This window comes from Pseudomonas atagonensis (assembly GCF_011369485.1).
In the GTDB taxonomy this organism is placed as follows: Bacteria; Pseudomonadota; Gammaproteobacteria; order Pseudomonadales; family Pseudomonadaceae; genus Aquipseudomonas; species Aquipseudomonas atagonensis.
Genome location: NZ_VXCA01000003.1, coordinates 1 through 114,490 on the forward strand (window position 1 = coordinate 1; position 114,490 = coordinate 114,490).

106 protein-coding genes and 4 tRNA genes (1 of these 110 cut by a window edge) are annotated in these 114,490 nt (G+C 59.3%); 53 read left to right on the forward strand and 57 right to left on the reverse strand.

What is annotated here, in order from left to right; all coding sequences use genetic code 11:
- Positions 1-110: 110 nt before the first annotated feature.
- From msrQ to F2P67_RS01185, 6 genes are all read right to left on the reverse strand, one after another.
- Positions 111-734, reverse strand: a complete 624-nt coding sequence (gene msrQ, locus F2P67_RS01160) for a protein-methionine-sulfoxide reductase heme-binding subunit MsrQ (RefSeq protein WP_166216341.1) — start codon at positions 732-734, stop codon at positions 111-113.
- Positions 734-1,747 carry a protein-methionine-sulfoxide reductase catalytic subunit MsrP gene (gene msrP / locus F2P67_RS01165; protein WP_166216343.1) on the reverse strand — a complete coding sequence of 338 codons (1,014 nt, stop codon included), beginning with the start codon at positions 1,745-1,747 and terminating at the stop codon, positions 734-736. Before msrP ends, msrQ begins: the two co-directional genes overlap by 1 nt.
- 63 nt (positions 1,748-1,810) lie before the next feature.
- Positions 1,811-2,668 carry a CDP-diacylglycerol--serine O-phosphatidyltransferase gene (gene pssA, locus F2P67_RS01170; protein WP_103306567.1) on the reverse strand — a complete coding sequence of 286 codons (858 nt, stop codon included), beginning with the start codon at positions 2,666-2,668 and terminating at the stop codon, positions 1,811-1,813.
- A gap of 146 nt (positions 2,669-2,814) precedes the next feature.
- A complete protein-coding gene (ilvC, locus tag F2P67_RS01175) occupies positions 2,815-3,831 on the reverse strand; it encodes a ketol-acid reductoisomerase (RefSeq protein ID WP_003228216.1) in 1,017 nt (338 codons plus the stop codon).
- Between the two features lie 48 nt (positions 3,832-3,879).
- On the reverse strand, positions 3,880-4,371 hold the full coding sequence (gene ilvN / locus F2P67_RS01180; RefSeq protein WP_003205610.1) for an acetolactate synthase small subunit: 492 nt from the start codon (positions 4,369-4,371) through the stop codon (positions 3,880-3,882).
- 2 nt (positions 4,372-4,373) lie between these two features.
- On the reverse strand, positions 4,374-6,098 hold the full coding sequence (locus tag F2P67_RS01185) for an acetolactate synthase 3 large subunit (protein ID WP_166216346.1): 1,725 nt from the start codon (positions 6,096-6,098) through the stop codon (positions 4,374-4,376).
- 399 nt (positions 6,099-6,497) lie between these two features.
- On the opposite strand from F2P67_RS01185, the gene F2P67_RS01190 reads away from it, so the two are divergent.
- The gene (locus F2P67_RS01190) at positions 6,498-6,914 is read left to right on the forward strand and encodes a DUF4124 domain-containing protein (RefSeq protein WP_166216348.1); all 417 of its coding nucleotides are present in this window, start codon (positions 6,498-6,500) and stop codon (positions 6,912-6,914) included.
- 21 nt (positions 6,915-6,935) lie between these two features.
- On the opposite strand, the gene F2P67_RS01195 is transcribed toward F2P67_RS01190, so the two are convergent.
- From F2P67_RS01195 to mrcB, 3 genes are read right to left on the reverse strand one after another with little or no spacing between them, the layout of a single operon-like run.
- Positions 6,936-7,271 carry a YqcC family protein gene (locus F2P67_RS01195; protein WP_166216351.1) on the reverse strand — a complete coding sequence of 112 codons (336 nt, stop codon included), beginning with the start codon at positions 7,269-7,271 and terminating at the stop codon, positions 6,936-6,938.
- Positions 7,271-8,023, reverse strand: a complete 753-nt coding sequence (locus F2P67_RS01200; protein ID WP_166216353.1) for a tetratricopeptide repeat protein — start codon at positions 8,021-8,023, stop codon at positions 7,271-7,273. The genes F2P67_RS01195 and F2P67_RS01200 overlap by 1 nt, the downstream gene beginning before the upstream one ends.
- A 16-nt stretch (positions 8,024-8,039) precedes the next feature.
- The gene (gene mrcB / locus F2P67_RS01205) at positions 8,040-10,364 is read right to left on the reverse strand and encodes a penicillin-binding protein 1B (protein WP_166216356.1); all 2,325 of its coding nucleotides are present in this window, start codon (positions 10,362-10,364) and stop codon (positions 8,040-8,042) included.
- A gap of 118 nt (positions 10,365-10,482) precedes the next feature.
- On the opposite strand from mrcB, the gene F2P67_RS01210 reads away from it, so the two are divergent.
- The 4 genes from F2P67_RS01210 to F2P67_RS01225 all read left to right on the forward strand — a co-directional run bounded on the left by F2P67_RS01210 (position 10,483) and on the right by F2P67_RS01225 (position 13,789).
- Positions 10,483-12,039, forward strand: a complete 1,557-nt coding sequence (locus F2P67_RS01210) for an AAA family ATPase (protein WP_166216359.1) — start codon at positions 10,483-10,485, stop codon at positions 12,037-12,039.
- Positions 12,040-12,130: 91 nt separating this feature from the next.
- Positions 12,131-12,475 (forward strand): pentapeptide repeat-containing protein, encoded by a 345-nt coding sequence (locus tag F2P67_RS01215; RefSeq protein ID WP_007909940.1) that lies wholly within the window; start codon positions 12,131-12,133, stop codon positions 12,473-12,475.
- A gap of 230 nt (positions 12,476-12,705) precedes the next feature.
- A complete protein-coding gene (locus F2P67_RS01220; protein WP_003228231.1) occupies positions 12,706-12,978 on the forward strand; it encodes a TfoX/Sxy family protein in 273 nt (90 codons plus the stop codon).
- Between the two features lie 16 nt (positions 12,979-12,994).
- Positions 12,995-13,789, forward strand: coding sequence for a Crp/Fnr family transcriptional regulator (locus tag F2P67_RS01225; RefSeq protein WP_166216362.1), 795 nt, complete (start codon positions 12,995-12,997; stop codon positions 13,787-13,789).
- Positions 13,790-14,021: 232 nt separating this feature from the next.
- Here the strand turns inward: F2P67_RS01225 and F2P67_RS01230 are convergent, their stop codons facing one another.
- From F2P67_RS01230 to F2P67_RS01245, 4 genes are read right to left on the reverse strand one after another with little or no spacing between them, the layout of a single operon-like run.
- Positions 14,022-14,870, reverse strand: a complete 849-nt coding sequence (locus F2P67_RS01230) for a ChaN family lipoprotein (RefSeq protein ID WP_166216365.1) — start codon at positions 14,868-14,870, stop codon at positions 14,022-14,024.
- A gap of 18 nt (positions 14,871-14,888) precedes the next feature.
- On the reverse strand, positions 14,889-15,656 hold the full coding sequence (locus F2P67_RS01235; RefSeq protein WP_166216368.1) for a heme ABC transporter ATP-binding protein: 768 nt from the start codon (positions 15,654-15,656) through the stop codon (positions 14,889-14,891).
- Positions 15,656-16,693, reverse strand: coding sequence for a FecCD family ABC transporter permease (locus F2P67_RS01240; protein WP_166216371.1), 1,038 nt, complete (start codon positions 16,691-16,693; stop codon positions 15,656-15,658). The genes F2P67_RS01235 and F2P67_RS01240 overlap by 1 nt, the downstream gene beginning before the upstream one ends.
- Positions 16,690-17,562 carry a heme/hemin ABC transporter substrate-binding protein gene (locus F2P67_RS01245; RefSeq protein ID WP_166216374.1) on the reverse strand — a complete coding sequence of 291 codons (873 nt, stop codon included), beginning with the start codon at positions 17,560-17,562 and terminating at the stop codon, positions 16,690-16,692. The genes F2P67_RS01240 and F2P67_RS01245 overlap by 4 nt, the downstream gene beginning before the upstream one ends.
- 162 nt (positions 17,563-17,724) lie before the next feature.
- On the opposite strand from F2P67_RS01245, the gene F2P67_RS01250 reads away from it, so the two are divergent.
- Positions 17,725-18,042: a Rieske (2Fe-2S) protein gene (locus tag F2P67_RS01250; protein ID WP_166216377.1), complete on the forward strand. Its 318-nt coding sequence runs from the start codon at positions 17,725-17,727 to the stop codon at positions 18,040-18,042.
- Here the strand turns inward: F2P67_RS01250 and sfsA are convergent.
- Positions 18,039-18,752, reverse strand: a complete 714-nt coding sequence (sfsA, locus tag F2P67_RS01255) for a DNA/RNA nuclease SfsA (protein ID WP_166216380.1) — start codon at positions 18,750-18,752, stop codon at positions 18,039-18,041. The two genes, F2P67_RS01250 and sfsA, sit on opposite strands and share 4 nt — an antisense overlap.
- Positions 18,752-19,924 (reverse strand): pyridoxal phosphate-dependent aminotransferase, encoded by a 1,173-nt coding sequence (locus tag F2P67_RS01260; RefSeq protein ID WP_166216383.1) that lies wholly within the window; start codon positions 19,922-19,924, stop codon positions 18,752-18,754. Before F2P67_RS01260 ends, sfsA begins: the two co-directional genes overlap by 1 nt.
- A gap of 334 nt (positions 19,925-20,258) precedes the next feature.
- Between F2P67_RS01260 and dksA the strand changes: the two genes are divergently transcribed.
- From dksA to F2P67_RS01340, 16 genes are all read left to right on the forward strand, one after another.
- Positions 20,259-20,702: an RNA polymerase-binding protein DksA gene (gene dksA / locus F2P67_RS01265; RefSeq protein ID WP_003228250.1), complete on the forward strand. Its 444-nt coding sequence runs from the start codon at positions 20,259-20,261 to the stop codon at positions 20,700-20,702.
- A 194-nt stretch (positions 20,703-20,896) separates the two neighbouring features.
- Positions 20,897-21,793 carry a tRNA glutamyl-Q(34) synthetase GluQRS gene (gluQRS, locus tag F2P67_RS01270; RefSeq protein ID WP_166216386.1) on the forward strand — a complete coding sequence of 299 codons (897 nt, stop codon included), beginning with the start codon at positions 20,897-20,899 and terminating at the stop codon, positions 21,791-21,793.
- Positions 21,794-21,870: 77 nt separating this feature from the next.
- Positions 21,871-22,047 (forward strand): hypothetical protein, encoded by a 177-nt coding sequence (locus F2P67_RS01275; RefSeq protein ID WP_003176118.1) that lies wholly within the window; start codon positions 21,871-21,873, stop codon positions 22,045-22,047.
- The gene (locus F2P67_RS01280) at positions 22,031-24,985 is read left to right on the forward strand and encodes a sensor histidine kinase (RefSeq protein ID WP_166216389.1); all 2,955 of its coding nucleotides are present in this window, start codon (positions 22,031-22,033) and stop codon (positions 24,983-24,985) included. The genes F2P67_RS01275 and F2P67_RS01280 overlap by 17 nt, the downstream gene beginning before the upstream one ends.
- Positions 24,986-25,007: 22 nt before the next feature.
- A complete protein-coding gene (locus F2P67_RS01285) occupies positions 25,008-26,444 on the forward strand; it encodes a sigma-54-dependent transcriptional regulator (RefSeq protein WP_166216392.1) in 1,437 nt (478 codons plus the stop codon).
- A gap of 734 nt (positions 26,445-27,178) precedes the next feature.
- Complete coding sequence (locus F2P67_RS01290; protein WP_166216395.1) at positions 27,179-28,579, forward strand: polynucleotide adenylyltransferase PcnB; 1,401 nt, start codon at positions 27,179-27,181, stop codon at positions 28,577-28,579.
- Between the two features lie 3 nt (positions 28,580-28,582).
- Positions 28,583-29,068, forward strand: a complete 486-nt coding sequence (folK, locus tag F2P67_RS01295) for a 2-amino-4-hydroxy-6-hydroxymethyldihydropteridine diphosphokinase (RefSeq protein ID WP_166216398.1) — start codon at positions 28,583-28,585, stop codon at positions 29,066-29,068.
- Positions 29,069-29,523: 455 nt separating this feature from the next.
- A complete protein-coding gene (panB, locus tag F2P67_RS01300; RefSeq protein ID WP_166216400.1) occupies positions 29,524-30,324 on the forward strand; it encodes a 3-methyl-2-oxobutanoate hydroxymethyltransferase in 801 nt (266 codons plus the stop codon).
- Complete coding sequence (gene panC / locus F2P67_RS01305; RefSeq protein WP_166216403.1) at positions 30,321-31,181, forward strand: pantoate--beta-alanine ligase; 861 nt, start codon at positions 30,321-30,323, stop codon at positions 31,179-31,181. Before panB ends, panC begins: the two co-directional genes overlap by 4 nt.
- 195 nt (positions 31,182-31,376) lie before the next feature.
- Positions 31,377-31,757: an aspartate 1-decarboxylase gene (panD, locus tag F2P67_RS01310; protein WP_166216406.1), complete on the forward strand. Its 381-nt coding sequence runs from the start codon at positions 31,377-31,379 to the stop codon at positions 31,755-31,757.
- A gap of 220 nt (positions 31,758-31,977) precedes the next feature.
- Positions 31,978-33,642 carry a glucose-6-phosphate isomerase gene (gene pgi / locus F2P67_RS01315; protein WP_166216409.1) on the forward strand — a complete coding sequence of 555 codons (1,665 nt, stop codon included), beginning with the start codon at positions 31,978-31,980 and terminating at the stop codon, positions 33,640-33,642.
- A gap of 190 nt (positions 33,643-33,832) precedes the next feature.
- Positions 33,833-35,770 (forward strand): acetate--CoA ligase, encoded by a 1,938-nt coding sequence (acs, locus tag F2P67_RS01320; RefSeq protein ID WP_166216412.1) that lies wholly within the window; start codon positions 33,833-33,835, stop codon positions 35,768-35,770.
- Between the two features lie 51 nt (positions 35,771-35,821).
- Positions 35,822-36,694: an oxygenase MpaB family protein gene (locus F2P67_RS01325; RefSeq protein ID WP_166216415.1), complete on the forward strand. Its 873-nt coding sequence runs from the start codon at positions 35,822-35,824 to the stop codon at positions 36,692-36,694.
- 139 nt (positions 36,695-36,833) lie between these two features.
- Positions 36,834-37,850 (forward strand): class I SAM-dependent rRNA methyltransferase, encoded by a 1,017-nt coding sequence (locus F2P67_RS01330; RefSeq protein WP_166216418.1) that lies wholly within the window; start codon positions 36,834-36,836, stop codon positions 37,848-37,850.
- Between the two features lie 94 nt (positions 37,851-37,944).
- Positions 37,945-40,896 (forward strand): DUF748 domain-containing protein, encoded by a 2,952-nt coding sequence (locus tag F2P67_RS01335; protein ID WP_166216421.1) that lies wholly within the window; start codon positions 37,945-37,947, stop codon positions 40,894-40,896.
- Positions 40,896-41,192, forward strand: a complete 297-nt coding sequence (locus F2P67_RS01340) for a DUF2845 domain-containing protein (RefSeq protein ID WP_166216998.1) — start codon at positions 40,896-40,898, stop codon at positions 41,190-41,192. Before F2P67_RS01335 ends, F2P67_RS01340 begins: the two co-directional genes overlap by 1 nt.
- A gap of 178 nt (positions 41,193-41,370) precedes the next feature.
- Here the strand turns inward: F2P67_RS01340 and F2P67_RS01345 are convergent, their stop codons facing one another.
- A complete protein-coding gene (locus F2P67_RS01345; RefSeq protein WP_025108814.1) occupies positions 41,371-41,727 on the reverse strand; it encodes a BON domain-containing protein in 357 nt (118 codons plus the stop codon).
- 296 nt (positions 41,728-42,023) lie between these two features.
- Positions 42,024-42,440 carry a pilin gene (locus F2P67_RS01350; protein ID WP_166216424.1) on the reverse strand — a complete coding sequence of 139 codons (417 nt, stop codon included), beginning with the start codon at positions 42,438-42,440 and terminating at the stop codon, positions 42,024-42,026.
- A gap of 226 nt (positions 42,441-42,666) precedes the next feature.
- Between F2P67_RS01350 and pilB the strand changes: the two genes are divergently transcribed.
- Genes pilB through yacG form a run of 5 tightly spaced genes read left to right on the forward strand, consistent with a single transcriptional unit; the run spans position 42,667 to position 47,278 of the window.
- On the forward strand, positions 42,667-44,367 hold the full coding sequence (gene pilB, locus F2P67_RS01355; protein ID WP_166216427.1) for a type IV-A pilus assembly ATPase PilB: 1,701 nt from the start codon (positions 42,667-42,669) through the stop codon (positions 44,365-44,367).
- 2 nt (positions 44,368-44,369) lie between these two features.
- A complete protein-coding gene (locus F2P67_RS01360) occupies positions 44,370-45,587 on the forward strand; it encodes a type II secretion system F family protein (protein WP_166216430.1) in 1,218 nt (405 codons plus the stop codon).
- A gap of 1 nt (position 45,588) precedes the next feature.
- Entirely contained in the window at positions 45,589-46,461 is an 873-nt protein-coding gene (locus F2P67_RS01365; protein WP_166216433.1) for a prepilin peptidase, read from the forward strand.
- Positions 46,458-47,081, forward strand: coding sequence for a dephospho-CoA kinase (gene coaE / locus F2P67_RS01370; RefSeq protein ID WP_166216436.1), 624 nt, complete (start codon positions 46,458-46,460; stop codon positions 47,079-47,081). The genes F2P67_RS01365 and coaE overlap by 4 nt, the downstream gene beginning before the upstream one ends.
- Positions 47,078-47,278: a DNA gyrase inhibitor YacG gene (yacG, locus tag F2P67_RS01375; RefSeq protein ID WP_096820889.1), complete on the forward strand. Its 201-nt coding sequence runs from the start codon at positions 47,078-47,080 to the stop codon at positions 47,276-47,278. Before coaE ends, yacG begins: the two co-directional genes overlap by 4 nt.
- A 21-nt stretch (positions 47,279-47,299) precedes the next feature.
- Here the strand turns inward: yacG and F2P67_RS01380 are convergent, their stop codons facing one another.
- From F2P67_RS01380 to F2P67_RS01390, 3 genes are all read right to left on the reverse strand, one after another.
- Positions 47,300-47,515: a hypothetical protein gene (locus F2P67_RS01380; protein ID WP_166216439.1), complete on the reverse strand. Its 216-nt coding sequence runs from the start codon at positions 47,513-47,515 to the stop codon at positions 47,300-47,302.
- A 65-nt stretch (positions 47,516-47,580) separates the two neighbouring features.
- Positions 47,581-48,270: an energy-coupling factor ABC transporter permease gene (locus F2P67_RS01385; RefSeq protein WP_166216441.1), complete on the reverse strand. Its 690-nt coding sequence runs from the start codon at positions 48,268-48,270 to the stop codon at positions 47,581-47,583.
- 139 nt (positions 48,271-48,409) lie between these two features.
- Entirely contained in the window at positions 48,410-49,231 is an 822-nt protein-coding gene (locus F2P67_RS01390; protein ID WP_166216444.1) for a carbon-nitrogen hydrolase family protein, read from the reverse strand.
- 161 nt (positions 49,232-49,392) lie between these two features.
- Here F2P67_RS01390 and F2P67_RS01395 point away from each other — a divergent pair, with 161 nt between their 5' ends.
- The 5 genes from F2P67_RS01395 (at position 49,393) to F2P67_RS01415 (ending at position 52,836) form a co-directional block, all read left to right on the forward strand.
- Positions 49,393-50,019, forward strand: coding sequence for a DUF1780 domain-containing protein (locus tag F2P67_RS01395; RefSeq protein WP_103306529.1), 627 nt, complete (start codon positions 49,393-49,395; stop codon positions 50,017-50,019).
- On the forward strand, positions 50,016-50,543 hold the full coding sequence (locus tag F2P67_RS01400) for an MOSC domain-containing protein (RefSeq protein WP_166216447.1): 528 nt from the start codon (positions 50,016-50,018) through the stop codon (positions 50,541-50,543). Before F2P67_RS01395 ends, F2P67_RS01400 begins: the two co-directional genes overlap by 4 nt.
- Positions 50,544-50,594: 51 nt before the next feature.
- Positions 50,595-50,768 (forward strand): DUF3094 domain-containing protein, encoded by a 174-nt coding sequence (locus F2P67_RS01405; protein WP_007909875.1) that lies wholly within the window; start codon positions 50,595-50,597, stop codon positions 50,766-50,768.
- Between the two features lie 63 nt (positions 50,769-50,831).
- Positions 50,832-52,130 (forward strand): NAD(P)/FAD-dependent oxidoreductase, encoded by a 1,299-nt coding sequence (locus F2P67_RS01410; RefSeq protein ID WP_166216450.1) that lies wholly within the window; start codon positions 50,832-50,834, stop codon positions 52,128-52,130.
- Between the two features lie 298 nt (positions 52,131-52,428).
- A complete protein-coding gene (locus tag F2P67_RS01415; RefSeq protein WP_166216453.1) occupies positions 52,429-52,836 on the forward strand; it encodes an HvfA family oxazolone/thioamide-modified RiPP metallophore in 408 nt (135 codons plus the stop codon).
- 69 nt (positions 52,837-52,905) lie between these two features.
- Here the strand turns inward: F2P67_RS01415 and F2P67_RS01420 are convergent, their stop codons facing one another.
- The 8 genes from F2P67_RS01420 to rluD all read right to left on the reverse strand — a co-directional run bounded on the left by F2P67_RS01420 (position 52,906) and on the right by rluD (position 59,784).
- Positions 52,906-54,531 (reverse strand): methyl-accepting chemotaxis protein, encoded by a 1,626-nt coding sequence (locus F2P67_RS01420; RefSeq protein ID WP_166216456.1) that lies wholly within the window; start codon positions 54,529-54,531, stop codon positions 52,906-52,908.
- A 164-nt stretch (positions 54,532-54,695) separates the two neighbouring features.
- Positions 54,696-54,772, reverse strand: a tRNA-Pro gene (locus F2P67_RS01425).
- 97 nt (positions 54,773-54,869) lie between these two features.
- Positions 54,870-54,945 (reverse strand) — tRNA-Lys (locus F2P67_RS01430).
- A 5-nt stretch (positions 54,946-54,950) separates the two neighbouring features.
- Positions 54,951-55,027 (reverse strand) — tRNA-Pro (locus F2P67_RS01435).
- A gap of 9 nt (positions 55,028-55,036) precedes the next feature.
- Positions 55,037-55,112: transfer RNA gene (locus tag F2P67_RS01440), tRNA-Asn, on the reverse strand.
- Between the two features lie 295 nt (positions 55,113-55,407).
- A complete protein-coding gene (gene clpB / locus F2P67_RS01445) occupies positions 55,408-57,972 on the reverse strand; it encodes an ATP-dependent chaperone ClpB (RefSeq protein WP_166216458.1) in 2,565 nt (854 codons plus the stop codon).
- Between the two features lie 130 nt (positions 57,973-58,102).
- The gene (pgeF, locus tag F2P67_RS01450; protein WP_166216461.1) at positions 58,103-58,825 is read right to left on the reverse strand and encodes a peptidoglycan editing factor PgeF; all 723 of its coding nucleotides are present in this window, start codon (positions 58,823-58,825) and stop codon (positions 58,103-58,105) included.
- Entirely contained in the window at positions 58,822-59,784 is a 963-nt protein-coding gene (rluD, locus tag F2P67_RS01455) for a 23S rRNA pseudouridine(1911/1915/1917) synthase RluD (protein ID WP_166216463.1), read from the reverse strand. Before rluD ends, pgeF begins: the two co-directional genes overlap by 4 nt.
- Before the next feature lie 150 nt (positions 59,785-59,934).
- On the opposite strand from rluD, the gene F2P67_RS01460 reads away from it, so the two are divergent.
- From F2P67_RS01460 to F2P67_RS01475, 4 genes are all read left to right on the forward strand, one after another.
- Positions 59,935-60,948 carry an outer membrane protein assembly factor BamD gene (locus F2P67_RS01460; protein ID WP_166216466.1) on the forward strand — a complete coding sequence of 338 codons (1,014 nt, stop codon included), beginning with the start codon at positions 59,935-59,937 and terminating at the stop codon, positions 60,946-60,948.
- A gap of 126 nt (positions 60,949-61,074) precedes the next feature.
- On the forward strand, positions 61,075-61,317 hold the full coding sequence (locus tag F2P67_RS27690; RefSeq protein ID WP_166216468.1) for a PP0621 family protein: 243 nt from the start codon (positions 61,075-61,077) through the stop codon (positions 61,315-61,317).
- A complete protein-coding gene (locus tag F2P67_RS01470; RefSeq protein ID WP_166216471.1) occupies positions 61,307-62,896 on the forward strand; it encodes an ATP-binding protein in 1,590 nt (529 codons plus the stop codon). Before F2P67_RS27690 ends, F2P67_RS01470 begins: the two co-directional genes overlap by 11 nt.
- The gene (locus F2P67_RS01475) at positions 62,893-64,239 is read left to right on the forward strand and encodes a sigma-54-dependent transcriptional regulator (protein WP_166216473.1); all 1,347 of its coding nucleotides are present in this window, start codon (positions 62,893-62,895) and stop codon (positions 64,237-64,239) included. The genes F2P67_RS01470 and F2P67_RS01475 overlap by 4 nt, the downstream gene beginning before the upstream one ends.
- A gap of 130 nt (positions 64,240-64,369) precedes the next feature.
- Here F2P67_RS01475 and thiO read toward each other — a convergent pair whose 3' ends face one another.
- The 7 genes from thiO to F2P67_RS01510 are packed head-to-tail and all read right to left on the reverse strand — an operon-like array spanning position 64,370 to position 71,134.
- Positions 64,370-65,470: a glycine oxidase ThiO gene (gene thiO, locus F2P67_RS01480; protein ID WP_166216476.1), complete on the reverse strand. Its 1,101-nt coding sequence runs from the start codon at positions 65,468-65,470 to the stop codon at positions 64,370-64,372.
- Between the two features lie 57 nt (positions 65,471-65,527).
- Positions 65,528-65,929, reverse strand: coding sequence for a type IV pilin protein (locus F2P67_RS01485; RefSeq protein WP_166216478.1), 402 nt, complete (start codon positions 65,927-65,929; stop codon positions 65,528-65,530).
- 15 nt (positions 65,930-65,944) lie between these two features.
- Positions 65,945-69,028 carry a pilus assembly protein gene (locus F2P67_RS01490; protein ID WP_166216481.1) on the reverse strand — a complete coding sequence of 1,028 codons (3,084 nt, stop codon included), beginning with the start codon at positions 69,026-69,028 and terminating at the stop codon, positions 65,945-65,947.
- Complete coding sequence (locus F2P67_RS01495; RefSeq protein ID WP_166216483.1) at positions 69,015-69,494, reverse strand: pilus assembly PilX family protein; 480 nt, start codon at positions 69,492-69,494, stop codon at positions 69,015-69,017. The genes F2P67_RS01490 and F2P67_RS01495 overlap by 14 nt, the downstream gene beginning before the upstream one ends.
- A gap of 10 nt (positions 69,495-69,504) precedes the next feature.
- Positions 69,505-70,218 carry a PilW family protein gene (locus F2P67_RS01500; protein WP_166216486.1) on the reverse strand — a complete coding sequence of 238 codons (714 nt, stop codon included), beginning with the start codon at positions 70,216-70,218 and terminating at the stop codon, positions 69,505-69,507.
- A complete protein-coding gene (pilV, locus tag F2P67_RS01505) occupies positions 70,215-70,664 on the reverse strand; it encodes a type IV pilus modification protein PilV (protein WP_166216488.1) in 450 nt (149 codons plus the stop codon). Before pilV ends, F2P67_RS01500 begins: the two co-directional genes overlap by 4 nt.
- Entirely contained in the window at positions 70,661-71,134 is a 474-nt protein-coding gene (locus F2P67_RS01510) for a GspH/FimT family pseudopilin (protein WP_166216491.1), read from the reverse strand. The genes pilV and F2P67_RS01510 overlap by 4 nt, the downstream gene beginning before the upstream one ends.
- Positions 71,135-71,264: 130 nt before the next feature.
- Here F2P67_RS01510 and F2P67_RS01515 point away from each other — a divergent pair, with 130 nt between their 5' ends.
- On the forward strand, positions 71,265-71,819 hold the full coding sequence (locus tag F2P67_RS01515; protein WP_166216493.1) for a GspH/FimT family pseudopilin: 555 nt from the start codon (positions 71,265-71,267) through the stop codon (positions 71,817-71,819).
- On the opposite strand, the gene ispH is transcribed toward F2P67_RS01515, so the two are convergent.
- From ispH to murJ, 6 genes are all read right to left on the reverse strand, one after another.
- Positions 71,791-72,735 carry a 4-hydroxy-3-methylbut-2-enyl diphosphate reductase gene (gene ispH / locus F2P67_RS01520; protein ID WP_166216495.1) on the reverse strand — a complete coding sequence of 315 codons (945 nt, stop codon included), beginning with the start codon at positions 72,733-72,735 and terminating at the stop codon, positions 71,791-71,793. The two genes, F2P67_RS01515 and ispH, sit on opposite strands and share 29 nt — an antisense overlap.
- 205 nt (positions 72,736-72,940) lie before the next feature.
- On the reverse strand, positions 72,941-73,378 hold the full coding sequence (fkpB, locus tag F2P67_RS01525; protein ID WP_178120899.1) for an FKBP-type peptidyl-prolyl cis-trans isomerase: 438 nt from the start codon (positions 73,376-73,378) through the stop codon (positions 72,941-72,943).
- Between the two features lie 7 nt (positions 73,379-73,385).
- The gene (lspA, locus tag F2P67_RS01530) at positions 73,386-73,898 is read right to left on the reverse strand and encodes a signal peptidase II (protein WP_053123968.1); all 513 of its coding nucleotides are present in this window, start codon (positions 73,896-73,898) and stop codon (positions 73,386-73,388) included.
- Positions 73,891-76,722 carry an isoleucine--tRNA ligase gene (gene ileS, locus F2P67_RS01535; protein WP_166216501.1) on the reverse strand — a complete coding sequence of 944 codons (2,832 nt, stop codon included), beginning with the start codon at positions 76,720-76,722 and terminating at the stop codon, positions 73,891-73,893. Before ileS ends, lspA begins: the two co-directional genes overlap by 8 nt.
- 13 nt (positions 76,723-76,735) lie before the next feature.
- A complete protein-coding gene (ribF, locus tag F2P67_RS01540) occupies positions 76,736-77,674 on the reverse strand; it encodes a bifunctional riboflavin kinase/FAD synthetase (protein WP_042561145.1) in 939 nt (312 codons plus the stop codon).
- 129 nt (positions 77,675-77,803) lie between these two features.
- Entirely contained in the window at positions 77,804-79,342 is a 1,539-nt protein-coding gene (murJ, locus tag F2P67_RS01545; protein ID WP_166216503.1) for a murein biosynthesis integral membrane protein MurJ, read from the reverse strand.
- A 252-nt stretch (positions 79,343-79,594) separates the two neighbouring features.
- Here murJ and rpsT point away from each other — a divergent pair, with 252 nt between their 5' ends.
- Entirely contained in the window at positions 79,595-79,867 is a 273-nt protein-coding gene (rpsT, locus tag F2P67_RS01550) for a 30S ribosomal protein S20 (protein ID WP_166216506.1), read from the forward strand.
- A 112-nt stretch (positions 79,868-79,979) separates the two neighbouring features.
- Here rpsT and F2P67_RS01555 read toward each other — a convergent pair whose 3' ends face one another.
- From F2P67_RS01555 to rplU, 5 genes are all read right to left on the reverse strand, one after another.
- On the reverse strand, positions 79,980-80,447 hold the full coding sequence (locus F2P67_RS01555) for a CreA family protein (RefSeq protein ID WP_166216509.1): 468 nt from the start codon (positions 80,445-80,447) through the stop codon (positions 79,980-79,982).
- A 10-nt stretch (positions 80,448-80,457) separates the two neighbouring features.
- Entirely contained in the window at positions 80,458-81,576 is a 1,119-nt protein-coding gene (proB, locus tag F2P67_RS01560) for a glutamate 5-kinase (protein WP_166216511.1), read from the reverse strand.
- A 137-nt stretch (positions 81,577-81,713) separates the two neighbouring features.
- Complete coding sequence (cgtA, locus tag F2P67_RS01565; protein WP_166216515.1) at positions 81,714-82,937, reverse strand: Obg family GTPase CgtA; 1,224 nt, start codon at positions 82,935-82,937, stop codon at positions 81,714-81,716.
- Between the two features lie 193 nt (positions 82,938-83,130).
- Positions 83,131-83,388 (reverse strand): 50S ribosomal protein L27, encoded by a 258-nt coding sequence (rpmA, locus tag F2P67_RS01570; protein ID WP_016773121.1) that lies wholly within the window; start codon positions 83,386-83,388, stop codon positions 83,131-83,133.
- A 35-nt stretch (positions 83,389-83,423) separates the two neighbouring features.
- Positions 83,424-83,738 carry a 50S ribosomal protein L21 gene (gene rplU, locus F2P67_RS01575; RefSeq protein ID WP_007950961.1) on the reverse strand — a complete coding sequence of 105 codons (315 nt, stop codon included), beginning with the start codon at positions 83,736-83,738 and terminating at the stop codon, positions 83,424-83,426.
- A 240-nt stretch (positions 83,739-83,978) separates the two neighbouring features.
- On the opposite strand from rplU, the gene F2P67_RS01580 reads away from it, so the two are divergent.
- The 3 genes from F2P67_RS01580 (at position 83,979) to F2P67_RS01590 (ending at position 85,879) form a co-directional block, all read left to right on the forward strand.
- Positions 83,979-84,947 (forward strand): polyprenyl synthetase family protein, encoded by a 969-nt coding sequence (locus F2P67_RS01580; RefSeq protein ID WP_007909817.1) that lies wholly within the window; start codon positions 83,979-83,981, stop codon positions 84,945-84,947.
- A 126-nt stretch (positions 84,948-85,073) separates the two neighbouring features.
- Complete coding sequence (locus tag F2P67_RS01585; protein ID WP_166216518.1) at positions 85,074-85,415, forward strand: zinc ribbon domain-containing protein YjdM; 342 nt, start codon at positions 85,074-85,076, stop codon at positions 85,413-85,415.
- Between the two features lie 206 nt (positions 85,416-85,621).
- Entirely contained in the window at positions 85,622-85,879 is a 258-nt protein-coding gene (locus tag F2P67_RS01590; RefSeq protein WP_166216521.1) for a PA4570 family protein, read from the forward strand.
- 49 nt (positions 85,880-85,928) lie between these two features.
- Here F2P67_RS01590 and bamJ read toward each other — a convergent pair whose 3' ends face one another.
- The 3 genes from bamJ to F2P67_RS01605 all read right to left on the reverse strand — a co-directional run bounded on the left by bamJ (position 85,929) and on the right by F2P67_RS01605 (position 87,598).
- Positions 85,929-86,546 carry a BamJ family beta-barrel-assembly machinery protein gene (bamJ, locus tag F2P67_RS01595; RefSeq protein WP_166216524.1) on the reverse strand — a complete coding sequence of 206 codons (618 nt, stop codon included), beginning with the start codon at positions 86,544-86,546 and terminating at the stop codon, positions 85,929-85,931.
- Positions 86,547-86,668: 122 nt separating this feature from the next.
- Positions 86,669-86,974 (reverse strand): DUF6482 family protein, encoded by a 306-nt coding sequence (locus tag F2P67_RS01600; RefSeq protein WP_166216527.1) that lies wholly within the window; start codon positions 86,972-86,974, stop codon positions 86,669-86,671.
- Between the two features lie 135 nt (positions 86,975-87,109).
- Positions 87,110-87,598, reverse strand: coding sequence for a TIGR00645 family protein (locus tag F2P67_RS01605; protein ID WP_007950967.1), 489 nt, complete (start codon positions 87,596-87,598; stop codon positions 87,110-87,112).
- Positions 87,599-87,760: 162 nt separating this feature from the next.
- On the opposite strand from F2P67_RS01605, the gene F2P67_RS01610 reads away from it, so the two are divergent.
- Positions 87,761-89,590 (forward strand): hypothetical protein, encoded by a 1,830-nt coding sequence (locus tag F2P67_RS01610; RefSeq protein ID WP_166216530.1) that lies wholly within the window; start codon positions 87,761-87,763, stop codon positions 89,588-89,590.
- Here the strand turns inward: F2P67_RS01610 and F2P67_RS01615 are convergent.
- Positions 89,587-89,907, reverse strand: coding sequence for a PA4575 family protein (locus F2P67_RS01615; protein WP_166216533.1), 321 nt, complete (start codon positions 89,905-89,907; stop codon positions 89,587-89,589). The two genes, F2P67_RS01610 and F2P67_RS01615, sit on opposite strands and share 4 nt — an antisense overlap.
- 311 nt (positions 89,908-90,218) lie before the next feature.
- Positions 90,219-92,657: a Lon protease family protein gene (locus F2P67_RS01620; RefSeq protein WP_166216536.1), complete on the reverse strand. Its 2,439-nt coding sequence runs from the start codon at positions 92,655-92,657 to the stop codon at positions 90,219-90,221.
- A 301-nt stretch (positions 92,658-92,958) separates the two neighbouring features.
- On the opposite strand from F2P67_RS01620, the gene F2P67_RS01625 reads away from it, so the two are divergent.
- The 4 genes from F2P67_RS01625 (at position 92,959) to F2P67_RS01640 (ending at position 96,646) form a co-directional block, all read left to right on the forward strand.
- Positions 92,959-93,447: a DUF3015 domain-containing protein gene (locus F2P67_RS01625; RefSeq protein ID WP_007909797.1), complete on the forward strand. Its 489-nt coding sequence runs from the start codon at positions 92,959-92,961 to the stop codon at positions 93,445-93,447.
- Between the two features lie 281 nt (positions 93,448-93,728).
- Positions 93,729-95,582 (forward strand): Lnb N-terminal periplasmic domain-containing protein, encoded by a 1,854-nt coding sequence (locus F2P67_RS01630; RefSeq protein WP_166216539.1) that lies wholly within the window; start codon positions 93,729-93,731, stop codon positions 95,580-95,582.
- A gap of 140 nt (positions 95,583-95,722) precedes the next feature.
- Positions 95,723-96,079 carry a hypothetical protein gene (locus F2P67_RS01635; protein ID WP_166216542.1) on the forward strand — a complete coding sequence of 119 codons (357 nt, stop codon included), beginning with the start codon at positions 95,723-95,725 and terminating at the stop codon, positions 96,077-96,079.
- Between the two features lie 72 nt (positions 96,080-96,151).
- The gene (locus F2P67_RS01640) at positions 96,152-96,646 is read left to right on the forward strand and encodes a GreA/GreB family elongation factor (protein ID WP_166216545.1); all 495 of its coding nucleotides are present in this window, start codon (positions 96,152-96,154) and stop codon (positions 96,644-96,646) included.
- On the opposite strand, the gene gdhA is transcribed toward F2P67_RS01640, so the two are convergent.
- Together gdhA and ettA are read right to left on the reverse strand one after the other, a co-directional pair.
- Positions 96,643-97,980 carry an NADP-specific glutamate dehydrogenase gene (gdhA, locus tag F2P67_RS01645; protein WP_166216548.1) on the reverse strand — a complete coding sequence of 446 codons (1,338 nt, stop codon included), beginning with the start codon at positions 97,978-97,980 and terminating at the stop codon, positions 96,643-96,645. The genes F2P67_RS01640 and gdhA overlap by 4 nt on opposite strands.
- Positions 97,981-98,173: 193 nt before the next feature.
- On the reverse strand, positions 98,174-99,838 hold the full coding sequence (gene ettA, locus F2P67_RS01650; protein ID WP_095190358.1) for an energy-dependent translational throttle protein EttA: 1,665 nt from the start codon (positions 99,836-99,838) through the stop codon (positions 98,174-98,176).
- Between the two features lie 276 nt (positions 99,839-100,114).
- On the opposite strand from ettA, the gene morA reads away from it, so the two are divergent.
- The 6 genes from morA to F2P67_RS01680 all read left to right on the forward strand — a co-directional run bounded on the left by morA (position 100,115) and on the right by F2P67_RS01680 (position 109,222).
- Entirely contained in the window at positions 100,115-103,963 is a 3,849-nt protein-coding gene (morA, locus tag F2P67_RS01655; RefSeq protein ID WP_166216551.1) for a cyclic di-GMP receptor MorA, read from the forward strand.
- A gap of 162 nt (positions 103,964-104,125) precedes the next feature.
- The gene (locus F2P67_RS01660) at positions 104,126-104,635 is read left to right on the forward strand and encodes a hypothetical protein (RefSeq protein ID WP_166216554.1); all 510 of its coding nucleotides are present in this window, start codon (positions 104,126-104,128) and stop codon (positions 104,633-104,635) included.
- A 254-nt stretch (positions 104,636-104,889) separates the two neighbouring features.
- Entirely contained in the window at positions 104,890-106,143 is a 1,254-nt protein-coding gene (gene glyA, locus F2P67_RS01665; RefSeq protein WP_166216557.1) for a serine hydroxymethyltransferase, read from the forward strand.
- A 276-nt stretch (positions 106,144-106,419) separates the two neighbouring features.
- Entirely contained in the window at positions 106,420-107,733 is a 1,314-nt protein-coding gene (locus F2P67_RS01670) for a C4-dicarboxylate transporter DctA (protein ID WP_166216560.1), read from the forward strand.
- 49 nt (positions 107,734-107,782) lie between these two features.
- A complete protein-coding gene (locus F2P67_RS01675; RefSeq protein ID WP_166216563.1) occupies positions 107,783-108,487 on the forward strand; it encodes an FCD domain-containing protein in 705 nt (234 codons plus the stop codon).
- 24 nt (positions 108,488-108,511) lie between these two features.
- On the forward strand, positions 108,512-109,222 hold the full coding sequence (locus F2P67_RS01680; protein WP_166216566.1) for a GntR family transcriptional regulator: 711 nt from the start codon (positions 108,512-108,514) through the stop codon (positions 109,220-109,222).
- 113 nt (positions 109,223-109,335) lie between these two features.
- On the opposite strand, the gene yjiA is transcribed toward F2P67_RS01680, so the two are convergent.
- From yjiA to F2P67_RS01695, 3 genes are all read right to left on the reverse strand, one after another.
- Positions 109,336-110,313, reverse strand: a complete 978-nt coding sequence (gene yjiA / locus F2P67_RS01685; protein WP_166217000.1) for a GTPase — start codon at positions 110,311-110,313, stop codon at positions 109,336-109,338.
- A 160-nt stretch (positions 110,314-110,473) separates the two neighbouring features.
- Positions 110,474-110,671 (reverse strand): YbdD/YjiX family protein, encoded by a 198-nt coding sequence (locus F2P67_RS01690; RefSeq protein ID WP_003228401.1) that lies wholly within the window; start codon positions 110,669-110,671, stop codon positions 110,474-110,476.
- A 15-nt stretch (positions 110,672-110,686) separates the two neighbouring features.
- Complete coding sequence (locus F2P67_RS01695; RefSeq protein ID WP_166216569.1) at positions 110,687-112,753, reverse strand: carbon starvation CstA family protein; 2,067 nt, start codon at positions 112,751-112,753, stop codon at positions 110,687-110,689.
- 159 nt (positions 112,754-112,912) lie between these two features.
- Here F2P67_RS01695 and F2P67_RS01700 point away from each other — a divergent pair, with 159 nt between their 5' ends.
- Positions 112,913-113,269, forward strand: coding sequence for a PilZ domain-containing protein (locus tag F2P67_RS01700; protein WP_115079275.1), 357 nt, complete (start codon positions 112,913-112,915; stop codon positions 113,267-113,269).
- Here the strand turns inward: F2P67_RS01700 and radA are convergent, their stop codons facing one another.
- Positions 113,270-114,490, reverse strand: partial view of a DNA repair protein RadA gene (gene radA, locus F2P67_RS01705; protein WP_166216571.1) — the 3' portion only. 147 nt of this gene lie beyond the right edge of the window; the window shows 1,221 of its 1,368 coding nt (coding positions 148-1,368); its start codon lies off the right edge, out of view; it ends in the stop codon at positions 113,270-113,272.

Consider the following 114,490-nt stretch of genomic DNA (forward strand, 5'->3'; position numbering starts at 1 on the left):
AAGCACTTACCGCCGAAACCCACATAACTCATTGAATCTCAAGGAGTTTTCCGTTTCGACTGCGCCGGAAGTGGGGCGAATTATAGACATCTGAAATTCGCCGTCAACCGTTAATTTCGTTTTTCTTGCAAAACCTGTCTTTTCCCCAATAAACGGGGGATTCGGCGCGCCACAGGAGGGAGACGCAACGATAGTAGAAGAGCCCCCATAAAGGCATAAATCGCCCATTCCTTAAGATCTGCCCGCACAATCCACAGCATGTGCAGCAAACCCAGCCCCAGAATCACGTAAACCAGCCGATGCAGTTTCTTCCAGCGCGCGCCCAATCGCCGTTGACTGTAACGATTGGACGTCACCGCCAATGCCAACAATCCAAGAAAACCCAGTGTGCCGACAATAATGTACGGCCGCTTACGCAACTCAACGCCCAGCTGAGACCAATCGAAGCCCAGGATAAAAGCCATATAGCTGCATAGATGCAGAACCACATAAGCAAAACACCAAAGCCCCAACTGACGGCGGACAGCAATCCACCCCGCCCACCCCGTCAGTTTCTGCAAAGGCGTCATGCTCAAGGTGATCAACAACAGCACCAGTGTGCCCAGCCCTAGCCGATCAACCAAAACCTTACCGGGATCCGGCCCAAGCAGGTCAGCGAAGGCCTGATAAAACCACAGCAACGGCCAGATCGACGCAACAATGAACACGCTCACTCGCCAGAACGGATATCGCATCAGTAGTTCTTCCGCAGATCGAGCCCTGTATATAAAGAAGCGACTTCGTCCGAGTAGCCGTTAAACATCTGCGTATCGCGCACATTCGGCTTGAACAGACTGTTCGGCAACCGCCTCTCCCGTGCCTGCGTCCAGCGCGGGTGATCAACCGTCGGGTTCACATTCGCGTAGAAACCGTATTCATCCGCCGCAATACTTTGCCATGTCGTCTTTGGCTGCTCGCTGACCAGACTGATACGCACGATGGATTTAACGCTCTTGAAGCCATACTTCCACGGCACCACCAGACGCAACGGCGCACCATTTTGATTAGGCAACTCCCGGCCATACATACCCACCGCTAGAATCGCCAAAGGATTCATCGCCTCATCCAGTCGCAGGCCTTCTACATAAGGCCAGTCGATCAGAGCGAAGCCGGAGCGTTGCCCGGGCATGCTTTTAGGATCCTGCAAGGTTTCAAAGCGAATGTATTTGGCATTGGAGGTTGGTTCTACTTGCTTGAGCAGCGCCGAAATCGGAAAGCCGATCCACGGGATAACCATCGACCATGCCTCAACGCAACGCAGACGATAAATGCGCTCCTCCAGTTGATACGGTTTCATGAAGTCTTCCAGCGCATAACGCCCCGGCTTACCCACCTCCCCGTCGACCACCACACTCCACGGCTCGGTTTTCAGCGAACCGGCATTCGCCGCCGGATCGCCCTTGTCGGTGCCGAACTCATAGAAGTTGTTGTAATGGGTTGCGTCTTTATAAGGCGTGATCGCCTCATCCTTGACGCTGACTGCGCCCCATTTAATAGAAGGCAGCTTTTCGGCAAACCATGCAGGTGCCTTACCCGGCTCGACATCGGCATACCGCGCGGCATCTTCAGCGCTGGCCCAACGCGGAAGGCTGCTCACGGCAAGGCCCGCGGCAGTTACTCCAAGCAGTTGGCGACGAGAGAGATAGATGGATTCTGGCGTGACATCCGACTCATGGCAGTCGGACGCTTTGGGGATTTTTATCAGCATGACAACTCCGCAGCTTTGGAGGACAGATGCACCCGTAGACTGCGGAGTATGAGGGAAATTACATCACTCGACGTTTTTGTGCCGACGAAGATGCAAAAGGTACTGAATCGGGCCCGACGCCGCGTAGGCCAGGAACACCAGCAGCAGAATGCGCGGCGGATCACTGAAGACCACGGCGAACACCAGTACCACGGCGAGAATTGCCACAAATGGCACACGCCCTTTCAAGTCCAGCTCCTTGAAGCTGTTGTACTTGATGTTGCTGACCATCAGCATGCCCGCCGCCGCCACCATCAACGCGACCAGGAACGACATCTTCGAACCCTGAATCCCGTAATCGCTGAACGCCCAGACAATCCCCGCCACCACGCCGGCCGCTGCCGGACTGGCCAGGCCGATGAAATAGCGTTTGTCTGCAGTGCCGACTTGAGTATTGAAACGCGCCAGACGCAGTGCCGCCCCCGCGACATAGATGAAGGCAACCATCCAGCCAACCTTGCCCATGTCGCCCAGTGCCCATCCGAAGGCGAGCAATGCAGGCGCAACACCGAAGGCGACCATGTCCGACAACGAATCGTACTCGGCACCGAACGCACTTTGCGTGTTGGTCATGCGCGCGACACGACCATCGAGGCCGTCGAGCACCATGGCGACGAAAATCGCGATCGCAGCAAACGCGAAGTACTTGCTCGCGTTGGCAGAGTCCCCGGCGCTCAAGGCGGCCTGGGCACTCATCGAGTTGATGATGGAATAGAAACCCGCGAACAGGTTTGCAGTGGTGAACAGATTCGGCAGCAGATAGATACCACGATGCCGGACTTTACGACCTTCTGCGTCATGCCCTTCTTCGATGTGCTCATCGATGGGCAGCAGGCTTTCGGCGTCAGAAGCCTTGTTCGGCTCTTCGGGACGTTCGCTCATGGACATTACCTTGCAACGGTTTGGAAAAATTCGACAGGAGTCTGGGACGACAGTTCGGCCACAAACGATGCAGCTTTATACCAGAACCACCGACTCAAACGAAAAAACGCGGCCGAGGCCGCGTTTTTCGTACAAGGAACGACGACTTAGTTTTTGGCTTTGTCGACGATCTTGTTGGCACCGATCCACGGCATCATGGAGCGCAGTTGCTCGCCGATGATTTCGATACCGTGAGCGGCGTTGTTACGACGCTTGGCGGTCATCGAAGGGTAGCCGGTTGCGCCTTCGCTGATGAACATTTTGGCGTATTCGCCGTCCTGAATACGTTTCAGGGCGTTGCGCATGGCCTGACGGGATTCGGCGTTGATCACTTCAGGGCCGGTCACGTACTCGCCGTATTCAGCGTTGTTGGAGATCGAGTAGTTCATGTTGGCGATACCGCCTTCGTACATGAGGTCAACGATCAGTTTCAGTTCGTGCAGGCACTCGAAGTAGGCCATTTCCGGCGCGTAGCCAGCTTCAACCAGAGTTTCGAAACCGGCTTTTACCAGCTCAACGGTACCGCCACACAGAACGGCTTGCTCGCCGAACAGGTCGGTTTCGGTCTCGTCCTTGAAGGTGGTTTCGATGATGCCGGTACGACCGCCACCAACGCCAGCAGCGTAGGAAAGTGCAACGTTTTTGGCGTTGCCCGAGGCGTCCTGGTAGATCGCGATCAGGTCAGGGATACCGCCGCCCTTCACGAACTCGGAACGTACGGTGTGACCGGGGGCTTTCGGCGCGATCATGATCACGTCGAGGTCGGCACGCGGAACAACCTGGTTGTAGTGAATCGCGAAGCCGTGGGAGAAGGCCAGGGTGGCGCCTTTCTTGATATTCGGCTCGATTTCGTTCTTGTACAGGGAAGACTGGAACTCGTCCGGGGTCAGGATCATGACCAGGTCGGCAGCAGCAACAGCGGAAGCAACGTCAGTCACTTTCAGGCCGTGAGCTTCAGCTTTGGCAACGGTGGCCGAACCTTTACGCAGACCAACAGTAACGTCGACACCGGAATCTTTCAGGTTGCACGCTTGGGCGTGGCCCTGGGAACCGTAACCGATGATGGCAACTTTCTTGCCCTGGATGATCGACAGGTCGCAGTCTTTATCGTAGAAAACTTTCATGAATTTCCCCTTTATATCCAGGCCGTTCAGGCCATTCGCTAATTTGGTTTAGATGCTGAGTACTTTGTCGCCGCGCGCAATGCCGGTCACGCCGCTGCGGACGGTTTCCAGAATCGATGCGGTGCCGATGGACTGAATGAAGCTGTCGAGCTTGTCGCTGGTACCGGTCAATTGAACGGTATACACGCTGGCGCTGACGTCGACGATCTGTCCACGGTAAATATCGGTAGTGCGTTTGATCTCGGCGCGCTGGGCGCCAGTGGCCTTGACCTTGACCAGCATCAGTTCGCGCTCGATGTGAGCACTTTCCGACAGGTCCACCAGCTTGACCACTTCGATCAGCTTGTTCAGGTTTTTGGTGATCTGCTCGATGATTTCATCGTGGCCAACGGTGGTCAGCGTCAGACGCGACAGGGTCGGGTCTTCGGTCGGAGCCACGGTCAGGCTTTCGATGTTGTAGTTGCGCTGCGAGAACAGGCCGACTACGCGAGACAAAGCGCCGGGTTCGTTTTCCAGAAGCAAGGAAATAATGTGCCGCATGATTAAGTACGCTCCGTCTTGCTCAGCCACATATCGCGCATCGAGCCGTCTTTGATCTGCATCGGATAGACGTGCTCGCTGGTGTCGACCGAAATATCGATCACGACCAGGCGATCCTTCATGGCGAACGCTTCTGCCATCTTCGACTTCAAATCTTTCGATTCGGTGATGCGTACGCCAACGTGGCCGTAGGCTTCAGCCAGCTTGACGAAGTCAGGCAACGATTCCATGTAGGAGTGCGAGTGACGGCTGCCGTAGCTCATGTCCTGCCACTGACGAACCATCCCCAGAACACCGTTGTTCAGGATGACGATTTTTACTGGCAAGCCATATTGCAGGCAGGTCGACAGTTCCTGGATGTTCATCTGGATACTGCCTTCACCGGTGACGCAGGCAACGTCGTCTTCCGGGAAGCTCAACTTGATGCCCATGGCCGCCGGGAATCCGAAGCCCATGGTGCCCAGACCACCGGAGTTGATCCAGCGATTCGGTTTGTTGAACGTGTAGTACTGCGCAGCGAACATCTGGTGCTGGCCCACGTCGGAAGTGATAAAGGCATCGCCCTTGGTCACTTCGCACAGGGTTTCGATCACGGTCTGCGGCTTGATCTTGCTGCCGTCGCCCTTGTCGTAAGGGAACAGGCCGCGATCACCGCGCCATTCATCCACCTGCTTCCACCAACTGGCCACGGACTCCTTGTTCGGGGTCTCGCCGATTTCCTTGAGGATCGCGACCATTTCGGTCAGGACACTCTCCACCGGTCCAACGATTGGCACGTCGGCCTTGATGGTCTTGGAAATCGAAGCCGGGTCGATGTCGATGTGAATGATCTTGGCGTTCGGGCAGAACTTCGCCGCGCCGTTGATCACGCGATCGTCGAAGCGTGCACCCACAGCCAGGATCACGTCGGCATGGTGCATCGCCAGGTTGGCGGTGTAGCTGCCGTGCATGCCGAGCATGCCGATGAACTGGCGGTCAGTACCGGGGAAACCGCCCAGGCCCATCAAGGTGTTGGTCACTGGCAGGTTGAGCATTTTCGCCAGTTCGGTCAGCGGTGCGGAACCGTTGCCGAGAATAACGCCACCACCGGAATAGAGCACAGGGCGCTTGGCCGCCAGGAGCATTTCTGCCGCCTTGCGGATTTGCCCGGAGTGACCGCGCACGGCCGGGCTGTAGGAGCGCAGCTTGGCTTTTTTCGGGAAGACGTATTCGAACTTCTCGGCCGGGTTGGTCATGTCTTTCGGGATATCGACCACGACCGGGCCCGGACGACCGGATTGCGCCAGGTAGAACGCTTTCTTCATGACTTCCGGGATTTCCGACGCGTGCTTGATCATGAAGCTGTGCTTCACGATCGGCCGGGAGATACCGATCATGTCGGTTTCCTGGAACGCGTCGGTGCCGACCATGGTGCTTGGCACCTGACCGGAAATGATCACCATCGGAATCGAATCCATATAGGCGGTGGCAATACCGGTGATGGCGTTTGTGGCGCCTGGACCGGAAGTCACCAATACCACGCCGGCTTTACCGGTGGCACGGGCGTAGCCGTCAGCCATATGGGTAGCCGCTTGCTCATGACGAACCAGGATGTGGGTCACTTCCGGTTCTTTGAACAGGGCATCGTAAACATGCAGGAGAGCACCACCCGGGTACCCGTAGATATATTTGACGCCTTCGTCACGCAAGAAGCGGACGAGCATCTCACCGCCAGATAAAAGCTCCACGTTGTTCACCTCTAAAACGCCAGAATACCGTCCACAAAAAAGGGGCGGGTCTTAATAGGTTTACTTCTCGGCAGAGCATGAGCGACGGTGGTCGCCGACTACGTCAGCACTGACTGAGCAAGTATTGGGATCGTCCCAAGTGTTGCGGGCCTTTCCCACCCAGCGCGAGGTAACGCGTTGCGGGTGTAACAGGTCGACGCGGATATGCGCCTCATGATCTACCGAGTGGGTCTGCTTCTGGCAGTCCCTCTACAGCGGACTTTGGATTCTTCTGTTTCGCCCTCTCCAAGTCAAGCCGTCTATGTGCTTAATTGTGGGTAAGCACATGAGAACGCAAGAAAAAACCTGAAAAGCGCTACTCTGTTAGTGTCAATTGCGCAGTTTTGCCAAGGAATCAGCATGCGAACGCTTCTGTTAACTCTGCTGATCGGCCTCAGTCCAGTGTGCCTGGCCGCTCAGATCTACAAATGGGTCGACGCTCAAGGTGTCACGCACTTTGATGCCCAACCGCCCCAGGGTCAGTCGGCCACAACGCTGCAGACGCCCTCCTCGCCCCCACCAAAACCTGCGGCGATACCGGGCAGCGGAACATTGGGCGATCAGAAAGCCATCGACGACAAGGTCAAGAAGCAGGTGGCTGACCAGCAGAAGCAGCTCAAAGCATTTTGCGAACAGGCACGCACGAATCTGGCGCAATTGCAGAACAATCCGCGCTTGCGAGAGGAAGTGGAGGGAGAGTTGCGGCGGTTGGACGATGCACAACGCCAGGAACGCATGGTCGAAGCGCAGAAGCAGATTGCGGAAAACTGCCAGTAACCACTGGCAGCCCCCATCGACTCAGCGTGAAGCAGTGATCAGCAGGTCGAACTCTTTGAGCAACACCTGAAGCTGGCGATCCTTGCCCTGCAGATTGCGCTGGGCGAAGACCATTTCGGCCATCTCCTGAATACCCGAAGCGTTCGGTAGCGGCAGATCCTGCTCAAGGATCATCTTCATCCGCGGCAGGAAGATCCATTGCAGCCACTGCTCGAAGTCTAGCGTGTCAACCGAAAACGGCTCGACACTGCTCAAGGCTTCGACCGATGGCTGAACGTCATCCCACCAACCCTGCGTACGCAGTTCACGTTCGATCAGCAGCAACTGATCGGCGATTTTCGAGAAACGGGCATCCATCACAGCGAAACCTTGGCCTTCTGACGGGCCAGCGTAGCACCGGCGGAATCACCTTGCTTCTCACGCGCCTGGGCGATCACTTCCCACAGGTTGGCCTGCAGATCCGGACGACCGTTGGCCATGGTCAACGCACGACGGGCGAACTGCTCGGCTTGCGGCGCATCACCTTGAGCCATGCGTACTTGCGCCAGGCGATAAAGCACTTGCGGCTCACGTGGTGCAACGCGTTGAGCGCGCTCCAGGCTGGAGGACGCACCGTTGAGGTCGCCGCCGGCCTGTTGCTGCTGCGCGGTGGTCAGCAGTGCGAGCACCGGGCCATCAAGTTGCTCATCAGCCGACAGACCACCGCCACTGCTGGCCGACGGAATGCCGCTCGGCGTCGACGGCATGCTGTAGCTGCCGGAGTTGATCGGCGCGGACTCAACCGATGAAGGATTGTACGGCCCCGGCGTGATGCCCCCGGACGCTGGCCCCGGCACGATTGGCGAGGTGCTGATCGGCGCCGACGTCGTCGCGCCACCGCCTGGCACCATCACCACGACACCCGTGTCGCCTTGCGGAATGGCTTGAGTCTGCTGGCCTTGCACAGGACGCTTCACCGTCGTCTGACGGAAGCCGCCATTGGCCGAAATGCGTTCGCTGTTGGACACGGCCGTCCCCGAATCCACCACCGGAATCGAACCACGCTGTACGGTAGAGCAACCGCTGAGCAAAGCCACGGCGGTCACCGCTGGAATCAACCACTTGTTCACTTGAAACCCTCTTTGCTTAATTCATCCAGCCCTTGACCCAATCCATCACCGACTCCGGCGAAGCAGGCGTTTCGCTTGCACACGCGGCGCCAGGTGGCGGTTCGCTGCCGCGAATATACGGCATCTGCACGGCGCCCGGGCAGTTGGCATCGGAACCTTGTCCGGTGCGCGAATCGACCCACGCCTGTACCACGTTATCCGGCTGCGGCATGTCCAGCGGCAGCGGATCGGCCTTGCGCATGAAACTGGTCCAGACCTGCAATGCACCGGTCGCACCGGTGAACGGTGTCTTGCCGTTATCGTCGCGCCCAAGCCACACCACCGCCAGCAGATCCTGACTGAAACCGGCGAACCAGCTGTCGCGCGAATCGTTGCTGGTACCGGTCTTGCCGGCCAGCGTCAGGGTCTTGGGCAACACGTTATAAACCGAACTGCCGGTGCCTTCACGCATGACCCGCTGCATGGCGTTCTGGATCAGGTAGATCGAGGCCGGATCAAAGCGCTGCTCGATCTGGAAAGGATAGCGCTTGAGCGGTTCGCCCTCGGCGGTCAACACGCTGCGAATCCCGCGCATTGGCGTATTGAAGCCACCGTTGGCGAGGGTCTGATACATGGTCGCCACTTCGATCGGAGTCATGCCGCCAGCGCCGAGCAACATCGACGGGAACGCCGGGAATTCACGGGTTACACCCAGGCGCCCAATAGTCTTGAGGACATTCGGCACGCCAACCGCCAAGCCGAGACGCGAGGTCGACAGGTTGTAGGAATGCGCCAGGCCTTGGTACAGGAAAACCGTACCGTGTGATCGACGGTCATAGTTCTGCGGCTTCCAGACCTGGCCGTCTGCACCCTTGATGGAAAGCGGATCGTCCGACAGCCAACTGGTCAGCGTGTACTGACTTGGTTTCTCCAGCGCAGTCAGATAAACCGCAGGCTTGACCAGCGAGCCGATCGGCCGCACCGCGTCCAGCGCCCGGTTGAAACCGGCAAAACTGGCCTGACGACTGCCGATCATGGCCTGCACTTCGCCAGTTTCCGGATTGGTCACGACCATCGCTGCTTCCACGTCATCGGAACCCTTGCGACCGGCCAGACGCTTAAAGGTGTCGTTGACCGACGCCTCGGCCTTCATCTGCAGGATCGGGTCGAAACTGGTGAAAATCCGCAGTCCTTCCTCGGTCAAGTCTTCGTCGCGATAGTCTTCACGCAACTGACGTTTGACCAGATCGATAAAGCCGGGGAACGAGCTGTCGGCGAGCTTGCCGCGAGTGGTCACGCCCAACGGCATTTTCTTCGCCGCCGCTACTTGCTCGGCACTCGCAACGCCTTGTTGCTCAAGCACATCGAGCACCAGATTGCGTCGCTCCAGCGCGCGCTCCGGGTTACGGCGCGGGTTGTAGTAAGACGGGCCTTTGACCATTCCCACCAACAATGCGACTTGATGCAGTTTCAGCTCGGACAACGGCTGCGCGAAGAAGAACTGACTCGCCAGACCAAACCCGTGTACAGCGCGCTGGCCGTCCTGACCGACGAAGACTTCGTTGAGGTAGGCCTCAAGAATCTCTTTCTTGTCGTAATGCAACTCCAGCAACAACGCCATCATGGCTTCGGTGAGCTTGCGGCTCAGGCTGCGTTCACTGGTCAGGTAGAAGTTCTTCACCAACTGCTGGGTGAGCGTACTGCCACCCTGCGTCATCTTGCCGCCCGAGGTGTTGACCCAAATGGCGCGGGCAATCGACTTCGGCGACACGCCCCAATGACTGTAGAAATCGCGGTCTTCGACAGCAACCAGCGTGTCGAGCAGATACGGCGGCACTTGATCAATCTTGATCAGAATGCGGTCTTCGAGGTTCTTCGGGTAGATACCGCCGATCAGTAGCGGCTCGAGGCGCACCACGGACAGCTTGGAACCGTTGGTCGCGGAGAGTTCGGCGACGTAGTCACCGGAGAAGCGCACGCGCACCGGTTGCGGCTGCTCCATGCCTTCATAGAACTGGAAGCCACGGGTGTTCAGGTCAACGGTGTTGCCATTGACCGCGGCGGCGCCCGGACCGTTGCTCACGGCTTCGCGACGATAGCCGAGGGCATCGAGTTCGGTGAGGAAATCTTCTTTGCTGAGTTTCTGTCCGACGAACAGCTCAAGCGGACGCGCGTAGACCTTGGCCGGGATGGTCCAGCGCTTGCCGGAGAACTTCTCCTGCACCACGGCATCGAGGTAAACGGCGAAGCCGGCCAGCACGACAAGGCCGACCAGACTGAGTTTAATGGCCCAGCTCAACCACGGGCGCAGGCCCCTGGAGGGTGGTTTTTTCTTGGTACGGGGAGATCGAGTTCGAGTCATGGCGGCGGATTATACGCACTTTATTCATCCTCAACAGGAGCACTCCGAGGTTTGCGTCAGGCTGGCGAGCAGCCATAATGGCGGCCTTATATTTTCCCCAGTCTCTGAAGGATCGCCCGTGAGCCAGTCCCTGATCGCTGCCCTGCAAAACCCGGCCCTCTACCCACATCCCGTCGACGGATTCCAGGTCATCGAAACCCACATTTCCTGGGTGATCCTCACCGGCCCTTTTGCCTATAAAGTGAAGAAGCCAGTGAATTTCGGCTTCCTCGACTTCACCGGCCTCGAATCGCGCGAGCACTTCTGCGCTGAAGAACTGCGTCTGAATCAGCGTCTGACCGATGACCTGTATCTGGAAGTGTTGCCGGTCACTGGCACTGCCGAAGCCCCGCAATTGGGCGGTGAAGGCCCGGCCATCGAATACCTGCTGAAAATGCGCCAGTTCCCGCAGACCGGTTTGCTCAGCACCTTGCAAGCCAACGGCGAGCTGACCACTCAGCACATCGACGAAATGGCCGAGCAAATCGCGCGCTTCCACCTCAATGCGCCAAAAGTCCCGGCCGAACACGATGCCGGCAGCCCGGAAAGCGTGATGGCGCCGGTTTCGCAAAACTTCGAACAGATCCTGCCGTTCCTTAGCGACAAGAACGATCTGCTGCAACTCGAGGCGCTGAAAGCCTGGGCTGAAAGCAGCTTCGAGCGTCTCAAGCCACTGTTCGCCCAGCGCAAGGCCCAAGGTTTCATCCGCGAATGCCACGGTGACATTCACTTGGGGAATGCGACGGTCATCGACGGCAAAGTGGTGATCTTCGACTGCATCGAGTTCAACGAACCGTTCCGCTTCACCGACGTCTGGGCTGACACCGGGTTCCTGGCGATGGACCTGGAAGACCGCGGTCTGAAATCGTTGGCTCGTCGCTTCATCAGCCAATACCTGGAACTGACCGGCGACTATCAAGGTCTGGAAGTGTTGAACTTCTATAAAGCCTATCGCGCACTGGTTCGCGCCAAAGTTGCACTGTTCAGCATGCCGACGGACGCGACGCCGGTGCAGCGCGCCACCACCCTGCGCCAGTACCGCAACTACGCCAACCTGGCAGAAAGCTACAGCACCATTCCTTCGCGCTTCATGGCGATTACCCACGGCGTTTCCGCTGTCGGCAAGAGCCACGTGGCGATGCGCCTGGTTGAAGCACTGGGTGCCATCCGTCTGCGTTCGGATGTTGAGCGCAAGCGTCTGTTCGGCGAACAAACCGTCGCCAATGACGTACAAGCCGGCATTTATAGCGCCGACGCCAGCACTCAGACTTATGCGCGCCTGCATGAAATCGCTGAAGTGATCCTGCACGCCGGTTTCCCGGTGGTCATCGATGCGACTTACCTGAAGCGTGAGCAACGTGACAGCGCCGCAAAAATCGCCGAAGCCACCGGCACGCCGTTCCTGATCCTCGACTGCAACGCTCCGCAAGCAGTGATCGAGAGCTGGCTGGCGATTCGTCAGGCAGACAAAAAAGATCCGTCCGACGCCACCCTGGCCGTGATCGAGGCCCAACAAGCCAATCGTGAAGCGCTGACACCGGAAGAAATTCTGCGCAGCAAACGCGTGCAAACCAATGAATCCGGGACGCTGGACACCGTGGTCGCGCAGATCCGCCAACGCCTGCCTGGTCTGTAAGAAACTATTTCGGCCGTGAAGCCCTCGCTCGCTTCACGGCCGCCAAATAGTGGCACTATACTGGCGTCATAAAACCAACAGGTGATGTGACATGAGCCAGCCGAAACTTCTCGACACCCCGCTGTATGCCTTGCTGCACAAAGACGACATCACAGGTTTCAACAAGGAGCGCCCGCAAGACGGACCGATCGACATGGTCGGCGGTGACTTCCGTGGTCTCGATTTGCGTGAACTGAACGCCGATGGCGTGGATTTCAGGGACGCGTACTTCCGATCCGCCGATTTGCGCGGCATCGATTTCCGAAATGCATCGCTGGAAGGCGCAAGCCTGGCCCACGCACAGATTTCCGGTGCGTACTTCCCGCCAGAGCTGAGCGCCGACGAGATCCTGATGTCGATGAATTTCGGCACGCGCCTGCGTTATCGCACCCGCTAAACGCCGTTCTGCCTGACCTGTCCAGCGCCCCCGCTTTGCGCTGGATGGCGTGCATTGGCGAATTTTCCTGCCCTCGCCTTTTGCACTTCAAACGTCTATCCCGCTGAAATTTCCGACTGTTCTTAGAAGCGTTTGGGCTGAATCCGACCAAACAACCACGCTTTTCCTACTGATGGCTACACTCCTGAGAAGCTCGCCCACGCACCATTCGGCCGTCGCAAGGAGGCTTGATGAATGATGAACTGCAACACCTGAAGAATCTTGGCAAGACGTCGGCGCAATGGCTGCATGCCGTGGGCATCCACAGCGCCTCGGACTTGCGTCGCCTGGGCGCTGTCGATGCCTACCGGGCCGTGCGTACCCGCGGGTTTCGCGCATCGAAGGTGTTGTTGTATGCGATCGAGGGAGCGTTGATGGATGTGCACTGGAACGACATTCCCGCCGAGCGCAAGGACGCTTTGAACAAGCAACTCGAAGCCATTTCCTCGCGTCACAAGAACTGAAAGGGCGCTGACCGTCATGTACCTGCTAGGGGAACAATCGACAATTGCCGACGCACTGATCAACCGCTTGCAGGGTTTGCCCGCTCAGTGGCTCGAAGGTCTGGAACCGTGCGGGCCGGCCCTTGATCTGGAGGCGACTGAGGACCTGATGGCGCAGTTGCCTGACGATCAATTGTTTCTGCTGCAAGAAGGCGTGATCAACGGATACTTCGGCATCCGTGCACTGTTTTACTGGCAGGAAGGTGACTTGATCGGTCTCCAGCGGGGTGAGGACTGGGCGGATTGTCGTTTGTGCAGCGACGGGCCGTTGCGTTTGCAGCCCTATCGGCGCCAAGAGGTTTTCCGACACTTGTATGTCGATGCCCGGCGCGCCGATCAATTTCTCGATTATCTGTTGGGGCAAATGGCCGTCCTCGCCCACGCGGTGGCCGAGCTGAAACCCAGGGAGTTTCGCAGTACCAACGGGTTCAAACGCGTCGAGGCCGGTGAAGTGCTGATTCACCAGGGCGACGTAGCCGATCACGTGTTTGTGATCATCGACGGACAGGCCGAGGCGTTTGTCGACGGGCATAAAGTCGGCGATGTGCCCAAAGACGAAATTTTCGGCGCCATGGCGCTGTTCACAGGCGAGCCGCGCAACGCCACGGTAATCGCCCGGGAGCCGAGCACCGTGATGTTGATCCCCGGAGAACAGTTTCTGAGCCTGACCCGCAACAACCCGAAGATTGCTCACAGCCTGATCGAGAGCATGGCGCGGCGTATTGGACAGCTGAACAAGCAGATCACTCAGCTGACAGCCAAAAACGCATAGCGCGGAGTCCTTTGTTTTCGGGGATTTGCGGCCATTTTCCAGACTAAATCAAATAAATGCAGAATCAGTGGTTGACTCGGTAATGAGAATCGCTATGATTATCACAACTGATCGCGAGATCAGTCGATATTCTGAAAAGCCCTTGGTTCGGACTCTCAGATTATCTCCTCATCAGGCTAATCACGGTTATTTGACCCGGTTTTTACCGGGTCTTTTTTTGTCTGTGGAAAAGTCATTTACCGAACTGTTTGCGCATCTGCTCGCAGTAATCCTGCTTCGGTGTCACTGGCGTGTACCAGACGAAATCGGCCATCGCCGCCGTGATTGCGGCGCCCTCCTCCGCCAGCATCAACACTGTCGGAGCCTGGGTCGCGCCCAGATCCAGCACATGAACAGGCACGCCGACATCCTTACGCGCATGCCACGCGCCAGCGAGCAGCAGTGAAGGGGTCGGCGCCGCCATCAAACGCTCGGCCATGCGCCGATCACGTTGTTGCTGAACGGCGAGCATGGCCGGCATTTGCGAGGCCGGCAGCAAGCCACAATGCGAATCACCGATCTGTTCAAGCAACGTGGTTTTCACGGATTGCGCATTGCTGCGCTCCCCTCTCAAGGTCGGGGGCGTGCGATAGACCGTGCGGATTTCACTGGTATCCAGATTGGCCGCGAGCAGCGGATACGGCTGTGTGAGAGCAAACTGCACAATCGGCCCATAAAGCTTCCAGTCCCAACCGTCCTGCCAGGCCAACGCAGCAGGCAGATCAGTCGGCGTCGAAGCGTTTTTGCGCAGCGCATCGATCTTTGATTGCTGAACCGGTGTGAGCATTTCCAGCAGCAGACTGCCTTGCGGTCGTTGCTCACCCAAGGACTTCAGCAGCCACAACTGCACGGCGTGGTGAGCGGCGTTGTCATGCTGCTCGCCGATAATCAGCCGTTCTGGCTCATCAAGACGCGCGAGCAATTGCTGCGCGGTCAGCAGCTCTCCGCTGTGCAGATCACGAATTTCACCACTGATCGGCGGCGCGGCAACATGCTGACAGCCCGCGAGCCACATCACCGCCAACAGCCAGATACCACGCATGATTTACCTCGACGACAATCAGCGGGCGATGATCAGCGGATGCCCGCGCTCCGGGTGCGGCTGTACCAGCACTTCAAGACCAAACACGGCTTTCAGCGAATCCGGCCGCAGAACCTGTTCCGGTGTATCCAGCGCAATAGGCCGGCCGCCCTCAAGCAGCAGAATACGATCACAATAGCGCGCCGCCAGATTCAGATCATGCAGGATTACCAACACCGCCGCGCCGCGATCGGCAAATTCGCGCACGGCTTGCAACGTGGTGTGTTGATGCAGCGGGTCGAGCATCGAAGTCGGCTCATCCAGCAACAACGTCTGCCCGGCCTGCCCCGGCCACAACTGCGCCAATACCCGCGCCAGATGCACGCGCTGACGCTCACCACCGGACAAGGCCAGATAACTGCGGCCACCAAGATGCCCGGCGTCTGCGGCATCCAGCGCTGCAACGATGATCTCGTCGTCACGCACCCGACCGGTCTGATAAGGCAAGCGGCCCATGCCCACCACCTCTTCAACGCGGAAGGCGAAATCCAGCGTCGACACCTGCGGCAGCACCGCCAAGCGTTGCGCGCGTTGCGTACCGGTGCAGTGCGCCAGCGACTTCCCGTCCAGCGAAACCTCGCCTTCACTAGGCGTCAGCTCTCCACACAACGCCCCCAGCAAAGTACTTTTGCCCGCACCGTTCGGTCCCAGCACGCCGAGTACTTCGCCCGGCTCAAGTTGCAGAGTCACACCGCTCAGCACGGTTTTACGGCCGCGACGGATATGCAGATTCTGTGCACGCAACATCAGGCACGTCCTCGCAGCAACAGATACAGGAAGAACGGAGCTCCGATGAATGCCGTAACGATACCGATCGGCAACTCTGCCGGTGCCAGCGCCAGACGCGCCACCAGATCGGCCAGCAGTAACAGACTTGCACCGGCCAACACCGAGGCCGGCAGCAAAACTTTATGATCGGGCCCGGCCAATAGCCGCACAAGATGCGGCACCACCAGGCCGACAAAGCCAATCATGCCCGCCGCCGCCACTGCCGCACCGACACCCAGCGCCGTGCAAAACACCAACTCACGCTTGAGCCGTTCGACATCTATCCCCAGATGCCCCGCTTCCGACTCACCGAGCAGCAAGGCATTCAGCGCCTTGGCCCGACGCGGCAGCCACATCGCCACACCGGCGCTGATGATCAGCAGAGGCCACAACCGCGCATAACTGGCGCCATTCAGGCTGCCAAGGTTCCAGAACGTCAGCGTGCGCAGCGTCGCGTCATCTGCCAGATAGGTAAACAGCCCGACCGCCGAACTAGCCAAAGCAGTGAGAGCAATCCCTGCCAGAAGCATGGTCGCAACGTTGGTCTGGCCGTTGCGGCGGCCGAGTCGATAGACCAGCGCCGTCACCCCGAGGCCGCCGAGAAACGCGCATGCCGACAACAGATAAGGGCCGAACCACTCCGGTAACCCGCCAAAAAACGAACCGCCGACAATCGCCACCGCCGCGCCCAACGCCGCGCCACTGGAAACGCCGACCAGTCCCGGATCCGCCAGCGGATTACGAAACAACCCCTGCATTGCCACGCCGGACAAGGCCAGCACGCCGCCAACTGCCAGCCCAAGCAGTGTTCGCGGCAGACGAATCTGCCCCAGAATCAGCTCCGCCTGCTCCAGCCCCTCCGGCGCGAGCGGCACACCGATCATGCGCAACGCCACGCGCAAAGTATCGAACAGCGGCAAACTGACGGGGCCGAGCGCCAGTGACAGCCAGATCGCCAGTAAACACAGCAGCGTCAGGCCAATAAACAAGCCGCGAGGTTTGACCAGCGTGGTCATTGGCCGCTCTGGGCCGGGTAGAAGCCGTCAGCCAAGGTTTTCAGTGCCGCCGGCAGTCGCGGCCCGAGGCCGCCAACCAGCAAGGTCGGATCCAGTTCCAGCACCCGCCCGGTCTTGGCGGCGCGACTTGAATCGAGAATCGGGTTTTCCTTGAACAACGCCGTTTTCGCCGCATCGCCTGTCAACGCGCGATCGGCAAATACCAGCACCTGAGGATCCAGACCGGCCAGTGACTCCACGGAAAACGGCTTGTAACCGGTATGGGTCGCAAGGTTGTGTCCGCCCGCTTGTTGCAGCATCCAGTCAGCGGCGGTGTCCTTGCCGGCAATCAACGGTTTGCCGCCCGCATGGCCGATCAGCACCAGCACGCCCGGCGGCTGGTGATTGGCCTGCAATGCGCTGACACGCGCCTTCACTGCACCGAGCTGTTGTTGATAACTTTGCAACAGCTCAGCCGCTTGCGCTTGTGCCCCGAGCAACTGCCCCAGATGTGTAACGTTTTTTTCCAGCGTCGGCAGATCCGGTTGCGCGGAGAACAGCTCGACCTGCACCTTGGCACTCTTGACCTGCGCCAACACCGGCGGCGGGCCCATTTCTTCAGTGCCGATGAGGATGTCCGGACGCAGACTGAGAATGCCTTCCGACGACAGACTGCGCTGATAGCCGATGCTGGGCAGGGCTTTCAAGGACTCGGGGTGTTGGCTGGTGGTATCGACGCCGACCAGTTTCGACTCGCCACCCAGTGCGCTGACCCACTCCGACAGACCGCCGCCCGCACTGACCCAACGTTGCGGCAGTTCGGCCGCCGCTGCCTGGTGACTGGCGAACATTCCGACACACAGCACAGCAACGCGAGTATTCAAGCGCATACACAGCTTCCTTGAAGAAGGTTTTCCCGGACGGACAGATACCAGCCAAAGTATCCTTGGCACTGGTGGCGACCTGCGGGTGAAGGCCGCCATTTGATAATTGTTTGCATTTAAACGTCAAGCTCGGACATATCCGGACACGAGCCGCGTTAGAGGATAGCCATGAAGTTTCTGTGCGCGGGCGCCGAGCTGGTCGAGGCCGGCAGCCGCGGTTTCGATGTCGAAGGGAAAAAACTGTTGGCCGTGCGCCGCAACGGTCAGGCGTACGTCTATCTGAACCGCTGCCCGCACCGCGGGGTCGGACTGGAATGGCATCCCGACCAGTTTCTCGATGCCAGCAACAGCCTGATCCAGTGCGCCACCCACGGCGCACTGTTTCTCATCGAGGACGGTGAATGTGTCGCCGGGCCCTGCGCCGGGCAATCCTTGACAGCCATTACTTGCCGTGAAGACGCGCAAGGCTTGTGGATAGATGTTTAACCGTTGAGCAATACGTCGAGACGGCGGTCGATCAACATCTCTTCATGGTTCAGACGCACGCCATACGCCAGTACCTCAACGCCACAAGCGACCGCTTCACGCAGTGCCTCGGCATAGGCTGGATCGATTTCCTCCGCCGGGCGTACCGCCTCAATTGCGCTGAGATTGACGCAATACAACTGCACCGCACGAATCCCGTCTCGCGCCAGATGCGCCAGTTCGCGTAAATGTTTGGCGCCACGCTGGGTCACCGCATCGGGAAAAGCCGCCACGGCCGTACCATCGAAGCCCAATGTGACGCTTTTCACTTCCACATAGGCCGGGCCAGTCGGGTATTCGAGGCGAAAATCGATGCGGCTTTTTTCCTGCCCGTAAGCCACTTCGCGTTTAAGCGCGGTAAATCCGTTCAACTCAGTGATCACACCAGCCTGCAACGCCTCTTCGACCAGACCGTTGGCGCGCGCGGTATTCACACAAAACAGGCGCCCTTGCGGGGTTTCGCCGATTTCCCAGGTACCGGGCAATTTGCGTTTCGGATCATTGGAGCGGCTGAACCAGACTTGCCCGCCCTCGACCTGACAATTGAGCATCGAGCCAGTGTTCGGACAGTGAATGGTCAGCAGCTCGCCGCTAACGGTTTCGATATCGGCGAGAAAACGCTTGTAACGACGGATCAGCCGCGCCTCTTCCAGAGGAGGATAAAAACGCATCAGCCTTGCCAACTCTTCAAGCCACGGGCAATCCGTTCCACCGCTTCCTGCAAACGCGCAAGGTTTTGCGTGTAGGCAAAACGCACGTGGTGGCTGGCCTGATAACGGCCGAAATCCAGCCCCGGGGTAAACGCAACATGCTCGGTTTCGAGGAAATGTCGGCAGAACGCGAAGGCATCACCGCCGAACTGGCTGATTTCGGCGTAAAGATAAAACGCGCCTTCAGGCTCGACCGCGATGTTGAAACCCAACTCGCGCAGTGCCGGCAAAAGGAAATCGCGGCGCCGACCGAATTCGGCGCGGCGCTCCTCGAGAATGGCGATGGTGTCGGGTTCAAAGCACGCCAGCGCCGCGTGCTGCGCCATGCTCGGCGCGCTGATGTAGAGGTTTTGCGCAAGTTTTTCCAGCTCACTGACGGCCGCATCGGGCGCTACCAGCCAGCCGAGGCGCCATCCGGTCATGCCGAAATATTTGGAGAAGCTGTTCAGCACAAACGCGCTGTCATCCACTTCCAGCACACTCGCCGCCTCGGTGCCGTATGTCAGGCCGTGGTAGATCTCATCCACCACCAGATGGCCGTGTCGCGCCTTGATGGCTGCGGATAACCCGGCCAGTTCATCGCGGGTCAGAATTGTCCCGGTCGGGTTGGCCGGGGAGGCAACCAGCGCACCGACGCTGTCGTGATCCCAGTGCCGCGCCACCAGATCGGGGGTCAGTTGATAACGCACATCCGGCCCCACAGGCACCAGCTGCGCAGCGCCTTCGACCAGTCGCAGGAAGTGCCGGTTGCAGGGGTAACCCGGATCCGCCAACAGCCAGTGTTTACCCGGATCGACCAGCAACGCGCTGGCCAGCAGCAATGCGCCGGAACCGCCCGGGGTAATCAGAATCCGTCGCGGATCGATGTTCAAGCCGTAACGTTGTTGATAAAAACCGGATATCGCCTCGCGCAGCTCGGGAATGCCCCGGGCGGCGGTATAGCGGGTCTTGCCCGCCGTCAGCGCCGCTTGCCCGGCGCGAATGATCGGCTCGGCGGTGGTGAAATCCGGCTCGCCGATTTCCAGGTGAATAACGTCGTGGCCTTCAGCCTGCAATTCATTGGCCCGCGCCAGCAGCGCCATTACGTGGAACGGTTCGATCGCACGACTGCGCGCACTGTACGGCTGAGCCATTGGATTTCCTTCGACGGCGAAAAAGAGACGATTCTACCCATCTGCCGGAACGAGCGAGAACCCACAGCGGTCACAGCCTCAAGAACGCTGGACTGTAACGATATGAGCGTACGCTCCAGGATTGACTAAAATCAGTGATTGAACAGGTCGCCCGTACCACCTGACACCGCTTGCCAAACATTTGCAAGCGCCACCCGCCGGGGCCTCGACATCCGGGAGTAGCGCAGGCTGAATTGATCTGGTAAGTTCGCCCGCTTGCAGCCGCAGGGCCGGCAGGTGTCGGTGATGGAGCAATCCTGCGCAATGGATTACAAGAGTAGAGGCGGTCCATTTCATGCCCACCCAAGCAAAGCAACAGCAGCAAGCGACGATCAGCGGCTTCGAACCTTATGTTCCGAAGGCTGGCGAAGAGTACATGGGCGCTCCAATGCGCGCGCACTTCACCAAGATCCTGAACAAGTGGAAACAGGACTTGATGCAGGAAGTCGACCGTACTGTTGATCACATGAAAGACGAAGCGGCCAACTTCCCTGACCCGGCCGACCGTGCCAGCCAGGAAGAAGAATTCGCCCTCGAGCTGCGCGCCCGCGACCGCGAGCGCAAGTTGATCAAGAAGATCGACAAGACGCTGGAACTGATCCAGGACGAAGAGTACGGCTGGTGCGAGTCCTGCGGCATCGAGATCGGCGTCAAGCGCCTCGAAGCCCGCCCGACTGCGGATCTGTGCATCGACTGCAAGACCCTGGCGGAAATCAAGGAAAAGCAGGTCGGCAAATAATCCCGACCTGAACGAAAAACGGAGCGTGCGAACGCTCCGTTTTTGTTTCTGCCTTTCCTGCCTTTGTGGGAGGGGGCTTGCTCCCGAATGCGGCTAATCAGACAACATATCTGTTTAATGACACACCGCGTTCGGGAGCAAGCCCCCTCCCACAAGGTAGTGCGTACAAGCCCTGAAAAAGTAGTATCGCTTCCATGACTGCCAAAACATCTCCCGCCTATATCGGCCGCTTCGCCCCCACGCCCAGTGGACACCTGCACTTCGGCTCGCTGGTGGCAGCCCTCGCCTCTTACCTCGACGCGCGTTCGGTCGGCGGTCGTTGGCTGGTGCGCATGGAAGACCTCGACCCGCCCCGTGAAGAGGCCGGCGCGCAAGCGGCGATTCTCAAGGCGCTGGAAAGCTACGGCTTCGAATGGGATGGCGAGATGGTGCGTCAGAGTGATCGGCATGACGCCTACGCCGAAGTGCTCAACAGCCTGTTCAACCATGGTCTGGCCTACGCGTGTACTTGCTCGCGCAAGCAACTGGAGCCGTATCAGGGGATTTATCCGGGACTGTGCCGCAATCTCGGCCACGATCAGCAAGACGCCGCCATCCGCCTGCGCGTGCCGGAACTGGAATACCACTTCATCGACCGCGTGCAGGGTGAATATCGCCAGCACCTGGGCCGCGATGTGGGGGATTTCGTGATCCGCCGCCGCGACGGCCTCTACGCTTATCAACTGGCTGTGGTGCTCGACGATGCCTGGCAAGGCATTACCGACATCGTGCGCGGCGCCGACCTGCTCGACTCGACGCCCCGTCAGCTTTACCTGCAAGAACTCTTGGGCCTGCGTCAGCCACGCTATCTGCATCTGCCGCTGATCACTCAACCGGACGGCAACAAACTCGGCAAGTCCTACCGCTCGCCGCCGCTTGAGGCCGATCAGGCAACTCCATTGTTACTGCGAGCCCTGCGCGCCCTGGGGCAAAACCCCGGCGCCGAGCTGGCCCACGCCTCACCGCAGGAACTGCTCAGCTGGGGCAGTCGCCACTGGGATGCAAGCAAGATCCCGCGCACACTGACCCTGCCCGAAGCGCAACTGCCATGACGACACTTGCAGTCGCGCCGCCATCCGTTACCATCGCCGCACGTTTTCGGGCACGCGCATAAAAAAGAGAGGCCGGGATGTACATCTATCGCTTGGTCCTGCTTTTAGTCGTGGGGATCTATCTGTTTTCCCCCGCCATCATGGATTGGTGGATCGACGCTACGGGCGCCTGGTATCGCCCCTATCTGCTCTGGCTGATCCTGATTGTCGTGACCTTCATCCTGCAGAGCCAAAAAGATGCCGATGAGCTTTAGCCTGACCCAGATGATCCTGATCAGTGCCGCCTACCTGGCGACGCTGTTCGGCGTAGCCTGGGTCAGCGAACGGGGCATGATCCCGCGGGCGATCATTCGCCACCCGCTGACTTACACACTGTCGCTCGGGGTTTACGCCAGTGCCTGGGCGTTTTACGGCACGGTCGGTCTGGCCTATCAGTACGGCTATGGCTTCCTGTCCAGCTATCTCGGTGTGTCCGGCGCGTTTCTGCTGGCGCCGGTATTGCTTTATCCGATCCTGAAAATCACCCGCACTTATCAACTGTCGTCGCTGGCTGATCTGTTTGCCTTCCGCTTTCGCAGCACCTGGGCCGGCGCGCTGACCACGATCTTCATGCTGATCGGCGTCTTGCCGTTGCTGGCTCTGCAAATTCAGGCAGTGGCCGACTCGATCGGCATTCTCACCGGCGAGCCGATTCAGAGCCGCGTGGCGCTGGCGTTCTGTGCGCTGATCATTCTGTTCACGATTTTCTTCGGCTCCCGGCACATCGCTACGCGCGAAAAGCATGAAGGGCTAGTGTTCGCGATTGCCTTCGAATCGGTGATCAAACTGGTCGCCCTCGGCGGCGTTGGTCTGTACGCGTTGTACGGCGTGTTCGACGGCCCGCAACAGCTGGAACTGTGGCTGCTGCAAAACCAGACCGCCCTCGCCGCACTGCACACGCCACTGCAGGAAGGCCCGTGGCGCACATTGCTGCTGGTGTTTTTCGCCTCGGCGATCGTGATGCCGCACATGTATCACATGACCTTCACCGAAAACCTCAACCCGCGCTCCCTGGTCAGCGCGAGTTGGGGTCTGCCGCTGTTCCTGCTGCTGATGAGCCTCGCGGTACCGCTGATTTTGTGGGCGGGCCTCAAGCTCGGCGCCACGACCAACCCGGAATACTTCACCCTCGGCATCGGCATTGCCGCCAACAGCAAACCCCTGGCGTTGCTCGCCTATGTCGGCGGCCTTTCGGCGGCTAGCGGGCTGATCATCGTCACCACGCTGGCGCTGTCGGGCATGGCGCTGAACCACTTGGTGCTGCCGCTCTATCAGCCACCGGCCGAGGGCAACATTTATCGCTGGTTGAAGTGGACCCGCCGCGCGCTGATCGTCGCGATCATCATGGCCGGTTTTGGCTTCTACCTGATGCTCGGCGCCGAGCAGGATCTGGCCAACCTCGGCATTGTTGCCTTCGTTGCGACCCTGCAATTCCTGCCGGGCGTGTTGTCGGTACTGTATTGGCCGACCGCCAACCGCCGAGGTTTTATCGCCGGTTTGCTCGCGGGGATTCTGGTCTGGGTGATTACCATGCTGTTGCCGCTGGTCGGCAATCTGCAGGGTTTCTACATCCCGCTGCTGAACATGATTTACGTGCTCGACGACACCAGTTGGCACATGGCGGCCATCGCGTCGCTGGCAGCCAACGTACTAATGTTCACACTGATTTCGCTGTTCACCAACGCCAGCCCGGAAGAGGCCAGTGCCGCCGAAGCCTGCGCGGTGGATAACGTTCGCCGCCCGCAACGCCGCGAACTGCACGCCGCCTCGCCCCAGGAATTCGCCACGCAACTGGCCAAACCGCTCGGCGCCAAGGCTGCGCAGAAAGAAGTCGAGCAGGCGCTGCGCGACCTGTATCTGCCGTTCGACGAGCGCCGTCCGTACGCACTGCGCCGCCTGCGTGACCGGATCGAAGCCAACCTTTCCGGCCTGATGGGGCCGAGCGTGGCGCAGGACATGGTCGAGACTTTCCTGCCGTACAAGGCCGGCGGTGAAAACTATGTCACCGAGGACATCCACTTCATCGAAAGCCGTCTTGAGGATTACCACTCGCGCCTCACCGGTCTGGCCGCCGAACTCGATGCCTTGCGCCGTTATCACCGCCAGACCTTGCAGGAACTGCCGATGGGCGTCTGCTCGCTGGCCAAGGATCAAGAGATCCTGATGTGGAACAAGGCCATGGAAGAACTCACCGGCATCGCCGCGCAACGGGTGGTCGGCTCGCGTCTGAGTACCATTGGCGAGCCGTGGAAAGCATTGCTGCAAGGCTTCATCAACCTGCCCGACGAGCACTTGCACAAGCAACATCTGGCCCTCGATGGCCAGACGCGCTGGCTGAACCTGCACAAAGCGGCGATCGACGAACCGCTCGCGCCGGGTAACAGCGGCCTGGTGTTACTGGTTGAAGACCTGACCGAAACGCAGATGCTCGAAGACAAACTGGTGCACTCCGAACGGCTGGCCAGCATCGGTCGACTGGCAGCGGGTGTGGCCCATGAAATCGGCAACCCGATCACCGGCATCGCCTGCCTCGCGCAGAACCTGCGCGAAGAGCGCGAAGACGACGGCGAGTTGACCGAGATCAGCGGGCAGATCCTTGAGCAAACCAAGCGCGTATCGCGCATCGTCCAGTCGCTGATGAGCTTTGCCCACGCCGGCAGCCATCAGCACAGCGACGAGCCCGTTTGTCTGGCGGAAGTGGCGCAGGACGCCATCGGCTTGCTGGCCTTGAACCGGCGCAATTTCGAAGTGCAGTTCTACAACCTGTGCGACCCGGATCACTGGGTCGAAGGCGATCCGCAGCGACTTGCCCAGGTGCTGATCAATCTGCTCTCCAACGCCCGTGACGCTTCGCCTGCGGGCAGTGCGGTGCGGGTCAAGAGTGAAGCCGGCGAACACACGGTCGACCTGATCGTGGAGGACGAAGGCAGCGGTATTCCGAAGAACATCATGGACAGATTGTTCGAACCTTTCTTCACCACCAAGGATCCGGGTGAAGGCACCGGTCTGGGCCTTGCACTGGTCTATTCCATCGTTGAAGAGCATTATGGACAAATCACCATCGACAGCCCGGCTGATGTACAAAGCCAACGCGGCACCCGTATCCGGGTGACCTTACCGCGTCATGTCGAAGCGACGTCCGCTGTGAACTGAGACCGTCGAGAGTATCGAATCAATGCCGCACATTTTGATCGTCGAAGACGAAACAATTATCCGCTCCGCCTTGCGCCGCCTGCTGGAACGCAATCAGTACCAGGTCAGCGAAGCCGGTTCAGTGCAGGAAGCACAAGAACGCTTCACCATTCCTACGTTCGATCTGATCGTCAGCGATCTGCGCCTGCCGGGCGCACCCGGCACCGAGCTGATCAAGCTCGGCCAAGGCACGCCGGTGCTGATCATGACCAGTTACGCCAGCCTGCGCTCGGCGGTCGACTCGATGAAGATGGGCGCGGTGGACTACATCGCCAAGCCTTTCGACCACGACGAAATGCTTCAGGCCGTTGCGCGGATCCTGCGTGATCGCCAAACGGTTCAGGCCAGCGGTGAACCTGCCGTCGGCAAGGCCGCCAACGGCGCGGCGAAACCGGGTGTCGACAACAGCAATGGCGAAATCGGCATCATCGGCTCCTGCCCACCGATGCAGGATCTGTACAGCAAGATCCGCAAAGTCGCGCCAACCGACTCCAACGTCCTGATCCAGGGTGAGTCCGGCACCGGTAAAGAACTGGTGGCCCGCGCGCTGCACAACCTGTCGAAACGCGCCAAGGCACCGATGATCTCGGTCAACTGCGCTGCCATTCCGGAAAGCCTGATCGAGTCCGAACTGTTCGGTCACGAAAAAGGTGCGTTCACCGGTGCCAGCGCCGGTCGCGCCGGTCTGGTGGAAGCGGCGGACGGTGGCACGCTGTTCCTTGATGAAATTGGCGAGCTGCCGCTGGAAGCCCAGGCTCGTTTGCTGCGTGTATTGCAGGAAGGCGAAATTCGTCGTGTTGGCTCAGTACAGTCGCAGAAGGTTGATGTACGCCTGATCGCCGCCACTCACCGGGATCTGAAGAGCCTGGCGAAAATCGGCCAGTTCCGTGAAGATCTTTATTACCGCCTGCACGTGATCGCGTTGAAATTGCCGGCCCTGCGCGAACGCGGCGCCGACGTCAATGAAATCGCCAATGCCTTCCTGGCTCGTCAGAGCGCACGCATCAACCGTACCGACCTGAAATTTGCCTCCGATGCCGAACAGGCGATCCGGCACTATTCCTGGCCGGGTAACGTGCGTGAGCTGGAAAACGCAGTCGAGCGCGCGGTGATTCTGAGTGAAAGCCCGGAAATCTCCGCCGACCTGCTGGGCATCGACATCGAGCTGGGCGACCTGGAGGACGATGAATTCATCGGTTTGCCGCCGCAAAGCGCCGGCAATGCCAGCAACAGCAGCCATGAACCGACTGAAGACCTGTCACTGGAAGACTACTTCCAGCACTTCGTCCTCGAACATCAGGACCACATGACCGAGACCGAACTGGCGCGCAAACTCGGCGTCAGCCGCAAATGCCTGTGGGAACGCCGTCAGCGTCTGGGCATCCCACGGCGCAAGACCGGGGTCGCCAGCGAGAGCTGAACGTTACCTGTCGAATGTGCGGGTAACGCTTGAAGAAGTGAAAAAACTGTTACCTCAGTCTTTTCACGTAACAGAAGCCGGGGTTATCGGTAACGAAACCCCGGCTTTTTTTCGCCCCTCGAAAACGGTTATATCGACCTAACCCCTTGTTTTACTGGGCTTCGCAAAAGTTGGCACGGCACCTGCTATATGTTTGGTACAAGAACAATAACAAGCAATGCACAAGACAATAAAAATAAGACGAATCGACTCACGCACAATAAAAACAAGACGGCGAGAGGCGCAGCTAACTGATTCTTTTGGAGAGGCGTTGTATTTGGGGCTTGCCCCACGACCAGGCCGAGAACAACAAAAACTGTCCTAAGACAGAGCCTGTACTGGTTGGATCGAGAGATCACTGCAATTCAGCGACCAAAGCAATCCGTTTGCTCTTGGCTCCCGATTGGGAGGGTCATGAAGGAAAAGCTTCATGGCGAGGGCACTCAACAAAAACAAGAAGCCCGAATCAATAATAAAAAGAGCACGCAACTACTTCTTGGGGAGCTTCGGCTCCCCTTGTAGTTTCTCCCTTTCGCTAAATTCCCCCACTTTCATAGCGTCCGAAGCCTGTAGCCTGCGGCTTGCAGCTCAAATCGGCCGTGTCCTACACCATCCCCCGACTAAATGCTAGAATCTGCGCCCATCATGCGGTCATTCTTTGGTATGGCCGAACATTCCTTCAAACAGTGCATCCCATGCTGAAGAAGCTGTTCCAGTCATTCCGAACTCCCGTGCGTCGTACGCAACACATCCGCAGCACCCCTGAAGTGCTCAACAGCGGCCAACATTCGCTGCAGAAAACGCAATTCAGCCGCTACGCGGTGAATATCGTCGAACGCCTGCAAGGTGCCGGTTACCAGGCTTATCTGGTCGGCGGTTGCGTGCGTGACATGCTGCTGGGCATCACGCCCAAGGATTTCGACGTCGCCACCAGTGCCACCCCCGAGCAGGTTCGCGCCGAATTCCGCAATGCGCGGATCATCGGCCGCCGCTTCAAACTGGTGCACATCCATTTCGGTCGCGAAATCATCGAAGTCGCGACCTTCCGCGCCAATCACCCGCAAAACGAAGACGACGAAGACAGCAATCAGTCCTCGCGTAACGAGAGCGGGCGGATTCTGCGCGACAACGTTTACGGCACGCTGGAAGAGGACGCGCAACGCCGCGACTTCACCATCAACGCCCTGTATTACGATCCGGTCAGTGAGCGCATCCTCGACTACGCCAACGGCGTACACGACATCCGCAACCACTTGATCCGCTTGATCGGTGATCCGAAGCAGCGCTACCAGGAAGACCCGGTGCGCATGCTGCGGGCCGTGCGTTTCGCTGCCAAGCTCAACTTCGGCATCGAAAAGCACACTGTGCAGCCGATCCGCGAACTGGCGCCGATGCTGCGCGAGATCCCTTCGGCGCGCCTGTTCGAAGAAGTGCTCAAGCTGTTCCTCTCCGGTCACGGTGCCATCACCTTCGAGATGCTGGTCGACCTGCAACTGTTCGCACCACTGTTCCCGGCCAGTGCCGATGCGCTGGAACACAACCCGGAGTACACCCACACGCTGATCAGCGAAGCACTGACCAACACCGACCTGCGGATCAAGCAGAACAAACCGGTGACCCCTGCGTTCCTGTTTGCCGCACTGCTGTGGCCTGCCCTGCCGGCTCGCGTGCTGCGCCTGCAGGAACGTGGCATGCCGCCGATTCCAGCGATGCAGGAAGCCGCGCACGAACTGATCGCCGAACAGTGCCAGCGCATCGCTATTCCAAAGCGCTTCACCATGCCGATCCGCGAAATCTGGGACATGCAGGAACGCCTGCCACGTCGCAGCGGCAAACGCGCCGATCTCTTGCTGGACAACCCGCGCTTCCGCGCCGGTTACGACTTCCTGCTGTTGCGTGAAAGCGCTGGCGAACAGACCGATGGTCTGGGCGAGTGGTGGACGGACTATCAGGACGCCAACGACAGCGAGCGTCGCGACATGATCCGTGACCTCGGCGGCAAGGGTGATGACGCCAGCGGCGCGCCACGCAAACGCCGCCGCAGCAGCGGCTCCAAGCGCAAACGCGCGGGTGCACCGAGCGCTACGGGCGAGTAAGACATGGAACGTATCTACATCGGCATGGGCAGCAACCTCGCTGACCCGGCCGAACAATTGCGCAGCGCCATCGAGGCGCTGGGGCAATTGTCGCAGACCTCCCTCGCCGGCGTTTCCGCTTTCTATCAAAGCGACTCGTTGCTGCCGGGCCAGCCGCGTTACACCAACGCGGTAGCGGCCCTCGACAGCAGCCTTGCGCCACTTGAGCTACTGGATGCCTTGCAGGCAATCGAAAACGATCAGGGTCGCGAGCGCCTGGAGCGCTGGGGCCCGCGTACGCTGGATCTGGATATTCTGCTGTTCGGCGATCGGCTGATCGACGAGCCACGCCTGAAAGTCCCGCATTACCAGATTCAGGAACGCGCGTTCGTACTGTACCCGCTGGCCGAACTGGCCCCGCAGGGTCTTCGCCTGCCCGATGGCCGCACTCTCCCCGACCTGCTTGCAGCCTGCCCGTTCGTCGGCCTCGAACGCCTCCCGACTGATTGACTACAATCTCCTGCCGAATGAGCCTTTGTGGCGAGGGGATTTATCCCCGTTGGGTTGCGCAGCAGCCCCAAAAAGGCTGAATGCGATCAGCCTGATATACCGAGGTGGCAGATATAGGGGCCGCTTCGTAGCCCAACGGGGATAAATCCCCTCGCCACAAAAGCCCTTTTCCAACAAGGTTTTTGTCAGACAAAAACTCGCCGAATCAGGCCTGCCGCGTCGCTGAATCGCATCAGTAACGCCGGTAACACTTCCCTCGTAACAATGCGGTAACACACGCAATTGACTTCCTCGGTTCTCCTCACGACTATAGGCGTCCCGCTGCCGCCAACCCGGCACATACGGGCGCAATCCAGGCCTTATAAGCACGACAAAAGAGCGTGCGCCTGAGTAGATGAAGAATCACGCGCGTTACTCGCAGTAGTTTCCAGAGCGCCTGAACGAGGATTTTTTACATGCCAGCCATCACCCTGACCACGCTCCAGAGCCTCAAGCAGAAAGGTGAAAAAATCACCATGCTGACCTGCTATGACGCGACCTTCGCCCACGCCTGCAACGAGGCCGGTGTCGAAGTGCTGCTGGTGGGCGACTCCCTCGGCATGGTCCTGCAAGGTCACGACAGCACCCTGCCGGTGACCACCGCAGAAATGGCCTACCACACCGCCTGCGTCAAACGCGGCAACACCGATGCCCTGATCCTGGCCGACCTGCCGTTCATGGCCAACGCTACCCTCGAACAAACCATGAACAACAGCGCCATGCTGATGCAGGCCGGTGCGCACATGGTCAAGGTCGAAGGGCAGCTGTGGCTGGCGGAGTCGATTCGTCTGCTCGCCGAGCGCGGTGTGCCGGTATGCGCGCACATGGGCCTGACCCCGCAAGCGGTGAACATTCTCGGTGGCTATAAAGTGCAGGGCCGCAACGAGAACCAGGCGCGACAGATGCGCGCTGATGCGATCTCGCTGGAACAGGCTGGCGCAGCCATGTTGTTGCTGGAATGCGTACCGAGTGAGCTGGCAGCCGAGATCAGCCAGGCCGTGAAGATCCCGGTGATCGGCATCGGCGCCGGTAACGCCACCGACGGTCAGGTGCTGGTGCTGCACGACATGCTCGGTTTGTCGATCACTGGCCGTGTACCGAAATTCGTCAAGAACTTCATGCACGGTCAGGACAGCATCCAGTCCGCGCTGAAGGCCTACGTCAGCGAAGTCAAAGCCACCACGTTCCCTGGCATCGAACACGGATTCTCTGCATGAACACTGTCAAAACCGTACGCGAACTGCGCGCCGCCGTCGCTCGCGCCCGCAGCGAAGGCAAGCGCATCGCCTTCGTGCCGACCATGGGCAACCTGCACAGCGGCCACATCGCACTGATCACCAAAGCCAACCAGCGTGCGGACTTCGTGGTGGCCAGCATCTTCGTCAACCCGCTGCAGTTCGGCGCCGGCGAAGACCTCGACAAATACCCCCGCACCCTGGCGGCGGATCAGGAAAAACTGCTGCAAGGCGGCTGTCATCTGCTGTTCGCCCCGACCGTCGAAGAGATGTACCCCGACGGCATGACCGGGCAGACCCGCGTCAGTGTTCCGCAACTTTCCGAAGGCCTGTGCGGCGCCAGCCGTCCGGGGCACTTCGAAGGCGTGGCGACTGTGGTCAGCAAGCTGTTCAACATGGTTCAGCCGGATCTGGCAGTCTTCGGTCAGAAAGATTTCCAGCAACTGGCGGTGATTCGCGCGCTGGTGCATGACCTCAACATGCCGGTACAGATCATTGGCGAGCCGACCGTGCGCGCCGCCGACGGCCTCGCGCTGTCTTCGCGCAACGGCTTCCTCAGCGAGGAACAGCGTGCCGTTGCACCCGTGGTCTACCAGACCCTGAGCACGATTGCCGATGCGATCAAGCAAGGTCAACGCGACTTCCCGGCGCTGATCGGCGCGCAGTTGCAACAACTGAAAGCCGCCGGTCTGCGTCCCGACTATCTGGAAATCCGCCATGCCCTGACATTGCGTCCGGCGACGGCTCAAGACCGTGACCTGGTGATTCTGGTGGCTGCGTTCCTCGGTACCACGCGGTTGATCGATAACCTGCACCTGAACCTCGACAGCCCAGCTTAAACAACACCGCAATACCTTGTGGGAGGGGGCTTGCTCCCGAATGCGGTGTGTCATTCAGCATTATTGTTGAAGACACACCGCATTCGGGAGCAAGCCCCCTCCCACTTTGGTTTCTGTATGCCGTGGGCCATATTGCCGCCCATAAAGCCTTCGGGCACACTGCCCGCCGTTCGATTCCAACCCGGGAAACATCTCATGCACGCCATCATGCTCAAGGCCAAATTGCACCGCGCCGAAGTCACCCACGCGGTACTCGATTACGAAGGTTCCTGCGCCATCGATGGCGAATGGCTGGACTTGTCCGGCATCCGTGAATACGAGCAAATCCAGATCTACAACGTCGACAACGGCGAACGCTTCACCACCTACGCCATCCGTGGCGAAGAAGGCTCACGGATGATTTCGGTCAACGGCGCCGCTGCGCACAAGGCCCGGGTCGGCGACCGCGTGATCATCTGCGCTTACGCTCATTACAGCGAAGCGGAACTGGCCAACTTCAAGCCGCGCATGCTCTACATGGCGCCGGGCAACGAGTTGAGCCACACCAGCAATGCCATTCCGGTTCAGGTTGCCTGATCGCCCTGCCCGCGTCCGTTTGTCGGACTGTTTCTAACCTTGATGTTAAAAAAGTACCGGAAACAGGTCAGACAAAGTCAAGACAGAACGCAGCGCGAGGGTTACTGTATTCGCCCTGCGTCCCTAAATCGTGTCGACGCATTTGACCCGCGCCCCATCAGGGCGTAGCGGTCTGTTCAGTGTTCAAAAGGCCGTTCAAGTAAAAAGGAAAACCGCAGCGATGGCGTACTACCGCACTCCTCACGACGTTACCGCTCTGCCCGCCTGGCAAGCGTTGAAAGATCACCGCCAAGCCATGCAGGATTTCAGCATGCGCGAAGCCTTCAACGCCGATCCGCAGCGCTTCAATCAGTTCACCCTCAGCAGTTGCGGGCTGTTTCTCGATTATTCGAAGAATTTGATCAACGCCGAGACCCGCAACCTGTTGGTGGGTCTGGCCAATGAAGTCGATCTGAAGGGCGCAATCAAAGCGCTGTTCGACGGTGAAATCGTCAACGCCTCCGAAGGCCGCCCGGCGTTGCACACCGCCCTGCGTCGCCCGGTGGGCGACAAGTTGTCGGTCAACGGCGTCAACGTGATGCCGGAAGTCCACAAAGTCTTGAACCAGATCACCGACCTCGTGGGCCGCATCCACGACGGTCTGTGGCGTGGTTACACAGAAAAACCGATTACTGACGTGGTGAACATCGGCATCGGTGGCTCTTTCCTCGGCCCTGAACTGGTGTCCGAAGCCCTGCTGTCTTACGCGCAGAAAGGCGTGCGTTGCCACTATCTGGCGAACATCGACGGCAGCGAGTTCCACGAGCTGACGCAAAAGCTGCGCGCCGAAACCACGCTGTTCATCGTTTCGTCGAAGTCGTTCAATACCCTCGAAACCCTGAAGAACGCTCAGGCTGCACGCGCCTGGTACCTGGCGCAGGGCGGTTCGGAAGCCGAGCTGTATCGTCACTTCATCGCCGTGTCGAGCAACAACGCGGCAGCGGTGGCTTTCGGTATCCGCGAAGAAAACATCTTCCCGATGTGGGACTGGGTTGGTGGCCGTTACTCGCTGTGGTCGGCCATCGGTCTGCCGATTGCTCTGGCCATCGGCATGTCCAACTTCAAGGAACTGCTGTCCGGCGCTTACACCATGGACCAGCATTTCCAGAGCGCGCCATTCGAGCAGAACATGCCAGTGCTGCTGGCCTTGCTTGGTGTGTGGTACGGCAACTTCTGGGGCGCACAGAGTCACGCGATCCTGCCGTACGACCATTACCTGCGCAACATCACCAAGCATTTGCAACAGCTGGACATGGAATCCAACGGCAAGAGCGTGCGCCAGGACGGCACGCCGGTATCGACCGATACCGGCCCGGTGATCTGGGGCGGCGTCGGCTGCAACGGTCAGCACGCTTACCACCAGTTGCTGCACCAAGGCACCCAACTGATCCCGGCCGACTTCATCGTGCCGATCGTCAGCTTTAACCCGGTAGCCGACCACCATCAGTGGCTGTACGCCAACTGCCTGTCGCAGAGTCAGGCACTGATGCTCGGCAAAACCTTGCCCGAAGCCGAAGCCGAACTGCGCGACAAGGGCATGAGCGAAGAGCAGGTGCACAAACTCGCACCGCACAAGGTGATCCCGGGCAACCGTCCGAGCAACACCCTCGTGGTTGAACGCATCAGCCCGCGTCGTCTCGGCGCGCTGGTCGCCATGTATGAACACAAAGTGTTCGTGCAAAGCGTGGTCTGGGGCATCAACGCCTTCGACCAGTGGGGCGTGGAGCTGGGCAAGGAACTGGGCAAAGGCGTCTACAGCCGTCTGGTCGGCAGCGAAGAAAGCGTTGCCGAAGACCCGTCCACTCAAGGCCTGATCAACTACTTCCGCGGTCGTCACCGCGGTTGATTTGACGGCACAGCGTTAACCCTGTGGGAGGGGGCTTGCTCGAATGCAGCGTGTCATTCAGCAGAGATGTTGACTGACCCACTGTATTCGGGAGCAAGCCCCCTCCCACAGTTGTTTTGCGCATGACTTGAACCTCTGCACCTCTCGGCGCATCTTTATTCTTGTCGCACAACAAGAATAAGGAACCGTCATGTTCGATATCAGCACGTTCCCCAAAGCCGATGCCGTCCGCCGGGCTGCACAGTTGAGTCAGGACGACTACCAGCGCCTGTACCGTGAATCCATTGAACACCCCAGTGCCTTCTGGGCCGAACAGGCCACACGCTTCCTCGACTGGAGCACGCCGTGGCAGACCGTTCAGCGCTACGACCTGAAAACCGGTGAAGCCGCCTGGTTCGCCGGGGCGCAACTGAACGTCAGCTTCAACTGCATTGATCGTCATCTGGACAAGCGCGGTGATCAGACCGCCCTGCTCTGGGAAGGCGATGACCCGGCCGAATCGGCGCATATCACTTACAAAAAACTTCACCACCATGTCTGCCGCCTGGCCAACGTGCTGAAAAGTCGTGGCGTGAAAAAAGGCGACCGGGTGTGTATTTACATGCCGATGATTCCCGAAGCCGCTTACGCCATGCTTGCCTGCGCACGGATCGGTGCAATTCATTCGGTAGTGTTCGGCGGATTCTCCCCGGACTCCCTGCGCGACCGCATCCTCGACGCCGACTGCCGCACCGTGATCACCGCCGATGAAGGCGTGCGCGGCGGCAAGTTCGTTCCACTGAAACAGAACGTCGATAAAGCCCTGCAAAGCTGCCCGAACGTCAGCACCGTGGTCGTGGTCGAGCGCACGCAGAACAAAGTCGACTGGGTCGAAGGGCGCGACCTCTGGTATCACCAGGCCGTGCGCGACGTCAGTGACGATTGCCCGCCGGAGCCGATGGACGCCGAAGACCCGCTGTTCATCCTCTACACCTCCGGCAGCACCGGCAAACCCAAAGGGGTCTTGCACACCACCGGTGGCTACCTGCTGCAAGCCGCGATGACCTTCAAATACGTGCTCGACTACCGTGACGGCGAAGTGTTCTGGTGCACCGCTGACGTCGGCTGGGTCACCGGCCACAGCTACATCGTCTACGGCCCGTTGGCCAATGGCGCGACCACGCTGATGTTCGAGGGCGTGCCGAGCTACCCGAGCAGCTCACGATTCTGGCAGGTGATCGATAAACACAAGGTCAACATTTTCTATACCGCGCCCACCGCCCTGCGCGCATTGATGCGTGAAGGGGCCGAACCGTTGAAGGAAACGTCGCGCGCCAGCCTCAGATTACTCGGCAGTGTCGGTGAGCCGATCAACCCGGAAGCGTGGGAATGGTATTTCAACGTGGTCGGCGAACAGCGCTGCCCCATCGTCGATACCTGGTGGCAGACCGAAACCGGCGGCATCATGCTCAGCCCGCTGGTCAGTGCACAACGGATCAAACCGGGCTGCGCCACCCAGCCAATGTTCGGCGTGCAACCGGTGCTACTCGATGAGCACGGCAAAGAAATCAAAGGTGCCGGCAGCGGCGTACTGGCGATCAAATCCAGCTGGCCGGCGCAGATCCGCAGCGTGTATGGCGACCCGCAACGGATGGTCGACACCTATTTCAAGCCCTGTCCCGGTTACTACTTCACCGGTGACGGCGCGCGCCGCGACGAGGACGGCGATTACTGGATCACCGGGCGCATCGACGATGTGATCAACGTTTCCGGCCATCGTATCGGCACCGCCGAAGTGGAAAGCGCGCTGGTGCTGCACGACAGCATCGCCGAAGCCGCCGTGGTCGGATATCCACACGACGTCAAAGGCCAGGGCATCTACGCGTTCCTCACGCCGATGAACGGCGCCGAGGCCAATGACGAGCTGAAGAAAGAATTGCTCGCCCACGTCAGCAAGGAAATCGGCAGCTTCGCCAAGCCGGACTTGATTCAGTGGGCACCGGCCTTGCCGAAAACCCGCTCAGGCAAGATCATGCGGCGCATATTGCGCAAGATCGCCTGCAACGAACTCGACAGCCTCGGCGACACCTCGACCCTGGCGGATCCAAGCGTGGTTCAGGGACTGATCGACAAGCGCCTCAATCAGTAAACCTGCGGGCGCGGTCAACCGGCCGCGCTCGCCCTTCTCCGTTGAGTGGTCATGGAATTCATCCGCAGCCGTATCGAACACCAGCTCATGAGCCTGACCGGTCTGTCCCTCGGTCAGCTCGATCTGGAAAACCCCAAGGGCGATCCCGGCCTGTTCGGCCCTGACTCGATCAGTTGGCAGGTTCACGGCGACTTCAGCAGCATGCTCATCGGCGGCATCAGTGCGTTGTTGCTGCAAGCCCTGCATCCATTGGCGCTGGCCGGGGTTTGGGATCATTCGAATTTTCGTCAGGACATGCTCGGCCGCTTGCGGCGCACCAGCCAGTTTGTCTCCGGCACCACGTTTGGCTCGCGGCGAGATGCCGATTGGTTGATCGAGAAAGTGCGCACTATTCACCTGCAAGTGGTCGGCACCGCGCCAGATGGCCGGCCCTACGCAGCCAGTGATCCGGACTTGCTGACCTGGGTGCACGTCGCCGAGGTCAGCAACTTCCTTGCGGCGCATTTGCGTTATCGCAATCCGCAGTTGTCGCCGGCGGATCAGGATCGCTACTACGCGGAAATCGCCGTGGTGGCCGAGCGGCTTGGCGCGCGGGACGTGCCGAAATCGCGACAGTGCGTGGCCGATTACCTGCAACGCATGCGCCCGCAGTTGCTCTGCGATGAACGCAGCCGCGAAGTCCTGCGCCTGCTCCTCGACGCGCCGGCACCAAGCGCTCTGGCACGACCTTTTGGCGATCTGATGATGAAGGCCGGCATCGACCTGTTGCCCGACTGGGCCAGCGACATGCTCGATGCCCGGCAGAACCCGCTGCAGCGCCAACTGATCCGCGCCAGCGTCAAACGCAGCGCACCGATGCTGCGCTGGGCGATGCGCAATGGTTCGGTGCAGAGAGCCAAACGTCGTATGAGTCTGCCGACCTGAAAAGCTTCGCGAGCAAGCCCGCTCCCACATTTGGAATGCGTTCCCATGTGGGAGCGGGCTTGCTCGCGAAGGGCTTAACTCGGTTACCCGCCAAGCTGTTAAACTCCCGCGCCCCAATTCTCACCAGCAAGGCGCCCGCATGTCTTCCTTGAATCAGGCGCTGCGCGCCGCCCTCGATCAACGCCAGGACTTGCTCACGGCACTGCACAGCCAGGGCACCGACTGCTATCGCCTGTTCCACGGCAGCCAAGAAGGCGCCGGCGGCCTGACCATCGACCGCTACGGGCCGCAACTGCTGGTGCAAAGTTTTCACCAGACGCTGGAGCGTGAAGATCTTCTGCAGTTGCACGCCATGGTCAATCAAACCCTTGGGCTGGAGACCTTGCTGGTCTACAACGATCGCTCCCGGGGCAACTCGCGTATTGACCGTGAAGACAGCGTCTACCGCGCCGACGACGCAGCGCTGGCCGATCTGGTCGGTCACGAGTGGGGCCTCAATTATCGCGTTCGCGGACGTCACGCAGGTCAGGATCCACTGCTGTTCCTCGACCTGCGCAACACCCGCGGCTGGGTCAAGGATCACGCCAAAGGCAAATCCGTGCTCAACCTGTTCGCCTACACCTGCGGCGTCGGCCTCAGTGCCGCAGCCGGTGGCGCCCGTGAAGTGTGCAACCTGGATTTCGCCGAAGGCAATCTGGCAGTCGGTCGCGAAAACGGTCAGCTAAACCCGCAGCTGCCCGCAATGGAATTCATTCAGTCGGATTATTTCCCGGCCATCCGCCAGCTCGCCGGCCTGCCGATCAGCCAGCGTCGCGGGCAGAAACTGCCAAGCTACCAGCGCCTCGAACAGCGCCAGTACGATCTGGTCTTGCTCGACCCGCCGGCCTGGGCCAAGAGCGCATTCGGCACCGTCGACCTGCTGCGCGATTATCAGAGCCTGCTCAAACCGGCCTTGCTGACCACCGCCGACAATGGCGTGCTGATCTGCTGCAACAATCTGGCGAAAGTCAGCATGGACGACTGGCGCGAACAGGTATTGCGCTGCGCCGAAAAGGCCGGCCGACCGGTGCGTGAGTGGAGTGTGATGACCCCTGGCGAGGATTTCCCGTCACTGGATCAACAGCCGCCCTTGAAAACCCTGATCCTCCAGCTCTGAGCATCACTCACAACTTTCAGACATTTCCTGCAAGGCGTGAGCACTTCGGAACCAGAATCGCGTGCCATACTCCAAGGCACTCCGATTCAGACAGATGAAGCCGCACATGCCCAAAGGATTGATTCGCGCGATTGGCGCCTTGTTGACTGCTCTGGCCCTCTACAGCCTGCTGGGGTTTCTGATTCTGCCGGGCATTGCCCTGCGCATCGCCAACCAGCAACTGGCCAACTACGCCACCGTACCTGCGCATCTGCAGCGCATCGAACTCAATCCGTTCAGCCTCGAAGTCACCCTGTGGGGCCTGGTCATCGGCGAGCCGGGCAAGGAGCAGATCGGCTTCGAACGCCTGTACGCCGACTTGCAACTCGATAGCCTGTGGACAAAAGCGGTGCACCTGGCCGACATTCAGCTGGACAAGCCAAAAACCGAAATCCTCTTCGCCAAGGACGGCAAGCTCAACCTGCTGGGCCTGTTCAAGGTACCAGCGAGTGAACCGACACCGGTCGATCCCAATGCAAAACCGTTTCCACTGCGCATTGACAGCATCAAACTGGCCAGCGGCGTCGTGCACTTTCAGGATGCGCGTCCGAGCGAGCCGATCGAGTTCCTTTACGACGACCTCACCTTCGAACTGAAAAACCTCAGTACCCTGCCCGAAGACAGTGCCGACATGACCCTCGTCGCCATCGGCCCCAACGGTGGACGGATCGACTGGAGCGGCAATTTCAGCCTGATCCCGATCGCCTCCGAAGGCACACTGAAACTCACCGACGGCAAGATGAAGGCTTTCTGGCCTTACGTGCGTGATTCGGTGCCGCTGGTGCTCGAAGACGGTGTGATCAGCCTCAGCACTGAGTACAAGCTCAATCTGTCGAAACAAACCGAACTGCTGCTGAACAACGTTGCAGTGAACATTGCACCCTTCGCCATCAAGGCACCGGATGGGCGCCCGCTGGTAAAGCTCGAACGCCTCGACGTCACCGACACCAGCATCGATCTGGCCAAACAACAAGTGGTGGTTGGCAAAATCCGCAGCCAGAAACTGGAAACCTGGGCAGCCCTCGAAGCGGACGGTCAGCTTGACTGGCAAAAACTGTTCGCCAGCCAACCATCGAAGCCCGCCGCCAAAGCCGCCGCCGAACCGGCAACCACACCGGCCGCCGCCGACTCACCGAAACCAGAACCAAACGCCCCGAGCAAGCCTTGGCAAGTGCTGCTCAAGGACGTGCAACTGCGTGACTACAAAGTGCACTTGGCCGACCGCTCGGCGAAGCCGGAAGTCGCTCTGGACATCACACCACTGAACGTGGATTTGCAGGATTTCGACAGCCTCAACGGTTCGCCCTTCAAGCTCAAGCTCGACACCGGTGTGGGCAAGCAAGGCAAGCTCATGGCCGACGGTGTGGTCAACCTCGCGCCGGTCACCGCCCAGCTCAACGTAAAGACCCAGGACATCGATCTGCGTGTCGCGCAGTCTTACATCAACCCGTTCATTCGCCTGGAACTGCGCAGCGGCATGCTCGGCAGTGATTTGAAGGTCAACCTGAAAAGCACCGAGCCTCTCGCACTCAGCGTCACCGGACGGGCGCAGATCGATCAACTGCACACCCTCGACACGCTTAAAACCCGCGACTTCCTCAAGTGGCAGCAGGTGGTGGTCGAAGGTCTGAATTATCAGCACGGCGACAGCCTGTCGATCGACAAGGTCAACCTGCTCCAGCCGTACGTGCGCTTCATGATCAACGATGACCGCACCACCAATATCGATGACCTGCTGATTCCGCAATCCGCCGACAGCGGAGCAAAGACTGCCGCGGCCAAACCGGCCAGCAAAGACAAACCGCTGGGCATTCACATCGGCGGTATTGCCATCAACGACGGCTCGGCCAACTTCGCCGACTTCAGCCTGACGCCGAATTTCGCTACCGCCGTTCAGCAACTGAACGGGCAGATCGGCACCATCGACAGCCGTCAGGCGAAACCGGCCAGCGTCGACATCAAGGGCAAGGTCGACCGTTATGCACCCGTGACCATCAAGGGCGCGGTCAATCCGTTCGACCCGATGGCCAGCCTCGACATCGCCACCAGTTTCAAACGCGTCGAACTGACCACCCTGACACCCTACTCCGGCAAATTCGCCGGCTACCGTATTCGCAAGGGCCGACTCAATCTCGACCTGCATTACCTGATCACCAATGGCCAGCTCAAAGCTGAAAACAAAGTGGTGGTCGAGCAACTGCAACTCGGTGAAAAGGTTGATAGCCCGGATGCCGTGAGCCTGCCGCTGAAACTGGCGATTGCCTTGCTCAAGGACGTCGATGGCAAGATCTCCATCGAGCTGCCAGTCACCGGCGACCTGAACAACCCGCAATTCAGCGTGATGCCGATTGTCTGGCAGACCCTGCGTAACCTGATCGTCAAAGCAGCAGCGGCACCGTTCAAGCTGATTGGCGGCCTGGTCAGTGGCGGCGGTTCGGAAGACCTCGGTACCGTGTCGTTCGCGCCGGGCTCCAGCGAACTGAACAAGGACGCCGAGGCCGCGCTGGTCAAACTGTCCCAGGCCCTGAAAGAACGCCCGGCTCTGCGTCTGGAAATCGAAGGCACCGCCGCGCAAAGCAGCGACGGCCCGTTGATTGCCGAGCAACGTCTGGAGCGTGAATACCAGTACAACTACTACAAGATGCTCCAGCGTCGTGGCGACAAGGTTCCGGCTCAGGCCTCACTGCTGCAGGTACCGGACGGCGAAAAAGGCCCGCTGCTGGAAGGCATTTACCGTACGCGTCTGAAAACCCAGCCACCGGCCGAATGGAAAGACCTCGGCAAGGAAGAGCGCACGGCAAAAATGCGCGAAGGCCTGATCAAGTTCTGGAGCGGCAGCGACGTGTTGCTGCGTCAGCTCGGTCAGGAACGCGCCAGCAGCATCAAGGATTATCTGGTGGACAAGGGCAAACTCGAGGATGACCGTGTGTACTTCATCGATGCCAACCTTGGTGAAGCCGAAAGCGATGGCCGCGTGGTCACCCAAATGCATCTGGATGCCGAATGATGAAGCTAAACGGGTTGCTCGTGATGGCGCTGGCGCTCCTTGCCGGACAGGCTTCGGCGTCGGATACCCTGCGTTGCGGCAGCCAACTGGTCAGTCTGGGCGACCGTTCCAGCGAAGTGCTGCAGAAGTGTGGCGAACCAGTGAGCCGCGACATGCTCGGCTACAAGCGCAGCGCCAATCGCCGCGAAGAATTCCAGGTCGAAGAATGGACCTACGGCCCGAGCAACGGCATGTACCAGTACCTGCGTTTCGAAGGCAATCGCCTGCGCCAGATCAACAGCAAACGCGGCAACTGACACACAACACCCACATTCAATTTGTATTGCCCCGGAAATAGAACAGGCCCCGACACAAGTGCCGGAGCCTGTAATGGTCACATCCTTGTGACCGTTCGCATGAACTCTAAAGTGGCGGCAGACGTATTGCTCGGCCCGTCTGTCGCGCCTTCTCCCGGTCCAGGCGAGAAGTCATGCCTTACTCGGCTTTCAGGCCGTCAGCGGAGACCGCTTTGACGCCTTTGATTTTCTTGGCGATAGCCACGGCGGTAGTTTTCTGAGCTTCGGTCACTGCAACAGTGGAAGACAGGGAAACAACGCCTTTGTTGGTTTCAACTTTGATGTCGGTGCCTGGAATGCCTTTCTCGGTGACCAGGTCGCTTTTGACTTTGGTGGTGATCCAGGTATCGGAAGTAGCTTCTTTAGCCTTGGTCATTTCACCAGCAGCCAAAGTCATTGGAGCCTGAGTGGCCTGGGTGGATTGTGCGAAAGCACCGGAAGCCATGGTCAGGGTCAGCGCGGTAGCAGCAGCGGCAGTGATAGCGAACTTCTTCATACGAGTAACTCCTGTTTTTCTGGAAAGTCTGCTGCGTGTCTTGTCAGCAGGGTTACTGGAGATATTGCGAACGCTGTGCCAACTTTTAAAAATACAATATTTCTATATAAATCAATAACTTATTAACTGATGAAATTCCCGGAATCATGCAATTTGCATGAGATTGCAATTATCTGCATGCAAGTTGCGGGTTTTCGAAAAGTTCCTAACACACTGAAAATATTGAAGCTTTTGTGAAGCCCTATATAAAGAAAAATGCCCCGCATCAGCGGGGCATTTTTCATGGCAGCGTTTCTTTAAACGCCAGGGCAACTGGTGGTGGTGTAGTCCTTGGCCCCCGAGAAACCGCATGTCCAGCCGGCGGCGGCACTGCGAGTCAGGGTAATGGTCTGGCCCAGTACCGGAGCCGGGGCGTTCAGCAGTTTGCAGGTGATGGTGCCGGAGCCATCGGACACTTTGCCCGTGACGCCCAGCGTGCAGTTCTGCGTCGCACCAGTACCCGCGTTGACGTTGGTAAGGGTCGGATCAGCCGAACCGGCATTGATCACGTCTTCAAAGTTGACCTTGAGCGACGAGGCTTCGGCGATCCCCGCCGTGACCTTGGCCCGCGCCTGATACTTGGAATACTGCGGCAAAGCAATGGTCGCCAGAATGCCGATGATCGCCACTACGATCAGCAGCTCGATCAGAGTGAAACCTTGTTGTTTTTTCATAGACACGCTCCATGCATGAGTCGGAATCTCATGATCTGAGATCAACCGAGCATAGCCCGTGCCAAGCGCTTCGCCAGCCCGGGGATTGGACATCAGCGTGGGGCCACGCCGTTTCCTACAACCTGTAACCGCACTATCTGACACTTTTTGTCACCTGCACCGGGCATGTTTGGCGCTGTCACTTGACTAGGCTATAAGTCATGAACGGCAAGCGCGCGGAATCCCCATGAATGACATCGCTCTGAGCGGTCTGGCCAAGCAATTGGTGCAGGCTGAACTGCTGACGGAAAAAAGTGCCCAGCAAGCCTGGCAACAGGCGCAGCGCAATCGCCTGTCGCTGGTCAGCTATCTGGTGCAGAACAAACTGGTGAAAGGCTGGCAGATCGCCGAGATTGCTTCGGAACACTTCGGCATGGCCTTCCTTGACCTCAATTGCCTCGATAAAGAGACTCAACCCAAAGGCCTGGTCAGCGAAAAACTGGTGCGCCAGCACCATGCTTTGCCCTTGTGGCGGCGCGGCAACAAGCTGTTCGTGGGTATTTCCGACCCGAGCAACCATCAGGCAATCAACGACATTCAGTTCAGCACCGGACTGAACACCGAAGCCATTCTGGTCGAGGACGACAAGCTCAGCGACGCCATCGAGAAATTCTTCGACACCCACGCCAGCGGGCTCGAAGAAATGGCCGACGTTGATCTGGATGGCCTCGACGTCGAATCGATTGACGACAACAAATCCGACGCCATCGGCGTGATCGACGCCGACGATGCGCCGGTGGTGCGTTTCGTTCACAAGATGTTGCTCGATGCGATCAAGAGCGGTTCTTCCGACCTGCACTTCGAACCCTACGAAAAAAACTACCGCGTACGGGTACGCACCGACGGCATCCTGCGTGAAGTGGCCAAGCCGCCGATTCAACTGGCCGGGCGTATTGCCGCGCGGTTGAAGGTGATGGCCAGTCTCGACATCTCCGAGCGGCGCAAACCCCAGGACGGGCGCATCAAGATGCGCCTGTCGAAGAGCAAGTCCATCGACTTCCGGGTGAACACCTTGCCGACGCTGTGGGGCGAGAAAGTGGTGATCCGGATTCTCGACCCGTCCAGTGCGCAAATCGGCATCGACGCCCTCGGTTATGAGCCGGCGCAGAAAGACCTGTACATGGCCGCGCTCAAACAGCCGCAAGGCATGATTCTGGTCACCGGCCCCACCGGCTCCGGAAAAACCGTATCGCTGTACACCGGGCTGAATATCCTCAACACCGTCGACATCAACATCTCCACCGCCGAAGACCCGGTGGAGATCAACATGGAAGGCATCAACCAGGTCAACGTCAATCCGAAACAGGGTCTGGATTTCGCCCAGGCTCTGCGTTCGTTTCTACGCCAAGACCCGGATGTGATCATGGTCGGCGAGATTCGCGACCTGGAAACGGCAGAGATTGCGATCAAGGCTGCGCAGACCGGTCACCTCGTGCTCTCGACCCTGCACACCAACAGCGCTGCCGAAACCCTCACACGCCTGCACAACATGGGCATACCCGGCTTCAACATCGCCACCTCGGTGAGCCTGATCATCGCCCAGCGGCTGGCGCGAAAACTGTGCAGCCACTGCAAAAAAGCCATCGAGATCCCCCGGGAAACCCTGATCAAGGAAGGCTTCCCCGAGGAACGCATCGGCAGTTTCACCGTCTACGAACCGGTCGGTTGCGATCACTGCAACGGCGGCTACAAAGGACGCGTGGGGATTTATGAAGTGGTGAAAAACACGGCCGAACTGCAACGGCTGATCATGGCCGAAGGCAACTCGCTGGAAATAGACAGCCAGATGCGCCGTGACGGTTTCGACGATCTGCGCACCTCCGGCCTGCACAAAGCGATGCAAGGCATCACTAGCCTGGAAGAAATCAACCGGGTCACCAAGGATTGAACATGGCGGTCAAGGCAGCAAAAGTCAGCGTTTACGCTTGGGAAGGCACAGACAGGAAAGGCAGCAAAATCAGCGGTGAGCTGAGCGGGCAGAACCCCGCACTGGTCAAGGCACAGTTGCGCAAACAGGGAATCAACCCTGGCAAAGTGCGCAAGAAATCCGCCTCGTTGCTGAGTTTCGGCAAACGCATCAAGGCGCAGGATATCGCCCTGTTCACGCGGCAGATGGCAACCATGATGAAGGCCGGCGTGCCGCTGTTGCAGTCGTTCGACATCATCGGTGAAGGCTTCGAGAATCCGGCGATGCGCACCCTGGTGGACGAGGTCAAACAGGAAGTCGCCGCCGGTAACAGCTTCGCTGCAGCCCTGCGCAAGAAGCCGCAGTACTTCGATGAGTTGTATTGCAACCTGGTTGACGCCGGCGAGCAGTCGGGGGCGCTCGATACGTTGCTGGAGCGGGTCGCGACCTATAAGGAAAAGAGCGAAAAACTCAAAGCCAAGATCAAGAAGGCCATGACCTATCCGTCTGCCGTGGTGCTGGTGGCCACGGTCGTCACCGGAATTCTGCTGGTGAAAGTGGTGCCGCAGTTCCAGTCGGTGTTCAAGGGTTTTGGTGCCGAACTGCCGGCCTTCACCCTGATGGTGATCAGCCTTTCGGAATTCATGCAGCAATGGTGGTGGGCACTGCTCGCGGTGCTGGTCGTGACGATTTTCGGCACGCGCCATGCCTTGAAATCCTCTCAGGCGCTGCGTGATCGTCGCGACACCTGGCTGCTGAAACTGCCCTTGGTCGGCACCCTGATGTACAAGTCCGCCGTGGCGCGATTTGCCCGCACCCTGTCGACCACATTTGCCGCCGGCGTGCCCTTGGTGGAAGCGCTCGATTCCGTCGCGGGTGCCACCGGCAACGTCGTATTCAAACGCGCCGTGCTGCGCATCCGCCAGGACGTGGCCACCGGCATGCAGCTGAATTTTTCCATGCGCGCCACCGGCGTGTTCCCGAACATGGCCGTGCAAATGACCGCGATCGGCGAGGAGTCCGGTGCGCTGGATGACATGCTCGACAAGGTCGCCGGGTTCTATGAAGACGAAGTGGACAATATGGTCGACAACCTCACCAGCCTCATGGAGCCGTTCATCATGGTGGTGCTGGGGGTAATCGTTGGCGGACTGGTAGTGGCGATGTACCTGCCGATCTTTCAACTCGGCTCAGCGATCTGACATGCCCATCGACGAATTCTTTGCTCTGTACCCGTTGGCCTTCGTCTGCACCGCGCTGTTGCTCGGTCTGGTGGTCGGCAGTTTCCTCAATGTGCTGATCTGGCGCCTGCCAAAAATGCTCGAACGCGATTGGCGCCAGCAGGCTCACGATGTCCTCGGCTTGCCCGGCGAAGCGCCACTACCGACTTACAACCTGATGCTGCCGCACTCCGAATGCCCGCACTGCGCGCACCGGATCCGCCCGTGGGAAAACATTCCGCTGCTCAGTTATCTGTGGCTGCGCGGGCGCTGCTCAGCGTGTGCCGCACCGATCAGCAAACGCTACCCGCTGACTGAACTGACCTGCGGACTGCTTTCGGCATTCATTGCCTGGCACCTGGGATTTGGCTGGCCAGCATGCCTGCTGATCTTCCTGACGTGGGGCTTGCTGGCGATGAGCCTGATCGACACCGAGCATCAACTGCTGCCGGATGTGCTGGTGCTGCCGTTATTGTGGCTGGGCTTGATCGTCAACAGTTTCGGCCTGTTCGTACCGCTACACGACGCACTGTGGGGCGCAGTGGCCGGGTACTTGGCGCTGTGTTCGGTGTTCTGGCTGTTCAAACTGCTCACCGGCAAGGACGGCATCGGTCACGGTGATTTCAAGCTGCTAGCGTTGATCGGGGCGTGGGGTGGCTGGGAGATTTTGCCGCTGACGATCCTGTTGTCGTCACTGGTGGGGGCGATCATCGGGGTGATTCTGCTGCGCCTGCGCGATCAGAAAACCTCGACGCCGATCCCCTTCGGCCCGTATCTGGCAATTGCCGGCTGGATTGCATTGCTCTGGGGTGGTCAAATAACCGACTTCTATTGGCAGTTTGTCGGTTTGCAATGAATACCCCTGTGGAAAAACCCTGGATTCTCGGCCTGACCGGCGGCATTGGCAGCGGCAAAAGTGCTGCGGCCCAGCATTTCATCGACCTTGGTATCCATGTGGTCGACGCCGATCACGCGGCGCGCTGGGTGGTTGAGCCGGGCCGTCCGGCGCTGGCGAAGATCGCCGAACACTTCGGCCCCGGTGTATTGCAGGCAGACGGGACGCTGGATCGCGCCGCCCTGCGCACGCTGATCTTCGAAGTGCCGGAGCAACGCCGCTGGCTCGAAGCATTGCTGCATCCGTTGATCGCCGAGGAAATCGCCCATCATCTCGCGCTGGCAAAATCGCCTTACGCGATTCTGGTTTCGCCGTTGCTGATCGAATCCGGGCAATACGCGATGACCCAACGCATTCTGGTGATCGACGCCCCGCAACAACTGCAGATCGAACGCACCTTGCAGCGTGACCAGACCAGCGAGCAGCAGGTTCAGGCGATCCTCAATGCTCAGTCGAGCCGTGAAGACCGCATCAGCCGCGCCGATGATGTGGTGGTCAACGACCGCGACCTCGCCTGGCTGCACAGCGAAGTCGAGCGCCTGCATCACTTTTACCTGACTTTATCCGGAGGCCAGTCATGAGCCCGATCCCAACCGTCGAATGCCCAACCTGCGGCGCTCCCGTGGAATTCACCCCCGAGAACAAATTCCGCCCGTTCTGCTCCGACCGCTGCAAGCTGATCGACCTCGGTGCGTGGGCGTCCGAAGAACACAAGATCCCGGTTGCACCGGATGCCGAAGATGAGCTGTTTTCAGGCGATTTCGACCCGCGCCACTGATCCGCACAGGGTCAACGTTGATCAGGGCCGCATGAAGCCGTAGTCCTGATCGTCGTCGAGGTTCTCCGCGAGAAAACGCAACTCGTCGGCCAGATCCTCTACGTTGCGCACGGCCTTGCTCTGTTGCACCACCGCACTGAGCAAGGCGCGCAGGCTCAAACCAGGGTCAAACCCGACTTCCTGCGCCATCTCCAGACTCTGCCGGGTCTCCTGCCTTGCCCACTCGTAAACGCTCATGCCGCTGCTCCTGAAGGGATTTGGCCGAGCATGAAATGCCGCGTGCGGAATCGATTTGATGTGGATCAAGACTTGGGATCGTCGTCCTTCCACGGCGCCGAAAGGTAGCGGGTACGATTGAAGGTCTCCAGCCATTCCGGGCAGAACACCACCAACGCGCTGATGACCATGCCGTTGATGAACGCTTCGGGGAAAATCAGCAGCCACAGATAACCAACGAAATCCTCCAGCCATTCCGGCATGGCGAAGAGACCGTCGTACCACAACAACGTCAAACTCAGGATCAGACACAGCAATGCCGACAGGGCAGCGGCGAAAAACCCTGAGCAAAAAATGTACACGAACGGATTACGCGGCTGAGCACGCTCGACGACAATCGCCACGCCTTCGGTGATCGCCACCGGCAGCAGAACCAACAAAGACCCGTTGACCCCGAGCGCCAGCAGATCCTGGCGCCCCAGCAGCACCAAGCCGATTTGCGCGACCAGCCCGCCGACAATCGCCAGCGGCCAGTCGAGCAGCAAGGTCACCGCCGTCATGCCGATAAAGTGATACGACACACCAGTGTCGAAATCCCTGCGCACCAGCCACAACAGAAACAGCGCGAACACCGTGCCGAACAGCAAATGCTGACGACGACTGTCGCTGAACAACTCGACCCACGGCGCCCGCACCATCGCCCAGAGCAGCACCGGCAGATAAATCAGCCAACCGAGCGTCAGGCTCGCCGATGACAACAGTTCGGCACCGATCACGATTCCCTCACCTTTTTCGCGGGTTTAAGTCCTTTGTCGGAGTCTACACCGCCTCTTGGTGAGAAACAGTTGATGTGCCGATCCCCGACTGCTGGACGCGTTCGGGGGAATACGCAAAACAGCGCCCCACAAAACGAGATCAGTGTCTCGGGATCAGCAAATCCCGCGTGCCGTCATCGTACTCGACGACCTCGCCCGGCAGCTTGATGCGCTGGTCATCCAGGTAGAAATAGTCTTTGCGCGCTGCCTTGAGTTGCTCAAGGTCCAGTTCGACGCTGAACTGGCCTTCTTCGCGCCCGGCTTCGAACAGCACCGTGCCAAACGGATCGACCAGGGCACTGCCGCCGGCAAACAACAATCCGCCATCGCCCTCTTCGACCCGGTTGACCATCATCGCGAACGCCTGATTTTCCTGGGCGCGAGCAGTGATTGCGGTGCGGTGAGTCGGCGCGTACGGATCCATGTTGCCGTTGGTGACGATCAGCACGTCCGCGCCCAGTTGCCCGAGGGCGCGGGCGGTTTCCGGAAATTCAATGTCGTAACAGATCAGCAGACCGACGCGCACGCCGTTCCACAGGCAAGTGCTGTAGCGATCGCCCGGAGCGAAGACGCCGCGTTCCAGCGGCCACAAGTGGGTCTTGCGGTAGCGCAGGGCAACGCCTTCGCCGGTGATCAGGAGGGTCGTGTTGTAGAAATGGCCGTCATGGTTTTCAGCGATGCCGATCACCACCGCGATGGAGCGTTCCCGCGCCGCCCGGACAATCGCCTGCACGGCCGGCCCATCCAGCGGTTCGGCGACATCGGCGACGGTCTCGGCGGTCGGGAAACCCGTGAGGTAGGTTTCCGGAAACACGATCAGTTGCGTATCGGCGGCGCACGCCGCAATCGCGCTCAGTGCACGTTCGAGGTTATAAACGGTAGCGTTGTCACGGCCTGCCAGTTGGGCAAATTCGACCTTCATGAGGGTTCCTTGTTATCTGTCTGAGCCACAGTATGGGCAACCCCGGGCACCCGGAAAATTACGCGGTGGAGGTAACTCGATAGGGGTAGATCGAAAAATCTGTGGCCCTGTCCGAGAGACTTTCTTCTTTAGGTTCACATTTGAACGCTAAGCTTGGGCCTATGGATGACTCTGATTATTTACGCCTGCTGACCATTGCGGCCGAGCAAGCCAACGCCTTTTTGTCCAATGCCCGCAAATGGGAGCGTGAGCGTTGGGTCTGCCAGCGCCTGCTGCAAGGCCTGAACATTCCCTACCGCGCCGACGAATTCGCGCCCGCCGGGGAGCCGCCGGACGTGCTGTTTCGCGACGCCAACTTCGAGGTGTTTTTCGTGCTCGATGAAGGGCGCCGCCTTAATGACGAATGGCGCGACGAATTGCAGCGTCGCCGCAGCGCCTTTTCCTTGAGCCAACTGGTGCGCCGGGAAGCCAAGCCGCGACGGATCCCGGCCAACGAGTTTTTGATGCGACTGGCACCGACCCTGCGCAAAAAAGCGCACAACTACAAGGAACGCGGAATGGATCTGGGCGAACTCGACATCATTGCCTTCGCCAGCCTCAAGCGTGAAGTGCTCGACCTCAACAGCCACTTCCCACCACCCACCGAATACCTGCGTCAGGGCTGGCGTTCGCTGTCACTCGTCGGCCCGACCTTCGCCCGCGTGCTGTTCGCCCACCCCGATGCACCGGATTTCCTGCGCAGCAACCTTGGTCGCAGCATTGTCTTTGATGTCGGAATCAGCCTGTGACGCCCCTTCAGCAATTGATCGCCGATGTGCCGCAGACCGGCCGCGTGCGCTGGATCGGCGTGCGCCCGCAATCACGTGGGCCGATGATTGAACTGGATGCGGTGGAGGCACGACTCGAGGCCGGACTGACCGGCGATCACGCCCGCCCCGGCGTGCGTAACGCGCGGCAAGTGACGTTGATCCAGTGGGAGCATCTGGCAGTGATCAGTGCTTTGATGGGACGCCCCACCGACCAACCGGTGAAACCTGAAGATCTGCGGCGCAATCTCGTTATCAGCGGTATCAATTTGTTTAGCCTCAAGGGTCGGCGCTTTCGCATCGGTCAGGCAATATTCGAAACCACTGGCTGGTGTCAGCCCTGCGCACGCCTGCAGAACGCCCTCGGTCCCGGCACCTTTCAAGCGGTGCGCGGGCATGGCGGAATTACTGCGCGAGTGTTACAAAGCGGGATCATTCGCCTCGATGATGGCGTGTCCGTCGAGCCTGTTCCGGACAGCGGCTATGCTGCGTTCAACCCCGGTTGAAAACCGCTGTAGCTTCTGCACATTCAGCAACGTCTACCTGACGAGGCCAATATGACCAGCCGCCTGAACCCCGAAGACCAAAAGCATGTCGAAGAGTACCTGCAACTGTCCCAACACCGTGTCGAGCGCCGGCCATTCCGGCCGTGGATGCTCCTGGTGCTGGTGCTGGCAGTGACCATTGGTCTGGGCCTGTTGAGCCGATTTATCAGTTACCTGACGCTATGAGCTGCCTTGCGCTCGCTTGGGTAACCGCACCGATTTCCTTTAAAAACCTTGCGAGTTATCCCTATGTCCCATCGTATTGTCATTGTCGGCGGCGGCGCCGGCGGTCTGGAGTTGGCTACCCGTCTGGGTAAGACTCTGGGCAAGCGCGGCACGGCCAGCGTGATGCTGGTCGACGCGAACCTCACGCACATCTGGAAACCGCTATTGCACGAAGTGGCCGCCGGATCGCTGAACTCTTCCGAAGATGAACTCAACTATGTCGCCCAGGCCAAATGGAACCACTTTGAGTTCCAACTGGGGCGCATGAGCGGGCTCGATCGCGCACAGAAGAAAATCCAGCTGGCCGCTACTTATGACGAAAACGGCGTAGAGCTGGTGCCGGCGCGTGAAGTGCAGTACGACTCGCTGGTGATCGCGGTCGGCAGCACCACCAACGACTTCGGAACTCAGGGCGCGGCGCAACATTGCCTGTTCCTCGACACGCGCAAACAGGCTGAGCGCTTCCACCAGCAACTGCTCAACCACTATCTGCGGGCGCACGCCGGGCAGACCGATGTGGTCCAGCAGATCAGCGTGGCCATCGTCGGTGCCGGTGCGACCGGAGTCGAGCTGGCGGCGGAACTGCACAACGCCGCCCATGAACTGGCGGCTTACGGCCTCGACCGGATCAAACCGGAAAACATGCACATCACCCTGATCGAAGCCGGCCCACGGGTGCTGCCAGCCCTGCCGGAGCGCATCAGCGGGCCGGTGCACAAGACCCTGGAGAAACTCGGGGTCAATGTGATGACCAACGCCTCGGTCAGCGAAGTGACGGCCGACAGCCTGATCACTGCCGACGGCAATGAGATCAAGGCCAGTCTGAAAGTCTGGGCGGCGGGTATTCGTGCGCCGGGTTTCCTCAAGGACATCGACGGTCTGGAAACCAACCGCATCAACCAGCTGCAGGTGCTGCCGACGTTGCAAACCACCCGTGACGAAAACATTTTCGCCTTCGGTGACTGCGCGGCCTGCCCGCAACCGGGCTCGGATCGCAACGTACCGCCACGGGCGCAAGCGGCGCACCAACAGGCCTCGTTATTGGCCAAATCGCTGAAACTGCGCATCGAAGGCAAGACCCTGCCGGAGTACAAGTACACCGACTACGGCTCGCTGATTTCGCTGTCGCGTTTTTCGGCTGTGGGTAACTTGATGGGCAACCTGACGGGCAGTGTGATGCTCGAAGGCTGGCTGGCGCGGATGTTTTACGTGTCGCTGTATCGTATGCACCAGATGGCGCTGTACGGCCCGTTCCGCACGGCAATGCTGATGTTGGGCAGCAAGATTGGCCGGGGCACCGAGCCGCGTCTGAAACTGCATTGATGCAGTAAACGTTGTGGGAGGGGGCTTGCTCCCGAATGCGGTGGGTCAGTCGACGTTAATGTGGCTGATTTATCGCTTTCGGGAGCAAGCCCCCTCCCACATTTCGATCCTCATGCAGTTGAAGATCTGTTTCTCACTGTATCCGCGCCACACATTCCCCGACTTCGCTTACAAACGCCCCTGCTCAGCGACACAGTCGCGATACACCGCCACCGCTTAATGGCCACACCCGAGCAACACCTGCTCTGGCTAATCGTCCTTAACGTGTGGTTGCGTTGCGCAGCCCAGGAGAATGTAAATGTCCCGCACTTCGGCTCTCGGTAAAAAATCCATTGGCCTGCTCGGCGCTGCGCTGGCCGGCGGCCTGATGTTGTCCGGTTCGGTATTCGCGGCTCAGCCGCTGGCTCAGGGCTACATGGTCGCCTCGGCGGAAACGTCGTTAAAAGCCCCGGAAGGCAAATGCGGTGAAGGCAAATGTGGCGATGCGTCGATGGCCAAAACCGACAGTGATGGAGACGGCAAGGTCTCCCGCGCAGAATTCCTCAAGGTCGCGCCAAAGTCTGACTTCGACAAGATCGACACCAACCATGACGGCTTCATTGACGAGCAAGAGGCCTACAACAACGTCAAAGCCAACTTCGAAGCCAATGGCAAGAAAATGCCTAAAGGCCTGTTCGAACACTTGAAGGATCAAGACGGCGCCTGACCCACGCGGTGCTACAAAATCAGGCCGCGACCTTCACAAGAAGGCGCGGCTTTTTTGTGCCCGTCGTACTTACAACTGGAATCGCCGCACCAGACTTTGCAGCGCATTGGCCAGTTTCGACAGTTCATGACTCGAAGCGCTGGTCTGATCGGCACCCGCAGCGGAACGCACCGACAAGTCACGGATATTCACCAGATTGCGATCAACCTCGCGCGCCACTTGCGCCTGCTCTTCGGCGGCGCTGGCAATCACCAGATTACGTTCGTGAATCTCGTGCACCGACGCAGTGATGGTCTGCAGCGCCTCCCCCGCGCGCTCGGCCAATGCCAGCGTGGTCGTGGCACGGGAAGCGCTGGCCTGCATCGAATCCAGCGCCAGGCTCGAACCACTGCGCATGCCCTGCACCATCTGCTCGATTTCCTGAGTCGATTGCTGCGTGCGATACGCCAGCGCCCGTACCTCATCGGCAACCACGGCAAAGCCTCGCCCGCTCTCCCCCGCTCGCGCCGCCTCAATGGCTGCGTTCAGCGCCAGCAAATTGGTCTGCTCGGCGATGGCGCGAATCACATCGAGCACTTTGCCGATGTCCTGCGACTGATTGGCCAGCGACTGCACCAACTCACCAGTGTGTTGCACATCGCTGGCCAGCGCATTGATCGCACTGGCGGTTTCGCTGACGCGCTCCTGCCCTCGTTGCGCCGATTCGCTGGACTGGCGGGTGGCATCGGATGTCGAGACCGCGTTGCGCGCGACCTCTTCAACGGCCGTGGTCATTTCGTTAACCGCAGTGGCAGCCTGTTCGATTTCGTTGTTCTGCTGTTGCAGGCCTTGGGTGCTGTCGAGCGTTACGGCGTTGAGTTCGTCGGCAGCGGTGGCCAGTTGCGTGGCCGAGCCGCTGATGCCTTGCAGGGTTTCACGCAGGTTCTGCTGCATGGTCGCGAGGGCTTTTAGCAATCGGCTGACTTCATCATTGCCCTGGGTTTCGATGGGGCGGGTCAAATCGCCCTGCGCGACGCTCTCGGCGGCGTTCACCGCGCTGGTCAGGGGCCGCACGATGCTACGCGTAAGCAACATCGCCAACGCCACCGTGGCCAGTGCCGCCAAGGCAATGAACAGACTGACGATGGTGCGCGAGGTTTCGTAGTGCGCTGCAGACTTCTGACTCTCCGCGGCGACTTGTTTTGCGAACAGGTCAGCCAGATCGCTGAGCTGTTTGCCGGAGCCATCAACCACGGTTTTCATGTCGACCAGCAACAGCTTGGTCAGCTCGTCACGCTTGCCCTGTTCGGCCAGCGTGAAGGATTGCGCGATACCGGTGCGATACGCCGCGAAGGTTTTTTTGAACTGATCGTAAAGTTGCTGACCTTCCGGCGTGGTGACCAGCTTGTCGTAGGCGGCGATCTTCTCACTCAGTTCCTTGTCGCGCGTGTCCATCTGGCTGCGGTAGGTGGCAATATTGTTGGGATCCTGATCCAGCGCCATACGCAACGAGATGGTACGGATGCGCAACATCAGTTCGCGAATCTCGTCACCGCCGCGAATGCTCGGCAGCCACCGGTTTTCCACCGCGACTTCGCTGTCGCGAATACTCGACATCTGCCCGAGGGCAAAAACGCCGAGCAATGCCACCAATACCGCGATCAGGGCAAACCCCAAGGCAGCCCGGGGAGCAATATTCAACTGACGAAGCAACATGACAAAAGCCCTTATTCTTGTATTGGCCAGATTCAAGGGGCGAAGCAGTGGCAGTCCCCCTCGTGTTAGCGGGCTATCGGCAAGTTGTACGATGACTTGAAGAGAATCGTCTTTTCGGCGGGCAAAAAAAATCCCCGTATCTTTCGATACGAGGATTTTTAATATGGTCGGGGTAAGGGGATTCGAACTCCTGACATCCTGCTCCCAAAGCAGGCGCGCTACCGGACTGCGCTATACCCCGGTAAAAAAAAGGCGACCTTTCAAAGATCGCCTTCTTCGATCAGCGCTTTTGGCCTCTGATCTTAAGATTCGATCCCAGCGCTAACTGGTTTCAAAAATGGTGGGTCGTGTGGGATTCGAACCTACGACCAATTGGTTAAAAGCCAACTGCTCTACCAACTGAGCTAACGACCCAAAAATGGTCGGGGTAAGGGGATTCGAACTCCTGACATCCTGCTCCCAAAGCAGGCGCGCTACCGGACTGCGCTATACCCCGGCTTGAAATTGGCTCCGTGACCAGGACTCGAACCTGGGACCCAATGATTAACAGTCATTTGCTCTACCGACTGAGCTATCACGGAACTACATATTTCAATTTACAACGGTGAAACTTACAGCTCTTAGACTTCGTTCGCATCGCTGCGTTCGTGTGTCTGAGGCGCGCTATTCTACAACCTAGATCACCTCTGTCAACCCCCTAAATTGCTTTCAAGTTAATGATTTGCAACTTATTTCAGATTTCCGCTCAGTGAGCTGAAACCTTGTGGGTGACTGACTGCGGGGCGCACTTTACAAGCCTTTTCCTTTGAGTTCAACAGCCTAACGAAAAAAAGGCCCCACAATGTGGGGCCTTCCTTATTTCATTGCCGCTTTGGCTCAGTTGAAAACGATTTCGTCGTTCTCGACAGTGCCGGTGGCGGTATCGCCGGGCATGAAATGACCCGACAGGATCAATTGTGCCAGCGGGTTTTCGATCCAGCGCTGAATCGCCCGTTTCAAAGGACGTGCGCCATAGACCGGGTCGTAACCGACAGCAATCAGCTTGTCCATCGCTTCCGGACTCAGCTCCAGCTTCAGCTCGCGCTCGGCCAGACGTGTGCGCAGACGGCCCAACTGGATTTCGGTAATGCCCGCAATCTGATCCCGCGCCAAAGGCTCGAAGATCACCACTTCGTCGACCCGGTTGATGAATTCCGGGCGGAAGTGCGAAGTCAGCGCATCCATTACCGCTGCACGCTGGGCTTCACGATCACCGACCAGTTCCTGGATCTGCACCGACCCCAGGTTCGAGGTCATGACGATCACGGTATTGCGGAAGTCCACCGTACGGCCATGGCTGTCGGTCAGGCGACCATCCTCCAGCACTTGCAGCAAGATGTTGAACACATCCGGATGCGCCTTCTCGACTTCGTCCAGCAGGATCACCGAGTAAGGCTTGCGCCGTACCGCTTCGGTCAGATAACCGCCCTCCTCGTAACCGACGTATCCCGGCGGCGCACCGATCAGGCGAGCCACGGAATGTTTCTCCATGAACTCGGACATGTCGATTCGTACCATCGCCTCTTCGGTATCGAAAAGGAACTCGGCCAACGCCTTGCACAGCTCGGTTTTACCGACACCGGTCGGGCCGAGGAACATGAAAGAACCGCTCGGACGATTCGGGTCGGACAACCCGGCACGCGAACGCCGTACTGCGTTAGCCACAGCCACTACCGCCTCGTCCTGGCCGATTACGCGCTGGTGCAACAGGCTTTCCATCTTCATCAGCTTGTCGCGCTCGCCTTCGAGCATTTTCGACACCGGAATGCCGGTCCACTTCGACACGACTTCAGCGATTTCTTCTTCAGTTACCTTGCTGCGCAGCAACTGATTTTCGCTCTTGCCGTGCTGGTCGACCATTTGCAGGCTGCGTTCCAGATCCGGGATCACCCCGTACTGCAACTCGGCCATGCGGTTGAGGTCGCCTTTGCGGCGCGCCGCTTCGAGCTCCTGACGCGACTGTTCGATCTTCTGCTGAATCTGTGCAGAACCCTGTACCTCGGCTTTTTCCGAGTTCCAGATTTCTTCCAGATCCGAGTACTCACGCTCGTGACGCTCGATTTCTTCCTGGAGTTTTTCCAGACGTTTCTTCGCCGCGTCGTCGCTTTCTTTCTTCAGTGCCTGGGATTCCACCTTCAACTGAATCAGGCGACGCTCCAGACGATCCAGCACTTCCGGCTTGGAGTCGATTTCCATGCGGATACGGCTGGCAGCTTCGTCGATCAGGTCGATGGCCTTGTCCGGCAACTGCCGGTCAGTGATGTAGCGATGACTGAGCTTGGCCGCCGCGATAATCGCGCCGTCGGTGATCGCCACCTTGTGGTGAACCTCGTAACGCTCCTTGAGGCCACGCAGGATGGCGATGGTGTCTTCCTCGCTCGGCTCATCCACCAGCACTTTCTGGAAGCGTCGTTCGAGCGCCGCGTCCTTCTCTATATATTGGCGGTACTCGTTGAGCGTGGTCGCGCCGACGCAGTGCAACTCACCGCGAGCCAGTGCAGGCTTGAGCATGTTGCCGGCGTCCATCGAACCTTCGCCCTTGCCAGCGCCGACCATGGTGTGCAGTTCGTCGATGAACAGAATGATCTGCCCTTCCTGCTTCGACAGCTCGTTGAGCAGCGATTTCAGGCGCTCTTCGAACTCACCGCGATACTTGGCACCGGCAATCAGCGCGCCCATGTCCAGCGACAGCAGACGTTTGCCCTTGAGGCCGTCCGGTACTTCGCCGTTGATGATGCGCTGGGCCAGACCTTCGGCGATGGCGGTTTTACCCACGCCAGGCTCACCGATCAGCACCGGGTTGTTTTTGGTGCGGCGTTGCAGAACCTGAATGGTGCGACGGATTTCGTCGTCACGGCCGATCACCGGATCGAGCTTGCCGTCTTCGGCGCGCTTGGTCAGGTCCACGGTGTATTTATCCAGCGCCTGCCGCGACTCTTCGTGGTTGGCGTCATTCACCGCTTCGCCGCCACGCAGGTTGTTGATCGCGTTTTCCAGAGCTTTTTTACTCACGCCCTGGCCGAGCAGCAACTTGCCGAGCTTGCTGTTCTCGTCCATCGCCGCGAGCAGCACCAGTTCGCTGGAAATGAACTGGTCGCCCTTCTGCTGGGCCAGACGATCAGCCTGATTGAGCAGGCGCGCCAGGTCCTGCGACATGTTGACGTCGCCGGTCGGGTTCTGGATTTTCGGTAATTGGTCGAGCTCTTTGGTCAGCTCTTTTCGCAAGCTGTTGACGTCGAAGCCTACCTGCATCAGCAGAGGTTTGATCGAACCACCCTGCTGCTCAAGCATGGCTTGCATCAAGTGCGCCGGCTCGATGGCCGGATGATCGTGGCCGACTGCCAACGACTGGGCGTCGGACAAGGCCAACTGTAATTTGCTGGTTAAACGGTCTATTCGCATAAGTCACCTTCCTTTTGAGCAGGCCGGACCTAAAAACCATCCTGAATAAAGAAACCTGCCAGATACCGCTATAGATGCGGTCGATTCTGGAAGATTCAAGCGTCAGAGGTGTGATGCAGATCAGGCAAGTCTAGCGGGTGAGCCAAACCAGGGAGGCGAAGCGACCGGTGCGTGACGCACGGCGGTAGGAAAAGAAGCGCGGATCGGTCACTGTGCAGAAACCGCCGCCATAAACCGCTGTGACACCACGGGCGGCCAGACGCAGGCGCGCCAGCAAATAGATGTCAGCCATGAACTTGCCAGCATTGCTGCTCGGTACAAAGGCATCGGCTGCTTCGGGCAATTGATTGATGAAGACTTCCCGAACTTCCGGGCCGACTTCAAAGGCTTGCGGGCCGATGGCCGGACCGAGCCAGACCAGCACCTCTTCAGCCGGAACATCAAGTGTGTCGAGCGTCGCTTCAAGCACACCTGCTGCCAAACCGCGCCAACCGGCGTGAGCTGCCGCTACACGGGTGCCAGCACGGTCGCAGAACAATGCTGGCAAGCAATCCGCCGTCATCGCCGCACAGGCAATTCCGGGGGTAGCCGTCCAACTGGCGTCGGCGGTCGCAACAATGCCCGGATCAGCATGCGCCACGGCAATCCCGTGCACTTGCTGCAGCCAGGCAGGCTTTATAGAGAAGTGATCAGTCAGACGCCGACGGTTCTCGGCGACGTCTTGCGGGCGATCATCAACATGATCGCCCAGATTGAGACTGTCGAACGGCGCCTCGCTGACACCACCCTCGCGGGTGGTGACACAGGCCCTGACGCTGGCCGGCGCAGGCCAGTCCGGCGTCAGCCAGCTCATCCGACGAAAGCCTCGCGATCCTGCTTGAGCAGGGTCAGCAGCCAGACGAAATCTTCCGGCAGCGGCGATTCCCAGCTCATGCGCTGACCGCTTGTCGGGTGATCCAGCTCAAGGAACCGAGCGTGCAGCGCCTGCCGCGGGAAGTTCTTGAGGGTTTCGACCATGTTCAGGTTCGCCGCCGGCGGAATACGGAAGCGACCGCCGTATGCCGGATCGCCGACCAACGGGAAGTTGATGTGCGCCATGTGCACGCGGATCTGGTGAGTACGGCCGGTTTCCAGTTTCACCCGTACGTGGGTGTGCGAACGGAAACGCTCCAGCACGCGGTAGTGGCTGACGGCAGGCTTGCCGCCCTCCATCACCGCCATGCGCTGGCGCTGCTGGCCGTGACGACCGATCGGCGCGTTGATCTTGCCGCCGGCAGTCACCACGCCGATCACGATGCACTCGTAGATCCGGCTGACACTGCGGCTCTGCAACTGGGCCACCAGCTGCGTCTGCGCCTGAATGGTCTTGGCCACCACCATCAGACCGGTCGTGTCCTTGTCCAGGCGATGCACGATGCCGGCGCGCGGGACATTGATAATGTCCGGCACATGGTGCAGCAAGGCGTTGAGCAAGGTGCCATCAGCGTGACCGGCAGCCGGGTGCACCACCAGGCCCGCAGGCTTGTTGATGACCAGGATGTCGTCGTCTTCATAGACGATGTCGAGCTCGATGTCCTGGGCGATCCACTCGCCCTGGGCCTCCTGCTCGGCAGTCAGCTCAAGAATGGCACCGCCATGCACAATGTCGCGCGGGCGGATGACCGCCCCGTCCACAGTCAGGCGACCTTCTTTGATCCAGGCGGAAAGGCGCGAGCGTGAGTGCTCAGCGAAGAGTTGGGCGGCGACTTGATCGAGGCGTTGGCCGCCCAAATCGGACGGCACCTCTGCGCGAAGTTCAATTTTATCGGACATGCTCTGACTGGCGTCGGCACAGCTTTTGGTTTCGGCTGCGCGCTTGTGGTTAAATACGGCGTCTTTTGCCCCGAGGCTTTTCAACGGGGCGCTCATCATAACAGGACGGCCCCGCCCAAGACAGCGGCCGTCATAGGGACGCAAGCCGCCATGCAAGTGAAACACCTGCTGCTGATCGCCATCCTCGCATTGACCGCTGCTTGCTCATCGAAGGAAGTCGTAGACGAAAACCTCAGCGAAGCCGAGCTGTATCAGCAGGCTCAGACTGACCTGGACAACAACAGCTACACCAGCGCCACCGCCAAGCTGAAGGCTCTGGAGTCGCGTTATCCGTTCGGTCGCTACGCCGATCAGGCGCAGCTGGAACTGATCTACGCCAACTACAAGAACTCGGAGCCGGAAGCTGCAAAGTCCGCCGCTGAGCGCTTCATTCGTCTGCACCCACAGCATCCGAACGTCGATTACGCGTACTACCTCAAGGGTCTGACCTCTTTCGACCAGGACGTCGGCCTGCTGGCGCGCTTTCTGCCGCTGGACATGACCAAGCGTGACCCGGGCGCCGCGCGCGACTCGTACAACGAGTTCGCCCAGCTGACCAGCCGCTACCCGAACAGCCGCTACGCGCCGGACGCCAAGCAGCGCATGATTTACCTGCGCAACCTGCTGGCGGCCTACGAAATCCACGTGGCCGACTACTACCTGACCCGACAGGCTTACGTCGCCGCCGCGAACCGTGGCCGTTACGTGGTGGAAAACTTCCAGGAAACCCCATCGGTCGGCGACGGCCTGGCGGTCATGACTGAAGCCTATCAGCGTCTGCACCTGGACGATCTGGCGGCCACCAGTCTGGAAACCCTGAAGCTCAACTACCCGAACCACCCGAGCCTGCAAGACGGCCAGTTCGTGCCACGGGTTGCCGAAGCCGACAACCGTTCGTTCCTGAGCAAGGCGACGTTGGGTCTGATCGAATCGCGCCCACCGCTGCCGCCGGGAGAAACCCGCGCCAATCAGGACGTGCAGAAACAGTTCCAGGACGCGAAAGACGCGATCCCGAACGAGCTCAAGCCTAAAGACGAGAACGGCGACGTGATCGAAGAGCCGGAGCCTGAGTCCACCAGCGACCGTTCGTGGTTCAGCTACATGACCTTCGGCGTGTTCGACTGATCACACCGCAAGTACAGAAAAGGGAGATCTTCGGATCTCCCTTTTGCATTACCGCGCTTTAATTGACTGTGCGCTGCTCGGGACCTTGGCTAAACTGCCGGATCATCAGTCGAAAAGCCGCTCATCATGCTTCGTTTATTGTTCTGGATCGCCGTGATCTTCGCCGCAATATGGCTGTGGCGTAAATTCAAGGCGCCCGCCTCCTCCAACCCATCCTCCCGAGCCCCTCGCGAACAGGATGCACCGCCCATGGTGCGTTGCGCCCATTGCGGCGTGCACTTGCCGCGTGATCGCGCACTAAGCGTTCAACAACAATGGTATTGCAGCCAGGCTCACCTCGAGCAAGGCCCGGGTGCAAGTGATCGCTGAGGCCACCCACGCCGACAGCAAACAGGCCCAGCGACTGCTGCGCCTCTATCATCTCTACCGTTTAAGTGTCGGCATCACCCTGGTGCTGTTGATCTCCAGCAATATGGACAACCGCCTGCTGATGTCGGCCGACGACGATCTGCTGCGCAGCGGCAGTTGGCTGTATCTGGTGCTCAACATCCTGCTGGTGGTGTTCCTCGAGAACACCCGACGCCCCGCTCAACTGTTCAGTCTGGCGCTGGTCGATGTCTTGCTGCTGTGCGGCCTGTTTTACGCGGCGGGCGGTGTCGGCAGTGCGCTTGGCAACTTGCTGATCGTTTCGGTGGCCATCAGCAATACCTTGCTGCGCCGACGCATCGGCCTGCTGATTGCCGCCATCGGCGCCCTCGGCATTGTCGGCTTGAGTTTTCTGCTGAGTTTCAGTCATCCCCTCAGTGCCAACGAATACCTGCAGGCCGGCACCCTCGGCGCACTGTGTTTTGCCGCCTCGCTACTGGTGCAAGGGTTGATCCGGCGCCTGGAAGTCAGCGAAACCCTGGCCGAGCAACGCGCCAGCGAAGTGGTCGGTCTCGAAGCCCTGAACGCGCTGATCCTGCAACGCATGCGCACCGGCATTCTGGTGATCGACGAACGACGCCGGGTGCAACTGGCCAACCACAGCGCCCAGACGCTGCTGGCGCAAACGCATTTGCAGGGCCACCTGATCGACGACTATTCGTCGGCACTGGTCGATCGCCTGCAATTGTGGATGAACAATCCGACCCTGCGCCCACAGAGCCTGAAGATCCCCGGCAACGGTCTGGAACTGCAACCGAGCTTTATTGCGCTCGAACAGAGCCCGAATCAGCAGACCCTGATCTTTCTTGAAGACCTCGCCCAGATCGCCCAACAGGCCCAGCAGCTCAAACTGGCGGCGCTTGGACGTCTGACCGCCGGCATCTCCCACGAGATTCGCAATCCATTGGGCGCCATCAGTCACGCCGCGCAGCTATTGGGCGAATCCGAGGAACTCGACAACGCGGATCGACGTCTGACGCAGATCATTCAAGACCATTCCCAGCGCATGAACCGAGTCATTGAAAACGTCCTGCAACTGTCCCGCCGTCAGCAAAGCGCACCGCAACGGCTGGACCTCAAGCCGTGGCTGGAAAACTTCGTCGCCGAAAGCCGTGAACAGGCCAGTGAGCGCCAGCAGATTCATCTGCGCATTGATTCAGGCGACTTCACCACCCTGATGGATCCCAACCAGCTCACACAGATCCTCGACAACCTCCTGCGCAACGGCTGGCGCCATAGCGCCCTGCTACACGACCGCGCTGAAGTCTGGCTGGCCCTTTTCATCGACGCCGATAGTCAATTGGCGGTGCTTGAAGTGCAAGACAACGGCCCCGGCGTTCCGATCGAAGAGCAGCCGCATTTGTTCGAGCCGTTCTTCACCACCAGCAGTCAAGGCACCGGCCTTGGGCTTTATCTGTCCCGTGAGCTGTGCGAAAGCAACCAGGCGCGCCTAGACTTCAAACCACGCCAAGGCGGCGGCTGCTTTCGCATCACCTTTGCTCACGGACGGAAACAAAGTTGAACACGAGCCCACGGCAAAAAATCCTCATCGTCGACGACGAACCGGACATCCGCGAACTCCTGGAAATCACCCTCGGGCGGATGAAGCTCGAGACTTTCAGCGCACGCAATCTGACCGAAGCCCAGACGCTGTTGCACCGCGAGACGTTCGACCTGTGCCTGACCGACATGCGCCTGCCCGACGGCACCGGGCTTGAACTGGTGCAGCACATCCAGCAACGTTATCCACAATTGCCGGTGGCGATGATCACCGCTTATGGCAGCCTCGAAACCGCGATCAACGCGCTGAAGGCCGGGGCATTCGACTTCCTTACCAAACCGGTGGACCTGAGCCGTCTGCGCGAACTGGTCGCCGCCGCTCTGCGCATGCCAGTAGCAGGTGGCGTATCGAGCTCGATTGATCGGCGCCTGCTGGGCAACTCGCTGCCGATGCGCAATCTGCGCAAACAAATCGACAAACTCGCCCGCAGTCAGGCGCCGGTGTACATCAGCGGCGAATCCGGCAGCGGTAAAGAGTTGGTTGCGCGGCTGATTCACGAGCAAGGCCCGCGCGCCAGCCAGGCATTTGTGCCAGTGAACTGCGGGGCGATTCCGTCGGAGCTGATGGAAAGCGAGTTTTTCGGTCACCGTAAAGGCAGTTTTACCGGCGCCGTCGAGGACAAACCGGGGCTGTTTCAGGCTGCGCAGGGCGGTACGTTGTTTCTCGATGAAGTGGCGGACTTGCCGCTGTCGATGCAGGTAAAACTGCTGCGGGCGATTCAGGAGAAAGCCGTGCGCAGCGTCGGCGGCCAGCAGGAAACCGTGGTCGACGTGCGGATTCTTTGCGCAACCCACAAGGATCTCGAAGCCGAGGTGGCCGCCGAACGCTTCCGTCAGGATCTGTATTACCGGCTCAACGTCATCGAACTGCGCGTACCCCCACTGCGTGAGCGACGCGACGACATTGAAGTGCTCGCCACGCACATGCTCAAGCGCTTGGCCAGCGGCACCGGCCAACCGGCGGCGCGCCTGCACCCGCAGGCACTTGAGGCACTGAAGGGCTACCGTTTTCCGGGCAATGTGCGCGAACTTGAGAACGTCCTCGAACGCGCCCACACGCTGTGTGAAAACCACTTGATCGAGGCGCTGGACTTGCGGCTCAGTGAGGGTAATTGCGCGGCCGAGGGCGGTATCGCCGACCTCACGCAGATCGACAACCTTGAGGATTATCTGGAGAACGTCGAACGCAAACTGATTTTGCAAGCTCTGGAGGAAACCCGCTGGAACCGAACGGCGGCGGCGCAGCGCTTGAGTTTGTCGTTTCGCTCAATGCGTTATCGTTTGAAGAAACTCGGTCTGGACTGATGGCCTCTTCGCGAGCAAGCCCGCTCCCACACTTGATCCAGGTGAACACAAGTTTGTCAGCAACTCAGATCAAATGTGGGAGCGGGCTTGTTCGCGAATGCGGTCGGCCAGCCACCCAAGAAACAACTGACTAAATGCGCCCTTCCGGAGCATAAGGCGCCGGATCAATAATCGGCTCCCGCCCTAGCATCACATCCGCAAACAACTGGCACGACGCCGGCGCGAGTACCAAACCATTACGGTAATGGCCGCAGTTCAGCCACAACCCTTCGTGTCCCGGCACACGGCCAATGTACGGAATCCCTTCCGGCGATCCCGGGCGCAATCCGGCCCAATGCCCGACCACCTCGGCCTCCGCCAGCGCCGGAATCAGCTCCACCGCCGACGCCTTGAGACTTTCCAGTGCCACGTCGGTCGGCGTCTTGTCGTAGCCTTCGTGCTCCAGCGTACTGCCGATCAGAATGTGCCCATCGCGACGCGGAATCGCATAACGCCCCTTGGCCAGCACCATGCTCGGCAAAAAGTCCGCTGCACATTTGTAGAGAATCATCTGGCCTTTGACCGGCTCGACCGGCAACGTCAGGTTCAGCGTCTTGAGCAGATCACCGCTCCATGCACCCGCTGTCAGTACGACCTGATCGCCAGTGATCACGCCGGTCGAGGTCTGAACGCCAATCACCCGCTCACCCTGGCGAACAAAACCGCTGACTTCGCAGTGTTCGTGAATGGTTACGTTCGGCAGTGCCAGCAACGCCGCTTTCAGCGATTTCACCAGACGCGGATTACGCACGTTGGCCACATCGGCCATGTAGATTGCGCGCGAAAAACCACTGCCCAGCACTGGCACGGCATCGTGCGCCGCCGAGATATCCACAGCGCGCAACGGACGATTTTCACGCTTGGCCCAGCCGAGCGCTTCGGCTTCGTCATCCAGATCCAGCCAATACAGGCCAGTGGTGTGCACTTCAGGATCAACCCCGGTATCGGCAAACAGGCGCTCGCCGAGCTGTGGATAAAAATCCTGCGACCAGTGCGCCAGCGCCGTTACGGCCGGGCTGTAGCGCCAGGGGTACAACGGCGAAACGATACCACCACCCGCCCAGGATGATTCCTGCCCGACGTTCGAGCGGTCGAGCAGCACCACGCTGCCCACTTCGGAAGCAAGATTGTAGGCGGTCAGCAGGCCAATCACCCCGCCACCGACAATCACTACTTGCTGTTGCCTGGTCATGTTTGATCCAACCGTAAAAAAGACAGAGGGCGCAAAAGGCGCCCGAAAGAAAGCGCCTCAGCGGCCCCAGCAATCCTTGGTGGTGAGCCCGGTGGTCGCGTTGTTCATGCTTCTGACACCGGTATTGGTCAGGGTGAAATCCCCGCACTTGTCGGTGGCCATGGCCGAGCCCGTCTTGCGGGTAGCCGTCAGCAGGAAAGTCTGGTCGGTGATCGTCGGGGTGATGGTGTAGTAGTCAGTGCCCGCGCTCAGACCGGTGATGCCGGTGTAGAGATTGTTTTTGGTGTAGAACCGTTCGAGCGTCTGCGCCTGTTCCGACAGCAACGACACCACCTCGGCACGACGGCCCTTCTTCACATATTCAGTGAGGCTGGGAGCAGCGATGGTGATGATGATCCCGATGATCGCAACTACGATCATGATCTCGATCAGGGTGAAGCCTCGGTTGAATCTGCGCATGCCTCAAACTCTCACTTACTGTATTTGTCGCCACATGATACGACGGCTGCCGCCACCGCCCTTTTCCACCAGTGTTGTGATGTTGCCGCTGGTATCGTTGAATATCTTGCGTGTTGCGCCATTGACGATGGCGTTCAGGGTTGGAATGCCACCAGTGAATATCACACCGCTGGAAATCGTGTCGCTGCTGTCGACCACACCATCCCCGTTAGTATCGAATACCGCGTAGTTGAGCATCTTACCGCTGAACGCATCGACTTCGACCACTTTGCCGGTGCCGAAGCTGGAACAGGGGTCGGTCGTATCGACACTGGCCGTGGTGAAGACGATTCGCCCAAGCACCAGACTGGCCTGGTTGATCACCCGCTCGCCGATCAGCGCGTTGTTGTACACCAATGGCAGATACCAGCCTTTCTCGCCCGGATACGTCGTATCGTTCTGGGACGTCGTCACGAATTGCCCCGTGCTGCCGGAGAACACCCCAGTGATAGCCTGCGCCTGCAGGCTGCTGACGGTGAGCTGGCCCGAACCGCCATCGGCATCCCACACCGAATAGAACGACTGCAAATCCTTGTTGGTTTTGTCAGCGGTTTCGTTGAACTTGCCGGTACCGACGAAAATCTGTTTGCCGCCGAGCGCATTGTCGGCGAGCAGCGGCTGCGCGGTGATCGGTTGCGTTGCCCCGCCCGCCGTGGTGAACAACGGCTTGCCGGAAAACGCCACGCCCCAGCTGTCGGACGACGTCGCGCTCAAATCAAACTTCCACAGCCGTCCTTTCAAGTCGCCACCATAAGCGGCCTGCACTACATTCGACGAATTGACCTTGAGCTTCACCGAAGACAGACCGTTGGTGGTTTCCGTGCTGTCGATGACGATCTTCCTGATCAGCGAACCGTCGCGCACATCCAGCACATACAGCGCTGCCACACCGGAGTTGCTGCCGTAACCATTGGAAATAAACGCCGCCCAACGACCGTCGGCCAAGCGTGCCACTTCCGGACGGGCGTAGGCATAACCCAGATCATTAAAAACGTTGGCGGTGCTGGCGGTCGCCGGCGCACTGACTTCCCACAAAGCCTTGATCACATTGCCCGCAGAAGCATCAAACAACTGTATCCCGTAGAACGATTTACCGCCGGCACCCGTGCCGCCAATGGCCAGGGTCTTCCAGGCTGAGCCGGACTGCGTGTCGAACACCCCGACCTGACCATCCACCAGAAACTTGTGGCTGACCCCGTTGATGTAGTTGGTGTCGGCGATCAGGCGCAGCGACGGCAACACACTGGACGGCATATACGCATAACGCCGGGTACCGTTGGCCGAGTTGATGACGTTGACGAAGCCGTCGTTGGCATTCACCACCAGGCTGGCGTTCATGTTCGCCGCTTTGGTGCTCAGGTAAGAAGTGTAAGTAGTATCGCCCGCGAGATCAGACGCGGTTTTTTCCGTCGGAGATGCCAGCACCAGCGGCGAGTTGATGATGTCGCCCAGCAACACGCTACGCACTTTGAGCCCGCTCTTGTTGGTGCCTTTGCTCCACTCCACCAGATCATTGCCGGTGATGCCGGTCGGCAGCCCCTGGCTCAGCGTGGTCTGCTGCGCGGGGGAAAAGTTAGCGTACGCCAGAGTTACTACGGCGTTATTCAAGGTGTTCCACGATTGGTAAGTCGGCACCGTCGCACCCGGCACAATCGTCGTGTCGGTAGTCCACAGCACCGCCGACGTGTTCACCGCCCCGGCCGAGGTGAAGCCGAACGACTTGATGGTTCCGCGCCAGTCCTTGGGGTCGTAATTGGTCTGGAAGTAACTGGTGCCGCTGGCAAGTGTGGTGCCGCTGGTGACACCACTGCCGCCGGACCCGGCCTTGGACGTAATGTCACTCAGCGCTGAAGACAACGCCGTATTGAGGCCCGCGCTGTCGGTTGCCTGATAGTACCTTCCCTGCCCGTAACTGGCCGCATCCGACAACATGTCGTTGGAGGCGGTGAACCCCACGGTGTAGGTGTTCATGTTCTGCTTGGGGAAATCCACTGCGTTCCAGCTCTTGCCCGCCGCATCGGTGCCGGTCGAGCGCATGTCGATATCAAAGGCGAACTTGGCGATATCGTCCAGGTACAGCGTGTCGCCCTCGCTGTCGCCATTGAGGTTGTTGCCGTCATTGTTCACCCCGTCCCAGTTCGGCAGACGACTGCCGCCCAGCGGATCGTTGCTCGGGAAGGTGCGGTCGTAGGTGGGCAAGCCGTCAGTAATCACCACGCCGTAGTTTTTCTGACAGCGGTACTGGATCGGACTGGTATAGGTGCTCGGCGTGCTGTTGTAGTACGGCGCCATCCCGCGCATGTAGCGGGTGATTTCGTAGTAGGTCTCCGCCAAAGGTGTATTGGCCACCGCACTCAAGCCGTTGATCGAGGCAATCAACGCGTTGTAGTTGGTGTCGGCCTGGGCCTGGGTCACGCTGCCGGAAACCGGTGACAGATCGCTGATGGCGCGGGCGATGTAACCGCCGTTGCCGGAGTTGCTGCTGGTGACCGGGTTGAAGGTCGAGAGCCCCATGCGCAAGGTGCGGTTGCTGGTGACCAGCGCGGTGGAAACGTTGCGTGCGACGTTGATCCGGTAATCGTTGGGAATCGCGCCGGTGGTGAAATCGCGGGTGCCGTTATTGATGGCCAGACTGACCACGTAGGAGATGTAGTCCCCCGAATAACGGGTGTTGCCGCCGCCCACCGGATCCGGCAGTTTCAGACAGAGCGGCGCAATACTGTTGTTGTAAAACGCATAGGCACCGCCAGAGCAGCCTGAGGTCGGCAGGCTCGAGAGAAAAACCGAATCACCGGTGATGGCAGAAGAACTCAGGCACAGCCCGATGACGGCATTGCACTGGCGGGCCGGATTGCGATCCACCGTCGGATCGAAACCCGCTGCATAAATGATGCTGTTCATACTCCCCGAATCATCGATCAGCAGCATCACGTTCGGTGCTACGGCGGCCGCACTCAACAGCGGTGAATCGGATGGCGTGAACGCATACGCCGGGGCTGCCAGATAAAAGCTCAGGAGCATGCCGATCAGCAGCGTCCGGCAGCGATCAATATTTCGCATAGACACTCTCCACCACGCTACGCGAAGTGCCGACGATGCCGACAGCGGTGACTCGGTACAAGGTCGCCGAGGTGTTGCTCGGCACGTTGACGGCAGTGAGTGTCGTGCCAATGTTCTGTACGCCGTAGAAACCGTTGCCGGCGGCTATCCAGGTCACGCCCGACGTTGAGTTGAGCCCCGCCGCACTGACCACCGATGACTCCGCAGGCGGAGCGCATTGCGTGGTACCACTGCAAACCGCGAGGGTGTAGCCATCGAGCTGCACCGCACTCTCCCCTACCCGCAACGCCGCTTCGGCAGTCTGGAACGACTGATTGCGCAAGCTGACGCTGCCGGCCATTTTCTCCTGCAAGTTGGCGCTTTGCATCGACGACAGGCCGATCAATGTCAGCAGCAAAAGAAACACCAGACTGATCAGCAACACCATGCCGCGCTGCGCCTTGCGTTGCTGAAGTGAATGCCTCATCGCCCCGCCCTCACTGCAAGCGGTTGCGCAAAGCGGCAACCACGTTGAAGGTTTGATTGGGAACCCGGTTGTTCGGGTCGTTGAGGGTCAGGCTCAGTCGTACACTGCGAATGCGCGCCGGATCGCTGGGGTTGGCGCTGTAAGTGGACGCCGCGACATCCGTAGCTGAACTGGCGAGGCCAAAGGTAACGTTGAAAGCGTTGACGTTATTGACCAGAACCTGCTGCGCCGGGTTGCCGCTGCCAGTGCCCATCAGAATCTGGTTATTGCTGAAGCTGTAGATCAAACGACGGATCGGGAAGGCAATCTGCCCACTGGCCGGGGCACGCAGCCCGGTGTAAGCCGTTGCACTGTTGCGACAGTCGGAAACCACGGTCCACGTCGGGGTGCCGCCACTGCTGCCGACATCAGCGGTGACCAGCGTCAGCTTGAGGTTGGCGTTGTCCCAATTGATGGGAGTGATCTGCGCGGCGTTGAAATCCCCCGCGCTGCTCGCGTCGGTGATGGTGCCCAGGCAACCGAACATGCCAACCATGCGCAGCTCCTGAATCATTTTGCTCAGCACGAAGCGTGCATCTTCCTGCATCGCCGCCGCGCTGTTCTGACTGACATAGGTGTTTTTCGCGGCAATGAAAATCTGTACCACGCCCAGCACCACAATCAGCCCCAACGCCAGGGTAATCATCAATTCAATCAGGCCGAAACCACGTTGATTGCGCTTCATGGCGTGGCCACCGGATCGACCGCGGCGCGACTGCTCAAGACAAAACTGCGCGGGGCGCTGGCGGTATTGGCCGCTCGCGCATCACTCCAGTTGATGGTGATGGTGTAGACCCGCTGGTTGAGGGTGATGCTGCCGGTGGCCGTGGGGCCGCCGAAACTGACAATGTTGCTGGTGAAATCGTAGAGATCCTGATCACGGGTGACGCTCAGGTTTCCCGAGGTCGGTGGCGTGACGGTGTAATCAGCACCCGAGTTGGCGCGGATGCGGTCCATCATGTCGTAGGCGATGAAACTGGCCTGACTGGTCATTCGCGAGCTGTCGGTGTATTTCAGCGCATTGAGTTGCACCGCCGCTGCCCCAAGCAATCCGACCGTCAGAATCAGCAACGCGACCAGCACCTCGATCAGCGTCATGCCCCGCTGTACGCCTATGCTCCCTGCCCTCATCCGCAACTTCCACCCAATTGAATTCGTCCGTTCAAACACACGTTCAGCGTCCTGCTTTGCGCTCCCAGCGTGTAACTGATGACCACTGCCGTGGCCGGTGCCGCCAGACCGCCAAGATTGTTGAAATCCAGCGCAGTCACACCTGAGGGTAGCGTCAGAGTCGCGCCGCTGCTCATCGCTGGAACAACCCGCAATACATTGGCCGGAGTGCCAGTACTGTCATAGACCGACAATTCCCCCGTCCACACGCTGCCACCCGCCGTGGGCCGCAGGCGCGTGGTCACGCCACGATCAATGGCTTCGAGGCGGGCAAAATTGATTGCCCGTTGCAGGTCGCCCATCTCAGTATCGGCCTTGCTGCCCTGAATCGAGCGGGTGAACGCCGGGACTGCCAGAGTAATCAGGATCAGAAACACCGCGATCGCGATCAACAACTCGATCAGCGTGAAACCTTTTGTACGATGATCCATCGATGCCCTCCGTTGCCGTCGGCTATACCTGCTTCTACACGCTAGAACATTCAGCCGACCTGTGTCGGTTGATTTGCCCTGCCCGGCGCACGGATCGCGCCAGTCACGTCACTCCATGGAGGGAGTTTTCATGTCGCAACAAGGTTTCAGTCTGATTGAACTGCTTATGGGACTGGCGATTGGCGCAATTGTTCTGCTGCTGGTCAGTCCGGCGTTTGCCACGCTTACCGAGTCCAATCATCGCGATCAGGCTGCGCAGTCGATGCTTGAGGGCATTCGCAAGGCGCGCACGCTGGCCATCACGCACAACCAGAGTGTGATGATTTACGGGATCAATGGAGACTGGAGCCAGGGCTGGCGGATCATTCTGGACATCAGTGGCGAGGGCGCGCAGGACAAAAACAACCCACTGCTGGTGGAACGGGCGAGTGATGCGCGAGTGCCGATTGCCGGCAATTGGCTGGTGAGTCGTTACGTGCGATTCAGCAGTCTTGGGCAACCGCTGATGCCCGGGCGGGCCTTTCAGGCAGGCACGCTGCATATTTGCTCAAAGCACGAACCGGTCAGCCAGCGGCAAATCGTGCTGGCCGCGACCGGTCGCGTGCGCCTGGCCAGTGAACAAACTGAACAGGCGCTGTGTCGGCAGGAAAAACGGCTTAAATCGAACGCACGCGCAGTTCTTTAGGCATCGAGAACGTGATGTTCTCTTCACGACCCGCAAGCTCGTCGGCGCCGGTCGCGCCCCAGGCCTGCAACTGCTGAATCACGCCACGCACCAGCACTTCCGGCGCCGAGGCACCGGCGGTGATGCCAATACGTTCAACGCCATCGAACCAGTTCTTTTGCAGGTCTTCGGCGCCGTCAATCAGATAGGCCGGAGTGGCCATACGCTCCGCCAGTTCACGCAAGCGGTTGGAGTTGGAACTGTTCGGGCTGCCGACCACCAGCACCACGTCGCACTCGTCGGCCAATTGCTTGACGGCGTCCTGACGGTTTTGCGTGGCGTAGCAGATGTCGTCCTTGCGCGGGCCACCGATGGCCGGGAAACGTGTACGCAGGGCGTCAATGACACGACTGGTGTCGTCCATCGACAACGTAGTCTGGGTCACGAATGCCAGTTTTTCCGGGTTACGCACGTGCAGTTCGGCGACATCTTTTTCGTCTTCGACGAGGTAGATCGCGCCGCCGTTAGTGGCGTCGTACTGACCCATGGTGCCTTCGACTTCCGGGTGACCGGCGTGGCCGATCAGGATGCATTCACGACCGTCGCGGCTGTATTTCGCGACTTCGATGTGCACCTTGGTCACAAGCGGGCAGGTGGCGTCGAAAACTTTCAGGCCACGACCGGCGGCTTCGGTACGCACGGCTTGCGAGACGCCATGGGCACTGAAGATCACGATGACGTCGTCCGGTACCTGATCCAGTTCTTCGACGAAGATCGCGCCACGACTGCGCAGGTCTTCTACGACAAACTTGTTGTGCACCACTTCGTGGCGTACGTAGATCGGCGGCCCGAACACTTCCAGGGCGCGGTTGACGATTTCGATCGCCCGATCCACGCCGGCGCAGAAGCCACGGGGGTTGGCGAGTTTGATTTGCATGCTGTGCCTCGTGTCTTGCGCGCGAAAACAATGAAAAACCATTGTGGGAGTCAGCTCTCTGTGGCGAGGGGATTTATCCCCGTTCGGCTGCGTCGCAGTCGTCGACCTTTCAGCGCATTCATTCACAATTGCGGTGACTGGTTCGGGGGCGCTTCGCACCCCAACGGGGATAAATCCCCTCGCCAAAAAGGCTCACACCTACATTTTACAGCGCTTTGACGTGGATGATCTCGACGTCAAAGGTCAGCGTCTTGCCCGACAGTGGATGGTTGAAGTCGACGGTCACTTGCGTGTCGTCGAACTCTTTCACCACACCCGGCAGCTCAGTATTGGCCGCATCGTTGAAGATCACCAGCAAACCCGGCGATAGCTCCATGTCGGCAAACTGCGAGCGCGGGATGATCTGTACGTTTTGCGGGTTCGGCTGGCCGAAGGCGTTTTCCGGCTCGACGGTCAGCGTGCGCTTGTCGCCGGCCTTGAAGCCGAACAGCGCCGCTTCGAAGCCGGGCAGCAGGTTGCCGTCGCCGACCTTGAAAGTCGCCGGTGCCTTGTCGAACGTACTGTCGACGGTGTCGCCGTTCTCCAGGCGCAATGCAAAGTGCAAGGTGACTTCCGTGTTCTGGCCGATGCGTTGCTCAGCCAATACCTGTTCAGTCATGAACGGCCTCTTCGGTTTTCTTGGTTTTGAACATATCCAGTGCCAGCATCACCGCGCCAACAGTGATAGCGCTGTCGGCGAAGTTAAATGCCGGGAAGTACCAGCGGTTCTGCCAGTGCACCAGAATGAAATCGATCACATGCCCCAAGGCAATGCGGTCATACAGATTGCCCAGCGCGCCGCCCAGCACCAGCGCCAGTGCGACGGCCAGCCAGGTTTCGTTGCGGCCAAGGCGCTTGAGCCAAACGACCAGCACCGCACTGACAACAATCGCGATCAGGGCGAACAGCCAGCGCTGCCAGCCGGAGCTGTCTGCGAGGAAGCTGAACGCCGCGCCCGTGTTGTAAGCCAGTGTCCAGCTGAAGTAATCAGGAATGATCACGATCTGCTGGAACATTTCGAGCTTGCCTTCGAAGTAGAACTTGCTGGCCTGGTCGATGACCAGAACCAGCAAGCTCAACCACAGCCAGCTCAACCGTCCGAAACGGCCAACGGCATTAGGCATAGTGACGAACCTCGCCGGCGCCGCTGATGTTGTCGACGCAACGACCGCAGATTTCCGGATGTTCCGGATTCACGCCGACGTCTTCACGGCAGTGCCAGCAACGGGCGCACTTCGGGAAGGCGGATTTGACGATCTTCAGCTTCAGGCCGCTGACTTCGGTGGCCACAGCATCGGCAGGAGCCTGCACGAACGGCGCAACAGTGGCAGTCGAGGTGATCAGCACAAAGCGCAGCTCGTTACTCAGCTTGTCCAGGTCGGCGGTCAGGGCGTCTTCAGCGAACAGCGTCACTTCGGCTTGCAGGTTGCCACCGACGGCCTTGGCCGCGCGCTGGATTTCCATCTCTTTGTTGACCGCAACCTTCACTTCCATGATGCGATCCCAGTACTCGCGACCCAGCTCGAAGCCTTCCGGCAACTCGGTCAGGCCTTCATACCAGGTGTTGAGCATCACCGATTCGTTGCGCTCGCCCGGCAGGTACTGCCACAGTTCGTCGGCGGTGAACGCGAGGATCGGCGCGATCCAGCGTACCAGCGCTTCGGAGATGTGGAACAGCGCAGTCTGGCACGAGCGGCGAGCCTTGCTGTCGGCGCCGGTGGTGTACTGACGATCCTTGATGATGTCAAGGTAGAAACCACCCAGCTCCTGCACGCAGAAGTTGTGGATCTTCGAGTAAACGTTCCAGAAACGGTATTCGCCGTAGTGCTCTTGCAACTCGCGTTGCAGCAGCAGGGTGCGATCCACTGCCCAGCGATCCAGCGCCAGCATGTCTTCGGCCGGCAGCAGGTCAGTGGCCGGGTTGAAACCGGTCAGGTTGGAAAGCAGGAAGCGCGCGGTGTTACGGATACGACGGTAGGCGTCCGCGCTGCGCTGCAGGATCTGCTCGGACACGGCCATTTCGCCGGAATAGTCAGTCGAGGCGACCCACAGACGCATGATGTCGGCGCCCAGAGTATCGTTGACTTTCTGCGGCGCGATCACGTTGCCCAGCGACTTGGACATCTTGCGACCGGACTCGTCGACGGTGAAGCCGTGGGTCAGCAGTTCGCGGTACGGCGCGTGGTTGTCGATGGCGCAGCCGGTCAGCAAAGACGAGTGGAACCAGCCACGGTGCTGGTCGGAACCTTCCAGGTACAGATCGGCACGCGGGCCGGTCTCGTGGCCCATCGGGTGCGAGCCGCGCAGGACGTGCCAATGCGTGGTGCCCGAATCAAACCAGACGTCGAGGGTGTCGCTGATCTTGTCGTACTGCGGCGCTTCATCGCCCAACAGTTCGGCGGCGTCGAGTTTGAACCAGGCTTCGATGCCTTCGACTTCAACGCGCTTGGCGACTTCTTCCATCAGCTCAACGGTGCGTGGATGCAACTCACCGCTTTCCTTGTTCAGGAAGAACGGGATCGGCACGCCCCAGTTGCGCTGACGCGAAATGCACCAGTCCGGACGGTTGGCGATCATCGAGTGCAGGCGCGCCTGGCCCCAGGCCGGAACGAACTTGGTGTCTTCGATGGCTTTAAGCGAGCGCACGCGCAGGGTGTCGCCGCTGACCGGCTCTTTGTCCATGCCGATGAACCACTGCGCGGTGGCGCGGTAGATCAGCGGGGTCTTGTGGCGCCAGCAGTGCATGTAGCTGTGCTCGATGACGGTGGTGTGCATCAGCGCACCGACTTCGGTCAGCTTGTCGACGATGGCCGGGTTGGCCTTCCAGATGAACTGACCGCCAAAGAATTCCAGCGACGGCGCGTAAACGCCGTTGCTCTGCACCGGGTTGAGGATGTCGTCGTTGACCATGCCGTACTTCTTGCAGGTCACGAAGTCGTCCACGCCGTAGGCCGGAGCGGAGTGAACCACGCCAGTGCCGGCGCCCAGTTCCACGTAGTCAGCCAGGTATACCGGCGACAGACGGTCATAGAACGGGTGACGGAAGTTGATCAGCTCGAGTTCTTTACCGGTGGTGGTCGCGATCACCGAACCTTCAACGCCGTAACGCGCCAGACAGGCTTCGACCAGCTCTTCAGCCAGCACCAGCAGCTTGTCGCCGATGTCGACCAGCGCATAGTTGAATTCAGGGTGAACGTTGAGCGCCTGGTTGGCCGGGATGGTCCACGGGGTGGTGGTCCAGATCACGATGGCGGCCGGTTTTGTTAACGACGGCAGACCGAAGGCGGCAGCCAGTTTGGCTTCGTCAGCGATCGGGAAGGCTACGTCGATGGTCGAGGACTTTTTGTTCTCGTACTCGACTTCCGCTTCGGCCAGGGCCGAACCGCAGTCGAAGCACCAGTTCACAGGCTTGAGGCCTTTGAAGACGAAACCGCCCTTGACGATTTCAGCGAGGGCGCGGATTTCCCCGGCCTCGTTCTTGAAATCCATGGTCTTGTAAGGATTGGCAAAGTCGCCCAGCACGCCGAGACGGATGAATTCGGTCTTCTGACCTTCGATCTGCTCGGTGGCGTAGGCACGACACAGTTCGCGGGTCTTGTCCGCGCCCAGGTTCTTGCCGTGGGTCACTTCAACCTTGTGCTCGATCGGCAGGCCGTGGCAGTCCCAACCCGGAACGTACGGCGCGTCGAAGCCCGACAGGGTCTTCGAGCGGATGATCATGTCCTTAAGAATCTTGTTCAGTGCGTGACCGATGTGGATCGTACCGTTGGCGTACGGAGGGCCGTCGTGCAGGACGAACTTCGGACGATCCTTGCCAATCTCGCGCAACTTTCCGTACAGGCCAATACTGTCCCAGCGCTGCAGGATCTGCGGTTCGCGCTGTGGCAGGCCGGCCTTCATTGGGAAGGCGGTGTCCGGAAGGTTAAGCGTGGCTTTATAGTCGGTCATTTAAGGCTCTTCATTAGCGATGGGCGCTAGGTGCGGCTAGTGCACGGGCGGTGGCGACATCCGCATTGATCGCCGTTTTCAATGCCTCCAGAGAGGCGAAGCGCTGCTCTTCACGCAGCTTTTGGTGGAAAACCACCGTCAAACGCCGGTCATACAGATCGCCGGCAAAATCTAAAAGATGCACTTCAAGGTGGGCTTTGCCATCACCTTGCACCGTGGGCCGCACGCCGATATTGGCGACGCCGGGCCAGGTCTTGCCGTCGATATCGACATCCACCAGGTAAACCCCGGTGAACGGCACGCGACGGCGTTTCAGTTGAATGTTGGCAGTGGGCGTACCCAGTTGCCGGGCCAGTTTCTGGCCGTGCAGCACGCGACCGGCGATGCGGTACGGCCGGCCCAGCAGGCGTTCGGCCAAGGCAAAGTCGGCGGCGGCCAACGCGTTGCGCACTTGCGTACTGCTGACGCGAATGCCATCCAGCTCGACAGTTTGCGCGGCTTCAACGGTAAAGCCGTGAACCTGTCCGGCCTGCAACAGGAAGTCAAAATCGCCGAGGCGATCGCAACCGAAGCGGAAATCGTCACCGACCTCCAGATGTTGCACACCGAGTCCATCGACGAGGATGGTGTCGACGAATTCACTGGCGCTGAGTTTGCTCAATCGCTGGTTGAAGGCAAGGCACAAGACCCGGTCGACGCCTTCGGCGGCCAGCAATTGCAGTTTGTCACGCAGCCGGGCCAGACGCGCCGGAGCCGTCTCGGGGGCAAAGAATTCCCGTGGCTGCGGTTCGAAAATCACCACGCAGCTGGGTACGCCCAACTCAAGCGCACGCTCACGCAGTCGGGCCAGGATAGCCTGGTGACCACGGTGAACACCGTCAAAGTTGCCAATAGTGGCGACGCAGCCCCGATGCTGGGGGCGCAAGTTGTGGAGGCCTCGAACCAGCTGCATAACGCGCTTCTTGCTCATAAAGTGGTCGATTATAACCACACCCGACGGTCGACGACAGGCAACACCGTAACGCAAAGTGATCGAGCCGACAAAACTGCCGGCCCACGCCTGTTTATAAAGGGTAAAACCTCAGCTCAAGGCCTTGCGATTGAAGTCACGCAGGCGAAATCCGAGCAGCAGCAACATACCGAAATACGCCACCACGCCAGCAACGACCAAGGCGCCCAGGCGCAAGAAGCGCTCAAGCATGTGCCCTTGATCCCAGGCCGGCATGAAATGCATGCCGATCAGCAGCACGGCCGACATCACTGTCACCGCCACCACCAGTTTGAAACCGAACTTGGCCCAACCCGGTTGCGGTTGATACATCTGCTGTTTGCGTAGTTGGTAGAAAAGCAGCCCGGCGTTCAGGCAGGCACCGGCACTGATCGCCAATGCCAGGCCGGCGTGGGCCAGCGGGCCAATCAACACCAGGTTGAACAGTTGAGTCACTACTAGCGTGAAGATTGCGATTTTTACCGGCGTACGGATGTTCTGTTGCGCATAAAAGCCCGGCGCCAGCACCTTGATCACAATAATCCCGAGCAAGCCGACAGAATAAGCAATCAACGCACGCTGGGTCATCTCGGCGTCGAAGCCACTGAACTGGCCGTACTGGAACAGCGAAACCGTCAGCGGTTCAGCGAGTATCCCTAGCGCCAACGCGCATGGCAGCACCAAAACGAAGCACAGACGCAGACCCCAGTCGAGAATTCGCGAATACTCATGACGATCCTTGCTGGCGTAGGTCTTGGCCAGTGTCGGCAACAGAATCGTACCCAGCGCCACCCCCAGAACGCCGGACGGCAGCTCCATCAGGCGGTCGGCGTAATACATCCACGACACCGAGCCCGCCACCAGGAACGAGGCAAAAATGGTGTTGATGATCAGCGAAATCTGGCTGACCGACACACCTAGGATCGCCGGCAGCATCTGCTTCATCACTCGCCAGACGCCCGTGTCGCGCAGATTCAGGCGTGGCAACACCAGCATGCCGATCTTTTTCAGGTGCGGCAGTTGATAGAGCAGTTGCGCCAAGCCCCCCACCAGTACAGCCCAGCCAAGGGCCATCACCGGCGGATCGAAGTACGGCGTCAGGAACAGTGAAAACACAATCATGCTGACGTTGAGCAGTGTCGGCACGAACGCCGGCACCGAGAAACGGTTCCAGGTATTGAGAATCGCGCCTGCCAGCGAAGACAGGGAGATCAGCAATATATAGGGGAACGTCACTCGCAGCAGATCGGAGGTGAGCTGGAATTTCTCCGGAGTGTCGGTAAAACCGGGCGCGGTGGCCCAGATCACCCACGGCGCGGCGATCATGCCCAACGCGGTTACCACCGCCAGCACAAGGGTCAACAGACCTGAAACGTAGGCAATGAAAGTTCGCGTCGCCTCTTCGCCCTTCTGGCTTTTGTATTCGGCCAGAATCGGTACGAATGCCTGTGAAAACGCACCTTCGGCAAAAATCCGCCGCAACAGATTGGGCAGTTTGAAGGCAATGAAGAAGGCGTCCGTCGCCATTCCGGCGCCGAATGTACGGGCAATCAGCGTGTCACGCACAAACCCCAAAACCCGGGAAAGCATCGTGATAGAGCTGACGGCGGCCAACGATTTGAGCAGATTCATTGAGGGAATGTGTGCCTGTCGATAAACAGCAGGCGAATATAGCGCCCACTTGTGCGATACTCTGCGCCGCAACAGCACAGAGCCAAAGCTCGCGAGTTTACAGGTCACACGCCGGAAAGAAATATCCCGTCGCACCACGCCTACCACTTAGCGGAACGTTTCAAGCGCCCTTGACAAGACTTCTCTTCATCGGCATGATTCGCGGCCTATTTTGTTTGCTATTTCCTAAAAAGTCTTTCGAGGAGCTCGACGGTGGCCAACTCACCTTCCGCCAAAAAACGTGCAAAACAGGCTGAGAAGCGTCGCAGCCACAACGCCAGCCTGCGTTCCATGGTTCGTACCTACATCAAGAATGTAGTTAAAGCCATCGACGCAAAAGACGCTGAAAAAGCTCAAGCTGCATACGTTCTGGCTGTGCCAGTTATCGACCGTATGGCCGATAAAGGCATCATCCACAAGAACAAGGCTGCTCGTCATAAGAGCCGTCTGAATGGCCACGTCAAAGCACTGAAAACTGCTGCTTAATCGACGTAGTCATTAAAAAACCGACCTCAGGGTCGGTTTTTTATTGCCTGCGATTTGGCGAGACACAAAAAAGCGGGAGCAGATTTGCCTGCTCCCGCCTTCAGATTGCGCGTTATTGCTGAACCGGCACCCATGGCAGAATCGGGATTGCCGTCACCGCATTCTGCGGACTGCCTTCGATCAAGCGATCGCTGTAGACCAGATAAACCAGGGTATTGCGCTTCTTGTCGAGAAAACGCACTACCTGCATGGTCTTGAATACCAGCGAGGTACGCTCCTTGAACACCTCATCGCCATCCTTCAGCTCACCCTTGAACTTGATCGGGCCAACCTGACGACAAGCGATCGAGGCCTCGGCGCGATCTTCTGCCAGACCCAACCCACCCTTCACTCCGCCGGTCTTGGCGCGCGACAGGTAGCAGGTCACACCTTCAACCTTCGGATCATCGAACGCCTCGACCACGATCCGGTCATTTGGGCCGACAAACTTGAACACGGTCGACACCTGACCGATTTCCTCGGCGGACGCCAGCAATGGCAGCGCCATCAGCAGACCCAACAATCCTTTTGCTACGCGCATCGAGCTTTCCTTACACCAGAATCAGATTGTCACGGTGAACCAGTTCCGGCTCAGCCATGTACCCCAGCAAACCGACAATCGCATCCGACGATTGGCCGATGATTTTTTGTGCTTCCAGCGCGCTGTAATTGGCCAGCCCCCGAGCGATCTCACGACCATCCGGCGCTACGCACACCACCATCTCACCACGACGGAAACTGCCCTGCACCAGCTTCACACCCACCGGCAGCAAGCTTTTGTTGCCCTGAGAAAGAGCCGACACCGCCCCCTCATCCAGCACCAATGTGCCGCGAGTTTGCAGGTGGCCGGCCAGCCACTGCTTGCGGGCCGCGAGCATACCGCGCTCGGGCGATAACAACGTACCAATGCGCTCGCCAGCCTTCAGGCGATCAAGTACGCGCTCGAGACGCCCGCCGACAATAATGGTGTGCGCCCCGGAACGCGCCGCCAGACGAGCCGCACGCAACTTGGTCTGCATGCCGCCACGACCCAGCGCACCACCCGTGCCGCCCGCGACCGCATCCAGACCCGGATCATCGGCGCGCGCCTCATAAATCAGCTGCGCATCGGGATTGTTGCGCGGGTCAGCGTCGAACATGCCGTCGCGGTCGGTCAGAATGACCAGCAGATCAGCCTCGACCAGGTTGGCGACCAATGCCGCCAGCGTGTCGTTGTCACCAAAACGGATTTCGTCAGTGACCACAGTGTCGTTTTCATTGATCACCGGAATGACCTTCAGCTCGACCAACGCGCGCAAGGTGCTGCGGGCATTCAGGTAGCGCTTGCGATCAGAGAGGTCGTCGTGGGTCAGGAGAATCTGCGCCGTGTGCCGGCCATGCTCGGCGAAGCTGGATTCCCAGGCCTGCACCAAACCCATCTGACCGATGGCGGCGGCCGCCTGGAGCTCGTGCATCGCACTGGGTCGCGCAGTCCAGCCCAAACGACTCATGCCGGCCGCCACCGCCCCGGAGGACACCAGCACCAGCTCGACGCCAGCCTCATGCAAGGCCACCATCTGCTCGACCCAGACACTCATTGCCGCGCGATCCAGCCCCTTGCCATCAGCTGTCAGCAAAGCGCTGCCGATCTTCACGACCCAACGCTGCGCACCTGTCACCTTGCTCCGCATCATCTTCAACCTTAGCTTGAGGGCAGCGCGACCTGGCACTGCCCGTGACGTTATTCGTGGTTCTTCGCGACCAACAATCGATTTCCAGATACTAAAACGCCGCTCGATTGAGCGGCGCTTAAGTTTACTGCAACGAATCAGTCACGCACGTAAATGATTTCCGGACCATCTTCGTCATCCACATCTTCTTCGTCCCAATCATCATCACCGATGTCGTGGACCGACTTCACGCCGCTGCGACGCAGGGCACGCTGATCATCCAGCGCCTGCAATTGCGCGCGCGCTTCGTCTTCGATGCGCTGATCGAGGTCTGCCAGCTCTTCTTTGTAAGCAGGATCATTGGCCAGACGATCAGCACGATCCTCGAGGTAACGCATGATGTCGCGGGTCAGACGTTCAGTGCCATCTTTGGCGATGGCCGAGATCACGTAGACCGGACCTTCCCACTGCAGACGCTCGACAACTTCCTTGACGCGCTCTTCGTGCTCTTCCTCAAGGATCTGGTCGCACTTGTTCAGCACCAGCCAGCGATCACGCTCGGCCAGCGACGGGCTGAACTTGGTCAGCTCGTTGACGATCACTTCAGCGGCATCCGGCGCACTACTGTCATCCAGCGGCGCCATGTCGACGAGGTGCAGCAACAGACGCGTACGCGCCAAGTGCTTGAGGAAGCGAATGCCCAGACCGGCGCCATCGGAAGCACCTTCGATCAGACCCGGAATGTCGGCAATGACGAAGCTCTTCCAGCGGTCGACGCTGACCACACCCAGGTTCGGCACCAGGGTAGTGAACGGATAGTCGGCAACTTTCGGCTTGGCGGCCGACACCGAACGGATAAAGGTACTTTTGCCCGCATTCGGCAAGCCCAGCAGACCGACGTCAGCCAGCACCTTCATTTCCAGCTTCAGGTCGCGCTGCTCACCCGGCTTGCCCGGAGTAGTCTGACGCGGCGCACGGTTGGTACTGGATTTGAAACGGGTGTTGCCCAGACCGTGCCAGCCGCCCTGCACCACCATCAGTTTCTGACCAGCCTTGGTCAGGTCACCGATGACTTCCTGGGTGGCGGAGTCGATCACCGTGGTGCCGACCGGCACACGCAGAATCAGATCCTCGCCCTTCTTGCCGGTGCAGTCGGTGCTGCCGCCGTTGGAGCCACGCTCGGCATCGAAGTGCCGGGTGTAACGGTAATCCACCAGGGTGTTTAGGTTTTCGTCGGCCATCATGTAGATGGAACCGCCGTCACCGCCATCACCGCCGTTAGGACCGCCGTTTTCAATGAATTTTTCCCGACGGAAACTCATGCAACCATTGCCGCCGTCGCCAGCCTTTACGCGGATCGATACTTCATCAACAAACTTCATAACCAACGCCTCTCGCCATACGGACGAGCCGAAAAACAATCAAGACATAAGACTCTTGCAAAAATGAGCGCAGCGACCCCAAAACACGACCTGCATCGCACGCCGACAGCCCATACAAACAGTTTTGCAAGAGACTCACCCCACAAACGAAAAAGCCCCGTCGCAAGACAGGGCTCTTCCAGCGATCTCGCGATTAAGCCGCGATTACGCTCACGTAACGACGACCGAAGGCGCCTTTTACTTCAAACTTGATCACGCCTTCGATTTTAGCGAAGAGAGTGTGATCTTTACCCATGCCAACGCCGTAGCCAGCGTGGAATTGGGTGCCGCGCTGACGCACGATGATGTTGCCGGCCTTGATGACCTGGCCGCCATACATCTTCACGCCAAGGCGTTTGGCTTCTGAGTCGCGACCGTTACGGGTACTACCACCAGCTTTTTTGTGTGCCATGAGTTCAATTCTCCTAGTGAGGAATTAGGCTGAAATTAAGCCTGAATACCGGTGATTTTGATCTCGGTGTACCACTGGCGGTGGCCCATACGCTTCATGTGGTGCTTACGGCGACGGAACTTGATGATGCGGACTTTATCGTGACGACCTTGGGAGATCACTTCAGCCACAACGGTAGCGCCAGCAACAACTGGAGCGCCGATATTCACGTCGTCGCCATTGGCAACCAACAGAACGCGATCAAAGGTAACGGATTCGCCGGTAGCGACTTCCAGTTTTTCGATCTTCAGGTATTCACCTGGGGCGACCTTGTATTGCTTGCCGCCAGTAACGATTACTGCATAAGACATGGTATTTCTCCGATAATCCTGCTCACCCAGCTCTTTATAAGAAGAGGTATTGGCTGGCATGGCTGCATGGGGCTGGAAGGCCCGCTTGCAATTGCGTAAGGCAGGTGCTGCCCAGGAAGTTCAGGGTGCGCGATTGTACGCAAGGCGCCGCAGGCTTGCAAGTAGCCGTCCATCGCGCCTTGACAGGTCTGGGTGGGGGTCCTAGCATGCCGCGCAACCCTTCTGGAGCGACTCTCGCTGATGCAACCCCAAGCTTTCTACCGCGCGGTGGCGGACGATTTTAGCGCCGTCGACGGCATCATCAAGAAGCAGCTGACTTCCCGAGTGCCGCTGGTATCGAAAATCGGCGATTACATCACGTCGGCCGGCGGCAAACGCCTGCGTCCTTTATTAGTACTGTTGTGTGGCAAGGCTCTGGGTCGCGAAGGCGACGACATGCGTCTGCTGGCGGCAACCATCGAATTCCTGCACACCGCGACCTTGTTGCATGACGACGTGGTCGACATGTCTGGCATGCGCCGTGGCCGCTCGACTGCCAATGCCATGTGGGGCAATGCTCCAAGCGTGCTGGTCGGCGACTTTCTGTACTCGCGCTCGTTCGAGATGATGGTCGAACTCGGCTCGATGCCGGTGATGAAGATCCTCTCCCAGGCCACGCGCATCATCGCTGAAGGCGAAGTGCTGCAGTTGTCCAAGGTGCGTGACGCCAGCACCACGGAAGAAACCTACATGGAAGTCATCCGCGGCAAGACCGCGATGCTCTTCGAAGCCTCGACTCATAGCGCCGCCGCGCTGGCCGGTGCCACCGCCGAGCAGAGCGAAGCGCTGCGCACCTTCGGCGATCACCTGGGTGTGGCGTTCCAACTGGTCGACGACTTGCTCGACTACAAGGGCGACGCCGAAACCCTGGGCAAGAACGTCGGCGACGATCTGGCCGAAGGCAAGCCGACCCTGCCGCTGATCTACACCATGCGCGAAGGCACGCCAGAACAGGCAGCTTTGGTGCGTCAGGCGATCCAGAAAGGCGGGATCGAAGACCTGGAAAGCATTCGCATTGCCGTGGAAGCGTCCGGTTCTCTGGAATACACCGCGCAACTGGCCCGTGATTACGTAGCCCGTGCGATCAAGTGCCTCGAAGCGCTGCCGGCCAGCGAATACCGCGACGCACTGGTTGAACTGAGCGAGTTTGCGGTCGCCCGCACGCACTGATCTCCCCCTGCGCAATCAAGAGCCGCAGCCTTCTTTGAAGCCTGCGGCTTTTTGTTGCCTGCCCGCTTGCGGCTAAAACCTTATACAATGTGCGACTTTTAGTGACCCACATCCCAAGGAGCCTTAGTGAGCACGTTGCCACCCTGCCCGAAATGCAATTCCGAATACACCTACGAAGACGGCGCCCAACTGATCTGCCCGGAGTGCGCCCACGAGTGGTCGGCAAACGGCGAAGCAGAAGTCGCTGCGGATGACACCGTGAAGAAAGATTCGGTCGGCAACGTCCTGCAGGACGGCGACACAATCACCGTGATCAAGGACTTGAAGGTCAAAGGCACTTCGCTGGTGGTCAAGGTCGGCACCAAGGTCAAGAACATTCGCCTGTGCGATGGCGACCACGACATCGACTGCAAGATCGACGGCATCGGCCCGATGAAGCTCAAATCCGAGTTCGTCAGAAAAGTCTGAATCTGCTGTCATCCATCCCGCGCCAGTCGTGGGATGGAGCGTCGCCATCCCCGCCTTCCCCAGCCAATCCACGTAATAGCTGAACGCCAGCCGTTTTGACCTTACGCAATCTTTACCCGCAAAAAATCACAAACCGCCAATAGGCGCTTGCTATTTGACGAATAAGAATTATTCTCATTGAAACCCTTTCAATGGAGATGAGCACCATGACTTATTTGATCGACGCCTGGCTGGATCGCCCACACCCTTACCTAAGAATCCTCCATCGGGAAACCGGCGAAGTCTGTGCGGTGCTTGAAGAAGAAGCCTTGCATGAGTTGCAGGATCAAGGGGATCTGGACGTCAGCAGCCTGAATTCCAGTGAGCCGCTGGTGCTCAAGGAGCTGGTGCGCAATCTGTTCCTGTTCTGCTACGCCCGGGCCTTGCGCCCGACCAGCGAACTGCAGCACAAGTTTCAAGTATGAGAAAGACTGAGAAACCCTGCACAAGCCACGCTTGTGCAGGGTAACGGGATTACAGAACGTCGAGCAGCTCGACGTCGAATACCAGAACGCTGTGCGGCGGGATGCTGCCAACGCCTTGCGCGCCGTAAGCCAGCTCGCTCGGCACGTACAGACGCCATTTGCTGCCGGCATTCATCAGTTGCAGGGCTTCGGTCCAGCCGGCGATTACGCCGCCAACCGGGAATTCTGCAGGCTGGCCGCGCTCGTAGGAGCTGTCGAACACGGTGCCGTCGATCAGCGTGCCGTGGTAGTGAGTACGCACTTGGTCTTCACGGGTCGGCTTGGCGCCTTCACCCTGAGTCAGCACTTCGAATTGCAGGCCGGAAGCCAGAGTGGTGATGCCGTCACGCTTGGCGTTTTCAGCCAGGAAGGCCAGGCCTTCGCCAGCGGCGGCTTCAGCTTTGGCTGCCGCTTCGGCTTGCATGATCTCGCGGATCACTTTGAAGCTGGCGGACATTTCTTCCTGACCCACACGGCTTGGCAGGCCGCCGAACGCGTCGGTCAGACCGGCCAGGATCGCGTCCAGGCTCACGCCCGGTGGCGGGTTGTCGCGCAGCTGGTCACCCAGCTGACGGCCGATGCCGTAGCTGACGCGGGTTTCGTCGGTGGACAGATTTACTTCGGACATGACACTGCTCCGCTGTGCGGACGGCCACAAGACTTGCCGTGCGTGCACAGCGCGTCCCGGCGCGCCCGGAACCAAAAGGGCGAGCAGACTAGCACAGAAGCCAGACCTGTGGCGCGCCGGGCCTACAGGGCCGAGCGCCAGGCGAGCGGCACTTTTAGGCTTTCCTCGCCACTGGCACCCAGACCACACATTTCATCGTGTACCGAGGTGTGTACGAGGTTGAACGGCAACACCGGAAAGCTGTGCAACAAATCCCGAGCATGTTCGACCGAACGCAGCGTCAGCATGTTGCCCTTGAGATCACTCAACGGATACGCCGCGCCATGCATCCGCGCTTCAAGCAGGTAAATCCCGCCTTCCATGGAGATCAGGTTCAACTCATCAACCTTCCTGGCGATGGCAAACGCATTCAGCTCTTGCAGATTCATGAACGCACCTCACGCTGTGGCGAGTCAGGACATCTACAGGGATATGCCCGTGCGTGCCAAAGCACAAGCCACAAACGACACCGCCCGTCTGTTTCGCAACAGACGGGCGGTTTTGTTACAGCGAACGACAACACATCAGTGCTTGGTGAGCTTGTCCAGATAACCCATGGCAAACGCCGAGATCACAAAAGTCATGTGGATGATCACGTACCACATCAAATGCTCGGGATCGACGTTCTTGGCGTCCATGAAGATCCGCAGCAAATGGATCGAGGAAATGGCCACGATCGACGCCGCCACTTTCATCTTCAGCGACGAGGAGTCCATGGTGCCCAGCCAGCTGAGCTTCTCTTTGCCTTCGTCGATGTTCAGCTCGGAGACAAAGTTCTCGTAGCCGGAAATCATCACCATCACCAGCAAACCGCCCACCAGCGCCATGTCGATCAGCGACAGCAGCACCAGAATCAGCTCGGATTCGGCCATGGAGAAGACGTTGGGAATGACATGAAACACTTCCTGGAAGAATTTCAATGCCAGCGCCAGCAGCCCGAGCGACAACCCGATATAGATCGGCGCCAGCAGCCAGCGCGTGGCGTACATTGCATTTTCGATAAAGCGTTCCATTGAATCTCACACAAGGGGGGTTGTAATGGGCGGCGAGTATACCAGCGACCTGTGACCGCCAGAAACCGCCCGAAAATCCGCCACCTGCGTGTGTGTGTCATTTTTTTTCTGCTAGTGTCCAAATCACTGACAGCCCAGCGACAGTGGACAGGACGAGTGGAAATGGATGTGCGATTGCCAATAACGACGGCCGGAATCTGCCTTGCTCTGCTCATCGGCGGTTGCTCGCCCGGCGAGGAGAAACACGCGGTCAGTCTTGAAGAGAAGACGGCGAAGTTCGAACATTCCCTCGACGCCATCACCGACCCGAAGCTCAAGGACGCCGTCACTGAACTGGGCGGCTCACTCCTGTTGCTGGAACGCGCACAGCTCAAACTCGCCAACCATCCGGTAAAAACCGAATACGGCGAAGACGCCCTCGGCGTCCTCAAGCACTACCCGACGCCACAAGCGCTGGTCGACACCTTCATCAACGGCCTGTTCGTGCTGCACAAGGACGCCAGCTCGGATTACCTCACCGACCTGCAACCGGTTTTCCCGTTCAACCTCAACACGCCCGGCGGCTTCCTGTTTCCTCACGGCGTTGAGTGGCAGTCAGTCACGCTGAGCAACAAGCGCGTCATCCCTTACCAGCCGGAATGGTCGGAAACCGATCCCGGCATTCAACTCAGCCCGTCCAGCTCCAACGTCACCAACCCTGATGACCTGACCGTGACCTATCCGTTCATCGAAGGCCTGGATGTCGACAAGAAGACTCAGCCGCAACCGGTCAGCCTGCAAGGCCAGGTCGAAGTCATCGCGCCACGCCGCTTGTACAGTTTTGACCTGACCAGCAAGGATGTCGGTCAGACGCGCAACAACGACAACCTCAGCGTCAAGCTGATCAAACTCGAAAAGAATTACGCCGAAGTCGAGTTCAGCAACAACCTGCCCCTGGCCGCAGAAGTCGCTGGCGCACAGCTCAACCCGCTGATCGTCCAGGCCCGTGACGCAACCGGGCAATACCTGGTGCGCGCAGGTTCAATCAACGAAAGCCCGGAACAAGTGGCCTTCTACCAGCAACAACTGACGCATCTGCAGCAGCAGAAAAGCTGGAGCGACACACTGGAAAAGCAGTTGACCGAGGAGCAGCAAACGTTCGAGCAACAACACCCGCGACGCTACAACAAGGTCTACTTCAACGGCTCGATCGACACGCTGGAAGTCAGTGTGCTGGATTTCTCGCAAGCGACCGTGACTCGTAAAGCGCTGGATCTGCCGATTCGCGTCTTCAACCAGCACACCACCGAAAAAGCCATCCAGCCGCTCGATCTGCCGGTAGTGGTGTACGACGACCTGGCGGCGAACTGGCTCAAGGGTGCGAGCCTGACGGAGGAACAACTGAAGGCCGGCATCCGCATCCATCAGTCGGTGGAAGACCCAAGCGCTGCGCGGATCGAGTTCTCCCACCGCCGCACCTTCAACGATGAACTGCTGGGCGACGACTTCAACCCCGGTGAAAGCCCGGTGACGTTCTTCACCGAGAAACACAACGGCAAACTCGACGAGCCGATCGAACTGCCGCCCGAGGCGTATCAGGTCGATCCGCTGCAAGCGACGATTACCTACGACCTGAACCTGTTCCCGGAAACCCCGGCGATTGCCGTCGGTTCAATGCCGCTGTTCCTCGCGACAGTCGCCACGCAAGCGTACGACGCCAAGTCTTTGCCCAAAGGCCTGGAGATCAAAAACAACCTGTTGGTGGTCGACCTGAAAGTGTTTCCGGCCAACGAGTGGCGATTCTTCGTCAAGGACGACAGTGGCAACTACCTCAAGCAGATTCTCTCGGTCAGCCACGACGCCAGTGCACAAGGCCCGGCGATGTTCGGCGTGCACTATTTCTACGGTCGTCCGACCCGCGTGGAAACCTATCAGCGCACCGACCTCGCCACCGTGCAATACGGTTTTGAGGTCAAACTCGACAAGGCGCAGTTGCCCGACGCCGCGCCTTAGCTATTGAGACTGCGTCCGCGCCCGCCGTTGATCTGACGCAGCTGGGCTTGCAGGTGCAGGCTCCAGATTTGCGGGTCATCGGCCAGCTCGTAACCATGCATCGTCAGGCTTTCAACGATGGTGTCGAGGATGGATTCGGCGGCAATCGGGCCGTGAAACGGGCCCTGGGCTTTGATCGCGGAAGGTTGTTCGCCGGCCATGCCGGCAGCGAAGAGCAGTGTCCACATGCCGTTATCGCCGGCCAACGGCTTGATGGCGCATTCGATACGGGTCACTAGACCCAGGCATTGACGGGTGAGGCAGAGGTTGCGCGACATGGCGGCGACCCTCGGTGAAGCCGGTATTCAGCCCTCACGGGAGGACTGGCTCGATCCAGTGATACTGTCGATATCCTTGAGCTGAGAATAGAAGAAAAGTCCGCCACGCAAGCCGAACGGAACCAGAAGGCGCCGAATGGTCATTGTGTGAATATTGGCGCCAGAGTGATGGCACATTTCCCGAAGATCAGTGCAATAACAAATGTGGGAGGGGGCTTGCTCCCGAAGGCGGTGTGTCAGGCAACAGAGTCGTTGACTGATAGACCGTCTTCGGGAGCAAGCCCCCTCCCACAGGTTTACTGCATTTAAGCTTAAGCCGGTTTGGCTTCGGCCAAGGCTTCCTGCGCCGCTTCCTTCTCGGCCTCTTTGAGGTCTTCCTCGCTGATCATCTCGGCGATGTCGCGCAAGCGCTCCACTACCCGTGCGTTGATGCTGCCTTCAGGGAACTCGCCCTCCTCGTTCGGCGCGCCCGCCGGTTCGCCGACCAGCAGACTCAATGCCTCATCGGCCTGACGCACCGCGTAGACGTGGAACTGCCCCGCACGCACGGCCGCCAGCACCTTCTCATCGAGCATCAGCGTGGCCACGTTGGCCTGCGGAATGATTGCACCCTGCTCGCCGGTCAAACCGCGTGCTTCGCAGAGCCGGAAGAAGCCTTCGATCTTCTCGTTGACCCCGCCCACCGCCTGCACTTCACCGAACTGGTTGATCGAGCCGGTGATCGCAAAGCACTGCTTGAGCGGGGTTTTCGACAGCGCCGAAATCAGCGTGCACGCCTCGCCCAGCGACGCACTGTCGCCATCGACGTAACCGTAGGATTGCTCCAGCGCGATGCTCGCGGAAATCGCCAGCGGGAATTCCTGGGCGTAACGGCTGCCCAGATACCCGGTAAGGATCATCACGCCTTTGGAGTGAATCGGCTGACCGAGATTGACCTCGCGCTCGATGTCGACGATGCCGCTGCCGCCCGGATACACCGTTGCGGAAATCCGCGCCGGCACCCCAAACGCCGAGTCGCCGACCTCGAGCACGGTCAGGCCGTTGCACTTGCCGACCGCCGCGCCATCGGTGTCGATCAGGATGATCCCGGCGAGCATGTCATCGAGAATCCGTGCCGACACGCGTCCGGTGCGCGTGGCTTTGGCTTTCAGTGCGCGTTCGATGTGCCCGGCGTCGGTCATTTCATCGCCGGCCAGATGGCGGATGAAATCCGCTTCGCTGACCAACTGGAACAGATCACCGATACGCGCCGACAATCGCCCTTGGTGTTCGGCCAGACGTGCGCTGTAAGTGGCCAGACGCGCCACCGCATCGGCGGTCAGCGGCGCCATGCCTTCTTCCGAAGTGCGGGTTTTCAATAGCTGGGCGAATTGCTCCAGGCTCTCGTCGACCATCGGAATATCTTCATCGAAATCGACGAGGACGCGGAACATCTCCTGAAAGTCCGGATCGAGGTCTTGCAGCGTGTAGTACAACGACCGCGCACCGATGATGATGACTTTGACCTGCAGCGGAATATGCTGCGGGTTGAGGGTCACGGTGGCGAAGCGGCCCATCTCGCCCAGCGGCGATTCCATTTTCAGCTTGCGCGATTGCAGGGCACGCTTCAGCGCATCCCACACGAACGGCTCGCTGAGCATTTTTTCCGCTTCAAGAATCAGGAAACCACCGTTGGCGCGGTGCAAGGCCCCCGGACGCAACTGGCGATAGGTGGTGTAGAGCGCGCCTTGATCGGTGGTGTACTCGATGCGGCCGAACAGGTTTTCATAAGTCGGGTGCGGCTCGAAAACCACCGGTGCGCCGCCACTGACCGGATGACCGACCACCAGGCTCGGCGCGTATTGCTCTTCCAGCAGTTTGCGCGCGACGGCGTCGGTCTTGCTGTCGTCGACCAATTGCTCGACCACGGTTTTCAGCAAATACACCTGCATCGCTTGCAAGTAACCGCAAACGGCGGCGTTCTCGGCGTACTTCTCCGACAGCGGCGAGAGCAACGGCTGCAAGGCCAGGGTGATGGTTTCTTCGTTGAGCGAACGCAGTTGATTGTTCGACTCGCGCTTCCATTGCGGCAGGCTGGCGAGCTCTTCGTTCAGACGTTCTTCGAGGCCGGAGATGTCTTCGTGAAAGCGCTCGCGATCGGCTTCCGGCAATTGCGAGAACTCGGCCTCATCCAGCGCCTTGCCGTCAAGCATCGGCGTGAAGGCGATGTTGCTGCTGTCGCGGTACAGGGCAACGTCTTTTTCCAGGGCCAGACGCTCGATGATGTCGAGAGCCTTGTCGTAGCGCTGGTTGAAGGCGCGGTCGATGGCGCTTTTCTTCTGCTGATAGGACGGGTGTTCAAACACTGCCGGGAAGGTCGCCAGCAGGTTGTCGATCAGGCCGTTGATGTCACCGATGAACGAGGCGGCCGTGCCCGAGGGCAGTTCCAGCACGCGCGGCTCGCGCGGTTCATCGAAGTTGTTGACGTAAACCCAGTCCGCCGGCGTCTGCAGACGTTTGCCTTCAGCCTTCAGGTAGCGTTTGACGAAGGAGAAGCGACCGGTGCCAGGCTCGCCCATGACGAATACGTTGTAACCGGGGCGTGGCATGGCCACACCGAACTGCAAGGCTTCGACCGCACGTTCCTGGCCGAGCACACCGCGAAAGGGCTCCAGATCATTGGTGGTAGTGAAGCTGAACTGTTCAGCGGAAAACGGACGGGTCAGCGCTTCGGGCGCAAGACGCAAGCTGGCAGCAACAGGATCAGGCATCGGGCTTCCTTAACAATCAGGCGGGGCAGATAGCGGCATTCTGGCGCTGCCCGTGCCCCACTGGCAAGGCGCGCCACACGACAAAGCATAGACAACCGGCCAACCCCGCCGCCGCCCCCATAAAACCGGGGTTATCGCCAAATCTTTTGTAAAAAATCACGGAACCCCCGGAACGTGCCTAAACTCCAAACTGCGCGGCTGGAACTAATACCGGCCCACTGGCTTCGTTTGGATCTGTTTCGTACAGAGCTTGGGGGGCCAGAACCCTGTCCATTGGTATGCACACAAAGAGAACAAAGCTATGAAACGGATTCTTCTCGGTACTCTCTTCACCGCTGTATCCATCAACGCAATGGCGCAAGCTCCAGGCGGCCCGGATTGCGGTTGGGGCAACATGCTGTTCGAAGGTCAGCGTGGCACCCCTGCTCACTTCCTCGCTTCCACCACCAACGGCACTTCCGGTAACGCTACCTTCGGCATGACGTCCGGCACCAACGGTTGCTCGACCAACGCGTCGCTGACCTACGGCGGCAAATCCTGGTTTGCCATGAATGGCATGATGAACGAGCTGTCCGAAGACATGGCCAAGGGCAACGGCGAAGCGCTGACGACCTATGCCGTGGTACTGGGCGTGGCGCCGGAAGACCGTGCGCACTTCGCTGCCGTGACTCACGAGCACTTCCAGCAGATCTTCAGCAAGGCTGACGTGACCGCTGAAGACGTGCATACCAACACCCTGGCCGTTCTGAAATCAGACCCACGTCTGGCCAAGTACGCAACGCAGGCTTAAGCTCGACCCCCTGCCCGCTTCTTTCGGGAAGCGGGTTTTATTTTGAGTGAAGTCAGTCCGCCGTGACGCTGAACCTGTGGCGAGGGGATTTATCCCCGTTCGGCTGCGAAGCAGTCGTGAAACCTGTGCATGCGGTGTATGTGCATGCGCAATATCTGATGCATTGGGGATACAGGATCTGGGGCCGCTTCGCAGCCCAACGGGGATAAATCCCCTCGCCACAGAGTGGAGTGATAGCATCCCGATCGGGTTTTATTTTCTTTCGAGTTAAGTTGCCACCTATGCTCAAACGCCTTGCCTGGCTGGCGCTCTGTGTCTGCGCCCCGCTGTCCGCCGCGCCAAACATCGACCCTCAACGTTTGCAGCAACTGGCCAACGATCGCTTCTGGATTTCCCTCGGTCACTACGAGACCGCCAAACTCGGCGGCTGGCGCAGCTATGTCAGCGACAAGAAATTCTTTCTCGCCGCCGATGGCAATGAACATCCCGATCACGAACTGGCCGCGACCGTGCAAGCGTTATACGCACCGGCCAGTCTCGGCGAGCAACACGCCCAGTGCGTCTATCCGGCGCGTACCCGCTGGCTGAAGTCTCAGCTCAATCTGACTGATCTGCCGACACCGCCATGCGCCGAGTACAAGAAATGGTTCAAGGATGTCTCGCCGCACAGCGCGGTGATGATTTTCCCGGCGGCCTACCTCAACAGCCCATCGTCGATGTTCGGCCACACACTGCTGCGCATCGATCAGGCTGACGTGCAAAGCGACAAGACCTCGCTGCTCAGTTACGCGATCAACTTCGGCGCCTACATCGAAGGCTCGGACAACAGCATTCTGTACGCTTGGAAAGGCCTGATGGGCGGTTATCCGGGACTGTTCGCGCTGGTGCCGTATCAGGAAAAACTCTCGGAATACCGCAGCCTGGAAAACCGCGACCTGTGGGAATACCGGCTGAACCTGACCCAGGCAGAAACCGCGCGCATGGTCGAGCATGTATGGGAGTTGAAGCAGATCCAGTTCGACTATTTCTTCTTCGACGAAAACTGCTCCTACCGTTTGCTCGAACTGCTACAGGTAGCACGGCCAAGCCTGCGCCTGACCGAACAGTTCCCGCTGACCGCGATTCCCACCGACACGGTCAAAGCAGTGAAAGAAGCCGGACTGGTGGAAAGCATCGAATACCGCCCTTCGCGCGAGCGTGAGCTGCTCAGCCGTGCCGAGCCGTTAAGTGGCGAAGAACAGCAATGGGTGCTGAAGGTCAGCGCCGATCAACAACAGTTGCAGGCTCCGACCTTCAAAGCCCTGCCACGCGACCGCCAGGCTTTGATCATCGATGCGGCGTATCGTCTGGAACGCTATCGCGCCAATGGCCAGGAACGCGATCCGCAACGGGCGCAACGCAGTTTCGAACTGCTGCGGGCAATCAACAAGAACCCGGCGCCGGATCTGGAAATCCCTCAACCCGGCCTACCGGAAGATGGCCACGAATCACGCACCTGGCAGGCCGGTCTCGGCACCCGTGGCGATCGTGCGTTCGGCGAGTACGGCTTGCGCATGGCTTATCACGACCTCAATGACAACGCCGAAAGCTTCCCGCTCGGCGCGCAGATCGAAATCCTGCAAATGAAACTGCGCCAGTACGAAGGCAATCACTGGCAATTCCAGCAACTGGATCTGGCGACGATTCGTTCGCTGACCCCGCGTAACGAATTGCTTCAGCCACTGTCGTGGCAAGTCACCGGTGGGCTTGAGCGTGTGCCGGGCAAGCATGACGACGAAACGCTGGTCAGCCATGTCAATGGCGGCGGCGGTGGCACCTGGCAATTGGGTGAGGACGTGCTCGGTTTTGCCCTCGGCACCGTCCGCGTGGAACACAACAACGACTTCGCCGAATTCGTTTCACCGGCCGGCGGCTTCAACACGGGTGTGCTGTGGAAAAATCCCTTGGGCAACCTGAGCCTGGAAGCCAAGGGTGATTACTTCATCAACGGCGAAGTGCGCCGTAGCCTGAGCCTGAATCAGCAGTGGGAATTGTCTCGCAACCTTGGCCTGCGTTTGAGTGCGCAACGTGAGTTCAGTCATGTAGCGACGCCTGAAACTGAAGTCATGCTTGAAGTGAAGTGGTATCACTACTGATCCCTCTCCCCACACAAATCCCGCTCCCACAAAGGCAAATTTGTGGTGTTCAACGAATTACTCACATGCCTTTCACCAACGCGCGACGAATCCGCTTCTAGACTTTCCCTATAGGTCGTGAAGCGGCGCGGGAGAGTGCGATGTGGCGGTGTGCGGGTTTGCTGGGGGTGTTGCTGGTGCTGGGTGGTTGCCAATCCACCCACGAAGACTTGATCGCCAAAGGTTATCCACCGGCCTTCGCCGACGGCTTCGATGACGGTTGCGTCAGTGGCCGGCAAGCGGCCGGATCGATCAGCGGCGAGTTCCGCAAGAACGTGCCGCGCTATCTGAAAGACAAGCAGTACGCCGAAGGCTGGACCGACGGCTTCCGCCAGTGTCAGGCGATGCTGGAAAACAAGGATCGCGAAGACTATCGCAACGAACATTGGGATGATCGCGAGCGTGCCTGGCAGCAACAGAAGGATCAGGGCGCCGCGCGAGCCTATCGCTCGCAATAGGTCGTTTCCAGACATCCGGTGAAACCAAATGCCTGCGACCATGGCCAGACTCTCTATACAGAGGAGGACACCATGAGCCGCGCTTTCGTCAACGAAGACAACGCCGCCGCGCAAGCCGATCAACCGGTCGAACGCCACGTCAGCGAACAGCCCAATTACGTCACGCCGCAGGGTCTGGAGCAGTTGCAGGCAAAAGTCGCCGAGCTGCAAACCCGGCACGCTGAACAGTCAGCCAAGGGCGAACAGGCGGACAAGCAGCGCCTGGCCGACCTCGAACGGGATCTGCGGTATTTCAATCAACGTTTGAGCAGCGCTCAAGTGGCGGTCGCCGCGACCTCCACCGACAAAGTGCAGATCGGCAGTTGGGTCACCTACGCCGACGAACACGACAGCGAGCATCGCGTGCAACTGGTCGGCGAAGATCAGGCCGACGCGGCCAAGGGCTTGATCAATTGGGGCTCACCGCTGGGCCGCGCCTTGCTCGGCGCGCGACTCAACGACGAGGTGCTGTGGCAGCGCCCTGCCGGTGATCAGGTGATCGAAGTGATCCGTATCGAACCGGCTTAAACCACACCCTGCGCCAGCATCGCATCGGCGACTTTGACGAAACCGGCGATGTTCGCGCCTTTGACGTAGTTGATTCGCCCGTTCTCTTCGCCGTAATGCACGCAGGCGTGGTGGATCGACTGCATGATCGCGTGGAGCTTGCTGTCGACCTCCCCGGCCGTCCACAACAGGCGCATGGCGTTCTGCGACATCTCCAGACCACTCACCGCCACGCCGCCGGCATTCGATGCCTTGCCCGGTGCGAACAGGATCCCGGCCTCGATGAAGATATCCACAGCTTCCAACGTGGTCGGCATGTTTGCGCCTTCGGCGACACAGAAACAGCCGTTGCGCAGCAGTGCATGTGCCGCTTCGGCGTCGAGTTCGTTCTGGGTGGCGCACGGCAGCGCAATGTCGCACGGCAACGACCACGGCAATTGACCGGCACGGAACTCCAGACCGAACGCCGCCGCCAACTCGCTGATGCGCCCGCGCTTGACGTTTTTCAGCTCCAGCAACGCCAGCCACTGCTCTTCGCTCAAGCCCGTCTCGCAATACAGCGTGCCTTCGGAGTCGGACAGGGAAATCACCTTGCCGCCCAGGTCCATGACCTTGCGCGCGGCATATTGTGCAACGTTGCCGGAACCGGAGATTGCTACGCGCTTGCCTTCGACGGTCTGCTCGCGGCGCTTGAGCATTTCTTCGGCGAAATACACGCAACCGAAACCGGTAGCTTCCGGGCGGATCAGGCTGCCACCGTAGGTCATGCCCTTGCCGGTCAGCACGCTGGTGAACTGGTTGCTCAGGCGTTTGTACTGGCCGAAGAGGAAACCGATTTCCCTCGCGCCGACACCAATATCACCGGCCGGCACGTCAACGTCGGCGCCGATGTGGCGGTACAACTCGCTCATGAACGCCTGGCAGAAACGCATGACTTCAGCGTCGCTCTTGCCCTTCGGATCGAAGTCCGAACCGCCCTTGCCGCCGCCCATGGGCAGCGAGGTCAGGGAGTTCTTGAAGGTCTGTTCGAAAGCCAGAAACTTCAGCACGCCCATGTTCACCGAGGGATGGAAGCGCAAACCGCCCTTGTACGGGCCGATGGCGCTGTTCATCTGGATGCGGAAACCGCGATTGACCTGCACCTTGCCCTGATCGTCGACCCACGACACGCGGAACACCACCGCCCGCTCCGGCTCGCAGATGCGCTCCAGAATTCCCGAAGTCAGATAGTGCGGATTGGCTTCAAGAAACGGCCACAGGCTGCGCAGGACTTCTTCGACGGCCTGGTGGAATTCAGGTTGATCCGGATCGCGCTTTTTCAGACGGGCGAGAAAGGATTCGACGGATTCGATCATGGGAAAAGTCTCGGCAAATTTATTGTCGTTGGAGAAGATTGAGCCGGACTGTAACAAACGACATGTACACAGCAACAGACAAAAATGTCGCACTTATGAAAACAAACAGTACACAAGATATAAGTCATGGCGGATTGCAGGCAAAAAAAAGCGGAGCCCGAAGGCTCCGCTTTTTCATGCAACCAACCTGTAATCAGGCCAGTTTCTTGTGGCGTACCCGGTGTGGCTGGGCCGCTGCTTCGCCGAGGCGTTTTTTGCGATCGGCTTCGTACTCGGTGTAGTTACCTTCGAAGAAGATCGCTTGCGAATCGTCTTCGTACGCCAGGATGTGGGTCGCGACGCGGTCAAGGAACCACCGATCGTGAGAGATCACAATGGCGGCGCCCGGGAAGTCCAGCAGGGCTTCTTCCAGGGAACGCAGGGTTTCAACGTCGAGGTCGTTGGACGGTTCGTCGAGCAGCAGGACGTTGCCGCCCTCCTTCAGAGTCAGCGCCAGGTGCAGACGACCGCGCTCACCACCGGACAGGTCCTTGACGAACTTCTGCTGATCGCCGCCCTTGAAGTTGAAGCGACCGACGTAGGTACGCGACGGGATCTCGTAGTTGCCGATGCGGATCTGGTCGGAGCCGTCGGAAATCTGCTGGAACACAGTCTTGCTGCCGTCGAGGTCTTCGCGGCTCTGGTCGACACAGGCCAGTTGCACGGTTTCGCCGACTTCGATGCTGCCCGAATCCGGCGTTTCCTTGCCCATCAACATGCGGAACAGGGTCGACTTACCGGCACCGTTACCGCCGATCACGCCAACGATGGCGCCCTTAGGCATCGAGAACGACAGGTTGTCGATCAGGACGCGATCGCCGTAACCCTTGGTGACGTTCTTGAACTCGATGACCTTGTCGCCCAGACGCGGGCCGGCCGGGATGTAGATCTCGTTGGTTTCCGAACGCTTCTGGAATTCCTGCGATTGCATCTCTTCGAAGCGTTGCAGACGAGCCTTGGATTTCGACTGGCGGGCCTTGGCGCCTTTGCGCACCCACTCCAGTTCTTCCTTCATGGCTTTTTCATGAGCCGATTGCTGCTTGGATTCGGCCGCCAGACGATCGGACTTGGCTTCCAGCCAACCCGAATAGTTGCCTTCGTACGGAATGCCCGCGCCGCGGTCGAGTTCCAGAATCCAGCCGGCAACGTTGTCGAGGAAGTAACGGTCGTGCGTGATCGCTACCACGGTGCCCGGGAAGTCGTGCAGGAAGTGTTCGAGCCACGCCACCGAATCGGCGTCCAGGTGGTTGGTCGGTTCGTCGAGCAGCAGCATGTCCGGGGCGGACAGCAGCAGACGGCACAGGGCCACACGACGTTTCTCACCACCGGACAGGTGTTCGACCTTGGCGTCCCAGGCCGGGAGACGCAGCGCATCGGCGGCGACTTCCAGTTGACGCTCCAGGTTGTGACCGTCGCTGGCCTGCAGGATTGCTTCGAGTTTGGCCTGCTCGGCGGCCAGCTTGTCGAAGTCGGCATCCGGGTCGGCGTACGCGGCGTAAACCTCGTCCAGGCGCGCTTGCGCATCCTTGATCACACTGACCGCTTCTTCGACCACTTCACGCACGGTCTTGGTCGGATCAAGTTGTGGCTCTTGCGGCAGATAACCGATGTTCAGGTCTGGCATCGGACGGGCTTCGCCCTCGAACTCGGTGTCGACGCCGGCCATGATTTTCAGCAGCGTGGACTTACCCGAACCGTTGAGGCCGAGTACGCCGATCTTGGCGCCCGGGAAGAAGGACAGCGAAATGTTTTTGAGGATTTCCCGCTTCGGCGGAACAACTTTGCCCAGCCGATGCATGGTGAAGACGTATTGAGCCATGGAGAACCTTGGGTCAGTGACAGATGAATGATTGGAGCTCAGGCGATACCCGGCCAGACCGTGCGCGTCGTTCACTGGAAGATATCAATGCGTGCGCGCGGAAAGTCTAGGAGCTGGAACGCTCCCGCGTAACCGGCAAAGCTACCTGAATGACCAGTGGCAGTCCAGCCGCGAGGGGCTGGCACTTCGCCACAACTCAAGGCATGCTAGCCGCCCTTTGGGCGTCCGGCTTATAGTGCACGTCGCGCCAGTCCAGCCAAACCGCAGGATTACAGCTTGTCCAATGTCACTCCGCCAGCTTCTGTGAGCGCGTCCAATCCGGCGACTGGCTCGCCCCTGCGCGGAACATTAAAGGGTGCGCTGGCAACGCTGGTGTTGTTGCTGCTCGGATTGCTGTTCTGGCAACTGCTCGATCAATTGCGCGAAACCCAGAAAAACCAGCGCCAGTACACCATCGACTACACCGCCGACCTCGCCTCGCAGGTCAGTCTGAACATGGCGCTGAACGCGCAAATCGCCCTCAATCTGCTACCGATCGTCGAACAGCCGCAGTCAACCGACGAACAGCAGGCGTTGCTGCGAAAGCTTCAGCAATCGCTACCGGATCTGCGCAGCATGGCGTTGCTTAGCCCGTCCGGGCGCATCATCAGCGACAGCGCCGCCAACAGCCACGACGCCGATTACCTCACTGAACTGGTGCGTCGCAGCCGCGCTCAGGCGCACTATTTCAGCAACGCCGATGATGGCTCGGTGGTGCATCTGTTGTTGCATCAAGCCAGCGGTAGCACCCGTGGTTACTGGGCCTTGCGCCTGACCCCGACGTTTTTCGACTCGCTGACCAAACAGAGTGAAACCGGCCTGCGTCCGCTGTGGCTGGTGGAAAACCGCCTCAACCATCAAATCATCAGCCGCGACGAAGCGCTGCCGTCGGCCAAGCCCGGCGTGCTGAGCCCGGACGATCTGGCCAACACCGTACTGACCGTGCCGTTGAGTAGCAGCGACTGGCAGTTGCGCGGCCTCTTCGACCGCCAGCGCGTGCTGGAAGAATTACTGCCGGCATTCATCGGCAAATGCCTGCTCGGGCTGGCGTTCTCGATGCTGCCGGTGATCGCCCTGTTGAACATGCGCCGGCGCCAGCGCCAGGTGCATGAAGGTCGCCGGCGCTATCAGGACATCTTCGAGGGCACGGGCGTGGCGCTGTGCGTGCTGGATCTGTCCGGGTTGAAACAGGTTTTCGACAAGGCCCAGATCCAGACCAGCGACCAGCTCAAAGCCTGGCTCGACCAGCCGCAACAACGTCAGCAATTGCTCCAGGAACTGCGCATTACCGAAGTCAACCAGGTCGCGCTGCAACTGCTCAATGTCAATTCCTGCGAACACGCCTGGCAACTGTTGATCGACGGTCATCCGCACCGCCAGTGTGCGATCGGCAATCAAGTGCTCGACGCCGTACTCCAGCGACAAAAGCAGCTGGAACTGGAAATCAAACTGCCGGACATCAATGGCCGCGATCAGCACCTGTGGATGGTGTTGCGCCTGCCGACCGAGCAGCAGGATTACTCGGCGGTGATTCTCAGCATCAACGACATCACCAGCCGCAAACTGATCGAGCTGTCGCTGCTGGAGCGCGAAGGCTTCTGGTCGGACGTGGTGCGCACCGTGCCGGATCATCTGTATGTGCAGGATGTGATCAGCCAGCGGATGATTTTCAGCAACCACCACCTCGGCCAGACCCTCGGTTACAACCGCACCGAACTGCATCAGATGGGCGAGTACTTCTGGGAAATCCTCCTGCACCCGGAAGACGCCGATTACTACCACCGCTCGCGGCAGATGCAGCGTCACGCCGGTTACAGCCAGTTGTTGCAGTGTCAGCTGCGTTTCCGTCATCGCGACGGCAAGTGGCGACGCTTCGATATTCGCGAACAGGCGCTGGCCCGCGACAAGCACGATCAGGTCACGCGGATCATCGGTGTGGCCAAGGACATCACCGAGCAGATCGAAGCCAGCGAATCGTTGCGCGACAGCGAACAACGCTACCGCATGCTCGCCGAAAGCATCAGCGACGTGATTTTCTCCACCGACAGCAAGTTGTCGCTGAACTACGTCAGCCCGTCGGTGCAAGCGGTGCTGGGCTACGACGCCGAGTGGATTTTCCAGAACGGCTGGCAATCGACCATCGCCAACCCGCAGCAATTGAACGGCATCTATCACCTGATGGATCGGGTCAGCAAAGCGCTGGACAAACCCGAGCAACTGGCGCTGCTGCGCAGTCAGGTACAGACCCAGATGTTCCTGTTCGATTGCCTGCGCGCCGACGGCCGCAAGATCCCGATCGAGCTGCGCCTGGTGCTGGTGTGGGACGAGCACGGCGCGTTCGAAGGCGTGCTCGGCGTCGGCCGCGACATCAGCCAGCAGCGCCGGGCGGAAAAAGACCTGCGCATGGCTGCCACCGTATTCGAGCACTCGACATCGGCGATTCTGATCACCGACCCGGCCGGTTACATCGTCCAGGCCAACGAAGCGTTCAGTCGGGTCAGCGGTTACGCGGTGAGCGAAGTGCTCGACCAGTTGCCGAACATGCTCACCGTCGACGAGCAGCAAGACGCGCACCTGCGCTACGTACTCAAACAGTTGCATCAGCACAGCACCTGGGAAGGCGAAGTCTGGCTCAAGCGCCGCAACGGCGAGCATTACCCGGCGTGGGTGGGCATCACCGCCGTGCTCGACGACGAAGGCGATCTGGCCAGTTACGTGTGCTTCTTCAGCGATATCAGCGAGCGCAAGGCCAGTGAGCAACGCATTCACCGCCTCGCTTATTACGACGCCCTGACCCACCTGCCGAACCGCACGCTGTTCCAGGATCGCCTGCACACCGCGCTGCAATCAGCCGAGCGGCAAAAGTCGTGGGTGGTACTGATGTTCCTCGACCTCGACCGCTTCAAACCGATCAACGACTCCCTCGGCCACGCCGCCGGCGACCGCATGCTCAAGGACATGGCCACGCGCCTGCTGGCCTGCGTCGATGACGACGACACCGTGGCGCGGATGGGCGGCGACGAGTTCACCCTGCTCCTGCAACATCGCTCCAGCCGTGAACTGGCGCTGAACCGTGCGATTCATGTTGCCGAGCAGATTCTCGCCAGCCTGGTCCGACCGTTCGTGCTCGAAGGCCGTGAGTTCTTTGTGACCGCAAGTATCGGTATCGCCCTGAGCCCGCAGGACGGCAATGAACTCAGCCAGTTGATGAAGAACGCCGACACCGCGATGTACCACGCCAAGGAGCGCGGCAAGAATAACTTCCAGTTCTATCAGGCTGACATGAACGCCAGTGCGCTCGAACGCCTGGAACTGGAAAGCGACCTGCGCCACGCCCTGGAGCAGAACGAATTCGTCCTGTACTACCAACCGCAGTTCAGCGGCGATGGCAAACGCCTGACCGGCGCCGAAGCCCTGCTGCGCTGGCGTCATCCGCGTCGCGGGCTGGTGCCGCCGGGGGATTTCATCCCGGTGCTCGAAGAGCTCGGGCTGGTGGTGGATGTCGGCGACTGGGTGATCGGCGAAGCCTGTCGCCAGCTCAAGACCTGGCACCAGAACCGTGTGCGCGTACCAAAAGTCTCGGTGAACATCTCGGCGCGGCAGTTCTCTGACGGTCAGCTCGGCACGCGGATCGCCACGATCCTGCGCGAAACCGGCCTGCCGCCGGCGTGTCTGGAGCTGGAACTGACTGAAAGTATCCTGATGCGCGAAGTCAGCGAGGCGATGCAGATCCTTGCCGGCCTGAAGAACCTGGGTCTGAGCATCGCGGTCGACGACTTCGGCACCGGTTACTCGTCACTGAACTACCTCAAGCAATTCCCGATCGACGTGCTGAAAATTGACCGCACATTTGTCGATGGCTTGCCGTCGGGTGAACAGGATGCGCAGATCGCCCGGGCGATCATCGCCATGGCCCATAGCCTGAATCTGGCGGTAATCGCTGAAGGTGTGGAAACCCATGAACAACTGGACTTCCTGCGCGAGCATGGCTGCGATGAAGTTCAGGGCTATCTGTTTGGGCGGCCGATGCCCGCGAGCCGGTTCGAGGCGCAGTTCAGTAATGACGCACTGTTTATGTTTGATTAGATTTATACAAGGCAATACATTTATTGAAAGCAATTAAACAAACTTGCTGACAGCGCCCAAACTACACATCGAAACATATAGACCCTTCCCAACATAATTGCTCATGCTAAGTTTAATCGATGACGACATGTCATCAACACTCAAACTTAAAAAGGACTGAACATGAGCACGGATCGCCAAAAATCTTTTATTGGAACCCTGAGTTGCGAAGGCCGCCCAATCTGTATCGAATGGGTCTTCAGAGAAGGACGCGGCGGCTACACGTTATTAGTCGCAAACGCCGATAAAGACCCCGCCAGATTTTACTTTCGCTGGGAGCGCAACGCCTACATTCTCTACGTTCGCGACCCATCGCACATTGGCCAGCTGGTCAATTTGAACGGTCACGGCGAGCTCGCCGTCAGCCCGCCCGCCGAGGCGAACAGCATCAATTTCGATCTGGACGGGATGACACTGGACAACTTCGAAAACAACACCGTCAAGCTGCATCTGTTCGTCGGCAACAAACACTTGATCACCATGAAAGGTACATCGAACAGCCCGTTTCCGTCCGGCCGTGACATCCCGGAAAAGATTTACTTCGAGTCTAAATCCGATCAAGCATTTGCTTACTTCACCGTCAATATACTCGAGCGAAATGCGCCTTACATCAGTCACCCCGATGAAGTTTGAATAAACCGTTATTAGAACATCGTGCCAATGTTTGAACATTAGCGCTGACAAGATGCTTTTGCGAGCAACCCCGGCCCCATAGTTGACCCTCAGTTCAACTATCGAGTCGAGTTTGCTCGCGAGAGGCCGGTAAAAGCACCGCACATCTGTCATGAACGCCACTTGTCTGCGACATGATGTCGTTTCATATGCCATCTAAAAGCCGTTGGGTTAGAATGCCTCCCTTTTCTGCCCCCCGATCCTTGAGGACTGCCATGTTCAGCCGTGATTTGACTATTGCCAAGTACGACGCCGACCTTTTTGCCGCCATGGAGCAAGAAGCTCAGCGCCAGGAAGAACACATCGAGCTGATCGCTTCGGAAAACTACACCAGCCCAGCGGTGATGGAAGCTCAAGGCTCGGTATTGACCAACAAATACGCCGAAGGCTACCCAGGCAAGCGCTACTACGGTGGTTGCGAGTTCGTCGACGTTGTCGAGCAACTGGCCATCGACCGCGCCAAAGAGCTGTTCGGCGCTGATTACGCCAACGTTCAGCCGCACGCAGGTTCGCAAGCAAACGCTGCTGTTTACCTGGCCCTGCTGTCGGCCGGTGACACCATCCTGGGCATGAGCCTGGCCCACGGCGGTCACCTGACTCACGGCGCCAGCGTTTCCTCCTCCGGCAAGCTGTACAACGCCATCCAGTACGGCATCGACGCCAACGGCCTGATCGACTACGACGAAGTCGAGCGTCTGGCGGTAGAGCACAAGCCAAAAATGATCGTGGCCGGTTTCTCTGCCTACTCGCAGATTCTGGATTTCCCACGCTTCCGCGCCATTGCTGACAAAGTCGGCGCTTACCTGTTTGTCGACATGGCTCACGTGGCCGGTCTGGTCGCCGCTGGTGTCTACCCGAACCCGGTGCCATTCGCTGACGTCGTGACCACCACCACGCACAAGACCCTGCGCGGTCCACGTGGCGGCCTGATCCTGGCGCGCGCCAACGCCGACATCGAGAAGAAGCTGAACTCCGCGGTATTCCCGGGCGCCCAGGGTGGCCCGCTGGAGCACGTGATCGCTGCCAAGGCGATCTGCTTCAAGGAAGCACTGCAGCCTGAGTTCAAGGCTTACCAGCAACAAGTGGTGAAAAACGCCCAGGCCATGGCCAGCGTGTTCATCGAGCGCGGTTTCGACGTAGTGTCGGGCGGTACTGAAAACCACCTGTTCCTGCTGTCGCTGATCAAGCAGGAAATCTCCGGTAAAGACGCCGACGCCGCTCTGGGCAAAGCGTTCATCACCGTGAACAAGAACTCCGTGCCAAACGACCCACGCTCGCCGTTCGTCACCTCCGGCCTGCGCTTCGGTACTCCGGCTGTGACCACTCGTGGCTTTAAAGAAGCAGAGTGCAAAGAGCTGGCCGGCTGGATCTGCGACATCCTGGCAGACTTGAACAACGAAGCGGTGATCGACGCTGTTCGCGAGAAAGTCAAAGCCATCTGCAAGAAACTGCCGGTATACGGCGCTTAATTGCGACGTTAAATCTGCAGCATGAAAAACCGGCCAAGTGATTGGCCGGTTTTTTTTCACCTGAAATTTTTCAAACGCCTGAACCGCTCAAGAATGGGACTTGCCGCACAACTGGTCAGACCGGTCATGCCAATTCGTCACTTTTCACTTGCGATCCCTAAAAAACAGCGCCTAGACTGCACCCGCACTGGACATACCGGTAAGACCACAATAATTAAGTCCTGAATCTGATGCGCCAAGCGCACGGCAGCCAGGACACCGACCAGGATTCCTCCCATGCTCAGATGGTGCTCGCGTTCAATCTTCCTCCAAGTGGTTCTCGGACTGATGCTCGGCATCGTCTGCGGGCTGACCCTTCCTGAATACTCGGCCCAGCTCAAACCGCTCGGCGACGGCTTCATCAAACTGATCAAGATGCTCATCGGCCTGATCGTGTTCTGCGTGGTGGTCAGCGGCATCAGCGGCGCCGGCGATCTGAAGAAGGTCGGGCGCATCGGCCTCAAGTCGGTGATCTACTTCGAAGTGCTGACCACCATCGCGTTGGTGATCGGTCTGGTCTTCGCCTTCAGCACCGGCATCGGCAGTGGCGCGAACATTCATCTGGAGCAGCTCTCTGCCGCCGACATGGGCGACATCGCCGAACGCGGCCAGCACATGCACACCACCACGCAGTTCCTGATGGATCTGATTCCGACCTCGGTGATCGGTGCGTTTGCCGACAACAACATTCTGCAAGTGCTGCTGTTTTCGGTGCTGTTTGGCAGTGCGTTGAACCTGGTGGGCGAAGCGGCTTCCGGGATCTCGCGGCTGATCAACGAATTGAGCCATGTAATCTTCCGGATCATGGGCATGATCGTGCGTCTGGCGCCGATTGGCGTGTTCGGCGCCATCGCCTTCACCACCAGCAAATATGGCCTCGACTCGCTGCAACATCTGGGCAGTCTGGTCGGCTTGTTTTACCTGACCTGCATCGCGTTCGTCAGCGTGATTCTCGGTCTGGTGATGCGCGCCTCCGGCCTGCGCATGTGGCCGTTGCTCAAGTACCTGCGTGAAGAATTGCTGATCGTGATGGGCACCGCTTCGTCCGACGCTGTGCTGCCACAGATAATGCGCAAACTCGAACATCTGGGCATTGGCAGCTCGACCGTCGGGCTGGTGATTCCCACTGGTTACTCGTTCAACCTCGACGGTTTTTCGATTTACCTGACCCTGGCCATCGTCTTCATTGCCAACGCCACCGGTACGCCGCTGGCCATGACTGATCTGCTGACGATTTTGCTGGTGTCGCTGATTACCTCCAAAGGTGCCCACGGCATTCCGGGTTCGGCGCTGGTGATTCTGGCGGCCACGCTGACGGCCATCCCGGCGATTCCGGTGGTCGGTCTGGTGCTGGTGCTGGCGGTGGACTGGTTCATGGGCATCGGTCGCGCGCTGACCAACCTGATCGGCAACTGCGTCGCCACCGTGGCCATCGCCCGCTGGGAAAAGGACATCGACGTGCAGCGGGCGAACAAAGTGCTCAACGGCGAGCAGGGCTATAACTTTCAGCCGAGAAAATCCGTCGTTCAAGCGGCGGCCAAAGAATTCTGAATGAGTGCCGTGCCTGCGCCAATGCAGGCACGGCTCATGGAGCGAACACGTGATTACTACATCAACCGTCGTCAACTCAGTGGTCGAAAAACTTCGCGCCGCATTGGCTCGAGGTCAGTGGCGCTCCGGCGACATGCTGCCGGGCCAGCGCGAACTGGCCGAACAACTGGGCATCAGCCGCCCGAGCCTGCGCGAAGCGGTGATCGTGCTGGAAACCCTCGGCCTGGTGCGTTCGATGCCGGGCAAAGGCGTGGTGGTGCTCGACGCGCAAATCGGCGACAGCCAAAGCCACGACAGCGCAGTGACCGGCGCCAGCCTCGAAGACGTCCTGCAACTGCGTTACACCCTTGAGCCGTTCATCGTCGGCCTCGTTGCGCAGTCGATCAGCAGCAAGGAAGTCGGCCAGTTGCGCCTGACCCTGATGGACATGCGCGAAGCCCTCGAAGCAAATGACAGCGAAGCCGGGGTCAGCGCCTACATCGCGTTCCACGAAGAGTTGTTCACCCTGACCTCGAACCCGATTTTCCAGAGCGTGGTGCAACAGACCAGCAACGCCCTCAAGCAAAGTGCCGAAGTACTGCGCAACTCTCCGGAGCATCTGGCCGAACGCCTTGAAGAAAACGAAGCCGTGGTGCGCGCAATCCGCAGCAAGAACAGCGCCCAGGCCAGTGCCGAAATGCGTCGGCACATCCTGCGTGAAGGTCAACGGATGGGCATCGAGCTGAATATTCCGGAAGACAACTTGAGCCACTGAATTTACTCACTCTGGAGACCGGCCATGAACAGCCTCGCCACGCCGTCGCACCGTCGCCAGATGTCGACGGCCCTGCCCTTCTCCCGCCTGCAAACGCCGGTGGATGATCTGTATCCCCGGTTGTTCGATGCGATTCTCGAACAACATCTTGACGCTGCCAGCCGCTTTACCGAAGAGAGTCTCAAGCACATGTTCGGTGTCAGCCGCGCGGATGTGCGTCGGGCGCTGACCCAACTGTCCCACGAACAGATCATCGTGCTGCGGGCCAACCATCGGCCGCGCGTAGCCGCGCCGGACGCCGAGCAGACGCGGCAGACCCTGCACGCACGGCGCCTGGCCGAGAACACGCTGGTGCGACTGGCTTGCCAGCATGCGCAGGCTGAAGACTTGAAGTGCCTGCGCGCCTTGATCGAGCGCGAGCGTCAGGCTGTGGACAAAGATCGACGCGGCGCGGCGATTCGCCTGTCCGGGGAGGTTCATTTGCAGTTGGCGAAAATGGCCGGGAATGCGCCGTTGGCGCATTTTCTCGGCACGCTGGTTCCACTGACTTCACTGGCAATTGCGCTAAGTCAGCACCAGACGCACAGCTGTTGCGCGTGGCAGGAACATTTGGCCTTGGTTGAGGCGGTGGAGCGAGGTGATGCTTGCAGAGCCGGTATGCTGATGAATCAGCATCTGGACCATCTTGAGCAGACCCTGCTGGGTTCAGTCATCGGGCATTGTGTTGTCGGTTAGATCGCCTTCGCGAGCAAGCCCGCTGCCACAATGAATTGCATTCCGCCTGACCGAATGCAGTCCATTGTGGGAGCGGGCTTGCTCGCGAAGAGGCCCTTACCGCCACCACAAATTCAATTCTGCTGCGCCGCCACCCTGGTAAACCCCGCCCGGATTTTCTCCTCCGGCAAATCGTCGGCGATAAACACGATCACGCTTTCTCGCGTCTCACCCTCGGCCCACTCGGTGTCCCAGTCGAAACCGTAGAGTTTCAGTACGCCCTGAAACACCAACCGCCGATCTTCCCCGGCAATGTTCAGCACGCCCTTGTAACGCAGCAATTGCTTGCCGTGTTCTTCCAGCAATTCATTCATGAACTCACTGAGCTGATCGATATCCAGCGGCTGGCCGGTACGCAACACCAGACTGGAAATCCGGTCGATGGACGGCGCCTTGCTCACCTGTCGCAGGCTCAACCCGCCGCCGAGATCGGCATTCAGATTGAAACCGCGCACGTCGAGCAGTTCAGCCAGATCGATATTCCCGTGTTCGACCACACGAATCGGCGCACAACGGTTGATCCGGGTCAGGCGCTCGCTCAGCGCAGTGAACGCGGCATCATCGACCAGGTCGGTCTTGCTCACCAGCAAGCGGTCGGCAAAACCGATCTGCGCCTGGGCGATGGTCTGGCTCAGATGCTGCTCGGCGTGAGCAGCGTCCACCAAGGTGATGATGCCGTCGAGCAGGTAACGCTCGCGCAGTTCTTCGTCGATGAAAAAGGTCTGTGCCACCGGCGCCGGGTCAGCCAGGCCAGTGCACTCGATGACCAGCCGATCAAAGGCGATTTCGCCGCTGTCCAGACGCTCGAGCAGCAAGTACAGGGCTTTGGTCAGGTCTGTATGAATGGTGCAGCAGACGCAGCCGTTGGCCAGAGTCATGACTTGCACCGGCTCGTCGCCCAGCAGTTGGCTGTCGATACCGGCGTCGCTGAATTCGTTTTCGATCACGGCGATTTTAAGGCCGTGCTCGGCTTTCAATAAATGACGCAGCAGCGTGGTCTTGCCGGCGCCGAGGAAACCGCTGAGCACCGTTACGGGTATTGGAGAAGACAACATCGATCCCCTTCACAAAATTGATGAACAACAAAAAACAAATGTGGGAGCGGGCTTGCTCGCGAAGGGTCGTGTCAATCGACATCGTTGCTCAATGACACAGCGCTTTCGCGAGCAAGCCCGCTCCCACAGGGGATTACTGCAACCGCAGGCTGTCAGCTCAACAGCACTTCGGCCCACCCTTGCCACCGTAACGGGCTTCCTGACGTTCGCGAAAGAACATCTCGTAGCTCATCACCGGTTTGTCCGGGTGTTTGGTCTGCATATGCTCGACGTAGGTGTCGTAGTCGGGCATGCCGACCATCAGGCGCGCGGCCTGCCCGAGGTATTTACCGAGGCGACTCAGGTCATTGAACATGCTGCAATCCTCTGGTTACGCGTCCGGCAGAGCCTGGAATGGCGATTCTTTATCCGTACGCTCTTTTTTGCCCCAGGCAGCGATGCCGACCTTGAGCGCATAGAACAGGATGCTGAATACCACGAACAGGAACAGCGCCGTCAGCGTTGCGTTGGTGTAAGCGTTGAAGATCACGTGCTGCATCTGATCGATGCTCTTGGCCGGGGCGATCACCTGGCCCGCGGCCAGTGCATCGCTGTACTTCTTGGCCAGCGACAGGAAGCCGATCGCCGGGTTGGCGTCGAACAGCTTGATGAAGCCTGCGGTCGTGGTGCAGATCAGCAGCCAGGTGGCTGGCAGCAAGGTCACCCAGATATAGCGTTGACGCTTCATTTTGATCAGCACAACGGTGCCGAGCATCAGCGCGATACCGGCGAGCATCTGGTTGGAGATACCGAACAGCGGCCACAAGGTGTTGATGCCGCCCAGTGGATCGATTACGCCCTGGTACAGCAGCCAGCCCCACATCGCCACACAACCGGCGGTGGCGATCAGGTTGGCGGTCCATGATTCGGTACGTTTCAACGCCGGGACGAAGGAGCCAAGCAGATCCTGCAGCATGAAACGTCCGGCACGGGTACCGGCGTCCACAGCAGTGAGGATGAACAGCGCTTCGAACAGGATCGCAAAGTGGTACCAGAACGCCATGGTGTTTTCACCCGGCAGGACACTGTGCAGGATCTGCGCGATACCGACCGCCAGGGTCGGCGCACCACCGGCACGGGCCAGGATGGTGGTTTCACCAATGTCATGCGCCACGGCTTGCAGCGCTTCCGGCGTGATCGCAAAGCCCCAGCTGCTGACCATCTGCGCTACTGATGCAACATCACCGCCAACCACAGCGGCCGGGCTGTTCATGGCGAAGTACACGCCAGGCTCGATGACCGAAGCGGCAACCATCGCCATGATGGCGACGAACGACTCCATGAGCATGCCGCCGTAACCGATGTAACGGGCGTTGGTTTCGTTATCCAGCAACTTCGGCGTGGTGCCCGAAGAAATCAGTGCGTGGAAACCCGATACCGCACCGCAAGCGATGGTGATGAACAGGAACGGGAACAGACCGCCCTTCCACACCGGGCCGGTGCCGTCGACGAACTGGGTCAGCGCGGGCATTTTCAGCTCGGGCATAGTCACCAGAATGCCGATCGCCAGAGCGATGATGGTGCCGATCTTGAGGAAAGTAGACAGGTAATCGCGCGGGGCGAGGATCAGCCACACCGGCAGTACCGCCGCGACAAAACCGTAACCGATCAGCATCCAGGTGATCTGGATGCCAGTGAACGTGAAGGCCTTGGCCCAGACCGGATCAGCGGCAATCTGCCCGCCCAGCCAGATCGAACCGAGCAGCAGCAACACGCCGATGACCGAGATCTCGCCAATGCGACCCGGGCGGATGTAACGCATGTAAATGCCCATGAACATCGCGATAGGGATGGTCGCCATCACGGTGAAGATGCCCCACGGGCTCTCGGCCAATGCCTTGACCACGATCAGCGCCAGCACCGCGAGGATGATGATCATGATCAGGAAGCAGCCGAACAGTGCGATTGTGCCGGGAATCCGGCCCATTTCTTCACGCACCATGTCGCCCAGGGAACGGCCGTTGCGACGGGTCGACATGAAGAGAACCATGAAGTCCTGCACCGCGCCCGCCAGCACCACCCCGGCAATCAGCCAGAGCGTACCGGGCAGATAGCCCATCTGCGCCGCCAGAACCGGGCCGACCAGAGGCCCTGCGCCAGCAATCGCTGCGAAGTGGTGACCGAAAAGAATGTGCTTGTTGGTCGGCACGTAGTCCAGACCGTCGTTGTTGAGCACGGCGGGGGTGGCCCGACGCGGATCGAGTTGCATCACATTGTTAGCGATGAACAGACTGTAGTAACGGTACGCAACCAGATAGATGGCCACAGCGGCGACCACAATCCACAAGGCGTTGATCGCCTCGCCTCGGCGCAACGCCACTACGCCCAGGGCGCACGCTCCTACGATTGCCAGCACTAGCCAGGGTAAGTGGCGTAGCAGGCTATTATTATTTTTCATTTTATTATTCCAGCCAGGGTGGACAAGAAAGACAGCCACCCCGAGTTTAGCGCTACTGGCGGCAAAGACCATACCCCGACATTGGTCTAGACGCCTTGATCATTGGCAGCCCCCTATTGGTCGGGTCTATAGTCAGCGTACTTTCAAGAGGATTGCGCCATGAGCGAGCGTCGCCGCTTCAAACGTATTGCGTTCGATGCCAAGACCGAATTGAGCCAGGGCGAGTACATCTGGCCGGTGAAGTTGATTGATCTGTCGCTCAAGGGCCTATTGATCGAAAAACCGGAACCGTGGCTGGGGGATGAAACGCAGGACTTCAACGTCGACATTCATTTGAGCAAGGACATCGACATTCAGATGGATGTGCAACTGGCGCACGACGATCATGGCCAACTGGGTTTCCAGTGCCGGCACATCAGCTTGGAGTCGATCCAGCGCCTGCGGCGCCTGATCGAACTCAACCTCGGGGATGAGGCCGAGCTCGAACGGGAGCTTGGCGCGTTGATGGAGCTGTGATTACTCGAACAACGAGTCCAGCGCCTGCTCCAGCCGCGTCACCGCAATGATCTGCAACCCTGCCGGCGCTTCCTTCGGCGCATTGCCCTTGGGCACGATCGCGCGCTTGAAGCCGTGCTTGGCGGCCTCCTTCAATCGCTCCTGACCGCTCGGTACCGGTCGCACTTCACCAGACAACCCCACCTCCCCGAACACCAACAAATCATGCGGCAACGGTCGATTGCGCAGACTCGACATCACCGCCGCCATCAATGCCAGGTCAGAAGCCGTCTCCAGCACCTTCACCCCACCGACCACGTTAAGAAACACGTCCTGGTCGTGAGTCGGAATACCGCCATGGCGATGCAAAACCGCGAGCAACATTGCCAGGCGGTTCTGATCCAGCCCCAGCGTCACCCGACGCGGGTTGGCCAGGTGGCTGTCATCGACCAGCGCCTGCACTTCCACCAGCATCGGCCGGGTGCCTTCCCACGTGGCCATGACCACACTGCCCGGAACTTCTTCCTGAGCGCGGGTAAGAAAAATCGCCGAAGGGTTGGAGACTTCTTTCAGCCCCTTGTCGGTCATGCCGAACACACCCAGTTCGTTCACCGCGCCGAAACGGTTCTTCACCGCCCGCAGCAAACGCAAGCGCCCATCGGACTCACCTTCGAAATACAGCACGGTATCGACCATGTGTTCCAACACGCGCGGCCCGGCCAGCGCGCCTTCCTTGGTGACATGGCCGACCAGGAAAATCGCCGTACCGCTCTGCTTGGCATAACGCACCAGCAGCGCCGCACTCTCGCGCACTTGCGAAACACCGCCGGGCGCCGATTGCAGTTGCTCGGTGAAGATCGTCTGGATCGAGTCGATCACCATCACCTTGGGCTTTTCCTGACGGGCGGTGGCGATGATGGTTTCGATGCAGGTTTCGGTCATGACTCGCAGTTGATCCTGCGGCAAACCGAGACGTCGGGCACGCATGGCCACTTGCTGCTGGGATTCTTCGCCGGTGACGTACAACGCCGGCATGCTCTTGGCGAGGTTGCACAGCGTCTGCAAGAGAATGGTCGACTTGCCGATGCCGGGGTCGCCGCCGATCAACACCACCGAACCATCGACCAGACCACCACCGAGGACGCGGTCAAGCTCACCGGAGGCAGTGGAAAATCTTGGAATTTCTTCAACGCTGACTTCGGCCAGCGTCTTGATCTGTGCCTGTTGCCCGGCCCAACCGGT

Excerpts from the sequence above, each read along its gene's own strand:
- F2P67_RS01630 (WP_166216539.1), top strand. The coding sequence starts at position 93,729 with ATGCTCAAACGCCTTGCCTGGCTGGCGCTCTGTGTCTGCGCCCCGCTG.
- F2P67_RS01615 (WP_166216533.1), bottom strand. The coding sequence starts at position 89,907 with ATGTCGCGCAACCTCTGCCTCACCCGTCAATGCCTGGGTCTAGTGACC.
- F2P67_RS01415 (WP_166216453.1), top strand. The coding sequence starts at position 52,429 with ATGTCCCGCACTTCGGCTCTCGGTAAAAAATCCATTGGCCTGCTCGGC.
- F2P67_RS01580 (WP_007909817.1), top strand. The coding sequence starts at position 83,979 with ATGCAACCCCAAGCTTTCTACCGCGCGGTGGCGGACGATTTTAGCGCC.
- F2P67_RS01365 (WP_166216433.1), top strand. The coding sequence starts at position 45,589 with ATGCCCATCGACGAATTCTTTGCTCTGTACCCGTTGGCCTTCGTCTGC.
- F2P67_RS01620 (WP_166216536.1), bottom strand. The coding sequence starts at position 92,657 with ATGCCTGATCCTGTTGCTGCCAGCTTGCGTCTTGCGCCCGAAGCGCTG.
- F2P67_RS01360 (WP_166216430.1), top strand. The coding sequence starts at position 44,370 with ATGGCGGTCAAGGCAGCAAAAGTCAGCGTTTACGCTTGGGAAGGCACA.
- F2P67_RS01680 (WP_166216566.1), top strand. The coding sequence starts at position 108,512 with ATGAACAGCCTCGCCACGCCGTCGCACCGTCGCCAGATGTCGACGGCC.
- F2P67_RS01345 (WP_025108814.1), bottom strand. The coding sequence starts at position 41,727 with ATGAAGAAGTTCGCTATCACTGCCGCTGCTGCTACCGCGCTGACCCTG.
- F2P67_RS01390 (WP_166216444.1), bottom strand. The coding sequence starts at position 49,231 with ATGAAGGTCGAATTTGCCCAACTGGCAGGCCGTGACAACGCTACCGTT.
- rplU (WP_007950961.1), bottom strand. The coding sequence starts at position 83,738 with ATGTCTTATGCAGTAATCGTTACTGGCGGCAAGCAATACAAGGTCGCC.
- F2P67_RS01340 (WP_166216998.1), top strand. The coding sequence starts at position 40,896 with ATGAAGCTAAACGGGTTGCTCGTGATGGCGCTGGCGCTCCTTGCCGGA.
- msrP (WP_166216343.1), bottom strand. The coding sequence starts at position 1,747 with ATGCTGATAAAAATCCCCAAAGCGTCCGACTGCCATGAGTCGGATGTC.
- F2P67_RS01590 (WP_166216521.1), top strand. The coding sequence starts at position 85,622 with ATGACTTATTTGATCGACGCCTGGCTGGATCGCCCACACCCTTACCTA.
- clpB (WP_166216458.1), bottom strand. The coding sequence starts at position 57,972 with ATGCGAATAGACCGTTTAACCAGCAAATTACAGTTGGCCTTGTCCGAC.
- lspA (WP_053123968.1), bottom strand. The coding sequence starts at position 73,898 with ATGCCTAATGCCGTTGGCCGTTTCGGACGGTTGAGCTGGCTGTGGTTG.
- F2P67_RS01635 (WP_166216542.1), top strand. The coding sequence starts at position 95,723 with ATGTGGCGGTGTGCGGGTTTGCTGGGGGTGTTGCTGGTGCTGGGTGGT.
- F2P67_RS01420 (WP_166216456.1), bottom strand. The coding sequence starts at position 54,531 with ATGTTGCTTCGTCAGTTGAATATTGCTCCCCGGGCTGCCTTGGGGTTT.
- F2P67_RS01395 (WP_103306529.1), top strand. The coding sequence starts at position 49,393 with ATGGATGACTCTGATTATTTACGCCTGCTGACCATTGCGGCCGAGCAA.
- F2P67_RS01240 (WP_166216371.1), bottom strand. The coding sequence starts at position 16,693 with ATGACCACGCTGGTCAAACCTCGCGGCTTGTTTATTGGCCTGACGCTG.
- dksA (WP_003228250.1), top strand. The coding sequence starts at position 20,259 with ATGCCCACCCAAGCAAAGCAACAGCAGCAAGCGACGATCAGCGGCTTC.
- F2P67_RS01215 (WP_007909940.1), top strand. The coding sequence starts at position 12,131 with ATGAGCCAGCCGAAACTTCTCGACACCCCGCTGTATGCCTTGCTGCAC.
- F2P67_RS01700 (WP_115079275.1), top strand. The coding sequence starts at position 112,913 with ATGAGCGAGCGTCGCCGCTTCAAACGTATTGCGTTCGATGCCAAGACC.
- F2P67_RS01245 (WP_166216374.1), bottom strand. The coding sequence starts at position 17,562 with ATGCGCTTGAATACTCGCGTTGCTGTGCTGTGTGTCGGAATGTTCGCC.
- F2P67_RS01625 (WP_007909797.1), top strand. The coding sequence starts at position 92,959 with ATGAAACGGATTCTTCTCGGTACTCTCTTCACCGCTGTATCCATCAAC.
- mrcB (WP_166216356.1), bottom strand. The coding sequence starts at position 10,364 with ATGACTCGAACTCGATCTCCCCGTACCAAGAAAAAACCACCCTCCAGG.
- F2P67_RS01410 (WP_166216450.1), top strand. The coding sequence starts at position 50,832 with ATGTCCCATCGTATTGTCATTGTCGGCGGCGGCGCCGGCGGTCTGGAG.
- F2P67_RS01350 (WP_166216424.1), bottom strand. The coding sequence starts at position 42,440 with ATGAAAAAACAACAAGGTTTCACTCTGATCGAGCTGCTGATCGTAGTG.
- F2P67_RS01670 (WP_166216560.1), top strand. The coding sequence starts at position 106,420 with ATGCTCAGATGGTGCTCGCGTTCAATCTTCCTCCAAGTGGTTCTCGGA.
- folK (WP_166216398.1), top strand. The coding sequence starts at position 28,583 with ATGGAACGTATCTACATCGGCATGGGCAGCAACCTCGCTGACCCGGCC.
- F2P67_RS01290 (WP_166216395.1), top strand. The coding sequence starts at position 27,179 with ATGCTGAAGAAGCTGTTCCAGTCATTCCGAACTCCCGTGCGTCGTACG.
- proB (WP_166216511.1), bottom strand. The coding sequence starts at position 81,576 with ATGCGGAGCAAGGTGACAGGTGCGCAGCGTTGGGTCGTGAAGATCGGC.
- pilB (WP_166216427.1), top strand. The coding sequence starts at position 42,667 with ATGAATGACATCGCTCTGAGCGGTCTGGCCAAGCAATTGGTGCAGGCT.
- F2P67_RS01285 (WP_166216392.1), top strand. The coding sequence starts at position 25,008 with ATGCCGCACATTTTGATCGTCGAAGACGAAACAATTATCCGCTCCGCC.
- F2P67_RS01235 (WP_166216368.1), bottom strand. The coding sequence starts at position 15,656 with ATGTTGCGTGCACAGAATCTGCATATCCGTCGCGGCCGTAAAACCGTG.
- F2P67_RS01325 (WP_166216415.1), top strand. The coding sequence starts at position 35,822 with ATGGAATTCATCCGCAGCCGTATCGAACACCAGCTCATGAGCCTGACC.
- ileS (WP_166216501.1), bottom strand. The coding sequence starts at position 76,722 with ATGACCGACTATAAAGCCACGCTTAACCTTCCGGACACCGCCTTCCCA.
- murJ (WP_166216503.1), bottom strand. The coding sequence starts at position 79,342 with ATGAATCTGCTCAAATCGTTGGCCGCCGTCAGCTCTATCACGATGCTT.
- ilvN (WP_003205610.1), bottom strand. The coding sequence starts at position 4,371 with ATGCGGCACATTATTTCCTTGCTTCTGGAAAACGAACCCGGCGCTTTG.
- F2P67_RS01555 (WP_166216509.1), bottom strand. The coding sequence starts at position 80,447 with ATGCGCGTAGCAAAAGGATTGTTGGGTCTGCTGATGGCGCTGCCATTG.
- thiO (WP_166216476.1), bottom strand. The coding sequence starts at position 65,470 with ATGACCAGGCAACAGCAAGTAGTGATTGTCGGTGGCGGGGTGATTGGC.
- yacG (WP_096820889.1), top strand. The coding sequence starts at position 47,078 with ATGAGCCCGATCCCAACCGTCGAATGCCCAACCTGCGGCGCTCCCGTG.
- F2P67_RS01485 (WP_166216478.1), bottom strand. The coding sequence starts at position 65,929 with ATGCGCAGATTCAACCGAGGCTTCACCCTGATCGAGATCATGATCGTA.
- F2P67_RS01640 (WP_166216545.1), top strand. The coding sequence starts at position 96,152 with ATGAGCCGCGCTTTCGTCAACGAAGACAACGCCGCCGCGCAAGCCGAT.
- gdhA (WP_166216548.1), bottom strand. The coding sequence starts at position 97,980 with ATGATCGAATCCGTCGAATCCTTTCTCGCCCGTCTGAAAAAGCGCGAT.
- F2P67_RS01515 (WP_166216493.1), top strand. The coding sequence starts at position 71,265 with ATGTCGCAACAAGGTTTCAGTCTGATTGAACTGCTTATGGGACTGGCG.
- pgi (WP_166216409.1), top strand. The coding sequence starts at position 31,978 with ATGGCGTACTACCGCACTCCTCACGACGTTACCGCTCTGCCCGCCTGG.
- ettA (WP_095190358.1), bottom strand. The coding sequence starts at position 99,838 with ATGGCTCAATACGTCTTCACCATGCATCGGCTGGGCAAAGTTGTTCCG.
- ribF (WP_042561145.1), bottom strand. The coding sequence starts at position 77,674 with ATGCAGCTGGTTCGAGGCCTCCACAACTTGCGCCCCCAGCATCGGGGC.
- F2P67_RS01220 (WP_003228231.1), top strand. The coding sequence starts at position 12,706 with ATGAATGATGAACTGCAACACCTGAAGAATCTTGGCAAGACGTCGGCG.
- F2P67_RS01225 (WP_166216362.1), top strand. The coding sequence starts at position 12,995 with ATGTACCTGCTAGGGGAACAATCGACAATTGCCGACGCACTGATCAAC.
- F2P67_RS01510 (WP_166216491.1), bottom strand. The coding sequence starts at position 71,134 with ATGGATCATCGTACAAAAGGTTTCACGCTGATCGAGTTGTTGATCGCG.
- pgeF (WP_166216461.1), bottom strand. The coding sequence starts at position 58,825 with ATGAGCTGGCTGACGCCGGACTGGCCTGCGCCGGCCAGCGTCAGGGCC.
- acs (WP_166216412.1), top strand. The coding sequence starts at position 33,833 with ATGTTCGATATCAGCACGTTCCCCAAAGCCGATGCCGTCCGCCGGGCT.
- sfsA (WP_166216380.1), bottom strand. The coding sequence starts at position 18,752 with ATGCGTTTTTATCCTCCTCTGGAAGAGGCGCGGCTGATCCGTCGTTAC.
- F2P67_RS01250 (WP_166216377.1), top strand. The coding sequence starts at position 17,725 with ATGAAGTTTCTGTGCGCGGGCGCCGAGCTGGTCGAGGCCGGCAGCCGC.
- pilV (WP_166216488.1), bottom strand. The coding sequence starts at position 70,664 with ATGAGGGCAGGGAGCATAGGCGTACAGCGGGGCATGACGCTGATCGAG.
- rluD (WP_166216463.1), bottom strand. The coding sequence starts at position 59,784 with ATGTCCGATAAAATTGAACTTCGCGCAGAGGTGCCGTCCGATTTGGGC.
- F2P67_RS01490 (WP_166216481.1), bottom strand. The coding sequence starts at position 69,028 with ATGCGAAATATTGATCGCTGCCGGACGCTGCTGATCGGCATGCTCCTG.
- F2P67_RS01335 (WP_166216421.1), top strand. The coding sequence starts at position 37,945 with ATGAAGCCGCACATGCCCAAAGGATTGATTCGCGCGATTGGCGCCTTG.
- bamJ (WP_166216524.1), bottom strand. The coding sequence starts at position 86,546 with ATGTCCGAAGTAAATCTGTCCACCGACGAAACCCGCGTCAGCTACGGC.
- F2P67_RS01695 (WP_166216569.1), bottom strand. The coding sequence starts at position 112,753 with ATGAAAAATAATAATAGCCTGCTACGCCACTTACCCTGGCTAGTGCTG.
- F2P67_RS01405 (WP_007909875.1), top strand. The coding sequence starts at position 50,595 with ATGACCAGCCGCCTGAACCCCGAAGACCAAAAGCATGTCGAAGAGTAC.
- F2P67_RS01460 (WP_166216466.1), top strand. The coding sequence starts at position 59,935 with ATGCAAGTGAAACACCTGCTGCTGATCGCCATCCTCGCATTGACCGCT.
- msrQ (WP_166216341.1), bottom strand. The coding sequence starts at position 734 with ATGCGATATCCGTTCTGGCGAGTGAGCGTGTTCATTGTTGCGTCGATC.
- F2P67_RS01260 (WP_166216383.1), bottom strand. The coding sequence starts at position 19,924 with ATGGCTCAGCCGTACAGTGCGCGCAGTCGTGCGATCGAACCGTTCCAC.
- panC (WP_166216403.1), top strand. The coding sequence starts at position 30,321 with ATGAACACTGTCAAAACCGTACGCGAACTGCGCGCCGCCGTCGCTCGC.
- F2P67_RS01610 (WP_166216530.1), top strand. The coding sequence starts at position 87,761 with ATGGATGTGCGATTGCCAATAACGACGGCCGGAATCTGCCTTGCTCTG.
- F2P67_RS01275 (WP_003176118.1), top strand. The coding sequence starts at position 21,871 with ATGTACATCTATCGCTTGGTCCTGCTTTTAGTCGTGGGGATCTATCTG.
- glyA (WP_166216557.1), top strand. The coding sequence starts at position 104,890 with ATGTTCAGCCGTGATTTGACTATTGCCAAGTACGACGCCGACCTTTTT.
- rpmA (WP_016773121.1), bottom strand. The coding sequence starts at position 83,388 with ATGGCACACAAAAAAGCTGGTGGTAGTACCCGTAACGGTCGCGACTCA.
- F2P67_RS01280 (WP_166216389.1), top strand. The coding sequence starts at position 22,031 with ATGCCGATGAGCTTTAGCCTGACCCAGATGATCCTGATCAGTGCCGCC.
- F2P67_RS01380 (WP_166216439.1), bottom strand. The coding sequence starts at position 47,515 with ATGAGCGTTTACGAGTGGGCAAGGCAGGAGACCCGGCAGAGTCTGGAG.
- cgtA (WP_166216515.1), bottom strand. The coding sequence starts at position 82,937 with ATGAAGTTTGTTGATGAAGTATCGATCCGCGTAAAGGCTGGCGACGGC.
- gluQRS (WP_166216386.1), top strand. The coding sequence starts at position 20,897 with ATGACTGCCAAAACATCTCCCGCCTATATCGGCCGCTTCGCCCCCACG.
- panD (WP_166216406.1), top strand. The coding sequence starts at position 31,377 with ATGCACGCCATCATGCTCAAGGCCAAATTGCACCGCGCCGAAGTCACC.
- F2P67_RS01605 (WP_007950967.1), bottom strand. The coding sequence starts at position 87,598 with ATGGAACGCTTTATCGAAAATGCAATGTACGCCACGCGCTGGCTGCTG.
- F2P67_RS01195 (WP_166216351.1), bottom strand. The coding sequence starts at position 7,271 with ATGGATGCCCGTTTCTCGAAAATCGCCGATCAGTTGCTGCTGATCGAA.
- F2P67_RS01600 (WP_166216527.1), bottom strand. The coding sequence starts at position 86,974 with ATGAATCTGCAAGAGCTGAATGCGTTTGCCATCGCCAGGAAGGTTGAT.
- F2P67_RS27690 (WP_166216468.1), top strand. The coding sequence starts at position 61,075 with ATGCTTCGTTTATTGTTCTGGATCGCCGTGATCTTCGCCGCAATATGG.
- F2P67_RS01660 (WP_166216554.1), top strand. The coding sequence starts at position 104,126 with ATGAGCACGGATCGCCAAAAATCTTTTATTGGAACCCTGAGTTGCGAA.
- F2P67_RS01230 (WP_166216365.1), bottom strand. The coding sequence starts at position 14,870 with ATGCGTGGTATCTGGCTGTTGGCGGTGATGTGGCTCGCGGGCTGTCAG.
- coaE (WP_166216436.1), top strand. The coding sequence starts at position 46,458 with ATGAATACCCCTGTGGAAAAACCCTGGATTCTCGGCCTGACCGGCGGC.
- F2P67_RS01190 (WP_166216348.1), top strand. The coding sequence starts at position 6,498 with ATGCGAACGCTTCTGTTAACTCTGCTGATCGGCCTCAGTCCAGTGTGC.
- F2P67_RS01690 (WP_003228401.1), bottom strand. The coding sequence starts at position 110,671 with ATGTTCAATGACCTGAGTCGCCTCGGTAAATACCTCGGGCAGGCCGCG.
- F2P67_RS01495 (WP_166216483.1), bottom strand. The coding sequence starts at position 69,494 with ATGAGGCATTCACTTCAGCAACGCAAGGCGCAGCGCGGCATGGTGTTG.
- pssA (WP_103306567.1), bottom strand. The coding sequence starts at position 2,668 with ATGAGCGAACGTCCCGAAGAGCCGAACAAGGCTTCTGACGCCGAAAGC.
- F2P67_RS01500 (WP_166216486.1), bottom strand. The coding sequence starts at position 70,218 with ATGAAGCGCAATCAACGTGGTTTCGGCCTGATTGAATTGATGATTACC.
- F2P67_RS01330 (WP_166216418.1), top strand. The coding sequence starts at position 36,834 with ATGTCTTCCTTGAATCAGGCGCTGCGCGCCGCCCTCGATCAACGCCAG.
- ilvC (WP_003228216.1), bottom strand. The coding sequence starts at position 3,831 with ATGAAAGTTTTCTACGATAAAGACTGCGACCTGTCGATCATCCAGGGC.
- panB (WP_166216400.1), top strand. The coding sequence starts at position 29,524 with ATGCCAGCCATCACCCTGACCACGCTCCAGAGCCTCAAGCAGAAAGGT.
- ispH (WP_166216495.1), bottom strand. The coding sequence starts at position 72,735 with ATGCAAATCAAACTCGCCAACCCCCGTGGCTTCTGCGCCGGCGTGGAT.